This window comes from Amaricoccus tamworthensis (assembly GCF_049800875.1).
GTDB lineage: Bacteria > Pseudomonadota > Alphaproteobacteria > Rhodobacterales > Rhodobacteraceae > Amaricoccus > Amaricoccus tamworthensis.
Map to the genome: position 1 here is coordinate 57,196 of NZ_JBNAFV010000007.1, position 107,416 is coordinate 164,611.

Below are 107,416 nucleotides of genomic sequence, written 5' to 3' on the forward strand. Positions count from 1 at the left end.
ATCAATCCAGGCTGCTTACGTACATGGACGCGCGCAGCATTCCTTTTGAAGCCTACTCGCCGCTCGCCCAGGGGGCCGTGATGGAGGACGGGACGTTGAAGGAAATCGCTGACGCGCACGGCACCACACCGGCCGCCATCTCGGTGGCCTGGCTGCTCGCCAAACCGCTCGGCGTTGCAATTCCCAAAACCGCAAAGACGTCACGCCTTGCCGGCAACCTTGCCGCCGCCGGGATCAGCCTCACGGCTGACGAGATCGAGCGTATCGACGCCCTCGCGCGCCCGGACGGACGCATCGTCTCGCCCGACGGACTCGCGCCTGACTGGGACTGAAATTCAGCACAGAACATAAGGAGACACAGACATGTCGAAGATCCTCATTCTCTCCACCGCCCATGCCGAACTCGGCGAGACGGGTAACAGAACCGGCGTCTGGCTCGAGGAACTGGCCGCCCCCTATTACGCCCTGAAGGATGCAGGTCACGAAATCACTGTCGCAACGCTGGGCGGAAAGCCCATTCCCGTGGATCCGAACTCGGAACCGCAGGGCGACGGCGCAGATGCCCGTTTCAAAAAAGATGGGGCCGCCATGGCGCTGCTCGACGCGCCCGCATCGCTCTCCGACCAGCAGCCTGCGGATTTCGATGCAGTCTTTATCCCCGGTGGCCACGGCGCAGTCTGGGACCTCGCCGCCTCCGACGAGGTGGCACGGTTCCTGTCCGCCGCCTGGGAGCAGGGCAAGGTGCTTGCCTCGGTCTGCCACGGCCCGGCGGCGTTCGTCGGGGTCGAGGTGGGTGGCGAACCGCTCGTGAAGGGGCGCAAGGTCTCGGCCTTCACTGACAGCGAAGAGAAGGGCACCGGTCTCGAAACCGTCGTCCCCTTCCTCCTCGAGACCCGTCTGCGCGAGCTTGGCGCGAACTTCCAACCGGGTCCCGACATGGAACCGAAGGCGGTTCAGGATGGCCGCCTCATTACCGGTCAGAACCCGATGTCCTCCGACAGGGTGGCCGAGTTGTTGATCGCCCAGCTCGATTGATACGACATTGCTGCCAGCCCGGCTGAGTGCGCCGCCGGGCTGGCACGTTGGCGCTAAATGCCATCAAAGAGCTTTTAAGGATTGCTTTCGCAAAGCTGACCCTCGCTATAGCGCATCTGGACTGTCGCAACCCGAAATTGTTTCTTTGCCCCTTTTCGTCGGCGCCCCCGCCTAATAATCCAATATTCGCGTGGCAGGCTGGTAATATTGGCAGTTTGCGGTGTTTTTGCCTTGGTTCCCGGTTGTGTGCGCAGGTTAGACTCTACATGCGTGGTTTTCCGAAGGTTTTCGGAGAGGGATCAAGTGTTCGCACCTCCTGCGACGGCGCTTTACCAGAGAAATCCTCTTGTTAGCGCCGTGGCATTTCCGCTCTTTTTATGTCCAATAATTAAAAAGTTCACAGCTGTGAACTTTCGGTCGGATCGTGCAGAAGTTCACAGCTGTGAACTCCTACGCCGCCCTCCTCCGCGCCAGCGCCTTCACCATCGGAACACAGGAAAACTCCCCATTTCCTGCCCTGATACACAGGCTTCGCAAATAAGCGCCCGGCGATTTTATCTCCTCAAACCGCTCGAGCATTGCCGCAATCACGACCGATGCCTCCCCTGCCCCCATCACGCTTTTCGCCTGCATCCAGGCATCACCGGATATTCCCATCATCGGAACACTTCTCTCAGCAGCCCTCACGAGGTCGTTCATTGACCGAATTCCGTTTTCAGCGAAGGCAGCAATTTCCCGACATGATGACAGAAGAAGTGCCATTGGAACGGATGATCTTTCATCCGTGGTTCGGTCACTTTTTCGGGTCACAGGTTTACCTCGGGCATCCTCGAAAACCACGACCTGGTCATCGATCCGTTCAGATTCTTTTTCAGAACGGTTTATATCTGAACTCTGTATGTGCTGCTCAGAATGAACATCGCTGGTGCTCATTTCCGTTGTTTCGACAGGTGACCGGGCGGCTCTGGTTTCGCTCAGAATGACTTCCAGTTCTGAGTGAATTGCTTCCAGTTTATCGACCGTCAACTTGCGGCGCAGTGTGCGGGATACCTGGTCGATCAGATTCTCAACAGCGGCCAAATCCATCTTTTGGGTTTTGGCCTTCCGGCAGTGGTCCACGAGGGCGGTGAGATCCCGGCGCATGAGGCTGATTTGTTCGCGGAGGTATTTAATGCGCTCGCCCTCGGCCTGGGCCTGTTTCGCAGCTTTGGTGATTTCGGCACCCCGGACAACCAAAGGCGTCAGGTCGAAGCCGTAGCTGGCCTGGATGGGGCCGTAGCGGCGGCGGTAGCGTTTTCCGTTGGGGCTGTCGCGGCGGGTGATGAGGCCGCTGTCGACCAGTTTGGCGAGGTGGCGCCGCATGGTTGAACAGGGCATTCCGTTGAGTCGTCCGCAGATGGATTTGTTCGACGGGAACACGATGAGGTCGCCGGCACCTGGGTCGAGATCCCGGGTCGGATGGAAACTCAAAAGGGCCTGGAGGACGGCAAGGTCGCGATGGGACAGCCCGAAGGCGGCGCGGCCGGTGGTCAGTTCGCGAAAGACATGCCACTTGTCGACAGCCTCCAGACCGAGGTCGCCTTCGGTGGGCTCCTGATGTTCCATCAGGGCAGCCGTCACCGTTCGCCGAAACGGCGTTATGGGAGTGTAGTGCATTTTATTTTCACGAAGACAAAAAATACCCGCCCGCAGAATCACTTCGGACTTGCGGTTTGCGACTCCGGGGACTAACTTGAGGGTGCAAGTATCAAGTTAGGGTCTCGTGGAGCGTTGTCTTTGCGGGACCTTTTCTTTTGCCTGTTATGTGCCTCCTGTGTTTGTTCCGCTCTGCCTCAGTCTTCCGTGCGCCTTAACCAGCGCCCGTGAAGTTCGTTAATCAATTGTTGTGCCTCCTGGTCGATCCAGTCGGCAAAAGCGCCGCTGTCCAGGCTGATCATCAGACCTTTGGGCGATCTTTTCACCTGGCCGCCTTTTTTGCCCGCGATGGTCAGGGTGCGGCTTTTGACCCGGGCAGGGGCCGGTACCGGTTTCTTGGGGGCCGGGGCCCCCAGAGAGTTCTCCACGGCCAGGAAGGCCCTGACGGAGATGTCCTCTTCCTCGGACGGCTCAGCGCCGCTCAGGACGGCGCTGGCGGCCTCCAGGTGGGTCTTCTCAGCCACCTCCACCATGCGGTCAGGGGAAACACCGGTGTCCGCCATCACCTTGCCCAGTGCCTCCCAGCGGGGACGGCCTATGCCGTGGGCGGCCCCGATGGCGCGGATGAGATCCTCGCCCACGGATTCAACGACGGCGAGCGCCATCGAAATCGATGACTTGGTGACCGTCAGGACTTCCGCCACCTGGGACTGGGTCCCGAATCCGCTATCGATGAGTTCCCGCGCAAACAGGGCCTTTTCGATGAAGGAGAGATCCCGGCGCGCCATGTTCTCGGAAATCTGTGCGCGAAGGGCGCTTTTGTCGTCCATGCTGGCGACGAGCGCCTTGACCTTGGTGACCTTGTCGGAAAGCCGGATGGCTTCCAGACGCCTGCGGCCATAGACCAGCAGGTAACGGTCGGGATCGGCGGGATGACGGCGGACCAGGATCGGAACGGTCTGGCCGTTGGCCTCAATCGCGTCGCGCAGATCAATTACATCATCGGGATCCAGCCGGTCCGTCAGCCGGTCATCGACAATCGCGCCTGGATCCAACTCCCAGACATGATGGCCGTCCACGGCATCACGGGCCGAGCGCAGGGCGCGGTTGCTTGACATCATCGACGATGTCGCGGCCGGGGAGGGGGGTGCCGAACTGGCGGGTTTGCCGGACGCGGCAAGGTTGTCGAGCATCGACATGCGTTTGCGTTTGCTGGTGGTCATGAGCGCCCCCAGGTTTTTTGAATCAGCTGTCCAATTTCGTCGTTCACCGCGTTCAGGCTCTCAATGGCCCGGTCATAGGTGGACCGGGTGAAGGCGCTGCGCTCGACCTCGTAGAGGGTCTGTTTGGTCAGTCCGGCATCTGAAATTGCGGTGGATTTCAGCATCTGGGCGTTCAGCACCTTTTCGCCGTACATGGTGCGCAAAAACGCCACGATCCGGTTTTGAGGGGCATCCGCCGGTTCATACCGGGTCAGCAAATAACGCATCCAGTCATGGGACATGTCCGCGCCGCTCTCGGCGATCACGTCCATCAGGTCTGCGGTCATACGGAGAAACTGGCTCATTGACATGACGTCAAGCATTTCCGGGTGGATGGTCACCAGCACCCCGGTAGCGGCCGACAGGGCCGACATGGTGAGAAACCCGAGTTGCGGGGGGCAGTCCACCACAACCACGTCATAGTCATCATCAACCTGGGAGAGAGCCTCCTTAACGCGGAAAAAGAACAGCCCCGCATTGCCCTGGGCGAGGGCGCGGGGGGTAACATGCTCAAATTCCATCAGTTCCAGGTTGCCGGGCACCAGATCAAGGTTCGGAATATAGGTTTTTCGGATCACCGATTTAATCGGAGCGGGATCATCGTAGCGAATCGCGTCATAAAGCGTTCCGCCGCCGTCGCGCAGGTCGAATTCCGGCTGAACCCCGTGAAGGGCGGTCAGCGATGCCTGGGGGTCGAGGTCGATCGCGAGGACCCGGTAGCCCTTCAGCGCCAGCCTCTGCGCGAGATGCGCGGAGGTGGTCGTCTTGCCCGAGCCGCCCTTGAAGTTCATCACGCCGATGACCTGCATATGGTCGCCGTCGCGCCGACCGGGGAGGTAATCCCCTGGATTGCGGGCCGTCTTTTCGAGCAGGACCCGTAATTCCTGAATGTTTTCAGCGGAGTAATGCCGTCGATTGCCCGGCGTCAGTTCAGGCGAGGGGCCTTTGCCATCCAGGTGAAGTTTTCGCAGGTAGGAGTCGTTGACGCCAAGTAGGGTCGCCGCCTCACCGGAGGTGAATTTCCGCATGTTCTTTTCCGCATCCGGCGGAAACATGCTTTCACGCTGCGAATGAAGCTGGGACGCCAGCCACTCGGAGTGTTGACGAATGACCGCATTGAGGTCTTCATGCGCAAAAGTCTTGTTCATCTGCTCTCTCGCCCCGTGACGTGTTCACGGAAAATGACGTTTATCGCCACTGTTTCGTGACTATTGCCGAATGATCGGGATTCGCGCAAGGCTTTTTCCAGATTTGGTGGACCAGGGTTTCTTGGCACTACGGTGGTTTGGGTGTGATTGTTCATCCAAACCACCGTCCAACGCCCGGATTCCGGCCCTGATGGCGATAGTCGCCATCACCCTCTGCGCGACTTTGGGGCAGGGAAGGGGACTACACATCACCACGCCGTTCCCTGCAAGGATGTACCCAACATAACGGGCGTAGGGCAGGGATTTCCGGTAGGGGAGGGTGGCAGAACCGGCCAGGGGTCTGGCAGGCCGGGCCAATACCGGGAGCCTGTCGCCCGAATAGTGTCAGGTCATCGACCAGGAGGGGTCAGGCCTCTCCACCAACCGGGAGGTGATGGCGGTGACCGGGATTTTAGAAACACTTCATGTCACGCGGGAGCGGGACGCCGTTTTGGGCGGCGCAGTGCCTTTCCGGTGTGGTCGATGGACGGACGCGGAGTGCGTTGCGACAAATTCAACTACCGGAATGGAGATCTGACATGGATCATGAGACTGAGCATAAACGCGGGGCCGCCTGCGGCTGTGGCTGCGGCGCAACCCCCGAGCGGGTGGATATGGCGCGGCGGCGTCTGATTGCGGGCACGACGGCCGCTGGGGCCGCGGCGGCTGTTGGCGGGTCGGTCGCTGCCGCGACGCCGGAGGCGCGGGCGCTTTACGCGGATCCCGAGGAGCCCGGCCTGCCGCAGATGGACATGGAAATCGTGCCGGGTCGCACAGCACTTGTTGTTGTTGATCCGCAGGTGGACTTTCTCGACGAGAACGGAGTGGCCTGGGGTGTGGTCGGCGAAAGCGTGAGTGAACAGGGCGTTGTCGACAACCTGGAGAATTTGTTCATCGCCGCGAAGGCCGCCGGGATGCCGGTCGTGGTTTCGCCGCATTACTACTACCCGCAGGACCACCGGTGGCAGTTTGAGGGGACGCTTGAACGCGTGATGCACGGCATTCACATGTTTGACCGCAACGATCCCCTGGATCTCGAAGGGTTTGAGGGGTCGGGTGCGGACTGGATGCCGCAGTACAAAAAATACATCGAGGATGGCGAGACCATCGTTTGCTCGCCGCACAAGGTTTACGGACCGGAGCAGAACGATCTCGTTCTGCAGCTGCGCAAGATCGGCATGGACAAGGTGATCCTTGCGGGCATGTCGGCCAATCTCTGCGTGGAGAGCCACATGCGGGAACTGTTGGAGACCGGTTTTGAGGTTGCGGTTGTTCGTGATGCCACCGCTGGTGCCAAGGTGCCCGAAGGTGACGGCTATCTCGCCGCGCTGATCAACTTCCGTATGATCGCCAACGCCGTCTGGTGGACCGACGACGCCGTGAAACGCATCGGCAGTGCCGTGTAACCGCGGACCGCACCGTTTTTCCAAATCTCCCCAAAAAAAGGTATCTGACATGAAACCCTCCGTTTTTGCATCGGCGCTTTGCGTCTCTCTCGCCCTGTCCACGGGTGTCTTCGCGGCTGATGAGTACAACGTGACAAACGGCCTGACACTGACCGGCAATCCGCTTGGCATGCATGGCGTCGATCCCGTGTCGATGTTCGATGGCGATGCGCCGAAAACCGGTGACGCGGTCTATGACACCACCCATGACGGCGTGGATTACTACTTCGCCAGTGAGGAAGCGCAGCAGACATTCGAGGCCGATCCGGCTGCGTATCTGCCACAGTTTGGCGGCTTCTGCGCCTTTGGCGTCTTTGTCGGCAAGAAGCTCGACGGGGATGTCCGCTATGCCGATATCGTGGATGGCAGGCTTTACCTCTTCGTCAATGCCGCGATCTTCGAGAAGTACCTCGAGAACAGCGAAGAAGTGATCCAGGTGGCGCATGAGACCTGGCCTGGCATTTCCGCGACCCCGATTGGTGATCTTTGAGCCCAGGACCCGCAGTGACTTTCCCTGCGCCCGGACGCAGTACCGGGCGCATTTTTTCCACTCCCTGAAACTGGAGAGAAGGACCACTGAGATGACACGTATTCTGAGAGTAGATGCCAGCGCGCGGGGTGAGCGATCGCTGTCCCGCCAGCTTGGAAACCGGTTTGTTGATGAATGGCTGGCGCGCGAGCCCGGCATTGAGGTTGTTGCGCGGGACGTCGGGCGAAACCCGCCGCCGTTTATTTCCGAGGCATGGATCGCGGCGGTTTTCAGTACAGGGATGACCGCGGAGCAGCGGGATCTGACAAGGGTTTCAGACGAACTGATCGCGGAGGTGGCGGCGGCCGATGTCATCGTGATCACGACACCAATGTACAATTACGGGATGCCCGCGGCGCTTAAGGCATGGTTCGATCAGGTTGTGCGGGTCAACAGGACGTTTACCTTTGATCTCGCCCGCGGTGACCGGCCGCTTGAGCCGGTTCTGTCCGGCAAGGTGGTGGTCGTGCTGACCTCATGCGGCGAGTTTGGTTTCGAAGAGGGTGGGCTCAACGAGGGCGGTGATAACCTGGTGCCGCATCTGAGGTTCGCGTCGCGCTACCTTGGGATGTCGGAGTTTTACCATGTAGGCATCGAGTATCAGGAGTTTGGCGACCATCGGCATGAGGCGTCGAAGCAGGCGGCTTCGCTGGCGGCTGGTGAACTGGCGGCCCGGCTGGCAGGGCCGATGGCAAGTCAGGTGGCGTGACGTGTCGGCAGGCCGGGAGAGCCGTCAGACCTGGGCCTGAAACCGAATTATATCCGAAATCCGAAAACTGAACTCGAAAATAGGCTGAATATTTGCGAAATCACATGTGTTAGGTCGATCCCAACGCAATGGATCGAAAGGATCGACCGATGAAAGCCATGGCTCTTGCCGAATATGGACCCGAAGCACCGTTCTCGCAGGTGGACATGCCCCGCCCGGCCCCGGATGCGGGGCAGGTGATCGTTCGCGTTCAGGCGACGAGCGTCAATACCATCGACACGATGATCCGAGGTATGGGAACGGATCTGGGCTTTTCGCCCGCGACGCCCGCGGTACTGGGAATGGATTTCGCCGGTACGGTTGAGGAGGTCGGCGAGGGTGTGACCGAATTCGCGGTTGGCGATGAGGTCTATGGCTGCGCCGGTGGTCTGGCGGATCTTCAGGGCGCGCTTGCGGAATACATGCCCGCGGATGTCAGGCTGATCGCGCGCAAGCCGAAGTCGCTGTCCATGCGGGAGGCGGCGGCCATCCCGCTGGTCGGCATTACGGCTTATGAAGGGCTCCAGCGTGCCGGTGTGAAAAAGGGCCAGAAGGTGCTTGTCCATGGCGGGTCCGGCGGTGTGGGCCATATCGGCGTGCAGCTGGCCCGTGCCTTTGGCGCGGAAGTTTACGCCACCGACACCGGAGAGAAGCGTCTGTCGGTGGTGCGCGACCTCGGTGCCGAGCCGATCGATTTTAAGGCCGATACCGTTGAGGAGTATGTGGCGAAACACACGGATGGCGCCGGTTTCGATGCGGTGCTGGACACTGTGGGTGCCGGCAACCTGACAAACTCTTTCAGTGCGGTTGCCCTTAACGGCCATGTGGCCACCACCCTGGCGCTGGCCGAGCTTGACCTGTCACCGGCCCACCTCAAAGGCGCGTCGCTGCATGTGGCGTTCATGCTGATACCGATGCTGCACGACACGGGCCGAGCGGAGCATGGCGTGATCCTGGCGGAACTGGCCGGGCTCGCTGACAGCGGTGCGTTGAAACCGGTGGTCGATGAGGCCCGTTTTGAGCTTGCCGAAGTCGGTGCGGCTTACGATCACCTTACCGGCGGTAAGGCCATCGGTAAGGTTGTGATCGACGTATAGGAGGGCAGGCGGGGTCCGTATTTTGGTGTGGGTCCCGCGCCCGTTAACCTGGTGACCGGCCGTCCCGGCCGGTCGACGGGGCCCGCGTCCTAATTCAGCTGGTCCGGCAGCTGCGCCGTTTGGCTCCATTGCCGCGGGGACTGGCCGTACATCCGTCTGAATTCCCGGCTGAACTGGGAGGAGCTTTGATACCCCACGTCCCAGGCCGCCTCGGAAACGGTTTTTCCTCCGGCGATCATCATCGCCGCGTTGTTCAGGCGCATCGATTTCACAAACTGGATTGGGGACATTGTCGTGGCTTCCCTGAACCTCCGGTGAAAGACGGCCCGGCTCATCCCCACATGCCCGGCCATGTCGTCGATTGTGACCTGATCCCTGAGATGGTTCGAGAGATATTCGATGGTCCGGGCGATCTCGTTGCCGACACCAAAGGCGCGTCTTGCCGAAGCTCCGGCACCGCCCGTGAGAACCGCGTAACAGATCTCGCGCATGCGACCAGGTCCGAGCACCGCCGCAGCCACGGGACTGTCCAGCAGCTCCAGAAGCCTGAGAAGCGCCTGAGTGAAACCGTCATCCCAGTCCGCGAGGGCCAGTGCCGATGCGGATGAGGCCTGGGACCGTGTGGTGCCACCGGCCACGGTTTCGATCTCAATGGCGAGTTCGCGCATGAGCCGTGGATCCAGGGTGATCACCACACCAATCAGGGGATCCTGAGTTGACGCCTGTGGCGTGCCCGCCTCGACCGGCAGGGTCATGGGACACAGCAGGTATTTATCGCTGCCGTAGACGTGGTGTTCACCGTCCAGCACCGCCTCCTTGGTGCCGTTGAGAATGGCCACGACCGTGGGCTGGTAGACCGCGGGCACGCAGGGCATGGCCTCGGTTACCCGAAACATCTGAACGCCCTTCAGAGCGGTTTCGACAAGGCCCGCTTCCGGCAGATGACGCTCAATGAGGTTTTTGATCCGTTCTTTGCTCATGCCGTCCATTAGGTCGAAGAGTTTCACCTTTGCAATGGGGTTGAGACGATTGGGCAAGTAAATGAGAGGATATCGCCTGTTTTCCTGTCGTGCGGGTTTCTAATTGTGTTCCAGACATCAACACCCCACAGCGCCGGCCTTGGCCGGCAGGAGACAGAAATTGGCGGACACAACATTTGGACCGAAAGGCTGGACCCCGGAGCGCCTCGGCGATCTGAGCGGCACAACCCATGTTATCACCGGAGCCAATGCGGGCGCAGGCTTTCAGGCCGCGCGGACGCTTTTGAGAAAGCATGCAAAGGTCGTGATGCTCAACCGTTCGGTTGGGAAATCCGAGGCGGCCATTGACGCGCTGAAGCAGGAATTCGGCGCGGGGGCTGATGTGAGCTTCATTCGCATGGACCTCGCTGTTCTGGACAGTGTCCGCACGGCAGCCAAAGAGGTCCTGAAGGCCGTCCCCCGTATCGATGCCCTTATCAACAACGGGGCCATCGCTCAGGTGCCTACGCGCAGGCTGACGGTTGATGGATTTGAAAGCCAGCTTGGCACGAACCATCTGGGACATTTTCTGCTCAATGGTCTGCTTTTTGACCGCATCGCCGAAAGCGGCGGCAGGATCGTCGTTGTGGCGAGCCTCGGCTACAACATGGGACTGAAGACGATCAGGTTCGAGGACATGAACTGGGATGAGGGGTATGGCGCGAATACGGCCTATTCGCAGTCCAAACTGGCCCAGATGATGTTCGCATATGAGCTGCAGGACAGGCTTGCCGCTGCCGGGCGCAACGATGTCGAGGTTTACGTGTGCCACCCCGGCTCTTCGGCGACGTCGCTCATTACCACGAGCGGCAGCCGCACGATGCGGTTCATCTGGTGGCTCATGACCAAAACCCCGATGGTGCAGACCGCAGAGCAGGGCTCCTACCCGGAGGTTATGTGCGCGACCGAGGAGGCACTTACGGAGCAGCGGGCGCTCTATGGCCCGACAGGACGGTTGGAAGCGGTTGGCCCGGTCGGCAGGGGTACGCTGAACGCACACGCCCATGACAAGGCCGTCATGACGCGTCTCTGGGACGTGTCGGAAAAAGCTGTCGGGTTCGAATGGAAACTCTGAACAGGAACGTCTGGCGGCAGCTTCCATAGAGGCGACTACTGGCGCAACAGCCCCGGGCAAACGGGAGCACGGGGCTGGATGTGGGTTGTCTCAGGTGAAACCCGTTCATCGGCATATTTTCTGACGAGCGTCTGTGCGTGTTGCGAGTTTTAAATTGACGAATTCGTTCATGGATGCAATAACGCATACATTACGGCATCAGATCGTTGGGGAGGACAACAAATATGCTCACATCCGTTTCGGGAACACGGAGGCTTTCCGGCCTCAGGACAGGTGCGGCAGTCGCCATGTCATTGGCCGTACTGGGCTTTTCCGGGCCGCAGGTGAACGCGCAGGAGATCGAATTCTGGTCGCAGGACTATGGCGATCTGATCGCCTGGCAGCGCACGATGGAGGAATTCACGAATGAATTTGAGGCCGAGACGGGCATCAAGGTCAATTACGAACAGGTCAACTGGTCGGTTGCCTTCAACCGCTGGCTGACCGCAGCACAGGGCGGCGCGGCGCCGGACTGCGCCGACATGTTCTGGCTGCATTCCTTCTCCGCCATTGGTGGCGATCAGTATGGTCCGATGCCAATCACGGAATATCGCGACACCTGGCCGACGCTGGAAGAGGATTTCTATGAGGGCTCGCTTCAGGACGTGAACTGGAGCGGCGATTTCTATGGCATCCCGTGGCGCGGTGACGTGCGTCCGCTGATCTATCGCACGGACCTGGCCGCCGAGGCGGGGCTTGAGGGCCCGCCGGAAACCTGGGATGAGCTGGTGGAATACGCGAAAGCCCTGACCGAGCGGGACTCGAACGGGAATGTTACCCGCTGGGGTCTGGCGCTTGGTCCGGACAATCCGAGCCAGAGCTATGTTCCGCTTTACTGGCAGGCCGGTGGCGACTTCATGACCGAGGACGGGCGCACGGCCACGATTGATAATGAGGCGACCCGGGTGGCGCTGAGCTTCATTCGTGACCTGGTCTGGGAGCATGAGGTTCTCAGCCCCGATTTCATGGAGCGCGGCTACAGCGCGGAGGGTGACTTCCTCGCAGGGCAGCTTGGCATGATCGCGTCCACTCCTGGTCCGATCCCGCCGCAGCTCGCTGAAGATTATCCGGAAATGGACGGCAAGTGGGCCCTGGGTGTACCGGCCGCCGGACCGGAGGGGCGTGACGCCTATGCCGGCAGCGGATATTTCGGGGTTCTGCGCGGTACGGACAATGTCGAGGCCTGCGTGGACTGGATCAGCTTCCTTTCGCGTCCGGAAAACATGCAGCGTCTGAGCGAAGCGAGCGGCAATGTCAGCCCGATGCGTGAGGTGATGGCTTCCGACTACTGGAGCGATACCGAGTGGAAAGAGGTGATCAACGAGACCCTCGAATACGCGCACACCTCGCAGCACCCGTCGCCGGTGTGGAACGCGCTGGTGTCTCCAGAGCCGGGCGCGGTCATCTATGACATGGTGTATCGCGCGGTCATCCAGCAGGAAGATCTGGATACCGTGATTGCGGAATCGCAGGAGCGCATGCAGGCCGAGATGGACCGCGCGTTCAGCGACTGACCTGAGACCGGCGGCTCTTCCGTTACGCACGGCAGGGCCGCACGTCACATATCCAGCCCCCGTCCACCAATTACCATACCGTTGAAGGGTCCACTCGATGGAACGAAAAAGGCGTTGGTTCTGCTTCTTCATGGTGCTGCCCGCGATCCTGTTTACGGTCGTGCTTGGTCTGATCCCGATGTTCACCTCGCTGGGGTGGAGTTTTCTGGAATACGACCTGATGCGCGTCCAGGAGCATGGCACGCCCTTTGTGGGGCTTGAGAACTACCGGACGGTTCTGAACGACGGGCGGTTTTTGCGGTCGATCAGCAATACATTCGTGATGACCGGACTGGTGGTGGTGGTTGCCATCGCGCTTGGCCTGGTCCTCGCACATGTGATGAAGGCCGAATACCGGGGCAGGGCCATCGTGCGGGTTCTGATCTGTGCGCCCTGGTTCGTGCCACCGGTGGTGGCCGCCGCGATCTGGGCCTGGCTGCTGAACGCGGACCGGAGCCCGATCAATTCGGCGCTGATGGATGCGGGCATCATCGAGTCCAACATCCGCTTTCTAACCGACAGTTCGACCTGGGGGCCGTTCTCCATCCCGCTTCTGTCCGTGACCGCGGTCCGGATCTGGAACGGTCTGCCGTTCATCGTGATCTTCATTCTTGCCGGGATGCAGTCGATCCCGCGTGATCTCTATGAGGCCGTTGATGTGGATGGCGGCAACCTTTGGAGCAAGTTCCGGCACGTGACGCTGCCTCTGCTAAGGCCGATCCTGGGTGTTCTGATCATGCTGCTGCTGATCACCGGTATCGGGCATTTCGAGATCAACTACATCATGACCGGCGGCGGTCCGCAGGACATGACCAACGTGATGGCGGTTTATTCCTACCTTCAGGCGTTCAACTTCTTCCGCTTTGACCTCGCGTCGGCGGCGGGCGGGCTGATCCTGCTGATCACCGCGGCGATCTGTTTCTTCTACATCCGCACGCAGCTGCGCAACGAGGACCGGTGATGACCACGACCACCACAGAGCACATGCCCCGCGCGACCGGTACACGGAGCGGTCGCAAGGGCGGCTTCGCGCGCAGCAGGAATGCGGACCGGCTGACGCGGGCAATCGTCATCGTTGTGACGGTGCTGGCGCTCGTCTACATCCTTCTGCCGGTCTACTGGATGGTGAAAAGCTCGTTTCAGACGAATGCGGATATCCGGGCATTGCCGCCGCACTGGTATCCGCATGAGTTCACCATTCAGGCCTATCTGGACATGACCTATGTCATTCCGATCTGGCGCTATATTCTGAACTCGATCTACGTGGCCGCGGCCGCCGCAATTCTGTCGACGTTGATCGGGTGCAGTGCGGCCTATGTTCTGGCGCGGTTCCGCTTCCCGGGCATGACGCTGTGCCTCGTGGCGATCCTTGCCACGCAGCTGATCCCGCCGATCACACGGGCCTTTCCGCTTTACTCCGCGATCCAGTCGGCGGGCCTGCTGAACAGCTATACCGGGATTATCATCGCCTATGCCGGTTTCTCGCTGCCGTTCTGTGTGATGCTGCTGCGCGGGTATTTCATGAACAACTGCCCGCCGGATCTGGAGGAGGCGGCGCTGGTCGACGGGTGTTCCTATTTCAGCGCGTTCTGGCGGATCATTCTGCCGATCTCACTGCCTGGGCTGGCGGCCGTGACGATCTTTACCTTCCTGAACGCCTGGAACGATTTCCTGTGGGCCTCGCTTCTGCTGAACCAGGGGGACATGAAAACGGTGCAGGTTGGTATCGGTGACTTCTCGGGCGAGGGGGGCAACGTGCGCTACATCAGCATGTTTATGGCGGCCTGCGTCACGGCGACGATCCCGGCGCTGATCATGTTCCTGTTTGTCCAGCGCTGGCTCGTGTCCGGGCTGACCGCGGGCTCCGTCAAATAGCCGTCTCATACTAAAGGAATACCGGAATGGCGCATATCAGCCTGAGACAGGTGACAAAGAAATACGGCAGGTTCGTGGCCGTGCCCGATCTGTCCCTTGAGGTCGCGGAAGGGGAGTTTCTGATCCTTGTGGGGCCGTCGGGCTGTGGCAAGTCGACCCTTTTGAGAATGCTTGCGGGTCTGGAATCCGTTTCGCAGGGGGAGATTGCCATCGATGGCGAGGTGGTCAACGACCAGATGCCCCGGCAGCGGGATATTGCGATGGTCTTCCAGTCCTACGCGCTTTACCCGCACATGACCGTGGCCCAGAACATGGGTTTCTCGCTGAAGCTCGACCGCTGCTCAAAGGCGGAGATTGAGGAACGGGTCGCTGCCGCTGCGGAGATTTTGGCGCTCACGCCGTTGCTGGACCGCAAGCCAGCGCAGCTGTCCGGGGGGCAGCGCCAGCGTGTTGCCATGGGCCGGGCCATTGTGCGTGATCCGAAGGTTTTTCTGTTCGACGAGCCGCTGTCCAACCTGGATGCCAAGCTGCGCGTGCAGATGCGGGCGGAGATCAAGTCGCTGCACTATCGGCTGAAAACCACCATTGTCTACGTGACCCACGATCAGGTCGAGGCCATGACCATGGCCGACCGGATCGTGGTGATGAATGCAGGAAATATCGAGCAGGTCGGTACGCCGCTGGAGCTGTACGACCGACCGATGAACCGTTTTGTGGCCGAGTTCCTGGGTTCTCCGTCCATGAACATGCTGCCCGGCGAGATTACCGGCGCCGCCGGTGCGCTGTCGCTGAGGTTGGCGGACGGGAGCCACATTGCCCTGCCTGGGCGTGACCTGGGGCTGGCGCCCGGAGACCGCGTGACGATGGGTGTGCGGCCCGAACACATGACGATTGGGGACACCGGCGGGATGGGGCTCGACATCGTGGTCGACGTAACGGAACCCACGGGCTCGGATACGCTTCTTATCGGCAGAGCGGCGGATTGTGCTATCACCTGTGAACTGGACGGTCGTCCGGATGTCAGGATGGGCGAAACCGCCCGGGTCACCATTGATCCCGCGCATCTGCATTTCTTCGATGAGGACAGCGGGCGCAGGATCGGGGCGGCCGGATAGGAAATGCGGAGCGATGGGGTCATGACCAAAGCCACGACGAAGGCCGAGAAGCGCCCGGCAGCGAAGCCAACCCAGGCCGAATATGCGCATGCGGAGCTCAAACGCATGATGCTCGACGGGACGCTGCCTTTCGGGACGCAGATGCTGGAGTCCGAGGCTGCCGAGCGCCTGAAGATCAGTCGCACGCCGATCCGGGAGGCGATGATCCTGTTGCAGCAGGAGGGCATGGTCGAGTTGCGGCCGCGCCACGGAATGAGGGTCCTGCCGGTTTCAGCCGATGACATGCGCGACATTTACGACGTTCTTACCGCGCTGGAGGGCAAAGCGGCCGAACTGCTCGCGGAGCGCAGGCTGAGCCAGGACGAACTGGACGGGCTGTGGGATGCGGTTGAGCAGATGGAGGCGGCGCTGGCGGCGGACGAACTGGCCGACTGGGCCGAGGCGGATGATCTGTTCCACCTGCGGCTGATTGACCTGACGCGGAACAAACGGCTGATCGGGATGGTCAACCAGTTGCGCGCCCAGGCGCACCGGGCCCGGATGGCGACGCTGTTTTTGCGGCCGCGGCCAACGGAGTCGAACCGTGAACACCGCGCCCTGGTCGATGCCATCGCCAGTGGCGATCCGGCGGAGGCGCGCCGGATGCATGAGGAGCACCGGACCCGGGCCAAGGAACTGCTGGTGAACATTCTGCGCAGCCTGGGCGGCGCGCAGATGTAGGCCGGACACCCAGAACGAACTGACAAGGTTCGCCAATACCGGCGTGCCATGCGTTGAAACAATGCATTCGCTACCGAGTGCGTTGAAAAGGAGGAAGCACAGATGTCAACCAAAGTGGAAATTCAGGGAGAGGGCTTCCTGATCAACGGAACCCCGACCTATGAGGGTCGTGAGTGGCACGGGAAAAAAATCGAGGGCCTGCTGCTGAACACGCGGATGGTGCAGGGGATTTTCGACGATGTGAACCCGGACACGGTTCAGCAGTTCGCCTATCCCGATACCGGAGTGTGGGATGCGGACCGCAACACATCCGAGTTTATCGACATGCTGCCGACCTATAAGGCGCATGGTGTTCTGGCCTTTGACATCAACCTGCAGGGCGGCAGCCCCTATGGTTATTCGACCGACCAGCCCTGGATCAACTCGGCCTTTGAGAGCGACGGATCGCTGCGTCCGGCCTTCATGAACCGGCTGGCCCGCGTGCTGAAGGCGGCGGATGAGCTGGGCATGGTTGTGATTGTTGGTCTGTTCTACTTCGGTCAGGAGAAGGTTTTCGAGGGCAACGAGGATGCCGTTCGCAAGGCCGTCGACAATGCGGTCGAATGGCTGCTGGCGACCGGTCATGAGAATCTGCTGCTTGAGATCAACAACGAATGCAACATCCGCTATGAGCTGCCGGTGATGCGGCCGGAAGGTGTGCATGAGCTGATCGAGCGGGCCAAAGCCATCACGCTGGATGGACGGCGTCTGCTGGTTGGAACGAGTTATGGCGGGGGTACGATCCCGGGATCGAACGTTGCCCGTGTCAGTGACTTCATGCTGATCCACGGCAACGCCCAGGAAGACCCCAACATCATCCGCGAGATGGTCAAAAAGACACGCCAGGTGGAAGGCTACACGCCCAAGCCGATCCTGTTCAATGAGGATGATCATTTCGATTTCGACCGGCCCGACAACAACTTCATCGCGGCGGTGGGCGAGTATGCCTCATGGGGGTATTTCGATTACCGGATGAAGGGCGAGACCTTCGAACAGGGCTATCAGAGCGTACCCGTGAACTGGGGCATCAGCTCGGCAAGGAAGCGGGGCTTCTTTGGGCTGGCAAAGGAAATTTCGGGCTACTGAGCCGAAGGAACCCTGAGAGGCGATCTGTCCTCGTGACGTCGGCTCCTTCAGTGGGGCTTCAGCATTCGATGGCACCTCTCATTATCTTCCGGATTCCCGCTTTTGAAATTGGCCGGTCGCGCTCCTGGGGTGCGGCCGGTCCGACTTTCTTGTGCGCGCCAAATCGTGACACGATCCTTATTGGCATTCGTGCTAAAAAATCCCACACAACCGGTTTGTGAAACAGGTGATGCCCCGCCGGGATCACCACTGACCGAACGCGATGACGTCCAGCAAGGCGCGCATAGGGAGAGAAAGCATGACACGGGAACTGAAAGTCAACGGGGAGACCCGCACCGTTGAGGCGGAGGACGGAACGCCGCTGCTCTGGGTTATTCGCGACGAACTGAAGATGACGGGAACAAAGTTCGGCTGCGGTGTCGCGGCCTGTGGAGCCTGTACCGTTCATCTGGACGGGGCACCCGTCCGGTCCTGTCAGACCTATATTGAGGATGTGGCCGACAGCGAGATCCGCACCATCGAGGCGATGGAAACGGACCGCATTGGCACAGCCGTGCAGCAGGCCTGGACCGAGCTTGACGTGGTGCAGTGCGGCTACTGCCAGTCGGGGCAGATCATGTCGGCTGTCGGTCTTCTGGCGGAAAATCCGAAGCCGAGTGTTGAGGACATTGACGGCTACATGTGGGGCAATGCCTGCCGCTGTGCCACCTACCAGCGCATTCGCGCCGGTGTTCTGCGTGCATCCGAGATCCTGGAGGGCTGAGCCATGAACATTTCCACATCCCGCCGCGGATTTTTGCAGGGTGCGGCTGCGACCGCTGCCGTTCTTTATGTGGGTGCCCGTTCCGATGGCGCCCTGGCCGCGTCGTCGGACAGCACTGATCTCAATCCGTTCGTGCGCATTGGCGCGGATGGTCGCGTGACCGCCATCGTGAAGCATTTCGAAATGGGGCAGGGGCCGTCCACGGGTCTGACCACGCTGATCGCCGAGGAGCTTGGCGTGACCATGGACCAGATTGACTACGAGTTCGCGCCGTCCAATCCGCAGGTCTACAACAACACGCTGTTTGGTGCGTTCCAGGGTACGGGCGGATCAACCGCCATGGCCAACAGCTATACGCAGTACCGCACCGCAGGGGCTGCGGCGCGTGAGATGCTGATTGAAGCCGCGGCAGCGGAGTGGGGTGTCGATGCGGCGGAGCTCGACATTGTCGCCGGTGAGATTACCGGGGCGGGTCAGGCCGCGCCGCTGGCGGGATTTGTTGCCGCGGCCGCGGCGCTGGAGGCGCCCGCTGAGCCCCGGCTGCGGACGCCGGAGGAATGGCGGCTGATTGGGCAGGACGGCGCGGTGCGGCGGAAGGACACGCCGGTCAAGATCAACGGCAGCGGTGTGTTTGCCATGGATCTGCAGTTCGACAACCAGTTGGTCGTGGTTATTGCCCGTGCCCCGCGGCGTGGTGCAACCGTCGCCGGGTTCGATGCGTCGGATGCCGAGGGCATGAACGGGTTCGTTATGGCGCAGACCCTGCCCGATGCCTCGGGTGTGGCGGTCTATGCGGAGACGACCTGGGCTGCGATCAGCGCGCGGGACATGCTGTCGGTGGAGTGGGACTTTTCCGCCGCTGAGGACCGCTCGTCGGATCAGATCAGGGAAGAACTGATTGCCGGGGTGAATGGCCCGAGCACCTATGAGACGCGGGGCGACCAGTCGGAGACGGCGGCGGCTGTGGATGGTGCGGCGACGGTCATAGATAAAACGTTCTATTTCCCGTTGCTCGCCCATGCGCCGATGGAGCCGCTGACCTGTACCATTGAACCGCTGGATGATGGCGGTGTGGTCCTGCATGACGGGGCGCAGTTCCCGACGTTTGGGCACATGACGCTGAGCCAGGTGCTCGAGTTGCCGATGGAAAAGGTTCAGGTCAAAACGGTGCTGGCCGGGGGGTCCTTCGGGCGCCGGGCCAATCCGACGGCGGATTACAATCTCGAATGCGCCATGGCTTTTGCGATGACCGACCGGACCCGCCCGGTCAAGCTGGTCTGGACCCGCGAGGACGACATCAGGGGCGGATACTACCGCCCGGCCTTTGCCCATCGCGTGCGGGTGGGGTTGGATGAAAACGGTGCCATTGTCGGCTGGGATCACCGCATTGCGGGTCAGTCGATCATGAAGGGCACCTCGATGGAGCAGATGGCCGTGCATGACGGAGTCGATCACTCCTCCGTCGAGGGGGTGGCTGACACGCCCTATGCGGTGCCAGGGATGGCGGTGGGCCTGACGGATCACGCCAAGGCTACCAGTGTGCTGTGGTGGCGGTCGGTGGGGCACAGTCACACGGCCTATGTGATGGAAAGCATGATCGACATGGTCGCGCAGGAGACGGACGCGGACCCGCTGGCGCTGCGGCTGTCCATGCTGCCGGGCGACACGCCGGCGCAGACGCGCATGGCCGGTGTGCTGAACCGCGTCGCGGATATGACCGGCTGGTCGGACGCGCCGGCGGAAGGTCGCGCGCGTGGTCTGGCGGTGCATCACTCCTTTGGCTCTTTTGTCGCGGAGGTGGTTGAGGTCTCCGGCGGGGGTGACGACCCGGTCAAAATTGAGAAGGTGTTCGCCGCGGTCGATTGCGGAGTGCCGGTCAACCCCGACGTGATCCGCGCCCAGATCGAGGGGGGCATCGGCTATGGCATCGGTCACGTGATGCGCAACCGGATCACCCTGACCGATGGAGAGGTGGATCAGTACAACTTCCCCGATTACGAGCCGTTGCGGATTACCGATATCGGGGCGATCGAGGTCGACATAATCGCGTCGATGGAAGCGCCGACCGGTGTTGGCGAACCCGGAACACCACCCTCGGGCCCGGCTTTGGCAAACGCGATCGCCCGTGCAGGTAGCGCGCGGGTGACCGTACTGCCGATGATAGACGAGGTCGACTTCGCCTGACCTCTACCCGCGACCCGGGCGCCGGTGGGTCACCCGGCGCGCGGGACGGGTGGCAGGACTTCGTCAAGAGCCGCCCGGTTCCCGACATTGCGCCGGCTCTCCGGCCGCCCCCGCCAGGCGTATTATCCATTGGCCGAAATTCCGCGCACCGCGCATATCACGCGATTGGGCGGTGTACTTCCTTTTCCGGTCACGTCCTGTCCAGAGGGTGCACAACCGGCGCGGATCCGCAGGACCCGCGGACCAGCAGGTCGTTGACGATTTGGATACGCATGGTGGCTTCGGGCCAGTGATCGTCGCTCAGCCTGTGATGAAGCAGGCGCATCAACGCGCGGCCGATTTCATGTCCCTTCGTCTTTACCGTCGTAAGAGCGGGGCGGATCTGACGTGCGACGCTGTAGTCGCCGAATCCGATCACGGAAATGTCCTGGGGCACCTTCCACCCGCGTGACAGCAGGTCAGTGACGGCGTTCAGGGCCAGGCCGTCGTGAGCACAGAAGAGCGCGGTAGGTCGTCCTCCCGACTCCAGGTGTTCTGAGAAGGCGTCCGAGAACCCACCGACATCTTTCCACCGCAAATCGTGAAGCGACACGCCATCGGCGCGTTCGATGATGTCCCTAAGTCCGTTCAGTCGCAGGATCCGGCCGCGAAGGTCCTCGCGGCCATGGACATAGACGATCTCCCGATGGCCAAGGCCGATCAGATATTCCGCGACCGCCGCGCCCGATTCCTGGTCGGCGCCGGACACAACGTCCGCCGGGAAGAACGGTTCGGGCCGGACCGTGTAGACCACGGGAATGTCGAGGTCCCGCATGAGCTTCAGTTCGTGTTTTTGCGACAGGTTCACCGCCGCTACCCCGAGAGAGTTTTTGAAGACCTGCTCAAGCGGCAATTCGTGATGAAGCCAATGGACGCGCACCAACATGGCCAGACGCGAGGCCTCCTGTTGCAGGCCGCCGAGGATCTGAGTGTGCAGTTCCGTGTTGACGTTCAGCGGGTCGTCAAACAGGGCAACGATTTCCCGTGTCTGTGACATCTGAGGGCTGGGGCGTTTGTAGCCGAGGGAGTCGGCGATCTCGAGAATACGTTGACGCGTTGCCTCGCTGACGCCGTCCTTGCCCGCAAGCGCACGCGACACGGCATATTTCGACATGCCACTTTTCTCGGCGATGGTTCTTAGTGTGACCTTACTCAAAACATTGCTTCCATAAAAATTAGGTGCGTGCGCCGAAGCAAATTATTATTCAGAACAATAAATTAGTCCAGAGATTCTGTTTTTAGCGGTATTCAGACTACCTAACGCTTTACCTAACGATAGCTGACAGGCACAGTGATCTTGTGTCCAAAGTTAGGGAGTTTGGGCAGTAAGGGAGGTAATCAATGAACTTCAAACTCAACAGAAGAGGCTTTCTTGCATCGAGTTCCGCTCTGATTGTCGGAGGGTTGCCTGGGATGTCATGGGCGCAGGAGCTTCCGCCGTTGGAAGAGCGGCTGCCGGAAAACCCGCTCGTGGTCACGCCTCACGAACGCCCCGGTCAACAGGGCGGCACCTGGAACATGGCGCTTGTGGGCGGCGGTTCGCTGTCGATGCTGTTTCGCTACCAGGCCTATGATCCGCTTCTGCGCTGGAACGCCGACTGGAGCGCTGCAGAGCCTAACGTGGCCGAGAGCTACGAGATCAACGAAGACAGCACGGTTTATACCTTCAAGCTGCGCAAGGGGCACAAATGGTCGGATGGCGAACCATTCACCACTGAGGATGTCCGCTTCTGGTTTGAGGATGTGTTCCAGGACCCCGACGCCGGCCTGACCGGTGAGGAACATTGGTATGCCAACGGGGAACTGGCCACGCTCGAGATTGTCGACGACGTGACTTTCCGCGTGGTCTTCCCGTCTCCGAACGGTTTCTTTGCGACCAAGATGGCGGAATCCAACATCGACCAACTCGTCCGCTGCCCTTCGCATTACCTCAAACAGTTTCACATCAAGTATAACGACAAGGCAAATGAGCTGGCCGTGGAACGCGGTTTCGAGAGCTGGATTGCGCTGTTCCAGCGCGAACACGGTCTAAACGAGGATAATGTTCACTTCCAGAACTCGAACCGGCCAACGCTAAACCCCTGGATGTTTACTTCGGCGCCGGGAGAGGACACGGAAAGAGCGATTGCGGTGCGTAATCCCTACTATTTCAAGGTTGATACCGAAGGCACTCAACTGCCGTATTTCGACAGCATCAACTATCAGATGGTGTCGGATCCCGAGGTTCTGCTGTTGAAAACCCTTCAGGGCGAAATCGATGTGGAAAACGTCTACGTCAACACCCCGGCCAACAAACCGGTTCTGTTCGATGAACAGGAAAGCGGCGATTACCATTTTTACACGCTCAAGGAGACGGCGGCGAACGTGATGGTGTTCCAGCTGAACCTGAACCACACGGACGCGGTCAAGAACGCGCTTTTCAACACGCGCGAGTTCCGCGAGGCGATGTCGATTGCGGTGGATCGTCAGGCGTTGATCGACGCGGTTTTCGTGGGTCAGGGGTCTCCCGCCCAGCCGTCGATCCGCGAGGGCGATCCCCTCTACAATGAGCGGCTGGCCAAGCAGCATACCGAGTACGATCCCGACCGCGCGAACGAGATCCTCGACGGCATCGTACCCGACAAAGACGGCGAAGGATATCGGCTGATGAGCGATGGCCGCCGCCTGTCGATCATTTTCGAGATCGACCAGGTCCGTACCACTTTCCTCGACATGTTCGAACTCGCATTGCCAATGTTTCGGGATATCGGGATCGATGCGCAGATCCGCACCATGGACCGGTCTCTGTGGGAGGAGCGTGTGCGCAACGGGCGAGAGTTTGACGCCACCGCGCACCAATTCGGCGCGAACGGCGGTATCGCCGCCATGATCGACCCGCGCTATTTCGTGCCGTTCAACAACAACTCGATCTATGCGCCAGGTTGGGCGCTGTACTTCTCCAATCCCGACAACGCGGCGGCCATCGAACCGCCCGAAGAGATCAAGGTCCAGCAGCAGCTTCTGCGCGACCTTCTCGCGACCGGCGACCCTACCCGGCAGAACGAGATCATGAGCCGGATACTGGAGAATGCGGCGGATCTCTTCCTGGTCTTTGGCGTCAGCCTGCCACCCGACGGTTATGGGGTGGTGAGGAACAATGTCGTCAACATGCTGGACGAGATGCCCAACAGTTTCGTCTGGCCGACGCCGATGCCGATAGGGACCGAGCAGCTCTTCAAAGAGTAGCGAAGGTCGATCGACATACCCGGGGCCCGTCCGTCTTTGAGGTGGGACCCCGAACCACCCTACATTGATAATCAGGATGACAACGATGCGCGATGATGTCCGCACCGAAACGAGTTCTACACTGCGCACGCCGGAGTGGTACCGTACCGCGACCCGCTGGACACAGCTTACCCTTGCCGAGGATGATCCGGTCAAGTTCGATGTCTCCCGGTGGATCAACATCTTTCGCGAGACCCGTTCGAACGCGACCTGTCTGAGCGCGGGAGGCTACGTAGCCTATTACCCCTCGAAGGTACCGTTGCATTATGTCAGCAGGTTCATGGACGGCAACGATCCTTTCGGAGAGCTGGTCGACGGTGCGCGCGATCTTGGTATGCATGTCATGGCCCGTGTCGATCCGCACGCCATCCACCAGGATGCTGCCGATGCCCACCCGGAATGGGTAGCGGTGGATGCCACGGGCAACCCGCGCCGCCACTGGGCCTTCCCGGATGTGTGGGTGACCTGCGCCTATGGCGACTACAACGCGAGCTTCATGCCCGAGGTCGTGAAAGAGCTGGTGCGCGACTACGACATAGACGCCGTCTTCGCCAATCGCTGGCAGGGACACGGCATCTGCTACTGCGACAGTTGCCGTTCGAAGTTTCAGGCTTCCACCGGAATGGACCTGCCCACCAGCACCGAGGCTGCCGACCCTGTTTGGCGCGCCTGGTCGGCCTGGCGTCGCGACGTCCTGACAAAAATGGTCATAGACTGGGACATCGCGGTGAAGGAAATCCGCCCGCATGCCAGCTTTATTCCCAACATGGGCGGGGCCAGCCTGATGGAGTTCGATCCGGAGCTGATCGAGAAACATTGCCCCTTCCTCGTGGTTGACCATCAGGGTCGGCACGGGACCGAGCCGGTCTGGATGGCAGGCCGCAACGGCAAGCGGATGCGGGCCACCTTCCGCAACAGGCCCGCGATCCTGATCACGTCGGTCGGCCCCGAGGAGCCGCTGCATCGCTGGAAGGACAGCGTGAACACCCCCGCCGAAACCGAAGCCTGGATCGTCAATGGCGCGATGCATGGCATGCTGCCGTGGTTTACCAAGTTCAACGGCGTCGTCCCTGACCCCCGCTGGATCGCCCCGGTGGCCGACGGTTTCAAACTGCACGAGAAAATCGAGCGTACTCTGGCCGAGACCGAGCCCACGACTGAGATCGCGATCCTCGATGCCTCCACGACCCTGCGTCACTGGGACTGGCAGTCACGGCGCACCGCCGAGGTTGACGAGCTTGGTTTCTACCACGCGCTGGTTGAAGCCGGTCTGCCCTTCGAGTTTGTCTCGGACCACGCGATGACGCCGGAGATGCTGGATCGTTTCAGGCTTCTAATCCTGCCCAACGCCATCTGCCTGACCGATGGGCAGTGTCAGATGATTGAGAACTGGGTTGGTCGGGGCGGCAGCCTCGTCGTGGCGGGTGAAAGCGCCACTCAGGACGGTGACGCGAACTTACGCGATGAATTGGGACTGGCACGGGCGTTGGGGGTCCGGATGACCGGCAAACCCCGGGGGCCGGTCAGGAACACCTACGTCTCGCTGAACGGCCACCATCCAATCAGTGCAGGCTTCGATGGCGCTGAACGGATAATCGGAGGAACCCGGCTGTTGGCGGTCGAACCGGTGGAAAAGGCGGATTCTCCCTTCCTCTATGTCCCGGACTTCCCCGATCTTCCGATGGAGGAGGTCTATCCCCGCGAGGAACCGAAAGGCGCGGCCGTCATCGCCCGTGAGACAGCGGCCGGCGGACGCACGGTCCACATTCCCTGGAATGTCGGCGGCATTTTCTGGGAGGTACTGGCCGGTGACCATCAGCGACTGATTGAAAACGCGGTGCGTTGGGCGCTCAACGCGGAGCCGCTGGTCCAGGTCGAAGGTGACGCCGTGCTGGACGTGGCGGTGCGCGACGGCGGCGATTTGACCGCCGTTCTTTTGACGAACCTCACCAACCCGATGATGATGAAAGGGCCCATCCGCAAAAGCTACCCGGTGGAAAACCAGACCATACGGGCAGCGGTTCCGAACGGCAGCACCGGAGCGACTGCACGCATGCTGGTCGCTGAAACGGAGGTGCCGGTAGGCTTCACCGACGGCTTTGCAGAGATTACCGTCCCGACCATCGACCTTGCAGAAGTTGTCCGCATCGACTGGACCTGAGCCACCGGACGCCAGGGAGGAGAAGCAATGCTTGGCTATATCATCAAACGGATTTTCCTGATGGTGCCGACCATGATCGGTATCTCGATCATCGCCTTTTTGATCATCCAACTGCCGCCGGGCGACTACCTGACGTCCGTGATCGCCCGGATGTCGGATTCCGGTCAGGCCGTCGATCCCGAGGAAGTGGCCCGTCTGCGCCGCATTTACGGTCTCGATGACCCTGTAATCGTACAATACTGGAACTGGATCACCGGGATCGTTCTGCGCGGTGACTTTGGCTACTCCTTTGAATGGGGACGCCCGGTCAGTGAGCTGATCTGGGAGCGGATGGGCGCCACGCTGGGCGTGTCGATCGCGGCCCTGATTTTCGTCTGGGCGGTGTCGCTGCCGATCGGAATTTACTCGGCGGTCCGTCGTCACTCAATTGGAGATCACGTTTTTACGTTCCTCGGCTTTCTCGGTCTGGCGATCCCCAACTTCATCCTTGCGCTGACGCTGATGTATATCAGCTACAAACATTTTGGCCAAAGCGTCGGCGGGCTCTATTCCAACGAATTCATCGGCGAGCCGATGAGCTTCGCAAAGTTTTGGGACCTGTTGAAACACCTTTGGATTCCCGTCGTGGTAATTGGCACGTCGGGTACAGCCGCGCTGATCCGCATCCTGCGCGCGAACCTGACAGATGAACTCAGCAAGCCTTACGTGATCACGGCCCGTGCCAAGGGTCTGCGCGAGTTTGACGTGGTGATGAAATACCCCGTCCGTATCGCCCTCAACCCATTCGTCTCAGCGATCGGCTGGGTTCTTCCGCAGCTCATCTCCGGTGTCACCATCACGGCGATCGTTCTGAACCTGCCGACCGCCGGGCCCATGCTGATCCGCGCCCTTGTCAGCCAGGACATGTATCTCGCCGGCAGCTTCATCCTTCTGATGGGTCTCCTGACGCTGGTCGGAATGCTGATATCGGACCTTCTTCTCGCCGCGCTCGATCCGCGCATCCGCTTCACGTGAGGACGCCATGAACGACATTAGTGATCCCACTTCCGATCTGCCGCCGCTGACGGTCGACGGCGACGAAACCGGCCCTGCCATCAGCCCCCTGCGGGAGGGCGACGACCCCTCGAAGATCTCGGTCGCCAGCCAATGGACGCTGATCTGGACAAAGTTCACCCGTAACAAGGTCGCCGTTGGCGCTGGATGCGTTGTCTTTTTCCTCTATTTTGTCGCACTCTTCGCAGAGGTCCTGGCCCCGACGGATCCAGCGCGGGCGCAGCCCCGGCTGACCTATGCGCCGCCGCAATCCCTGGCGTTTTTCACCGAGGGCGAAAACGGGCGCGAATGGCTGCCACATGTGAAGGGCTATGCCATGACGGTCGACCCGGCTTCCCTGAGGCGAAGCTTTACCGTGGACGACGAAAAGGTGATTCCGGTCGGGCTGTTCGTTGAAGGTACACCCTACAAACTCTGGGGCCTGTTTCCCATGTCGACGCACCTGATCGGTCCGCTTGATGACAAACAGCCGATGAACCTCCTCGGCACCGACTCTCTTGGCCGCGATTTGCTCAGTCGCCTGATCTACGGCGCGCGGATCTCGATGTCGATCGGGCTGATCGGCGTGATCTCGAGCCTCGTCATAGGCACTGTTCTGGGGGCACTGTCCGGCTATTACGGTGGTTGGGTCGATCTCGCGGTGCAGCGGCTTATCGAGGTTATCAGCGCCATGCCGACCATTCCGCTTTGGCTCGGCCTCGCGGCGGCGATCCCGATTACATGGTCGCCCCTGAAGGTTTATTTCATAATCACTCTGATCGTGTCGCTTCTGGCCTGGACTTCGCTGGCCCGCGAGGTGAGGGGGAGGCTTTTCGTTCTGAAAAACGAGGATTTCGTAACCGCCGCCATCCTCGACGGATCACGGCAGCGGCGCGTGATCTTCCGCCACATCCTTCCTTCGCTGACCTCGCATATTCTTGCCGTCGTGACCCTTGCTATCCCGACCATGATCGTGGCCGAAACGGCGCTCAGCTTCCTTGGCATCGGTCTGAAACCGCCGGTTGTCAGTTGGGGCGTACTGCTGCAGGACGCACAGAATATCCGCACGGTCGCCACGGCGCCCTGGCTGCTGATCTGGCCTTCGCTCGCAGTGGTTCTGGCCGTGCTGTCGTTCAACTTCCTTGGGGACGGGTTGCGCGATGCCGCAGACCCGTACGAGTCATGAAGATGCCCGGGGCAAGTGACATGAATTCCGCGCTGGAGCCGCAGGTTGTACTTTCCGTGCGCGACCTGTCCATTGACTATCACCTGCGCACGCACATCCTGCATGCGGTCCGCAAGGTAAGTTTTGACCTGAAAATGGGCCGCACAACCGCCCTTGTCGGTGAAAGTGGATCGGGCAAATCCGTGACAGCCCGCGCGCTTCTGAGGATCATCGACAAGCCGGCAACCGTGACGTCGGGTGAAATCACCTTGAATGGGCCGGACGGGGCGCAACGTTTGGACAGGCTCCGGGAAAACGGTCCCGAGATCAGGCGTGTCCGGGGCGGGCGTATTGCACTTATCTTTCAGGAACCGATGTCCTCTCTTTCGCCGGTCAGGACCATCGGTGCCCAGATCGTCGAAAGCCTGCTCCTCCATCGCGACATGACCAGGGCCGAAGCAAAGGCCGAGACGGTTCGCCTGCTGAGGCAGGTCGAAATCAAGAATCCCGAACAGATGGCCGACCGATATACGTTTGAGTTCTCCGGCGGCATGCGCCAGCGCGCCATGATTGCAATGGCTCTCGCCTGCGATCCGGACGTTCTAATCGCGGACGAGCCCACGACTGCGCTCGACGTGACGACACAGGCCGAGATCATGGATCTGATCAAACGCCTTCAGACAGAGCGCGGGATGGCGATGCTGATGATCACCCACGATCTGGGCCTCGTCGCGGAGATCGCCGACGAGGTTGCTGTCATGCGGTGGGGTCGGATCGTGGAACAGGGTAGCGTCGATCGGATTTTCCACCAGCCACAGACAGCCTATACCCAAAAGCTCCTTGGCGCGACAATGAAGCTGGAAAAGCCGCACGACCGCCCTGCGCCGCCAACAGACGGCGAACCGATCCTGTCGGCGCGGGGCCTGACCAAGGGTTTTGGTGCCCACACGTGGACCGGCAAGACCAAGTGGTCGATCACCGCAGTCGATGATGTCGACCTCGATCTTTGGCCGGGCGAGAACCTTGGCATCGTTGGGGAATCGGGTTCCGGGAAGACGACGCTCGGCAAGATGCTTCTCCGGATCACCGAACCGTCCACGGGAAAAATCCTCTGGCGACCATCGCAGTCGGACCCGCGGCAGGAGGTGACGGGGATGGCGCCGAACGCTCTTAAGGCCTATCGCGGCGCAGTGCGGCTGGTCTTCCAGGACCCCTTTGCCTCGCTCAATCCGCGCATGACCGTCAAGCAGGTCATTGGCGACCCGCTCCATGTCACCGGCAAGGCACGGGGCCGCGCACTTGACGAACGCGTGGGAGAGTTGCTGGAACTCGTTGGCCTCGACCGCTCCGTCATGGAGCGTTACCCTCACGCATTCTCCGGTGGTCAGCGGCAGCGGATCGGGATCGCCCGCGCCCTCGCGCTGGACCCGCAGGTCATCATCGCCGACGAGGCGACGAGCGCGCTCGATGTCTCGATTCGAGCCCAGATCCTCGACCTGCTTCTCAAGGTGCAGGACCAACTGGGGCTCAGCTACATCTTCATTGCCCACGACATTTCAACGGTGCGGTACTTCTGCGACAGGGTTGCCGTGATGCATCGCGGCAAGGTCGTCGAAACCGGGACCGCCGAACGCATCTGCACCGCGCCTGAGGCACCCTACACCAAGGCTTTGATCTCAGCCGTACCAAGCCCCGACCCCCGCAACAAACGCATGTCACTTCGTACGCGATTTGACATCTGACCCCGTTGCCGCCCGGACCGCGTAACATTCAGAGGTCAGGGTTGCGGCGGAGCAACTTCTTACGACGACATGGAGTCTGTCTTGCCCAAATTCTCAGCCAACCTATCGATGCTCTACCAGGAACACACTTTTCTTGATCGTCTGACTGCGGCCGCTGCTGACGGCTTCAAGGGGGTCGAGTATCTCGGGCCATATGACGAAAGGCCGGATGACATCGCAAAGGCGCTGTCGGATACCGGTTTGACGCAGGTGCTGTTCAACCTGCCGTCAGGTGACTGGGCTGGCGGGGAGCGGGGCATCGGTGGTTTGCCGGGGCGGGAAGCGGAGTTTGCGGATGGAGTGGACAGGGCCATCATCTATGCCACGGCCCTTGGATGCAAACAGGTCAACTGCCTTGCGGGCATTGCACCGGAAGGGCGCGAGCACGCGCATGAGGCTGTGCTGGTCGAGAATCTCAAGATGGCCGCCGACAGGCTGGGAGAGGCAGGAATCCGGCTGCTGCTGGAGCCGATCAATACGCGCGACATTCCGGGATTTCTGGTCACCGGTACCGATCAGTTCCTTCGGATCGCCGATAGGGTAGATTCCCCAAACCTCTGGCTGCAATACGATTTCTACCACATGCAGATCATGCAGGGTGACCTGATCCGAACATTCCAAACGCTTCAGGACCGCATCTCCCACGTGCAGATTGCCGACAACCCGGGGCGGCATGAGCCCGGTACCGGAGAGATCAACCACCCCTGGCTGTTCGGCGCGCTCGACCGCCTCGACTACACCGGATGGGTCGGCGCGGAATACCGACCCGCCGCCGGAACCTCCGAGGGCCTCGAATGGATGAAAGGGACCTGACAATGAAAATCGGTTTCATCGGACTCGGCGTCATGGGGCGACCGATGGCGGGGCACCTGATCGATGCAGGTCATGACGTCGCGCTTTATCGCGTGAAAGAGGTCAGCCGTTTCCTCGTCGCGAAGGGGGGTATTGAGGCGGGCAGTGCGCGTGAGGCTGTCGCGGGGGCTGACGCCGTCATCCTGATGCTTCCGGACACGCCCGATGTCGAAGCCGTACTTTTCGGCGAAGACGGCGTGGCAGGTGAACTTGCCAAGGGCGCTCTGGTGATCGACATGAGTTCGATCTCACCGGTGGCGACCAAGGATTTCGCCAAACGTATCGAAGCCGCCGGGGGCCTGTGGTTGGACGCCCCGGTGTCGGGCGGCCAGGCGGGTGCCGAGAATGCCGCCCTGACGATCATGTGTGGCGGTTCCGGGAAGGCGTTTTCCGCTGCAGAACCGCTTCTTGAGGTCATGGGCAAACGCATCACCCTCGTCGGCGGTGCCGGGGCAGGTCAGACCGCCAAGGTCTGCAACCAGATCATCGTCGGTCTTACCATTCAGGCCGTGGCGGAGGCGCTGTCCCTCGCTGAGGCCGCCGGTGCTGATCCGGCCATGGTGCGCGAGGCGCTCATGGGCGGATTTGCCGACAGCACCATCCTGAACGTCCACGGCAAGCGGATGATCGAAGGGGCCTTTGATCCCGGTTTCCGCATCAAGCTTCACCGCAAGGACATGTCGCTTGCCGTGGATGCGGCGAGGGCACTTGATCTCGCGCTGCCAAACACCGCGACCATGGAACAGCTCATGAACGCGGCGGTTGGGCGAGGCAATGGCGACCTCGACCATTCCGCTCTCATTCGAACACTCAAGGATATCCCGGGGCGGTAACGACCCGCAGGAACTGAAAAAGGAATACGAAATTGCCAGACAAGCAGCCTCAGATACCCTTCGGCGCCGTTTATTACCGGAAGTCGAACCCGCCAGCCGAAGACTGGGAACGTGATTACAGGATCGCCGCCGAGGATGGGCTGAACACGTTCAGGCACTGGTTCATGTGGTCCGCCATTGAACGGAGGCCGGGTGTCTATGATTGGGACGACTGTGATCGGCAGCTCGACCTCGCGGCTGAGAACGGCATGCAAACGGTGATTGCGGAATTCACGATGGCCGCGCCGGAATGGCTGCAGCGCAGGCTCTCCCATGCGGTTCAAAAAAAGGCGGACGGAACAACAATGGCATCGACCCTGTCACCATCGGTCGCGGTCGGTGGCTTTGGGCAAGGGTTGGGCGGAGCAGGTGCCCTGACCCTGAATGATCCCGGGGTTCATGGCGCGGTGATGGAGTTCCTCACGCTCCTGGCCACACGCTACAAGGGCCATCCGGGTCTTTTGGGGTACGACGTCAACAACGAGGTCAACTACCAGCCTGATTTCGACCATTCCGACCCAACCAAGGCGGCTTTCCGTATCTGGCTGCGTGAGAAATACGGCGACCTTGACGCTCTGGGCGAGGCATGGCGGCGGTATTCCTATGCCGAATGGGACGACGTCATGCCTCCCCGGCAGGTCCAGCCATATCCCGAGTGTCTCGACTGGATGGAGTTCCGAAAGCAAAACTTCTATGGCCACGTTGCCGACAAGATTGCAGCAATCAAGGCAGTCGATCCGGACGCGACCATCATCTCTCACGGCATTGCGGGGGCGATGACTGCGATGGCCGGGCATGGCTGTGACGACTGGATGGCTGCCAGTCAGGTCGACGTCTACGGGTACACCTGGATTGCCGCGCGGAAGGGCAACCAGCCCTGGCGCAACTTCTATGCCGGCGACCTGATCCGCGGCGCGGCGCGGGGCAAGCCTTATTGGCATGCGGAACGACAGGGCGGCCCGCTCTGGATGCAGCCGCAGGTACTTGGCCGTGATCGCGAGGATGCGCGGGTGGCCGAGGCCGAGGATGTCCGGCTCTGGTCGCTGGCCTCCTTCGCCGCCGGGGCGCGGGGCATGATGAACCTGCGCTACCGGCCGCTGGTCGACGGCCCTCTCTTCGGCGCTTTCGGCTCCTATGCGCTGGATGGTTCCCGCACCGATCGTTCGGAAGCTGCCGCCGCAGTAGCACGCTGGCTGAACGACCCGGGCCACAGGGACGCCATGGAGGCAAAGCCCGTCCGTGGGGAGGTCGGCCTTTTGGTCGTGCCGGAAACACAGGCCTTCGATACCGTGCTTTCTGCGGAAGGCGGGTTTCAGATCTACTCCCATGCGATGTGGGGCGCCTATCGCGGCTTCTTTGAACAGAATATTCAGGCGGACTGGGTTCACGTCGACGATATTGAAGCCTATCCGGTTCTCTACGCGCCCTATCCGATCATGTGGCCGGAGCTGATCGCGAAGCGTCTGCGCGACTGGATTGCTGCCGGTGGCATCCTGATCTCCGAGGCTTGTCCAGGCTACTTCGGGAACGGCGGACGCATCGGAATTCATCAGCCCAACTTCGGCTTTGACGAGGTCTTTGGCGCCAGGGAAACGCATGTTGAGTTTATGCCCGACATCGCCGACCGCGACCGCATCTTCTGGCAGGGCACGGAGTTGCCGTGCGGCGGATTCCGACAGGTTTATGAACCGACATCGGGCAAGGGGCTTGCGACGTTTGACACAGGTGGCACGGCAATGGTCGAGGCTACCTACGGTAAGGGGCGGACCCTGCTCGTAGGTTCCCACGTCTCGGTCGGCCACTTCCGCGAGCGGGAAAGCGGCCGCTTGGGCGCCCCACAATGGTGGCGCGGTTGCCTGGCATGGTCTGGCGTCTCCCCACGGGTCGAAACCGGCAACGCCCAACTCGTGGCACGGCTGCACGAAGGTGAGGGGGGTCGCTTCCTCTGGATTGTGAATCCGTCCAGGCTTCCGCAAGCGGGTCGTTTGACTGTCGACGGCGAGGAGGTATCTGGCCGGTGCCTGATGGGCAGAGATTCCGGGCCCGGGATCACGGTGCCTGGTCGAGACGCTACGGTTTTGGCGGTTTAGGCAGTCAATAAATTAGGGAATGTCCGCAAATCGTGTTGGTGGCTTCGCGCGGGACGTCGCCGGGCGTTCGAAAACCGAACCAAAGCCCTTTAATCAACTCTCTGAGCGCCGGCCGGCTATTCAGGGCGGCGTCGATTGCGTTCCGGCATTTTCGCCCCCTATTACTCGTATCCTCTATGGCCTCAGCAAGTTCGAAAGGACGGGACTCCGCCAGAGTTGTGATCAACCATTCGGCCTAAGCAAGATCTTTCCCGGACCTGGATCGGCAGGTCCCCCTGCGAGCGGGCGCCACGATCAACTTGTGAACGGCAAATCGTTCCGGCGCGGGAATTCTGACTGGTATATCCATTTGGCTTTTTTGGCTGATCCGGAAGGTGTTGTCGCGAATTACGTAAACTCCTGAACCAAAGACAAAAATCGACGTCTGGCATACGGTTTTGTTGCCGGTAGCGGATTTTTTTTCGATTGGGTGCATCCAAACCCGCATCTCCGCTCGTCTTGATAAGTGACCGTTCGATGCTCGGGAGAAACCCGTGTCGGGGGAACGGCAACAGGAGGATGGAATGTCAGGTAGACACAATTCCGAAAGAGACGACAAAATCGAGATCGGTAGCCGGGCAAAGGCCCAGGGAGATGACACGATCGCCATCGGTGAAAAAAGCCGGGCCCTTGGAGACAGTGCCACGGCTATCGGCGCCGACAGCAAAGCCAGGGGGCAGGATGCGCTTGCCATAGGCGACGAGGCCCGGGCAAGCGGCCCGTCAACCACATCGGTCGGCGGTGAAAGCTCGGCCAAGGGGCCAGGTGCGACCGCGATCGGCTGGCAGGCTGAGGCCGGTGCGGAACGTGCGCAGGCTTTCGGCCACCTCGCAAATGCGGAAGGTGTCCGGAGCCTGGCCGTCGGTGAGGCGGCACATGCCGGGTCCGACAATTCAACGGCCATTGGCAACATGGCCACGGCCAACGGAATCGACGCTCTGGCAATTGGTGACACGGCTTCGGCCTCCGGTCCGTCGACAACATCCGTGGGCGGGGAAAGCTCGACCCACGGTCCGGGTGCCACGGCCATTGGTTGGCAGGCCAGTGCAGGTGCGGAACGTGCGCAGGCTTTCGGCCACCTCGCAAATGCGGAAGGCGTCCGCAGCCTCGCCGTAGGTGAGGGCGCAAACGCGCAGACCGACAACGCGACGGCCATTGGCAACATGGCGGCGGCAAGTGGAATTGACGCGCTTGCAATCGGTGATACCGCGATGGCGTCCGGTCCATCCACGACCTCGGTCGGTGGTGAAAGCGAAACGCATGGACCGGGGGCAACGGCCATTGGTTGGCAGGCCAGTGCCGGTGCGGAACGTGCCCAGGCGTTTGGTCATCTGGCGAACGCCGATGGTGTGCGCAGCCTTGCGGTTGGTGAGGACGCGAATGCCACGTCGGACAACGCGACCGCAATTGGCAACCAGGCACATGCCGATGGAGTGGATGCGCTGGCCATGGGTGACAATGCCTCGGCAACCGGTACGTCCACGACGGCTGTTGGTGGCGAAAGTGTAGCGAGCAACACCGCTGCCACGGCGTTTGGATGGCAGTCCGAGGCGTCGGGTGAACGGGCTCATGCCTTTGGTCATCTGGCAGAGGCGGGCGGAGACTTCTCGCTCGCCGTGGGTGAGGCCGCCAGCGCCAATTACACGAACTCCACCGCCATTGGTAACGGTGCGACCGCGACTGAGGCGAACGAGTTTGTGCTTGGTAATGAGGACAATACCTACACGCTGAAAGGCTTTTCCGACGAAATCGCGGATGGCGATGCGGAGTTCCTCATGGTGAACGGCGACGGTTCGCTCTCCTCGGTCCATACGGCCGATTTCGCCGCCATGATGGGTGACGATGATTCCGATATGGAAATGGCGATGGAGGACAGCTCCGATGACATGCCGGACATGAAGGAAACCGAAATGTCCGACATGCCGGACATGCCGGTGATGGACGACATGGAAGACGACATGTCGGCCATGGCCTGATCCAAGGCCTGCGGCGCGGCGAAGATCGCGCCGCGGGCAATCCGGCCTGCGGAATGCGGGTTCAGTTTGACGGAAAGGCAGTGATGCAGAACAGCGACAGCAGATCAGACCCGCGCACGGTAAGCCAGGTTCGGAGCGCGATTTCGCCCCATCTTTTATGGGCACTCATATTCAGTGCCCTCGTAAACATGCTCTTTCTGGCATCGCCGCTTTACATGATGCAGCTCTATGGCCGTGTGCTGGATTCCCGCAGCATTGAGACGCTTGTGGCCCTCTCGGTGGCTCTTCTGCTCGCCCTTGTCGCCATGGCTGCTGCGGATGCGGCGCGGGGCCGTATCCTGGTGCGGGCCGCATCCCGCCTGGAAGGCAGGTTTGCGGGTGTAGGACCGGCAGGGACTACGGGTCATGCCGACCGTATGACAGACCTGGTCACGTTACGCACGTTTCTCGCTGGAAGCGCTGCAACGACCCTGTTCGACGCACCTTTTACGGTCCTCTTTCTTTGCGTTCTTTTTATGTTGCACCCGGTTTTGGGGCTGGTTGCCACTTTGGGTGCGGCAATCATTCTCGCGGCAGTCACGATCGCCCGGTTCCTGAGCCGTGAACGTGACCGGCGCATTCAGGCGGGACAATCCGGTCTTGATGACCTGTCCGCCGTGCTTGACCGCGACCGGGGGGATTTGCGTGCTTTGGGAGCTGAGCGCGGATTGACCGCGCGGTTGTTGGGCGGTCTTTCCGAGACCGGTGGCCTGCGTCAGCAAAATGGTGAGCAGTCGGCCTCGCTCGGGGCGTTTAATCGCATGGTTCGTATGGGTGCACATAGTGGTGCGCTGGCAACCGGTGCGGTTCTGACCCTCAATGGCGAACTGGCACCGGCGGCGATGCTTGCGGCGGCGATCCTGGCCGGGCGCGCACTTGGCCCGATGGAGTCCCTGCCCGGTGCCCTGCGACAGGCCGGTGCCGCCCGCCGTGCGCTTGGCCGGCTTGCCAGCTCCGGGAAAGATTCGACGCGTCTGGCCGCTCCGTCAGTTGCGGGCGAGGGTGCCGCGGTCAATCTGTCCCGTGCCTTGGTTCTGCCGAAAGGGGCGACACGCCCGGCCCTGCGGGGTGTCAGTCTCGACTTCGCGCCCGGTGAGGTGGTTTCCGTTACCGGGTCGACCGGGTCGGGCAAGTCCACGCTCGGTCGCGTGATTGTCGGAATTGAGCCGTTGAGAGGCGGTCAGATCCGTGTAGCGGGTGAGGATCCGGCCGGTATGGACATGCCTGCCGGTCTGATCGGCTGGATGCCACAGGACGCAACGCTCTATCCTGGCACGGTGGCCGAGAACATCGGCCGCTTTTGCGACGTGCCGCAAGCGGAAATACTGGCTGCGGCGGAGCGGGCGGGCGCGCGGGAGGCTATCGAACGCCTGCCGCAGGGTTTTGCCACTGTTGTCGGTGCGGGTGGACTGGATCCATCGCCTGGCATCCGACAGCCGATAGCCCTGGCCCGCGCTCTGCTCGGCAAACCCGCTCTTGTCGTGCTGGATCAGCCTACCGCACATATGGATGCCGCGGGCGAGGTGGCAACACTCAACGCAATCCGGGCTTTGAAGGAGGCGGGTACCACGGTCATCGTGATTTCGCATAAGCCCGTTCTCGCGGCGCTCGCAGACAAAATCTTGGTTTTGAGGGACGGTGCGGTGGAACTCTTCGAGGCCCGCGAGACTGTAATCGGGGCCATGCGCAACCAGTCGCTGTCCTCAGTTTCGTCTTCCGGCAAACCCGCCAAAACCGTCACACGTCCAATGGAGGCCGTCCAATGACAGAGTCCGCCAAAAGACCGCGGGATGGCGTAGGCCGTCCACTGATGACCGCACTCGCCCTGATCGGCCTGACCGTTGCGGGGTTCGGGGTATGGTTCTGGACGGCACCGGTCTCGGGTGCCGTGATTGCCGAGGGACGCTTTAAAGTCGATGGCAGCGTCAAAACCGTGCAGCATCTGGAAGGCGGCATCGTGACCGAACTTCTGGTGAGGGACGGCGACCATGTCGCCGCGGGTGACGTGCTCCTTCGTCTTGATGTGACGGATGCTCTCGCCATTCATGCAAGCCTTCTGGCCGACCGCGACGCGCTTCTGGCCAGAAGGGCCCGGCTCGAGGCGGAACTTCATGGCGCGAATGCCCCGGATTTCAGGGCGCTCACGGACGGGGACCGACCGGTGAGTGGTGCGGCCGTTGCCAGTCAGAAAACGCTGTTTGAGGCCCGTCGGGAAGAGCGGTTGGCGAGATCGGAAATGCTTGAGGGCACGCTGAGGCGGCTCGACATTCGGCATGATGCGCAGTTGGCCGAACTGGACTCGTTGAAAGCCCAGCTGCGGCTTGCCACGGAGGACACGGACGCGGCACGTCAACTGGCCGACTCGGGCCTGGTCACCCGTTTAAACCTGAACGGGCGTGAGAGGGAACTTGCCTCGCTGACCGGAGCGGTGGCCTCCGTGACCGCCGGCATTGCCGAAACAGAAGCGGCCCGGAATGAGGCGCGGCTCGATCACGCGAGGCAGCAGACCCAGTACATCTCCGCAATCTCAAAGGAACTGGCGGAAGTGTCCGCCGGACTGGCGGAACTGGAGCCCCGCATCGGTGCCGAGGCGGAGCGCATTCGGCGGGCCGAGGTTACGGCCCCGATGGCGGGTACCGTGGTGGACCTAAAACTCGCAACGATTGGCGGTGTATTGGCCCCGGGCGAACCGGTTCTGGACATTGTGCCGTCCGATGGCACGCTTGTCGCGGAGGCGCGGCTGGCGCCCGCCGCAAGGGAGCGGATGCGTGTGGGCATGCCGGTTGAACTGCGCCTTCCCGGTGTACGTTCCCGCAAGGAACGGGGGCTCGACGGTGAAATAACCCTGATCTCGGCGGAAGTTACCGAGGACCCCGACGGAACGGGCGAGGGGGATGAGCCGTCCTATGAGGTCAGGATCGCCCTGGACGATATTCCAGAAGATATTCATATCGAACCGGGAATGCCGGTCACCTCAGTTATTGCAACCGATGCCCGAACGGCCCTCGACTACCTGATCTCCCCGTTGACCGACGCGATCGCCCGGTCCATGCGGGAACAATAGACGATGGGCGGTTCCTCACAACGAAAACGGTCTTCGGCGCCCGGGCAGCCCGATCGCCGTGAAATTGCCCAGGATCTCTTTCGCGAGCATCTCGATCTTGACCGCATCACGAGGGTCACAAAAGCCCTTCATGCAGACGGAAAGCCGGAACGGCGCCAGCAACCGTCATTTCTGTTGGACCGGGATGACACAGATATTCATCCACCCTGTGGCTCCAGCATGGCAACGTCCGTCGCGGACACGTTGCCTCCTGCAGAACGGGGTGCGGCGGATAACCGACCCGGGTCACACGCGGTTTCGTGGTCGGGACGCGGGGTGTATCTCAGGGTCGCCGCGGTTCTCGCTTTGGTCATGCCGGCGGTCGTTATTCCGGCTGTGGTGCATGATGGACAGAGATCGGTTTTTCCCGTCGCGGCAGACATCGCGAGGGTTGATACGGCTGCGCCGCCGCGACCCTCGATGCCGACCGCGTGGCCCATCCGCGGTCTGGAACCCGGCGGACTTCAGACCTGGACGATGTGGGACCGGCCGACACGGTCCTATGGCCCGGTCACTCCCGTCCAGTATTTGGAGACGCAGCCGGATTTAATGGCATCCGTGGCAGTCCGGACTTCCCTACCAAATGGGCCTCCGCTTCAGTTGGCCTCGTTCACTCCGACCTATGAGCCTGTGCCGAATGGGGGCAGGGCGGACCTGGTTCCTGCGGTTCACCTCCGGTCACCGGCAACGGGTGTTTTGAAATCCAAACCGGTTCTCCCAGGCGTGCCAAACCGCCTGCAACATCAGGCGGCAGTGATCGACACACCCGATAACTTCCACGATGGGATCAGGTTCAGACAGATGTTGCCAGTCCGGGCTGCGAGTGTTCCTGCTCTGCCACTCATCGACGACACGAATTCATCCCCATCGCCGGTCCGGACGGCATCTCTGTTCGAGGTGGCGCGACCTTCGCTGACGGGTTTCATTAAGCCTGCAACTGATGTCGATACCGGGTTTCCCGAAATAGGTGAACCGGTGGGTCTGACACGTCCACGCGCACGGCCCGATCCGGTGACCCTGTCACCAGCCCCCGCGACTGCTGTCGGTTCGGGGCCGGCCCGGATCGTCATACATTATAACAGTGTGAACTCCGGCAGGTTGCGGGCGGACGGGCTTGCGCAACAGCTCTCGGCAACCGGGATCGGTAGCGTCGAGCTGCGGAGTGTCGGCTTTGAGATATCGCGCGACAACATTCGCTTTTTCTTCCCAGCGGACAGTTCCGTGGCCCGTCGCGTTGGCGGTGTCATGACCAACTCCGGCGCGACAATCAGGGATTTCTCGACCTTTCGTCCGAGTCCCAGACGCGGGACAATTGAAATCTGGCTGGCGTCCTGAAGTCGCCGGGTGCCGGTTGGAGCGGATCAGTCGTTCACCGGCTGTTCAACGTTCAGTTTATGGTTGGGCGCTCATGAGAAGATGGCCATCGGTGCCTCTCATGCTCCACATCCTGATGCGATTTTCGACACAGATATCTGGGGTGATCGGTTTTCGACGTTGGTGATTGATATTCGTCGCTCTCTCTGTATATTGGTTTTCGACGTAAATCGGATCCGTAAACCTGATTTCAACATTAGTGAGGAGTTTTCGACCGGTGCAACTGGACGACCTCCGTCCGCCATTCTTCCTGGATGAGCCTCTGCCAGAGGGTACGAGCCTTGCGGGCTGGTCCGCACTTGTTTCCAGTCTCGGTATTCGCGGGCCCGTGCGCAGTCCTGCCTGTATCTCGGAGAAGCACGTGCGCGGCAACAGGCGCGTGGAAGGCATCTGGGCCGTATTCGACAGGCGCTACCTGCCAGAGAAGACGCTGGTAGGCCACCTGAACTTCGCGCTCCGGCACGAAGACATTGATCTTCTTATCCTGAAGCGGGTCTTCGATGCCGTGCCGCAGGATGATATTGAAGCACTGGTAGAGGCGACGCCGACCGGAGCTTTCTCCCGCCGCATCTGGTTCTTCTACGAGACCCTGACCGGCAGGACGTTGGATATCGCAGATGCGCAAAAGGTCACGGCCATCCCGGCACTTGATCCCAAACGCTACTTCACCGGCACGGAACGCTTCTCCCAGCGCCATCGCGTACGTGATAATCTGCTCGGCACTGGCGATTTCTGCCCGACCATCCGGCGCACTGGAAAGCTTGAGGCTCTGGTCGCGCTTGATCTTGCCCACAAGGCCCAGGAAACGATTGGACGGACCGGCGGCCATGTCCTCGCACGCGCGGCAAGCTTCATGCTGCTGGCCGACAGCCGTGCAAGCTTCGAGATCGAGGGAGAGCGTCCTCCCGTAAATCGCCTCGAGCGGTGGGGGCGTGCCGTCCTGGAAGCGGGCAAGCGTCCACTCAACCAAACGGAAATCTACCGCCTGCACCGAATTTTGATCGGCGATGAACGTCTGACCCCTATTGGCTACCGCGAGGACGGCGTCTTTCTCGGGGAACGCGACCACAACAATGAGCCAATCCCGGAATTCATAGGCGCGCGCGCAGAGGATGTGCTTGAGTTGATGGCCGGGCTGAACGAGTGCAACAATCGGCTTCGGATCACCGATACGGACGAGGTTGATCCCGTCCTTCAGGCGGCTGCGGTTGCGTTTGGGTTTGTGTACATCCACCCGCTGGCTGACGGGAACGGTCGTTTGCACCGCTGCCTGATCCATCATGTTCTGGCGGAACGAAAGTTCACGCCGACCGGTATGGTATTTCCGGTATCGTCAGTGATGCTTGATCGCATCGACGACTATCGCGCGGTTCTTCAACAGCATTCCGCCCCTTTGATGGACTCCATCGATTGGCGCCCTCTACCGAATGGAAATGTCGAGGTTCAGAACGATACGGCGGACCTCTACCGCTTCTTTGACTGCACGGCGGAAGCCGAGTTTCTGTATGAATGCGTTCAGAGAACCATTGAGGAAGACCTGCCCAGAGAAATCGAATATCTCAAGCGCCATGATGAGGCATTGCGGGGCATTATGAATGCCCTCGAAATGCCGGACAGTATGGCCCAGCAAATCATAGTCTTTATCCGTCAAAATGATGGCAGGTTTCCCAGACGCAGACGTGTTCGCGAACCGTTCTCCAGGCTTTCGGATGATGAGATCGCCATGCTCGAACGCATCGTGGGTGAGGCCTTCTCATAGGCTTTCCCGATATACGGGATGCACCGTTCCCACACATCACGATGCCCGTAGTGTTGCTGAGCGGAATCTCAGGATGTCTATGACCCCAAGACAAACACGCTCAACAAAACGAGAATGATAGCAGTCCCTGCAAGACCAACCCACGGACCAACATGGTGTTTGGTCTTCTTGCCTTCGTTTTTTTTCGGGGCTGTCATTGAAATTTTTCCTTTGCCTGTTCCGGGAGACAACTGGCCTGGGTGCGATCCGTTCCACGGTATTTGGACTGTTTTCACCGGACATTGTCGCGCCGTGTCCGGTTTTCTGTCCAAGACACTTTATTCCTGACCTTTGGGATCACATGCCATTAAGCTGGCGACGACCGCGTTCGGCTCGTAATTCCTGCACGATCCTATCGACTAATCCGGCGGGTGATGTACCTTGCGCAGTGCCAGATGACCCGCATCAGCCCCGGACGCCGAACGTGAACATCGAACACTCAGACCTTGCGATCCAAGCCCGCGGCCTCGTGCGCCGTTACGGGGATCTGACGGCCGTCGCGGGGATCGATCTTGAGGTGCTGCGCGGCATGATCTTTGCAGTGCTGGGGCCAAACGGCGCAGGAAAAACCACGCTATTGCGGATGTTGGCTACGTTATCGCCCCCGGATGGCGGGAGCGCGACGGTGATGGGCCATGACATCGCCACCGCGCCGGAGAAGGTGCGTTTTAGCATCGCGATGACGGGCCAGTTTGCCTCTCTCGACGAGGATCTGACGGGACGCGAAAATCTGGTGATGCTGGCCCGCCTCTGGGGATTTCGGGGCGGCCAGGCGCGGGCGCGGGCCGACGAACTGCTTGACGCTTTCGAGCTGGCGGCGGCGGCGCGCAGGCAGGTCGGGGATTACTCCGGCGGAATGCGGCGCAGGCTCGACATCGCGGCCTCCCTGATCGTGACGCCCGGGGTGCTGTTTCTGGACGAGCCGACCACCGGACTGGACCCCTCGGCGCGAAAGGGAGTGTGGCGGCTGATCCGGCAGCTTGCCGCGTCGGGCGTAACAATCCTGCTTACGACCCAGTACCTCGAAGAAGCCGATCAACTCGCGGACCGGATCGCGGTCATCGACCATGGGCGCAAGATTGCCGAAGGGACCAGCCGCGAGTTGAAGGCGGCTACCGGCTCGGGCGTCCTGCATGTCTCGCTTGCCGATCCCGGCCAGATTGAGGCTGCCGCTGAGCTGTTGTCTGAGCACCTGGGAAGCGCGGTGCAGCGCAGCCCCGAGGGGGCCGAGCTTTCGGTGCTGGCCGGCGACGCGGCCGCGGCCAATGCGGCCGTCGCAGCGCTGATCTCCGGAGGCTTTGCGCTGGCTGACTTCCGTATGGGCACGCCGAGCCTCGACGAAGTCTTCTTTGCCCTCACCGGACGGCCGGACGCATCGGTCCCCGAAGACCCAAAGGTTTCGCCATGACCGACCAGACGGCGGCCGCCCCCAGGACAGGCGCCCGGACGCCCGGAACACCCGGCATCGCGGCTCTGAGAAGGGTCCCTCCGCCGCCGACGCCCGGGCCACTGTCGAACGCGCTGGTCTTTGGCTGGCGGGCGATCCTGAAGTTCCGCCATGTGCCCGAGCAGTTGTTCGACCTGGTCATGACGCCGATCATGTTCACGCTCCTGTTCACTTTTGTTTTTGGCGGAGCACTGGCCGGTTCGACGGGCGACTATCTGCAGTTCTTCCTGCCAGGCATTCTGGTGCAGACCGTCGTGTTCAACTCGGTCTATTCCGGCATGGGTCTTTCCACTGATTTCCAAAAAGGCCTGTTTGACCGCTTCCGCACGCTGCCCATCTGGTCTCTTGCACCTTTTGCGGGTCTGATGGTCGGTGACCTCCTGCGCCACCTGATCGCGGGCGGGATCATTCTTGGCATCGGACTGACCCTTGGCTACCGTCCCGAAGCGGGTCTGGTTGGCACGCTCGCCGCCTTTGCCATGCTGTTGACGATCGGCTTTGGTATGGGTTGGGTGTTCATCGTGCTGGGTCTTCTGGTGCGGACCCCGATGACGGTCATGACCCTGGGATTTACCATCCTGTTTCCGGTCACCTTCGCCTCCAACATCATGGTCGATCCAGCGACGATGCCCGGCTGGCTTCGCAGCTTCGTGGAGGTGAACCCGGTATCGCTGATAACAACCGCGCTGCGTGGGTTGATGTCCGGCACAGCCAGCCTGTCACAGATTGGTCTGGCCTTAATCGCGCCCGTCGTCCTGACCCTGACGCTGGCGCCTGTGGTGCTGTGGCTATACCGACGCAGATAAGGCTGACGGTTGCGGGAGGACAGCGCCGGAAGGCGCCGTGCGAGGACGCTGCCGTTTCCGGGTTTGGCCCGGTGCGAAAGCCGGATTGCGGTGCAGACCCTGCACACCTGTAGCAAAAGCTTGCTCTGTCCGTACAATCCCGGTCCAACCCAGCCCCGGGCTGCAGTAGCATCGAAAGTTCGGTCCGATGGGCTGCGGAGCAACACTCAATGGTGCGGTTTAACGGCGGCAACGGGCCATGAATTGAAACCGGTCTACAGCCAGCCGGACCCTGGAGCCACCGATGCCAAGATCAGCCATTGAGGCGGGTCAGGGCCGCCTCAACCTGCGGAAGAGCGGCGTGGTGGGGCATGTGGCCGATGCCGTCGAGGGTTGTCAGCCGGGCGACCGGAGTTTCGCGGGCGAGTGCTTCGGAGTGAACGCTGAGCCATACGGTGTCGTCGGCGTTGCCGTGGAGGATCTCGACGGGCATGGCGAGTTCGCCGTAACGCGTCTGCATCATGGTGATCTGCTGTTTAAGCGCGGTGAGCTGGAGCGCATTGGCGCGCAGGGCCGATGGCTGCAGGATCAGGTCGAGGCGGAGATGTTCAAGATAGCCAACGGGTACCTGCTGCGGTTCGAAGACTCCGTTTACGGTCCTTCTGGCGAAACCGTCTGTGACCAGTGCTGACGCGCTTCGGGCGGCAAACGGGCCCAGTGCGGGATTGGCCAGAAGCTCGCTGGTGAAGCCGACGCCACCGGGCCATTCGTGGCTGGGGGCGGCGAGCAGCATGAGACCGTTGACGCTGTCCGGAGCGTCGAGGGCCCAGGCAAGTGCGACCGAGCCGCCGTAGCTGTGGCCGGTGACAATGGCCCTGTCGACACCCATGTCCGCGAGCGCCGCGCGCATAAGGGCCGCCTGCAGGGAGAGACTGGAAACACCGGTTTCTGGAGCACCGCTCAGCCCGTGGCCGGGGCGGTCGAATACGATGACGTCGTTGGTCGCGGCGAAGCGCCCCGCGGCTTGATACGTCCAGTCGCGCAGGTTCCCGCTGGCCCCATGGATCAACACAAGAGGCGGGCCGGAGCCCAGGCGTTCGTAGTGGAGTGCAACTCCGTCGATAACAATGGTTTGGCCGCGCGAAGAGGGGGCCGGCGTCACGTCGGGGTCCCCCGCGCAGCCGGAGGCTCCGAGTATGGCGGTCCCGCCAGCAAGAAAGGCTCTGCGGTCCATTTGGTCAACTCCCGGTATCCGTCGTTTCGTGAGGCGTCGTTTGTCAGTTGTGGTTCATGGAGTTTCTTTCAAGCAACCGGCCGTGACAAGTTTTCTGGCCGTTGGGAGGAAAGCAGCTTGGCGGTTCACGACGGGCCTGCTTTTCGACGTCGATGCTGACAGGGTAAACGATTTGCCATAACGAACAGCCTGCTAATGGCTGCCTCACCGGCCATCCTTTTATCCAACGTCAGAAGTAATGGAACCTCAAAGCTCTTCCAGGAAACTCCTCACCCTGTCCCCGAGCAGCACATGCTGCTCTTTCATTCCGGGATAATCGTAGTGCCCGGCATCGAGAACGAAGGTCTCATGGTGGTCTGGGGGGTTGAGCGCGTTCGCTACCGTAAACTGACATGGTGGCGCGACGGCAGGATCAAAACGCGCCACCGCCACCAACATCGGCACACTGATACGCGTCGCGGCTATGGCGGCATCGAAAAACGCGAGCGATGCGCGGGCTTGCCCATGGGTTTTCAGAAATCTCTGCACGGAATTGCCGCTTCCAACGGTGGGCAGGGTCAACCACAGCGGCATGTTGCCGAACGTCGGTACAATCAGGTGTCCGCGCGTAATGCGCGGATCGTGGGGGATCGCGAGTGCACCGATACCGCCCCCAAAGCTTGTCCCGATGTAGCCGATATGGCCCTCGATCCCGGGATGAAGCTTTGTCAGGGCCGAGACCGCGAGCCACAGATCATCGACGCAGCCGCCGAGGATGTAGCGCGTCGGGTCGCCAATCTTGTGAAGAACATGCCCGGCAGCTTCAGCGGGGATTGGCGGGCAGGCGCTGCGCGAGAGGCCCCGGGAACACGGGAAGAGTATGGCCGTGTCGTCCACCGGTATGTCGAACTCCGGCCCGCCACGGCCGCCATATCCATGACCGACCACCAGTCCCCGGGTGATCCGTCCGTGTTTGGGCCGGAGGAGCCAGCCGCAAATCCGGACACCACCGGTCGAGGTGTAGGTGATGGATTCTACGTGCCAGTTTGGATTGCTTTGCGAACTGGCGCTCAGGCGTGGGTTCGGATCGACTTCGCGGGCGGCGAGATAACGTTCACGCCAAAATGCATCGAACCCCGTTGGGGCCATCGGAGGCCTCAGCGCCAGGAGTTCGGAAAGTCCGTAGCCGTAGGTCGGATCGAAATCGAATTCATGTTCCGTCGGGATGCTCATGGATCTCTCTCTACGGGGAATGTGGGGGACATGAAACTGAATGTCGGTGTTACGTCCCTGCTGTCGGTTTCGTGTACAGGAAGACAGGATCGTGACCACGACACTGGAGACAGGCGATGAAGAGAAGGACTTTCAGCAAAGTGTTTTAGATCGGGACAATGGGGCTGCTGCGGGAACGCAGCGTCGCCGTTGTTGAGGCCAACAGGGATCCCGAGGCTGCGGAAAGCGTTCTGTGCCGCTGGATCGGGCAAGCCATCGCAACTTCTGCATGCGTCCTTCAAGGCAACGGACAGCAACGCGCAGATTTGACGCAGATTGCGGCCCTGAAGAAACAGGTTGCCAGGCTCTGGACGGAGCGTGAGTTCCTGACAAGCCATTTCGGGCCGCAGCCCGCCCGTGTGCGGTGGCGAAGGGCTTTGGTACGATGCTGGCAAAGGGTATGCAGCATGGCACTCTGTGCATTGCAACGCTGCAATCTTCTGAACCCTCTGACTTGCCGCGTATTGTGGCACCTTGATACCGAGTTCTTCATCGAAACTGATTGCCGGTTTGCCTCGGTTAAGATGTTGCTCGAACCTTAGCGTGTGAAAGTGGCGGCGACTTACGCCGTACTATTTAAAATCAAGGAGCAGCTGCTCCAAGTGTCGGCGATGACCTCATGGAACGGCAGATGACGTTCGCGAATAATTCGGAAATTAAAGCGGACAAGGATATTGGCGAAGCGCAGATACTGCTTGATAGCGGAGTGCGCGCGGTCTCGCGTAGTCAGGCGCCAAGGGGGCGTGCTGATCTGTCATCACCAGCAAAATGGTGAGCTTGTCGCAGATTTTCGCAACTGGTCTGGACAATTCGGATCGTATCTCTTATTGGTTGGTCCAATATCGCAAGTTTTAAAGCGAATAAAGTAAGGGAGGGTTAAAATGTCGAAGATCTCGAGGGGAATCGCGCTGATTGCCAGCCTCTGCTTTGCTGCTTTGGTCGTGCCGGTTGGACCAATTGGCGTTGGCAAGGTGGCGGCGCAAGAGTTTCCGGCCAAGCCGATTGAGGTGATCGTGCCGTTCAAGCCCGGCGGGAGGACCGACGTGGTGGCTCGGCTTATCGGAGAGAAAATCCAGGAAGAAGGGCTGCTGAGCCAGCCGATGGCGGTGGTCAACGCGGATGGCGGGGCCGGGGCCAACGCGGTTAACCGGATGCGCCGTGGCGACGGGGATGGCCATACCATCGTACACTGGCACCACCAGGCACTGATCGCGATGGCGATGGATCTGGGCGATTTCGGCCTCGAGGACTTCAAGTCGATCGGCTACACCGGCGGCGGTAGCCCGGTCTGGGTGGTACGCGAGGACGGCGAATTTGACACGCTGGAGGACCTGATCGCGCATCTTAAGGAAAACCCGCGTGGGCTGATCGAGGCCGTGGGCATCGGTACCATCCCGCATTTCGTGGGCGCCATGCTGGCTAATGAGGCGGGCTTCGAGACACGCTATGTCACCGCCAACTCGGCCGCCGACCGGCTGCGGCTGGTGCTGGGCGGAAATGCCGATATCGCGCTTTTTGCGGCCTCTGAATACATCGCGCAAGGCGAGGGGCTGAAGGCGTTGGTCTACTTCGGCCGCGAGCGTTTGCCGGACCTGCCCGACGTGCCCACCGCGATGGAGTTGGGCTACGACGTGAGCTGGGCCAATCCCAACTGGTGGCTCGCGCCCGCCTCGACGCCCGACGAGCACGTCGCGGCGCTCTCGGCGGCGCTGGAGGTGGCGATCAACGACCCGGAAATCGTCGAGTACTTCCAGAACAACACCCTCCAGCCTTACTGGACGCCGGGCGACGAAGCGATGGACGACGCCCGGAAGCAGCTCGAAGCACTTCAGGCCGTGGCTGCCACTATCAACTGATCCTCCCGCTGGCGGGCTTTTCCGCCCGCCAGCAGACAATTCTTCGCCAGAAGGCAGCCCACCATGCGCGAGGCGACACGCCAAAACATCGCTGACATCATCCTCGCCGCGTTTGTAGCGGCGGGATCGGTAATGCTCTTCATCGGTGCGGCCGAATTGCCGCCGCCGCGCTTTGAGCCTCTTGGGTCAGCCGCGCTGCCGCGCATCCTGGGCGCGCTGCTGATTTGCTTCGCCGTGGTCCTGAGCCTGCGTGCCGTGCTGCGGATCCGCGCCGGCACCCTGCGCGACGAGGTCACCTCGCACGCCGATCCGCGCCGTGGTGCGCTTGTCTTCGCGGCGTTGGTTGTCTACGTCGCCGCGCTGGACATCGGCCACGTGCCCTTTGTGCCCGCAACCATGGTCTTCGTAACAACTACCGGGCTGGTCATCGGAGCGCGAAGCTGGGTGAACCTGTTCGTCTTCGCGGCTCTCGGCCTGGTTCTCTCACTGGCGATCTCGACCGTGCTCGAACGGTTTCTCTACATCTCTATCGGCTGACAGATGCTGGACGCCTTCCTCCTCCTCTTCGAATGGCAGAACCTTCTGTTCCTCTTCGTGGGCACGGCGCTTGGCATTGTTGTGGGAGCGATTCCGGGGCTGACCGCCTCGATGCTGATCGCGCTCACGTTGCCGCTGACCTTCCATATGGACCCGGTGAGCGCCGTCACCCTGTTGATTGGGGAGTATGTCGGCGGTATCTCAGGCGGTCTTATCACCGCAATCCTGCTGCGTATGCCGGGCACACCGGCGTCCATCGTCACCACCTTCGACGGCTACCCGATGGCACAGAACGGTTTTGCCGAGCGGGCCCTGGCGTTGGGCATCATGGCCTCGGTCGTGGGCGGCATCATCTCCTGGGGCTTCCTTGCCGGCATGTCGCCGGCGCTTGCGCGCTTCGCCCTGCAGTTCGGGCCGTGGGAGTATTTCACGCTGGTGCTGATGGCGTTGGTTATGCTGGCCGTGCTGAGCCAGGGCTCGATGATAAAAGGACTGATGGCGGCTGCTCTGGGCATGGCCTTTGCCTTGCCGGGGATCGACAGTTCGATCGGCCAGGCGCGGCTTACCTTCGGCTCGAGTTCGCTGCTGGCTGGCTTCGGCCTGCTTCCGGTGCTGATCGGTGCGTTCGCGATCAGCCAGATCCTGCGTGATGCGGCCACGCCGCAGCAGAGCGGCCAATTGGACATGCCCAAGCGCACGCTGCCGATCTACCGCCGCGATTTTGGTTATGCACTCAAGCTCGTGCGCGGCTCGGTCATCGGCACCTGGATTGGTCTCCTGCCGGGCATCGGCGCCAATATCGCTGCCCTTGTCAGCTATTCCACCGAAAAACAGCTCTCGAAGGAGCCCGAGAAGTTCGGCACCGGCCACGAGCCCGGGGTGGTGGCCGCCGAGAGCGCCAACAACGCTTCGATCGGCGGGGCGCTCATTCCGCTTATCACCATGGGCATTCCCGGCTCCGTGACCGAGGCGATCCTGATTGGCGCGCTGACCATCCACAACCTGCAGCCGGGGCCGCTGTTGTTCCAGAACGCGCCTGAGATCGCCTACGGCATCATCGCGGCCTATCTGGTGGCAAACGTCTTGATGCTGATGCTCATGTGGGGCGCGGTGCGACACATTGCCCGCATCGTACAGCTTCCGCGCTCGGGGCTGATGGCGGTGATTCTGGTTTTCTGCGTCACCGGCTCCTATGCCGTGAACTCCAGCTTCGTCGATGTCTGGGTGATGATTGGCTTCGGAGTGATCGGTCTGGGGCTCGAATATTGCCGCGTGCCGCTCGGCCCATTTGTCATCGGATTTGTGCTGTCGCCCATAGCCGAAGAGCAGCTTAGGGCTTCGCTGATGATGTCTGACGGCAACTTGCTGGAGATTTTCGCTCGTCCCTACGCGCTGCTCTTCCTTGCTCTCGCAGTGGTGACCGTGGTTTGGCCTTATGTCGCCGCCCGTCTTGGGGCCCGGGCACGGGCGCGGGCCGAACAAGCGGAGGACGCGTCATGAATTTTCTAAATCTGCCCACGGGCAACCGCCGGTACCTCGAGATCGCCCGCCATCTGGCCGGTGAAATAGAGGAGGGCAAGTACGCATCCGGCGAACGTCTTCCGCCCGAGCGGGAACTGGCCCAGGTGCTCGACGTCAGTCGCACGACAGTGCGTGAGGCGTTGCTGGCGCTGGAGATCATGCAGATGATCGAGATTCGTGTGGGCTCCGGCGTCTTCGTGCGCGATGACGCCGCGCGCGGGCCGACGCCGCTGTATGAGCCAGATGCCGCGCCTCCCTCTGCGGTTCTGGCGGCCCGACGGCTGGTCGAGGGCGAGACCGCGGCGTTGGCCGCTGCCCATGCGACGCCGGAACAGATCGCGTTAATGGCCCAGACCAACGAGGAACTCGCCGCAAATGTGGAAAACGTCGCGGCTTTCGATGCCGCGGACGCCCGCTTTCACGACCTGATAGCCCAAGCCGCCGGTAACGACGTGCTGGCAGGGTTCGTCGCCCACCTCTGGCGGATGCGGGAAAGCGAGATGTGGGCTTTCTGGTATGATCAGACCCGTCACCCCGACAACCGTCGCCGTTCGGCCCAGGACCACCGCGTGATCCTGCGCGCCATCGAGCGCGGCGCCTCCGATACAGCCCGCACCGCGATGCAGAGCCATCTCGACGTGCTGGCCGACCGTTTCTACGAACTCAAACTCTGAAGGCCCTCAATGACCGCACAGAAGCCCGATATCGTTTTCATCATCACCGATCAGCAGCGTTATGACACCATCGCCGCGCTCGGGGCATCGCATATGGACACCCCCAACATCGACCGGCTGGTGAATAACGGCGTCAGCTTCGAACAGTGCCACGTTACCGCGCCGTCCTGCGTGCCATGCCGTGCCTCGCTCTTCACCGGCTACTATCCCCACACCAACGGCGTCCTCGCCAACGGGCAGCCCTGGAGCAGGACATGGATAAGCGATTTGGCGAAGGCTGGCTACCACTGCGTGAACATCGGCAAGATGCACACCATTCCCTATGACGCGAAGGCCGGTTTTCACGAGCGCTACGTGGTCGAGAACAAGGACCGCTACATGGAGGGCCGCTGGTTCTTCGACGAGTGGGACAAGGCTCTCGCTTCCCACGGGCTGAAGAAGCAGCAGCGCGAGACCTACCGCCAGCGCCCCGACTACAAGGACCGGCTGGGCGCCTTCACCTGGGACCTGCCGCCCGCGTTGCAATCGGACAACTTTATCGGCGAGACCACCAAATGGTGGCTCGAGACCAAGCCAGTGGAGAAGCCGCTTTTCCTGACGGTGGGCTTTCCCGGACCGCATCCGCCCTACGATCCGACGCCGGAGATGGCGGAGAAATACATGGCCCGCGACGTGCCTCTGCCGGAGGTCTCGGACGAGGAACTGGCAGCGCTGGCCGGCCCCTGGATTGAGAAGCGCCAGCACGACGTGGAGGTCGATCACGACAGCGTTGCGTGGAAACTGAAACCCGCGACCGAGGAACTGAAGCGAATGCGGGCCTACTATTACGCCAACATGGAAATGATAGACACGCAGGTGGGCAATATCCTCGATGCACTTGAGGCGCGCGGAAATATGAAGAATACCATCGTCATATTTACCTCCGATCACGGCGATAATTTGGGCGATCACGGGCTGAGCCAAAAGTGGGCACCCTACGATCAGGTGACCCGCGTACCAATGATTGTATCTGCACCGGGCCGTTTTGGAGGTGGCCGGAAAGTAGAGGAAATGGTGCAACTCTTCGATCTCGCCCCAACTATCCTGGAGTGGGCCGGTGTCGATCCCGATCCGAGCTTCGAGGCGATCTCCCTCAATCCGGCGCTGGAGGGCTCGGACTTCGAGGGCCGGAGCCACGTGTTCTGTGAACAGGCAGGTGACGTGAACATGACCGGAGCGAGCTACCTCACCATGGTTCGTTCGAAGACCCACAAGCTGGTGCACTTCCGAGGCTCTGACGAGGGTCAGCTTTTCGATCTCGTGGCCGACCCCGGCGAGCGGGTGAATCTCTGGAGCGATGCCGATCATACCGGCGTCAAACAGGAGCTGTTGAGCGAGCTGCTCGAATTCCATATCGAGAGCACGGTTCACACCCGCAATGCGCGCCATCTCATTGTTTCACCCCCGGGCGAGGACGCGTTGCAATAATAGGCTGCTTCGTCCCGGCCCGGCCTGCGAGCGAGGCTTCGCCACCCGGCGGGCGGCGGGTTCTGGGCACCGCCGGCCCGAGCGTTGGTCTGGATGGCGAGGAAAAGCGCATTTGATGGTCCCTCGCGTTTTTGCCCGAGGCGCTGAGCGCCACGCGCGGGATGATAGGCGCAGAGTGATGATGGCGGGTCAAGTCGGCCGACCGGCGGCGGATCAATCGTGTGTGCGATCGTAACGGATACTGTAATTAGCCCAGTGTCCACAAATTGCACCAATAATGATACTTATGTTAAAAAAGGTATGTATTCATTCAGATTGCTTGACCACACGGGCTAACCGCCGAAAGCGGAGAACCGGGGCCGGGACTCATAACCGTTGGTTGACTGGTGCCGCGGGCGCCATGACCTAACGACGACCTTCGGAGACAGTCTTATCGGGTTTCCACGAGCCTCCAGGCTTTTGGTTGGCGGCCTAACCCTGTTAACTTTTTTCTGGCCAGAAACAGCGATTATTTGGTTTCAAGCGGCAGCACACAATCCGAGGCTGGAAGTTCGATTGACGGGAAATCCACTTCGGTAGCCGGGCTGTCCTGTCCCGCAATACAAAGACGATAAAGCTCTTCGTAGCGGTCGATCATTTTATCCAGACCGAAGCGGCTGACTGCCAAGCGCCGAACTTCACGACGATCCATGCACGCGGCTCGTAGCGCTGCGGCGGCAAGCCCGGCAACATCACCCTCGTCAACGATGACACCGCCCTTGCCGACCACTTCCGACACGGCCCCGCATCGAATGCGGCCAAAGGTACGCCACAGGACATCGCTTCGACTGCTGCGAGGCCAAAAGGTTCGTTCCAAAGAAGTATAAAAAGACAGACAGATGCAACTGACAACTATCGTTACGTTGTTAGCAGCAGCCGTTTTGACCTGTTTGCAGTACGATCAAAGCACACTTGTTCGCGGGCATACGGTCTCATTCGGTGACCGCTGGAATTCGCCCCGTTGCCAAGCTCAGGAGCTGACTATTCGTCGCAGTTCGGACGCCAGTGGTGTACGCACGGCTCCGGCGAGTTCCTCGGTTTGGCCGCCGTTGCTGACCGAGACCTGAACCTTGTCGAGTGAGCGGAGAATTGGAGCGACCTCGAGTGTTTGGACGAAACGGCTGAAGACCTCCGGGTTTTGCACGAACGGTCCTGTCAGTATGACCCGGTCAGGAAAGAGCAGCCGGCACAGGTTCGCGGTGACGCGCAGGACTTCTTCCAGTGCTTCCTGGAGGGTCGGTGAGGTCGACAGGTCGAGTTGACGCAGATGTCCTCCTATGCCGTGCTCGCTGTTGGGTAGCCCGGGAATTTCCCGGCAAAGTTGCGTACGGATTGACCAAAGTGCCGCCACGGTTTCAAGACAGTCGGTATTGCCGCAACTGCACCGCAAACCGCGACCGTTTCCGAGACCCCAGTGGCCGATCTCACAGAAGCGGCCCCTCGTCCGGTTAACGACATCGCCGCCTGCCGAATAGGCGGCACCAATGCCGTAGCCCCAGTGCAACATAAGAGCAGTCTCTTCCACGCCGTGGTTTTCCTTGTGCCGCACCCCGGCCAGCTCAGCATCCAAATTGCGGATCAACCAGATAGAACATCTGAAACTGTCGAGTGCGGCACCAAGATCCACGTTACGAACCTTTGGCCACCTGGCTGTCACACACCAGGTTTTGCGACCAACGTCCAGGAGCCCGGACATCGAGCACACAACTGCACTCAACTCCACCTGGGGCGGAAAAAATGCTTGCGCTTCCTGAACAAGCAGCTGAATGGCCCTGGCCATTGCGCCATTGTCGGTCTCAGGCGGAGGCGCGGTTGAAACCTGACCCAGGACCCGAAGATCCAGATCGACGGCACTTGCCACCAGGGACTGGTCAAGCACAGTGATAAACACTGCGCCCAGTCGCAGCGGGTTGAAGGAAAGAACCGCCGCCGGCCGTCCCTTGCCCCTGCCCCGCGTCGTGTTTTCGAGCAGGACCTCGCGACTGGCCAGTTGACCGACCAGTTCGGAGACGGTGGTCGAGCGCAGCCCGAGCTGGCGGCCGATTTCACCGCGGCTCGTGGCTTTGCCCGCGCGGACCAGCGACGCTATTGCGATCAGGTCATCGGTTCGTCCGGTATCCATAGGCGATGCCTTATTCCATCAGGGCTGGAAGGGTCATTGTGAGGGCCGGGATATATGTAACCAGAAGAAGGACCACAATCATGGCCAAGTAGAACAGCCACATGTAGCGTGTGGCCTGGCTCAGGCGTATTCGAGCAATACCGCACCCGACCAGGAGCGAAGTGCCTACCGGAGGTGTGCATAGGCCGATGCCGAGGTTCAGGATCATCATGACGCCGAAATGGATCGGGTCGACGCCGACTTTGGTCACGATGGGCAGGAGGATCGGTGTCAGCAGCAGAATCAGTACACCCATATCCATCAGCATCCCAAGCACCAGAAGCAGCACATTGATTGCAAGAAGTACGAAAAGTTTGTTTTCGGAGATGTGGAAAATACCCTCGGCGAGCAACGCAGGGATCCTGAGATAGGACAGGAGGAACCCGAAGACCGACGAGGTCATGATGATCGCGGTGACCATCGCCAGCGTGGTCAGGGTCGTGGAGAAAATCCGGGAGATCGCGGGCAGACTTAGGCTGCGATACCAGAACAGCGTGACGCAGAGTGCATAGATCACTGCGATGGCTGCGGACTCGGTGGCGGTGAACACGCCCGACAGGATGCCGCCGATGATGATGACGATGGTGAACAGTCCGATGGCAGCGTCAGCGAGAGCGACCAATCCGCCCCGGAGCGAATATCGCTCGCCTTTGGGATGGTGGTGCCGCTTTGCCATGACCGCGCAGATCAGCATGAGTGACAGACCCAGCATCAGGCCGGGTATGTAACCTGCCAAAAAGAGTGTGGAGATCGGAAGTCCGCCTGCAGCCAAGGCATAAAAGATCATGTTCTGACTCGGTGGAATGAGGACGCCCTGCACCGACGAAGTGATGGTGACGGCAACCGAATATCCTGCGGGATATCCGCTTTTGTTCATGGCAGGGATCAGAAACGATCCGATTGAGGCGACATCGGCCACGGATGAGCCGGATATCCCGCCAAACATCGTGCTGGCGACCACATTGCCCTGAGCAAGTCCGCCGCGCATCCGGCCGACCAGGACATCTGCGAGTTTGACGAGTTTGTCGGAGATGCCGCCTTCGGTCATGATGTTGCCGACCAGGATGAAGAACGGCACCGCGAGAAAAGTAAACGAGTTCAGGCCGTTGATCATGCGCTGTGCCACCAGTAGCAGAGGCAGGCCCAGATGCAAGGCCGTGGCAAGAGAGGCAAGGCCGAGCGCGAAAGCAATAGGCACCCTCAACAGCATCAAACCAAGGAAGCCGCCGAGCAGCAGCAGAATGCCTATCCAGTCAACCGACATGCTGCGTCTCCGGATGGTCGTGGTGGTCTGTCAGGGTGACGTCGCGCAGGATTACGTTGGCGATTGCGTTGGTGATGCCAAGGAGGCCACCGACGATGGCGGGGAAATACAGGAGGGACTTTGGCAGGCCGGTCGCGGGAAGTACCTGTACGCCGGTCAACGCAATGAGATCGCGGCCGAAATACATGACGGTGAACATGAAACCCGCCATCGCCAGCTGCGCCGCATAGTCAAGCGCAAGCGCCACGGGTAGAGGCATTTGATCGCGGAGCCAGGTAATCGCCACGTGCTCGTGACGGCGTATCCCCACGGCGACGGCCAGAAGGCCGAACCAGATCAGGAACAGCAGGGCGATTTCCTCGGACCAGCTGGTCGGGCTGTTGAGTACGAAGCGCAGGAAAACCTGCGCCACGGTAACGGTTGTGATCGCCACGAGCAGCCCGTGGCAGGCGAACGCGGCCAGTCGGTTAAGCCCATCAATCAATTGGGCCAGACGGCCGCGCCACATCATGGTCTTGAGCCCCGTCTATTTCGCGGCCTGGATGCGCTCGAGAAGCGGCATAAGGTCGGGGAACTCCTCATAAATCGGCTGCACGGCTTCCTGGAATGGGCCGTTGTCGATCTCTGTGACGGTGGAGCCGCCCTCAATCACGGTATCCCGGGCCTGCTCGTTGGCTTCACGCATGATTTCACGCTCATAAAGAGAGGCCTCCACGGCGGCTTTGGTCACGGCCTCCTGCAGTTCCGGCGACAGGCTGTCGAAACGGGCCTTGTTCATCAGGATCAGCGCTGGCGGGCTAAGATGGGCATCGACCACGTAGTTCGGCGCAACCTCGTAGTGGGCGGAGGTATGGTAGCTGACGAAATCGTTCTCAGCCCCGTCGATTACGCCGGTCTGAAGTGAGGAATAGACCTCGCCATAGTTCATCGGCGTAGGGACAGCGCCCAGAAGCTCCATCATACGGATCGAAATGGGTGCGGGCTGAACCCGGATTTTCAGGCCCTTGAGGTCGTCGATGCTCTCAATGGTTGTGCCTTCAACAGTGTAGAAGGACCGCGCACCGGCATCCATGTAGGCGAAGCCCTTAAGGCCCACATCCTCAAGATCCGCCAGAACCTCGGCGCCAATGTCGCCATCAAGAACTTTGTATTTGTGATCCCATCCCGCAAAGACATACGGCAGCGTGAACGCGCCCATCGAGGGGCTGACATTGGCCAGACCTACCGAGTTCACACGGGTAAAGTCGATGATCCCCGCCTGGGCCTGTTCGATGGTTTCCGGTTCCTGTCCGAGCTGTGCGCCGGAAAACACCTGAACCTCAATCTCTCCGTTTGTATATTCCTTCACAAGGTCGGCGAAGCGATACATGGCGACGGTGACAGGGTTTGAGTCGGGTTGGTTTTCGGCCAGTCGCATGACCGTTTGGGCCGTAGCCGCAACCGGCAGGACGGCCGCACAGGCCATAAGGCCGAACAGTGCGTGGCGTAGTTTCATGATGGTAGCTCCTGTTGGTCGTGGTTGATTTTTTCTCAGCAAAGCCCGCATTCGGCACTACGTCAACATATTTAAACATCTTTGTTCAAAAAAGTTTCCTCGACTGGCTTATGCCTTGACAGTTTGCTTCCTATCAGACCTTTTATTCAAAACAGTACCGTTCAAAAGGCATCAAAATGAAAACGACCGTGCATAAGGACAAACAGGCCATGGGGCGTGCCGCAGCCCGGGAGGGTGCCGCGATCATCCGTGAAGCCATTGCCCGGGATGGGCGAGCAGCGGTGATTGTCGCGACCGGGGCCAGCCAGTTTGAGATGCTTGAACACCTGGTTCAGGAGGATGTCGACTGGAACAGGGTCACCGCCTATCACTTGGATGAATATGTCGGTCTCCCGGAAAGTCATCCCGCCAGTTTTCGCGGTTATCTGAAATCCCGTTTTGTGGAGAAAGTCGCGGACCTGGGAGAGTTCGTTGCCGTCGATGGGGACGCGGACGATCTGGACGCCGAGATTGCACGCCTGAACGGGCGAATTGCGGCTGAGGATATTGCCGTTTGTTTTGCCGGCGTTGGCGAGAACTGTCATCTTGCGTTCAACGATCCCCCCGCTGATTTTGAGACTGAGGTGCCGTACCTGGTTGTGACCCTCGACGAGGTGTGTCGTCAGCAGCAGTTTGGCGAGGGCTGGTTCCCCACGTTTGAGGATGTCCCGGCGCAGGCGGTGTCCATGTCCGTGCATCAGATCCTAAAATCCCGGAACATCATTTTGACGATCCCCGATGAACGGAAAGCGAAGGCGGTGAAAGCCGCGCTGGAGGGGCCGGTGACCAACATTGCGCCTGCGTCGATCCTACAGACACATGAAGCGGTAACCGTACATATGGATCCGGCAGCCGCAGGGCTTCTCAAGCCACATACTGATTGAGGGCGGCGCGTGCAAAGCGAGGGGCTCTTCGATCTTCAGGTAAACGGTTACGCCGGGGTTGATTTCAACGACGCAGGGCTTACGGCCGACCGTCTGGACACTGCTTTGGAAGCAATGCTTCGGGACGGGGTCACCGGATGCCTGCCCACGCTCATTACGGCCAACCTCAATGAATTGAGTGTTCGGTTTGCCGCTCTGGATGCGGCGGTGCGGGATAGTCGGCTGGGTCCGGTGATGGTGCCAGGCTATCACCTGGAGGGGCCATTTTTGAACGCGGGAGAAGGCTATCATGGCTGTCATCCCGCCGCCAAAATGACCGATCCCGACATGGTATTTCTGAGCAGGATTGAAGCAACCCTGTCCAGGCCCATTCTACTATTGACGGTGGCACCGGAGCGTAACGGTGCGGTTGCGACGATCCGACAATGGGTTGATGCAGGCAAGACACTGGCGGTCGGGCATTCGGCAGCCGGCTTTGAAACCATGCGTGCGGCAGCGGATGCGGGGCTGAGCCTGTCCACCCATCTGGGTAACGGATTGCCCCAGGTTTTGCCAAAGCTGGATAATACCCTGCTGGCACAACTGGCTGAACCACGGGTGGCGGCGTGTCTGATCGCTGATGGTGTCCATATCCCACGTGAAGCATTGCGGGCTTTGATCGCGCTGAAACGGCCTGAGAATTGCATTCTGGTGAGTGACGCGGTGGTGGCCGCGGGCATGCCGCCGGGAACCTACGGTTTTGGCGGCATGCAGGTGCGGCTGCTTGACGACGGACGTGTTGTGCAGCCCACAGGCGCCGATCTTGCCGGGTCGGCGCTGCGCTTGGATCAGGCCGTAAGAAATCTTGTGGACTGGTCCATAGCTAAACCAGATGCAGCGGCATCAATGGCCGGTTCAGCAGCCCGTCAGGCTGTGGCCCGGTCGCTGGCACATTATGGGATTGTGCTGGAGCCAGGCCAGATCACCTGGACCGACGCCCTGGAGCCGCGAGTATCACGGATGCCTACTTTGCACATGTCCTGAAACCAAAAATGCCAAGTGTGCCTGACGGTACGTAGGGCCCGATTGGAAACGGAGCCGTCCGCGCCAATAGTAAACTGACATGGACAGGAAAGACCGCCGTAGGCCGATCCGCTTAGCGCAGCCTATTTTCAGAGCCGGCATCAAAGATGCATCGCGTCCGCCGGATCAAAATCAACCAGCACTCCGGTCTCTTCCGCGATTGCCTCATCGCCCCTGGTCTCGACAACGATGCGTTCACCTGTGGGAGTGTTCAGATAATCGTAAGCGACTCCGCCCATCCGCTCCCGAATGTCGACCTTGACCGGAGAATCTCCTGCACGCACCGACAGATGCTGGGGGCGCAGGCCAACTATTACTTCGGAGCCCTCACTTGGGAGATCTGCTCGACGGACAGATCGCTACCGCACTTGGCGGGAAATCGACAGAGGAACCAAATCTTCTCGCACGTTTGGCCAAGGAGCGCAGAATCTTCGAAACTTTCTTTTTCGAAAGCTTTGCCGGCGTCATTGCCGATATCGATCGGAAAATCGAAGAACATACGGTGCACGGATGGGAAACCCATCCAGCTTGGGATGAGAATGGAAATGAAAGCTTCATGGACGTCCCGGCGAGCGAGATGCTGCCGGAAGCTGAAGCCCTGGCCATAGCGTCCCAACCACTTCGTGAAATGCGCGATTTTATCGCGCGGATTCACGATTTGCGCGCCGCGTCCACTGCAGTCGCCGCACTTGGCTGAAACATCCGTCACTGCCCGGTGAAGTTTTACCGGACAGGATCATCCTCGCAGGCTCCCGCCTACGCTCCCCGCCCGGCAGGTCCGGGCGGCTTGACGGTCCGCCATTCTGGCGCACCACAACCCGAGGGGGTCCTCACATGAAAATGGAACCATTCTCTGTTTCGCAGTCGGCTTTGCCGCAACTGCATGTCCGGCTGACCCGGTCTCAGCGAACGCTGATCGCCGAAGCGCAGCGTATCTTGCTGCATTACAGCGAAGACATCATCGCGCATTGCGCGGCCGTCGCCGGCACCGCGGGCGCGAAAGTCGCCGATGAGGTCTGCAACATGCTGCTCTGGCGTCGCATGCCACCTGAGACCTGGCCGCTCCCACGTCTTCTCCACCTGCTGTCCCAGACATCACCGGCACCCGGCACCGCCGAAAGGGCCGCACTACCGCGCGAGGCATTCGACAATATTGTTCAAGATATCGAGCGGTTGAAGGCGCTATAGTTTCTCTACGAAACTGTGGCCGTTTACGAATTCGATCATCTGATAGATGCGCGGGGTCAGGCTGCTTTGTCGCTTGCCGACCTCAGCGTTCCCAGCCTGTCACAAGGCGGCATTTTCGATCCAGAGTCCCTGCGCGTCACTTACGATTGTTGTTCGGAATCAAAAATCACCTGCGCCGCGATTCCGGTGCTTTCAAAGCACAACCCGTTCGTTCAGGGGCTCGAGAATGTCGAGGCGCTCGGACGGCGGGCGGCAGACACTACGCTAACGGCAATAGCGGCGCCGAAGTCCGCTCAAACGAAACCGGGCGACAAACGATAGCCCTGTGCCCACCGGCGTTGACCATCAACGGTGGCCTCGGGTTGCCGTGAAACTTCCAGAAGAGAGGCTCAAGCTGCGCCATCCGCGCCATCTGCGCATCTTGAGCCCAGAATAGACCCGGACATGATCACCGTTCGTTTTCGATCCGTGAGTCGTGATCCAGTCGAAAATCAATGAGTCCTGACCTCGAGGAGGATGTCGCGCACATTCCCGTTCACGTCCAACGCCTTCCGGTGCCGGTGTATCCGGCCCCAAGTCCGAACGACCTCCTCATCGAGATTTGGTCTACTGTTGAAACATGCCTGGCGTTCCGCCCGCCATGTTGTTGAGCCAGCGAAAAAACCGTACGGAGCGGGCCTTGGCCTGTTGTTCAGTCGAAATTTCCAGCCAGTAGCCGTTAGGGCCTTCCACCATTGTGGGCGAGATCTGAACCAGGCTGCCAGCGTCGAGCTCATATTCGATCATGTTACGATCCACCACGGCGACGCCGACCGAGTTTTTGGCAGCCTGTATGGCGAGCTCAAGTGACGCAAATTCCATGGATGCCCCGGTGGGCAGGTCCGGGTGATTTGGCTCGAGGGCCTGCCAGTCCTCCCACAGCGGGAAGCGGACACCCTTGTCGAAAACGTGTAAAAGGCAGCCGTTGCGCATGGCTTCCCGGTCCTCGAAAAGCTCACGGGAGCAGACGGCGACATGCTGTTCGACGAACAACTGAACATGGTCCGTTCCTGGCGCCGGATGCGAACCGAACCGGATAACGCAGTCCATATGGATGTTGGGCCGTGGCCCGGTGTGGACGGCCAGTTCGACACCTGGGAACCGCAAAGGGTATTTCGACAGACGCCGGGACAACCACCGTGAAGCCAACGTAGGGGGCGCCAACAGGTTTATCTTTTGACGCCGGAAAGACCCGGTCGCATCGTTCACCGCATCTTCCAGAAGGCCGAAGGTCGCGAAGATCCGTTGGTGAAAGGCCCGGCCTTCCGGAGTAAGCGCGATGCTGTTTCCGACGCGGTGGAAGAGCCTGAAATCCAGCGAGTCTTCCAGCGCCCTGATCTGTCTGCTGACAGCGCTTTGGGTGACTCCAAGCTGCCCCGCCGCGGCCGTGACGCTCAGGCAGTCGCCGACAACCGAAAACGCCCGAAGCGAGGTGAGGCTGGGAGAGTTTTTTAAGGTCATGGAGCACTGTTCTCCCGGATGCGATCATCATGCATTTTAGTCCACTGCCCTGCAATAGCCATTACAAAAATGAATGAGCGTTCCTAATGGTCATTTGTCTCAATCGAAAAACTGGTCACAGATCTGATCTGGCAGTTCCCAATAGGAAAGGCGTCGGTTCCATGAATCATTTCAGGGGCGAGTGTAACAGCTCTCACGCGGCGGTATTGGATGACGCGGGCGGAGCCGGGTCAACTTATGCGGGTCGAGGCAACTCCTCCGTAGTGAAAGGGTCTTCGTATGGCCAATGACCAGATGGTGCAGGTGGCGCATGGACGGCGTGGGCGTCGCCGTCAGAATGGAGTATCCGCTCCGGCACTCGTGCAGCGTCCGTTCAGACGGCTTGCACTGCCCTATCCGCCGGTCACTCTGATTTCTGAGGACCAGGTCGAATACATACACCAGGCATCCCTGAAACTGCTTTCGGAAACTGGTCTGGATGTGCTGCATCAGGGAGCCCGCGCCATTATGAAAAAGGCGGGGGCCGACGTCAGGGAGGGTGAACCGCGTGTGCGTTTTGACCCCGCTCTAATCGTCGAAGTGATTGCAACCGTGCCGTCGGAGTTCACGCTGCATGCCAGAAATCCTCGGCATACCGTCACCATGGGCGGGAACAGCGTTGTCTTCAACATGATGGCGAGCGCGCCGAACTGTTCGGATACCGACCAGGGCAGGCGCGCGGGAAACCGGGAGGATTACCGCAATTTCCTGCGCCTGGCCCAGATGCACAATGTCCTCCACGTCACGGGCGGTTATCCGGTGGAGCCCGTGGATATTCACGCCTCGATCCGGCATCTGGACTGCATTCAGGATTACATCACTCTGACCGACAAGGCCTACTGCATCTACTCGCTTGGGGAGGAGCGCGTTTCGGATGCAATGGAGATGACACGGATTGCCCATGGACTGACCCGCGAAGAGTTGCGTGACCGGGCCTGCGTGTTTTCGATCATTAATACGAACTCTCCGCTCCAACTCGACATTCCGATGATGCAGGGCGTGATGGCCATGGCTGAAATGGGTCAGCCTGTTGTCATCACGCCGTTTACGCTGGCAGGGGCGATGGCGCCGATTACGATTGCAGGTGCAGTGACGCTACAAAATGCCGAAGCCCTGGCGGCCGTGTCCCTGAGCCAAATGGTCCAGCCGGGCGCACCGGTCGTCTATGGAGGCTTTACTTCCAATGTGGACATGAAAACCGGATCGCCGGCCTTCGGCACGCCGGAATACATGAAAGCCCAGCATATCGGCGGGCAGTTGGCGCGGCGCTATGGCATTCCCTATCGCTCCTCAAATGTGTGTGCCGCCAATACGGTGGATGCGCAGGCGGCCTATGAGGCGGTCTTCTCCCTTTGGGGCGCCATCAATGGGGGCGCCAACATGCTCATGCACGGAGCGGGATGGCTCGAAGGAGGACTGTGCTGCTCTTATGAGAAGATCATGCTTGATATAGACCTTCTGCAGATGGTTTCCGAGTTCCTTCAGCCGGTTTCGACCGGTCGGGACGATCTGGCGCTGGACGCAATCAATGAGGTCGGACCGGCGGGTCATTTCTTTGGCACTGATCACACCCAGGCGCGATACCGCGACGCATTTTATTCCCCGATTCTGAGCGACTGGCGGAATTTCGAAACCTGGTCCGAGGCCGGATCGCCGATCGCGATCGAACGGGCAAACGCGGAATGGAAAAACCGTCTTGCCGCCTACGAGGCGCCGCCGCTCGACCCTGCGATTCGAGAGGAGCTTGATGCCTTTGTCACCAGGCGAAAGGCCGAGGGTGGCGCGGCCACTGATTTTTGAGATGCGCCGTGACATGGTGACTTGAGGAATACCGGGACATGCCGACCATTCAGACCGATGAGTTTACAGGCGGAAGAAAATTGCCGTCACACGCCAAAGTCGTAGTCATTGGTGGCGGTGTTGTCGGCTGCTCCATCCTGTTCCATCTGGCCAAATTCGGCTGGAAAGATGCGGTGCTGCTGGAAAGGAACGAGCTGACATCCGGCTCCTCATGGCATGCGGCGGGGGGCATTCACACCATCAGTTCGGATCCGAACATCTCACGGCTGCAATCCTATACGATCAATCTCTACAGGGAGATCGAGGAACTTTCCGGTCAGTCGGTTGGCCTGCATCAGACAGGTGGGTTTTATGCTGCATCCACGCGGGAATGGTATGACTTCCTGAAAGGTGAGCGGTCCAAAGCGCGTTACATGGGGTTGGATCAGGAATTCATTTCCCCCAGGGAATTGGCCGAGCGTCACCCGCTGATAGATCCGGATCACTATCATGCGGTTCTGTGGGACGCACAAGACGGCCATCTGGACCCGTCCGGGACGACCTACGCGTTTGCCAAAGCCGCGAGGGTCCACGGAGCCCGGTATTTCACCCATTGTGGTGTCACCGGTATGAAGCAGCGCCCCAACGGCAGCTGGGACATCGTCACGCCCAAAGGCATGATCAATGCTGAGTATGTGGTGAACTGCGGCGGTCTGTGGGCGCGTGAGGTGGGCCACATGGCGGGTGTCCATCTACCCGTACAACCGATGGAGCATCATTACCTTATTACCGAGCGGATGGATGAGGTGATAAACTTCGGCCGGCAACTGCCACATGGCATCGACTTCGAGGCCAATGTATACTGTCGTCAGGAAGGTCAGGGCATGTTGCTGGGCACCTATGAAGCCCAGGCAACCCCCTGGAAGATCGGCGGCACTCCATGGGATTTCGGTCACGAATTGCTGCCGCCGGATCTTGATCGCGTGGCGGATCGCCTGGAAACCGCTTTCGAGCGTCTTCCTGCCATGGCCAATGCCGGGATCAAGGATGTGATCAACGGTCCCTTTACCTTTGGCCCGGATGGCAATCCGCTAATCGGTCCCGTTCCAGGTATGAGGAACTATTGGGTAGCCGTTGGCGTCATGGCGGGCTTTTGCCAGGGCGGCGGCGTGGGCCTGACACTTGCGGAATGGTTGATCGACGAGGAGCCATCGATTGATGTGTGGGCGATGGATGTCGCGCGTTTTGGTGAGTTCGCGACACCTGACTGGGGCACGATCAAATCGTCGGAAAACTACGAACGCCGCTTCGTCATGACCTTCCCGAATGAAACCCTGCCCAAAGGCCGCAAGCAAAAAACGACCGCGCTCTATGATCGCATGATCGCCAAAGGTGCGGTGATGGATCAGAGCTTCGGCCTCGAACACGTGCTCTGGTTTGCGGATGGCCCCAACGACGCGCATGAAGTTCCAACCTTTGAACGCAACCGGTCGCATGACTATGTGGCGCGGGAAATCAAGGCCGTGCGCGAAGCAGTCGGTGGTATCGAGATCGCCAACTTCGCCAAGCACGAATTCAAGGGCGCGGGTGCGCGCGATTTCCTGAACCACATCCTTGCGGGATACATACCCAAGCCTGGACGCCTGACGCTGACACCGATGCTTACGCCCAAAGGCAAGCTTTACGGCGATCTGTCGGTGGCTTGCCTCGCCGAGGATCATTTCATGCTGTTCGGGTCGGGGGCCATGCAGGAGGCGCACCGCCGCTGGTTCGAAAAAGACCTGCCCGCCGGCGTTGCCTACGCCAATGTTTCGGACGACTGGCACGGCATCGCCCTGTCCGGCCCGAAATCGCGGGAGCTGCTGGCTCGGATCACACGCGACGATGTGTCCAACGAAGCCTTCAGGTTCCGCGACGTGCGGCAGACGTTTGTTGGCGGGGTGCCGGTGACCCTCAACCGGATCAGCTTCTCCGGCGAGTTGGGCTATGAGATTTACTGCAAGCCGCAATACTTGATACGCCTTGCAGACGCCATCGAAGGGGCCGGTGCTGATCTGGGCTTTTGCTGGTATGGCGCGCGTGCGCTGCTGTCGATGCGGCTCGAAAAGGGTTGGGGTGTCTGGACTATGGAATACCGCCCGGATTTCAACGCGGTCGAATCCGGGATGGATGTCTTCATCAACTGGAAAAAGGACTTTGTCGGCAAAGAGGCAACGCTGAAGGCGCGCGATGAAGGTGTGTCGCAGAAGCTGGTGACAATGACCATCGACGTCGATGGGATCGACGTCGCCCATGATGAGGCGATCCTGAAAGATGGTGAACCGGTCGGCTACGTAAGCTCGGGCGGCTATGCGCACCATGTCGGCAAGTCGATGGCAATGGGTTACGTCGTAGCCGAGTTCGCAACGCCGGGAACGACGCTCCAGGTGGAAATTTTGGGCAACTTCTACGACGCTCAGGTTCTCTCAGGGCCAATCTACGACGCCAACGGCGCGAACATGCGTTCGTGACAGGGGATGGGAATTATGGCGCGACCGGAAAGAGGCATGAAAGCGGTGTCCTGCGCGCCGGTTGAAGCGAACCGTTTCGTATTCCTACTGATGCCCGGATTTTCCGCGCTCGAACTGGGTTCGGGAACCGATTCACTGGCCGCGGCCAACGAAACTCTGGGCCGGGAGCTGTTTCAATGGGAAACAGCGAGTGAAACGGGCGACAGCGTCGCATCCTCATCCGGTCTTACAGTGGCGGTAGATGGTGCGTTACCTGAGGTTCAGCGCGGTGAATTCGTAGTTGTCTTCTGCGCCTTTAATTCGCAGATCCATCACAGGTCCGGAAAGGCCGTGGCCTGGTTACGCCGAGCGGCGCGACAGGGCGCACGGCTGTGCGGTGTGGGAGGCGGTGCCCTGTTTCTCGCCCGCATTGGTATAGCCAGCGAAGGCCGCATCAGTGCGCATTGGAAAATGAAACCGGTCTTCGAGGAACGTTATCTGAACCTCGACCCGGCCTGCACGGTTTTTGAAATGACCTCCGATATCGTGTCCTGTGGCGGAGGCGCCGCCACGCTTGATCTTTTTTTGGAATTGATCCGCCAAAAGGCAGGCCCTGAAACCTCCGACAGGGTCGCGGATCAACTCCTGTGCGGGTCCGTGCGCGACGGGCACTGCCGTCAGAGCAATTCCAGCCTGTCCGGCATGAAAAACAGAAACGAAAAGTTATCCAAAGCGATTGCGAATATACAGGAATACCTGGACGAGCCGGTTTCACCGTCCATCATTGCCAGCCAGGTTGGAATATCCACGCGACAACTTGAAAGACTGTTCAGACGCTACCTGGGGGTCAGCCCGAAGACCTACATGATGACCCTGAGACTCGAAAGAGCACGGACCCTTCTTCAGCAAACACCAATGCGGGCTATCGATGTTGCCACGGCCTGCGGTTTCTCAACGCAGAGCCTGTTTTCCAAACGATACAAACAGCACTTCGGAAAATCGCCCTGTGACGAAAGGGTCGTTTTATCGCGATGAGGTCGGACGCTTGCGTGGGGATGAAATGAAGCAGGAACCGAACACCCATTACAGGGATCAACGCAGGATCGACCCTTGCCAGGGCGCCCGCCTTGGCGACGGGACGGTAAATGACGGTGACCGGGTCGAGATCGGGCCGACGGCGCTGGCTCTTGCTGAATGGCGCGAGGCAGGGCTTGTCCTGCCGGACCTGGCCGAGATGCGCAGGACCAGGCACCAGCGCCTGACCGACGCCGTTGTGGCCCGCGGCTATGGCGGTCTTCTGATGTTCGATCCCCTGAACATCCGCTACGCGACCGACACCACCAATATGCAGCTGTGGAACACCCATAATCCGTTCCGTGCCTGCCTGCTCTGCGCCGACGGCTACATGGTGCTCTGGGACTACAGGAACGCGCCCTTCCTCGCCGAATACAACCCGCTCGTCCGTGAGAGCCGGTCCGGTGCGGACATGTTCTACTTCGCCCGTGGCGACCGGATCGGCCCGGCCGCCGACGCCTTTGCCGCCGAGGTGGCGGACCTTCTGGCCAGCCACGCGCCCGGTCATACACGGATCGGGATCGACAAAATCCAGCCCGCGGGGCTCGATGCGATCCGCCGCGCGGGTCTGGAATGTCGCGACGGCGAAGAGGTGACCGAGCGCACGCGGGGCATCAAGACGGAGCACGAGCTGCGCGCCATGCGCTGTGCCATCTACTCCTGCGAGCGCGCCATGGCCGCGATGGAAGACTTCGCTCGCACGGAAATCCCCAAGGGTGGTGTGACCGAGGACGACGTCTGGGCCGTGCTTCATGCCGAGAATATCAGGCGCGGCGGCGAGTGGATCGAAACACGGCTGCTCACCTCGGGGCCACGCACCAATCCGTGGTTTCAGGAATGCGGCCCGCGGATCATTTCAGAGAATGAGATTCTCGCCTTCGACACCGATCTGATCGCACCCTATGGCCTCTGTGCGGACCTCAGCCGCACGTGGTGGATCGGAGACGATCTGGCACCTGCCCACATGCGTGAGAGCTTTACGGAAGCGGTGGAGCACATCCGCTACAATACGGGGTTGCTTCGGCCGGGCCTTCACATGGAGGAGCTGACCCGTTCGCTGCATGTGCTTCAGGACAAATATGACGCACTCAAATATTCCTCTCCGATGCATGGGGTTGGGATGTGCGACGAGTGGCCGCTGATCGCCTACCCCGACCGTCTGGTCGAGGGCGCCTTCGACGCGGTGCTCGAACCCGGCCTGACGCTCTGCGTCGAGGCGCTGGTGGGAGAGGTTGGCGGCGATCACATGGTTAAGCTGGAGGAGCAGGGCGTGGTGACCGAAGACGGCTTTGACACCATGTCGGTTTACCCTCTCGACGAACGGCTGCTTCCTGGCGGTTGACCCCGGCTCCGAAGAGCCGGAAGTCAGAGGGCTCGAAAAGGCGTACAGTCCGGGGGCTTGACCGCGTTTGAGTCACGAGAGAGCGAATGTCCAGCGAGCCGGCCTCCTTAACAATGAAACCAGACCGCCCCCGGTGAAGACGGCCATCGGCTTATGGTCGGCGTCCGCTCAGTCCGTCAAGACAGTACGCGGGACCAGCCCACGTGGAGAAAATCGCCACCAGCCCCGGCATGTCCGCCCTCAATACGTCATGCGGAATTCAGGCCGCGCGGCGTGCTCCGGCGCTGTCGTGTTCAGCCACGTCCCCGATCTCGGCCATGCGGGCGTCGAGCTGCGCCAGCATGTCGTTGAACACATCCGCATATGCCGGATCCCCCGCCACGTTGACCAGTTCCAGTGGATCTTTTTCGCAGTCAAACAGCTCCCATTCGGGCGGCTCGTCAGGGCCGTGCGCACCCGGTTGGCCAAGATCCGAATTGTACCAGTAGATCAATTTGTAGCGATGACTGCGCAGCCCGTAATGCGCCCAGGCGTTGTGATGTTCGTCCTTGTGCATCCAGTAGCGGTGATAGGCGTTTGTCGGCCAGTCCTCAGGCACTTTCCGCTCAAGTAGCGGACGCATTGAACGCCCCTGCATGTAGCTTGGAATCGCCACCCCGGCGTAATCGAGGAAGGTCGGTGCGAAATCGACGTTGGTCGCGAAGTCATACGCGACCGACCCGGGCGCAATCGCCGCCGGATAGCGGATAAGAAATGGCATCTGCAACGACTCTTCATACATGAACCGCTTGTCGAACCAGCCGTGTTCACCGAGAAAAAAGCCCTGATCGGAGGTGTAGATGACGATGGTGTTCTCGGCCAAACCTTCCTCGTCCAGCCAGTCCAGCATCCTGCTAACGTTTTCATCGACCGCGTGGATCGTCGCAAGGTATCGCTTCATGTAGCGCTGGTATTTGAAGAGCGCGAGCTCCTCCTCGGTCTCGAAGGTGAAAGTCTCGCCGGTGTGCCGGTCGATCAGAACCAGATCGCGCGGATCGGAAGGATGCGGCACCCGCCGGTCCACGTCACCGGGAGTGCAGCGCTCGCCCACTTCCGAACCGCCCTCGGGCTGGATCAGACCCAGATCTGCGTATTTCAGGTCCATCCGTACCCGCATGCGCGCTTCCTCGGCGGCACGGGCGCGGTTGGCGTAGTCGTCGTTGTACGTAGCGGGCACCTTAATGACCTGGCCCTCGAACATGTCACGGTCACGCGGGTGCGGCTCGAAATTGCGGTGCGGCGCCTTGTGGTGACACATCAGGAAGAAGGGCCGGTCGGTATCGCGCTGCTTCAGCCAGTCCAGGCTTTTGTCAGTGATGATGTCGGTGACGTAACCAGGCTCCTCGCGTTCTTCTCCCATCTCAATCATGACCGGATCGAAATAGTCGCCCTGCCCCGGCAACACCGACCAGTAGTCAAACCCGGTCGGTTCATGCGGTTTACCTTCGCCCAGGTGCCACTTGCCCACCATCGCGGTCTGATAGCCTGACTGCCGCAGGTGTTTAGCCACGTTTGGCCAACGGTTGTCGATATGGGTGTCCAGTGTAGTGACGCCGTTCACGTGATTATATGTGCCGGTCAAAATCGAGGCGCGGGACGGCGTGCAGATTGAATTGGTCACGTAGCAGTGGTCGAGCCGCATGCCTTCCTCGGCGATTCGGTCGATTCCCGGGGTGTGGTTGATACCGTGGCCATAGGCTGAGACCGCCTTGGAGGCATGATCGTCTGACATGATAAAAAGGATGTTTGGTCTCAATGTGCGGCTCCATTCCTGATGTTTTTTTGGCGAACTGTTGACCGTTTTCTCAAATATGGTAATAACAAAACCAAATATGGGATTCAAGAATGTCTGGAACATCAAGCAGAGTGATTGCGGTCCTGGAGGCCCTGGCCGGCCCCGAAGCGGACGGTTTAAGCGCCCAGGACGTTGTGGAGCGCTCGGGTCTGCCCGCTTCCACGGGTTATCGAATCATCTCGGAGTTGCAGGAAATGGGTCTGGTCCACCGCACCGCAACGCGCAGGATCATGGCCAATTTCAGCTTCCAGCGGCGGCTGCACTGCCCCGGGCTTGATCCTGAACTGCTGGCCGATGCCTGCGCCGCGCTCAGCGACAGACTGACCTCAGCGGCCGAAATCGTCATGCTGAGTGGTCACAACATGCTCTGGCACATCGTGCAGCAGCATCCCGACCAGGCCATCCGTCTGCGCGCCTTTCCAGGCTTCATGCGCGGCGCCTATGAACTCGACAGCATCTCGCGGCTTGCGCTGGCGCATCGTCCGCTGGAGGCGATTGAGAAATCCTGGGATACCGGAGCTTTTTACACCACCGGGGTCGACCGAAGGTCACTGGACTGGGGCGAGGCGCGCGGAATGATTACTGCCGTCGATCCTGGAGAGATGCAGTATGACATGATGGGCAACGCAAAGGGCATTCGCCGCTATTGCGTGGCAATCCACGGACCCGACGGCCGGATGGTCTGCCTGCTGACGGTTGCCGAAGCGGCAATTCCGGTACGTGACGAAATGCAGCATGTCGCCAACGTGCGCAGCCATCTGATGACCCGGAAATCAATGATCGAAAGCGCGTTTGCCGGTTCCGCAAAGACCGGCTGAACGCGCCATAATCCAAAGGGAGGACACCATGAAATTCAGAATATCGGCTTTGGCCACTGCTGCTGCGCTGACGGCGCTGCCCGGCTTTGCCCAGGACCTCGTGCTATCCATCGGATCGCGCGGCTACGGCCCGGCGGTCGAACGCAATATCGAACGCTATACCGCGAAAAACCCGGATGTCAGCATCGAGTGGAATAAGGTCTCCGACGTGCCCGGGGAAACCCGCAAGCTCTACGTCACGGGCCTGACCGCCAAAAGCCCCACACCCGACATCTATGCGGTCGATGTGATCTGGGCCGGGGAGTTTGCGCAGCGCGGCTGGCTGGAGCCGCTCAACGGTCTGCTGGACGAGGACACCATTGATGCATTCAACCCCTCTCTACTCGCGGCCTCGAGCGTGGACGGAGAGGTACACGCCCTGCCGCTTTACGCCGACGGCATCCACTTCTTCTATCGCAGCGACCTGCTTGAGAAATACGGGCTCGACGTACCGCAGACCTGGGAAGAGGTTGTGTCCGCGTCGCAAACCATAATCGAGGGCGAAGGCAACCCGCAGCTCTACGGTTTCGTGTCGATGTGGGCGAAAATCGAAGGTCTGTTCATGAACTGGCTTGCCTTTACCAATGGCAACGGTGGTGGCTTCTATGATGCTGACGGCAATGTCGCGGTGAACTCGCCCGCCAACATACAGGCGACGCAGTTCATGGTCGACCTGCTGCATGAACACCGGTTGACCCCGGATTCGATCCTGAATGCCCGCCCGGACGATGCCCGTACGCTGTTCCAGCAGGGACGCGCGGCTTTCCTTATGGTGCAGGACTTCGTGCACGCACCACTGAGCGCGGACAACAGCCCCGTTGCCGGCAAGTTCGATTTCACCCGCGTGCCGTATTTCGAAGGTAATGAGGATGCAAACTCCACCACCATGGGCGGCTGGTTCCTCGGCATCAATCCAAATTCGGAAAACAGGGAAGCAGCGGCGGATTTCCTCAATTTCTTTACGGCCGAGGAACAGCAGCTCACCGCAGCCGTTGAAGACAACCGCGCACCGACTATTCCCTCAGTTTACGAAAACGAGGCGATGGGGAGCAATGAGGTGCTCGCCAAGTTCGGTGCCAACTACGAATTCGGCGTGGTGCGCCCCTCGGCCGGAACCGGCGCGAGTTATCCCCGCGTGTCCGAAATCATGCAGCTCGAAATCACCAATGCCCTGCACAAGCAGAAAACGGTGGAAGAAGCACTGAGCGACGCACAGGAACAGCTCGACGCGCTTCTGGCTGAATAAGCTCTCCGACACTACGAACCCGTGCCCGGCGGCGATGGTCGCCGGGCAGCCCTGACACCCCAACGGTGGACCCATGACAACCACGATCTCACCGCTCGACAGGCGCAGGCACCTGACGGGCATGGCCTTCATCACCCCGACGATGCTCGTGATCATTGCGATCCTCGTCTATCCGATCCTGCAATCCATCGTGCTGAGCTTTGGCCGGTCCAGCATCGACGGCTCCGAACCCTGGCAGTTTGTCGGTCTGAAGCATTACGCGACCCTCGCTGGCACTGAAAGGTTCTGGAATTCGCTTTGGGTGACGTTGGTGTTCACCGCGATTTCGATTCCGCTGGAACTGGCGATGGGCATCGGCCTCGCGGTTCTGCTGAACGAACATTTCCGGTTCAAGGGCATTGCGCGACTCGCCGTGCTGTTTCCATGGGCGCTGCCCACCGCGCTGAACACCCTGATGTGGCGCTGGATGTACAACACGGACTATGGCCTCTTTAATGCGGCTGCCCTCCAGGCGGGGCTTGTCGACCGGCCGATCAATTGGCTGGGTGACGAGACCCTGGCGATGCTGTCAATGGTGGTTGTCGCGGTCTGGAAGACCTCCAGCTTCATGGCCCTGATCATCCTGGCCGGGCTTCAGTCAATTCCCCGGGATCTCTACGAGGCCGGACGCATGGACGGCATGACCCGCTGGCAGGAATTTCGCGAAATTACCCTGCCGCTGCTGAAAGGTCCGATACTGGTGGCTCTGATTGTGCGGTCGATGGATGCTTTGCGGACCTTTGAACTGCCCTTCAACCTGACTGATGGTGGGCCGGTAACGGCGACGGAAAGCCTGTCGCTTTATGCCTACAAAGTGATCTTTGACTTCATCGAGTTCAATTACGGTGCCGCCATTGTCGTGGTCCAGTTCCTCGTGATCTTCGCCATGAGCCTACTCTATATCCTTACCCTGCGGAACAGGGACTGACACCATGAAAAAACGTCCACGTTTCGGTCTCTACGCTCTAATAATCCTGTCGGTGATCATCTCCTTTTTGCCGATCATCTGGCTGGTTCTAACCTCGCTCAAGACCACCGAAGGCATTTATGCCTGGCCGCCGCAATACATCCCCAAGCCATTCACCCTAAAAAACTACACAAACATCATCACCAACTCGCCCGAGCTTCTGCTATATGTGCTCAACAGCTTCATTGTGGCGCTGGGGTGCACCATCGTGGCGCTCAGCTTTGGTGGAATGGCCGGGTATGCCCTGTCGCGGCTGGGAATGCGCCGCGCCGGTGTTCTGATGGTTTTCATTCTTGCCGTTTCGATGTTCCCGCCGGTGTCGCTGCTGCCCTCGCTGTTCCAGACGTTCCTCAGCCTTGGACTGCTCAACACATATACTGGATTGATCATCGCCCATACAGGCCTGTTTCTGCCCTTCACGGTCTGGATGCTGGCCAGCTATTTCGCGACACTGCCACCGGAGATCGAGGAGGCCGCACGGATGGACGGTATGGGTTTCTTCCGAATCTTCTGGTCCATTGTAATTCCGCTGTCCTGGCCAGGCTTCGTCGCGACCGGGCTGATCGTATTCATTTTTTCCTGGAACGAGTTTCCCCTGGCGCTGGTTCTGATGACCCAAAACGCCATGCGCACGGCGCCGGTGGGCATTTCGCTCTACCCTGGCGAATACGCCTTCCCCTGGGAAACAATATCAACCGCAACCGTGATCGCCATTGTTCCGATTCTGATCATCACCGCGATCTTCCAAAAGCAGATCGTCGGCGGACTGACCGCGGGCGCAGGCAAGTGAGACCCTGACAATGACCGAAGTGAAACTGGACCGTATTGGAAAATCCTATGGCGCGGTCGAGGCCGTGCAGCATTTCGACCTGACCATCCGGGAAGGAGAGTTTCTGGTGCTGCTTGGCCCCTCGGGCTGCGGTAAATCCACAACCCTGCGCATGATTGCCGGACTTGAAAGCATCACCCGCGGCAACCTGCTGATTGGCGGTGATCGAATGAACGATGTCGACCCCAAGGACCGCGGGGTAGCGATGGTGTTCCAGAACTATGCGCTCTACCCGCACAAATCCGTCTTCGACAACATGGCAATGGCGCTGAAGCTGCAGAAGGTTCCGGCGGCAGAAATCCAGGACCGAGTGGGGCGCACGGCTGAATTGCTGGGCCTGACAGAATATCTCGAACGAAAACCCGCCGCCCTGTCCGGTGGACAGCGTCAGCGGGTCGCCATTGGCCGGGCCATAGTCCGAACGCCGAAAGTTTTCCTGTTTGATGAGCCACTGTCCAACCTTGACGCCAAGCTGCGTGTCAAGATGCGTCTTGAACTGCAGGAACTGCACGCAAGACTTAAAGCCACCTCAGTCTACGTCACTCATGATCAGGTCGAGGCGATGACCCTGGCCGACCGGATCGTCATTATGAACGGTGGTGTCGTGGCACAGGTCGGCACGCCGCGTGAGGTCTATGACAATCCGGCAGACGAATTTGTAGCGGGCTTCATCGGCAGCCCGGCCATGAATTTCCTCGATCTGACCCGTGACGACACGGGCGGTTGGCGAAGCACCTGCGGCAGCATGGCCCTGCCTCAACTGCCGGTAAATACCGGCCAACGACACCAGGTGCGGCTCGGGGTCCGCCCGGAACATATCGAAGTGGTGCCGGGCGGTGCCGGCGCGGGCGAAATGACCTATCCGGCCCGGGTTCTTCTCGATGAGCTTTTGGGCGCGGACGCACTCCTGAACCTGGGAATAGGTGAGGCCAGGTTGCTGGCGCGGGTCGGTGGGGCCGACCATCCGGTGCTGGGCGATACCCTCGATATATGTTTGAATTCGTCGCAGTTGCATGTCTTCGACATCGAAAGCGGCAAGGCGTTGCGATAGGGCCGGGACGCAATCTGTTGCCACTCCTTATGTTATAACATACCAATACCCTCGATTTGTTTTCTATCGGGGCAGGTTAGTGTCATGGCATTGACGGACGAGGACAGAAGGGTTCCGGTGACCCTGCTCACGGGGTTCCTGGGCGCAGGTAAAACGACCGTACTCAATCACCTGATCCGCGACCCGGATGCAGGCCGTATTGCGGTGATCATGAACGAGTTCGGCGATGTCGGCCTGGATCACGACCTGATTGAGGAGGCAACGGAAGAAACCGTTCTCCTGCAGTCCGGCTGCCTGTGCTGTACGATCTTGGGTGATCTTGCAAAAACTCTTGGCGCCTTGATTGCCAAAAAAGCCGCCGGCAAAATTGAGTTCGATCGTGTGGTGATCGAGGCAAGCGGGATCTCTGATCCTGGACCAATCCTTCATACCCTCGTAGCCGACCGGCTGATCGCCGCGACCTACCGCCTGGACGGAGTGGTCACTTTGGCTGATGCGGTCAACGGTGTCCGCACGCTCGACACCCAATCCGAAGCGCTTCAGCAGATTGCCATGGCTGACCTGATTATTTTGACCAAAACCGATCTTGTCGGCTCACGTGAGATCGCGACCTTTGAGGTGCGTCTGAACGCGATCAACAGCACCGCCCGGCACCTGCGCGCCACTCATGGACGCGTACCCCCGGGTAGTTTGTTCGGGCTCTCGGCCATGCGAAACAGCGTCAGCCAGGAGGACATACTGACGTGGCTCGGCACCTCGGCACCCAAGGCCAACCCGCTCGCCGGGTTGAGCGGTTTCGCACCGAAGCAGAAACCGCCCAGTACCCTTTCAGTGATAAATGCACCTGAACAGAGCCGGCATGATCACCGGATAACCACGGCGTCCATTGAAGTCAAAACGCCCATTTCAGAAAGGGTGTTCGATTTCTGGCTCGACACGCTCATCGCCATGAGAGGCCCGGATATTCTGAGGATGAAGGGTATCGTCCACGTGGAGGAAATGGATTTCCCGTTCGTTTTTCACGGCGTGCAGCATATCTTCGACGCACCTGTTCCGCTGAAATCCTGGGCCGGGACCGACACCACCAGCCGCGTTGTCGTAATCGCACGCGACATTCCGAAAGCTGATCTTGAGGAAAGCCTTCAGGTCCTGCTGATGCGCCGCGAAAATGCGAAAGGGCATATGCCCAAAGAAACTGCGCCTGCACCGACGTGAGCGACACTCAACGCGTTCGGCGGAAACCCGCCATGGTCTCGTGAAAATGTGTGTGTCAGTCCGGTCAGTTACGGGGTATCAGCTTGGCGCGGAACCCGTTAGGGTTTTCCCGGACAGACACCACAATCGGTATGGAACGCTTTCCAGCACCGAACCTGCGAAGGAGAATACGCCTTTGATATCCTCAGACGACATTGCTGCAGCCCTCAAAATCTGGGGCGACCAGAAAATCGCCATCTCAAAGGCCTTCGAAGAAGGTGGAATTGAAGCCGCGCGTGAAGCCGCCAGGGCTCATCTCGAAACGAACTACGCCTATAATCTTGGACCCGTTCTGTTCAAACCGACTCTGGCGAGCGGAGATCAGACCTTTCGTCCAACAATGGACGGAGCCCTTGCCTACTTTTGTGGCCATTCCGACGAGTACCCGCTTGACGCGGGTTTCGCGATCAGGGGATGGCGGGCCATGGAAAGCGTGACATCGGCGGAGTTCATTGAGGGTGATATCGCCATGTGGATGGGATGGGTCAGCCTGACCGACCGGGACGGGAACGTGACCAAGGTCGACAAAAGCTTTGGCTACCGAAAGGACGACAACGGACACCTGCGCATCGTCCTGCACCATTCATCGCTCCCCTATCAGCCCTGAACACTGAACCGACGGACTGCCACGCCGAACCCGTGGCAGTCCGCAGGCCCGTTGCATTAGACAAACCAGTCACCGCTGATTTCATCGCCGGAAACGCCTCTAAACAAAGCCAGTTCGACACCGCCGCCAGCGGCACTTTCGTCAAACATCAGAACTCCGCCCTTCCTGTCTTCCGTGAAATGGAAATAGCCCTCCACTACCGGGTCGCCGTTCAGGCCAAACGCTTCCATAATGCCGGTGACATCAATGCGGTCATTTTGGTTTTCCCTGAAATCCCTGACCGTATCGAAGCCGTTTCCTACGTCCTGCCCGACAAAGACAAACGTATCCGCTCCGGACCCGCCTGACAGCTGATCGTCGCCCCCGCCGCCGATCAGAACGTCATCTGCCCTGCCTCCACGAAGCGCGTCATCCCCGGCACCGCCATCGAGAAAACTGTTTTGATCCGAGGCCGTTAGCCGATCGTCGCCGGAGCCGGATCGAATTGTTTCGATTGAACTCCCTTTCTCGAGTTTGATCGAGGTCCTGCCGATCTTGCCACCCCGGTCGAGGTCAAAAGTCACATTGTCCTGGCAGTCCGAGAAATCAATCTCATCATTGCCGGATTGGTCGCTCAGACTGAACCTCCCGCGTCCCATAGTGCTGATCACGCCGTTTGTGTAATCATGGTAGGTGTCGCCGTGGTTGTCAGCGTCGCCAAGGGCACCGGGATCCCCCGGATTGATACCCTTGATGAAGCCCAGTTCGACGACACCGCCCTCATCAGCACCGTTCGTGTCGAGCAGCACCTGCGCACCCCCAATGGCCGCCGTGCAGTAAAAGAGCCCGGCCGATATCGGGTCCAGTCCCGCGGCCGCACCGGTTAGAAGGCCGGACACATCGAGAACATCCCCTTCTGAAGCGTCGTAATCAAGGATGCCCATGCCGGAATTGGCGTCCACAAAGACAAACCGGTCCGCGCCCTTGCCGCCCTCCACTTCATCCGCGCCGTCACCAACGTAAATGATGTCGTCGCCCTTTCCACCTTCGAGCGTGTCGGCACCGGCACCGCCAGTTATGGTGTCGTCCCCGTCCTCTCCGGCAACCAGGTCATCGCCATCATTGCCGTAGAGAACGTCATCACCCTTGCCACCGTAAACGGAATCGTCTCCCATCCCGCCGGAGACGGTGTCATTGCCATTATCGCCATCGACCTTGTCGTCTCCGGCGCCGCCCTCAATCAGATCCTCACCGTCATCGGAACTGATGGCGTCATCGCCCACGCCGCCCAGCAAGGTGTCGTTTCCGTCACCACCGTCCATGCGGTCGTCGCCATCACCGCCGCTAAGCCAGTCCTCTCCATCATCTCCAGCCAGCCGGTCATTGCCGCTGCCGCCAAAAAGCGTGTCATTGCCTTCGTCGCCGCCAATTCTGTCCTTGCCCGCACCGCCTTCGACATAGTCATCGCCCTCCAGTCCATCGACTCGGTCGTTTCCGTCACCGGCCAGAATGATGTTTGAGGCTTCGTCCGCCTTGAAGCTGTCATTGCCTGAGCCGAGAGCGACCTTGTCAAAGACCGAGCCCTGGGAAATATCGAGTTGGGCCTTGATGATCCTGATAATCTTGCCGGATCCGAGGGTGATCCGCACACCCTTCGTCATATCGGACAGGTCCAGAGCCGCGTTGCCGCTGTCGTCATCGATGCCATGCCGGAGCCGTGTCGCAAAATCCGGGTCCCCATATTTGTAAACCGTATTCCCCGTGAAATCCCACGGATCGAAAGGCAGGTCCGGGTCCGGCGTCGGATCGACGGGGTCGGGATCGGCGGGATCAGGATCGGGATCGACGGGGTCAACCGGAACAAGCGGATCGCCCAGTCCAAGCACCGCCTCGATACCGACGGCATGGGAAATGCCGGAGAGAAACGCAAGCTCCACGGCCGGTCCGGTGTCCGGTGTGTAAACCACTGCCGATCCCCCAGGCCTGTCCTCAAGTGTGATATGGCCACCGAGCGGCTCGATACCAAGAGCCTCGCACAGAACATCAACGCTTATACTGTCCCCGTCGCTGAAGGAGAAATCGGAAACCGTATCTCCGGCCTCGCGCAGGTCACGCACTGCGAAAACGTCAGCACCATCACCACCCGAGAGGGTATCGGAACCGCGTCCGCCAATTATCATGTCGTCACCGGCACCACCGTCAATCGTGTCCTGACCGCGACCGCCGTCGATCATGTTGTCGACTTGGTTGCCCTGAACCTCATCGTCGCCCGAGCCGAGATAAACCCGCTCCACCTGGGTCCCGGATGCAACCTTAAGTGTTTTGGCGCCAATCGCGCCTGAAGCTCCCGAATTCATGTCGAAGTCGATGTCTTCCGTGACCGCCGACATGTTGACGGTATCGGTTCCACCGTCCGTGTCCTCCAGTTCCTGACGGGCGGCTTTCCAGCCGGAAACGAATTCGTCGGTATAGACATGCAGGGTGTCGGCAGTGTCGGCATCGCCAAGGATTGTCAGGGACCAGTCATGCAGGGTTCCCGAAGTCGTCCCCGCATGGTCCCGGATTTCCAGGGACCACTCACCGGCGTCGGACTCACCCCAAAAAGTGTTGGCAGTAGTCTCGAAAACCAGGCCACCGGCCCCGTTCGTGCCATTATCCGGCCGCGCGATAAGAACCGCCTCCGTGCCGGACGGCGACGTCAGTTTCACAGTCAATTCGTTTGTTTTTCCATGAGAAATATTGAGATAGACCTCAACTTTCTCGACGTGATCGACCGTTTTCGCTGTGGTGACGGTCGTGGTGTATCTGCCGGTTGATGACAGGACATGAGAGGTGTTATTTTCGATATTCGTCGTGATCAGGTTGTCGGCCGTCTGGGTCTTTTCCCAGGTTTCCGCAAGGCGCACGGCAGCGGTTGCGTTCACGACGCCAAATCCGACCTCATCGGAGAAATGCATGCCCCCACCGTTATAGGTACCGGCCGCGTTATCCTCGAAATTATTCCTGGTTCCCGTTTTGCGCGCGGCGAGAGCGAGGATCTCCTGAACGTCGCGATAGCCGAGCTCGGGATTGGCCTCCAGCATCAGGGCCACAACGCCCGCAATCTGCGGTGCCGCATAGGATGTGCCAGATCCCATCTTGTAGTCGCCACCAAAGGCACCCGCAGCGCCGGACAAATCGGCGACAGTCGCCAAGGTTGCACCGGCAGAGACCAGAACGGACGCCCCCGGAGAAGAGTAGTCGGATGCGTCGCCAAGGGAATCGACGGAGCCAACCACAACGACCTCAACGGCATTCTTCTGGCCGTGATAGTTGGTGTTGTCGTCATCCTCCTTATAGTTGCCTGCCGAGTTGACGATCACCGTGCCAAGTCCGTCGCGACCATTTGCCACCGCGGCCTCGAACACCGCACTTCGCGCGCTAATAAAACTCGCATGCAGCGGATTGTCCGAAAAGTGCGTAGAGGCTCCCCAGGAATTGTTTATTACGTCCGCGTTTTGCCATCCATATGTGAGAGCCGCGCTGGTCGCCGCGCTGCTGAACTCACTTCCAAATCCGATGCGGAGACCGATGAGGTTTGCGTTTTCGGCAACACCATCCATTCCGTTGTTATCCCGTGCACCAAAGATCAGGGACGCAACCGCCGTTCCATGTGTGTTACTGGCACTCGCGGACGCGTCATTGTCGTCATCCAGAAAATCCCTGTCCGCGCCGGAATCATAGGCGTGAGCCAGTTCCGCATGACCTGCCTCGAACCCGTCATCAATTACCGCTACCGTGACACCGGATCCTGAATAATCCTGCCATGCACCGGCCACTGTTAATCCGGCTTCCGCACCATTCAAATTGTACTGGTCAAAATTCGCTTCCAGATAGACGAAGGTCTCTTCGACCCTGCCTGCAACAGTTCCGTTTCGCAATTTCAGCCCCCCGCGTGAAACAACGTCAATTAATCTGAATTCGGGAGCTATATTTGCCGATATCTATAAATAAATAATGTGCGGTAGTTTCTTTAAAACCTGACAATTATTTCATTTACGATGATTGTTTGAGTTTTTGTTGATCAGAATTTTCAATACCGATCGCAGAATTCGCATGACGGATGTCCTCGGTTCTCTCCACCGGGCAGGCGGCCGGATTTCCCTGAAACCCTACTCGGCTAAAGGCGCAGCTTCAGGACGGCCAATACGAAGCGGCCCCTCGCCGCAGACCTGAAACGCGCCCTCCTCCAGCTTCCCCAAACGCTGCAACCGCGACCTGTCAACGACAACCGGCCCCTGAACTTCCACGCATTCACCTTTCCCGAGGAAAACAAACCCCTCCGCGTCGGCCCGGGTGACTGTCAACCTGCCGTCGACACCAATGACGTCATAGGTAAGGGGGTGGGAGAAATCGGCACTGCGGATTTCCCCTGACCCCGCCGGGGACGGGTTCACAAAAAGCGCCGCCAGAAATAAAACCGCATCAACGAATACGCCAGACAACGCGACAAACCCCGACCGGGGCAACCACACCGGGTTTGGGACTTTCGGGTCAACCATGCGCGACCTCACCGAAACCCCAAGTGGGCTTCCAGCGCTCTGCCCGCCCCATCGATATGTTCGGTTATCACCTCCATCGCCCGGACATGATCATTGGCCCGGAATGCCTCGATCAGCATTTCGTGCTCGCGCAAAATGTCCTGGTGTCTGCCCTTTGTCAGGCTTTGACGCATCGTCAGAGTGTTGAGCAACTGCCGCTGGTTCAACCAGGTCCGCCTCGCCCGGTCGTTATAGTGCTTCAGCGCAATCGTCTCGTGAAACGCCATGTCCAGCGGACCAAAACTTGGCTTATCGATTGCGGGGGTTTCTCGGATCCGCTTCTGTATCCGTTCAAGTTCGTCCACATCCGCACTGGTGCAGCTTCGTGCAAAACCGGTGACGAGGTAGGGTTCGACGAGGCGGATCAGCTCAAACACATTGATCACCGCCTGGCGGTCCAGCGTTGTGATCGTGGCGCCCTTGTTCTTCTCAAAACGGACGAGACCCTCCCCTTCCATGCGTCTCAGGACCTCCCGCACGGGGTTCACACTGGTCCCGTATTCGGTCGCAATGGCCTTAACCCTGAGCCGCGTACCATTGCGGAAACGTCCTGCCGTCATGTCGGACAGCAACCGCTGATAGAGCGACTCACCGCTCAGGACCTCTTCGGGATTACCTTCCATTTTTTTCATCGTCCTGTCTGCGTTCAGGTTGCGATACGTGGTCTCCTCCGATCCCGCAAAGCGGGAAACTCAAGGAAAACCACGGTGTTTCAGCACCTCTTTACATCCTTTTCCGACCCGGCCGCCAGCGTACTGGATCCAGTCCTATTAGGGTTCGGGTCAAACAATTTTCTTGACACGGGCCTCGCTCAAATCAAATGATGTGCTAAAAACGAACAAAAATTACAAGTGGAGGATGCAATGTTTTCTTTAATTGCTGCATCGCGGCATAAAACTGTTGGCGGGATCGGCACACTGCTGACCACGTCGGCAATGGTGCTCTCGGGCACCGCCATGGCACAGGAGACGAAAACCGGTATTGATCCGGAAACCTGGACGCCTGAACACGTCATGAGCATTGCGGGCACCGAGGATGTGAACACCGCGGAGGAATGCTCAAAAATCACACCGCTCGATTACGAGGGAAAGGTATCCTACTGGTTCTATGGCACGACCGAGGCGCATCCGCAGATTGAACGTGACATGGAGCAGGCGTTTTTCGACGACTTCGCTGCAACCTATCCGAACATCGAACTGGACGCGCAGAACATTGGCTACAATGATCTGCTGAACAAACTGCGCACCGCGGCCCTGGGAAATGCGGCACCCATGGTCGCCCGGCTTCCCATCCTCTGGGGCTCGGAATTTGCTTCCAAGGGACAACTGAGCGAACTTGGACCCGAGGATGTGGGCTACTCCGTCGATGAATTCTGGCCGGGTGCAATGAAGTCCGTGACACTCAACGGCAAGACCTGGGGCATCCCGACCAACAACGAGACCATGGCATTTATCTGGAACGCCGGCATCTTTGAGGAAGCGGGCCTCGATCCGGACACGGCTCCCGAGACCTGGGACGATGTTGTCGAGTACTCAAGGATCATCAAGGAAGAGACCGGCAAGAACGGCTACGGCCTGGTTGCCAGGGTAAACGCGGGTAACACGCCGTTCCGCTTCATGCCCATGATGTGGGGCGAAGGCGGGGGCGCGCTTGACGAGGCCCAGGCGGAACCAACCCTGCAGGAGATTGAGATCAACACCCCCGGCGCCCGAAAAGCCGTGCAGAACTACTACGACATGTATGTTCGGGACAAATCCGTGCCGGTTTCGGCCCTGACCAACACACAGACGGAAAACCAGGACCCGTTCATCGCCAACGAGCTTGCAATGGTGATCGCACATCCCAGCGAATACGGCACCATGCTCGACCGCGCCAATAATGCCACCGGCAGCGACAAGGAGGCCGCCATGAAGGTGGTGGAGAACATGCGCTACGGGAAAATCCCGCGCGGTGCGGAGCGCCGGGCCGTGGTATTTGGCGGCGGCAACGTCCATCTGATGAATCCGGATGTTGTTGAGGGTGAAATGGACAGGGATGCCGCTCTGGCGCTGATCTGCTTCATGACCGGTCCGGAATGGTCCACAAAACTACACTGGACCGGCTCGAACCCGGGCAATATCCGCGGCTTTAAGACCACCGCCATGAAGGAGCGCCTGGACTCGATCAAGTTCCTTGATGTCTCGACCTCGATGCTGCCGAGCGGAATTCCGTTCCCTGTGGTCGCCGAGAGCACGGAAATCATGAACATCATCATTCCGGAAATGCTTCAGAACGTCATGACGGAGAAGATGTCGGTTGAGGAGGCGACGGCCGACGCCGAGCAGCGCATCCAAAGCCTGCTTGACGGGTTCTGATACCGCCGGGCGCACGCCCTTACCATTCAGCCCGGCCGGACACTCGTCCCGCCGGGCCATCCATCCCCCCACCGGAGAGAATACCTTGACCAATACCGTTCCGGACGGTCCGGATAACCTGTCCCCGCCGCATGACCATGTCGCTGATCGCGGACTGTTTGGCCGGATCTGGGACGGTCGCTGGGATTATATGTACATCGCGCCGGCACTGATCGTCATGCTGCTCGTGATCGCTTACCCGATCTACTACACCTTCGTCCTTTCCTTCTACAAAACAGCGCCCAGCCTTGCGATGTCGGAGAAGATCTTCAATGGCATCGACAATTACATCCGGCTACTGAATGCCAGCAGTTTCTGGGACGTCACCGTAAACACCATGGTCTGGACAATCTGGTCGACCTTTTTCGCGGTGGTGCTCGGATTTGGCGCGGCACTTGTTCTGAACCGTGAATTTATCGGGCGCGGACTGCTGCGCGGACTGCTCCTGATCCCATACGTCATCAGCGCGGTGGCGGCGTCCTATGTCTGGCGCTGGATTTACCACAGCGATCTTGGCGTTTTGGGGTCCGCCCTGATCCGGATGGGGATCATGGATGAAAAACTCAACCTCCTGGATAATGTCGACCGCGTCCTTCCATCCCTGATCGTGGTCAATGTCTGGAAAGAATTCCCCTTCGCCATGATCATGATACTTGCAGGCCTGCAGACCGTACCGCAGCAGCTTCTGCGGGCCGCACGTGTGGATGGGGCCAGCCCCCTGAACCAGTTTATCCATGTTACACTTCCGCATCTCAAAGGCGTTCTGATCATCACGGTGCTGTTGCTGTTCGTGGCAAACCTGAACCATTTTACCATTCCGTGGATCATGACTGGAGGCGGCCCGGCCGGAGCCAGTGACATCTGGATCACCCAGATCTACCAGATTGCCTTTGGCCGCATCCGCTTCGGCATAGCATCGGCATATTCCGTAATCCTTTTCTCCGTGATGGTGGTGCTTGGATACTTCTACGTCCGGGCGCTTACGTCAGGCGACGACAGGAGGTACTCCTGATGAGCGACAGACGTATCGGTGGATGGAGTCTCACCGGATGGATTTTTCTCTTTCTGCTCCTGCTTTTCTCAGTGCTTCCAATGCTTTGGATGCTCATCACATCGGTGAAAAGCCAGTTTGCGGCAATCCAGTATCCTCCGGAATTCATACCCTCAAACCCGACGCTTGAGCAGTACTACCGGCTGCTTTCGCCATCGAGCGACATCGGGATCCAGTTCCTGCGCTACATGTGGAACTCAATTTACGTCTCCACCCTGACAACGATCTTTGGCGTGGCGGTCGCTGTCCCTGCGGCCTATGCCTTCGCACGCTTCCGGTTTCCTGGACGAAACGCGCTCTTCTTCTCGGTGCTGTTTCGCAACATGTTCCCTGCCGTCGTTTTCCTGATGCCGCTCTTCATCATGATGCGGTGGATGGGTCTCGTGAACACACATGCCTCCCTGGTGATCACATACCTGACCTTCGGCCTTCCACTGTCCATCTGGCTGCTCAAGGGGTTCTACGACAATATACCCGTTGAGTTGGAACAGGCGGCGCGTATCGACGGCTGCACACGCTTCCAAGCGTTTTGGATGATTGTCATGCCCCTGTCCGCGCCAGGCATCATCGCAACGGCAATCTACTCCTTCATCACGGCATGGAACGAATATGTCTACGCGCTGACCTTTCTCAACAGCGATGAAAAGCTGACGCTCCCGGTCGGGCTGCAACGCTTTTTCACCGAATACGCCACCAACTGGCCCGGCCTCATGGCCGCGTCGTTTATCATGAGTGTTCCGGTCGTCGTGATGTTCCTGGTGCTGCAGAAATACTTCGTCCGGGCACTGACCGAGGGAGCGGTCAAGGCATGAAGACACCATCAATACAAGATTTGAACGGGGGCCTGAATGGCGCAGGTTGATTTTCGCAACGTAGTCAAAAACTACGGCGCATTTAAGGCGGTGAAGGATGTGTCCTTTGAAGTGGGCGACGGCGAGTTTGTCGCACTTGTAGGCCCATCAGGCTGTGGCAAGACGACAACCCTTAACCTGATTGCGGGCCTGCTGGATATCACCAGCGGTGAAATCAACGTTGGTGGCCGGCGCATCAATGATCTCGACCCCAAGGACCGCGACATCGCGATGGTCTTTCAGAACTACGCGCTCTACCCCAACAAGACCGTGAAGCAAAATCTTGGCTTTCCGCTCAAAATGCGGAAGGTCCCCAAACCGGAGATCGAAAAGAAGGTCTCCGAGGCCGCGAAACTGCTGGATATCACCCATCTTCTCGACAGGCGGCCACGCGAACTTTCCGGCGGCCAGCAACAACGGGTTGCACTCGGCCGCGCGCTCGTCCGCGATCCGCAGGTCTTCCTGATGGACGAACCACTCTCGAACTTGGATGCAAAGCTGCGCGTGCAGATGCGCGCGGAATTGAAACGTTTCCACCAGGACCTCAACGCCACCATCATATACGTCACCCACGACCAGCTTGAGGCAATGACGATGGCCGACAAAATGGCCGTAATGAGTGGCGGCAGCCTGCAACAGTACGATTCACCCGAACGGGTCTTCGAGGAACCCGCCAACCTCTTTGTCGCAGGCTTTGTCGGCAGCCCAGCCATGAACCTTCTTCCCGCCCTGGCAACCGAGCGAGACGGCAGGGTTGTCGCCACCGGCGACGGATGGGAGCTGGAACTCGCCCCGCGCAACGCCGCCTGCGCCCGCGCTTCCTCAACCGATAAAATCATACTCGGCGCACGACACAGCAGCCTTAGCCTCCATGACGGCGAAAAGCCGGGATCCATCCCGGCGCGGATCTACACCGTGGAACCTACGGGGGACCTGACCTATGCGCACGCCAATATCGGCGGCAAAACCTTCGTGATCAGCACCGATCCACAGCATCGGCTAAATGCGGATCAACAGGTCTGGATCGGATTCGACCAGGAGCGGCTGCACGTCTTCGACGCCGAAACCGAACAGCGAATTCCACCCGGCTGACACCGATCGGCCCCTCACCGGCGCACGGGCCCTGCCGGAGCCCTGCCCCCAATTACAGTGAAAACTCTCGGCACCCACCGCTACTTCGCGGGGACCCCAAATAAGCGGGATTGGAAAAAATGAAAATTACTGACGTCAAATGCGCCGTGATCGGGGACAACCCGGTAGTTCGCATCATTACCGACGAGGGAATATCAGGATACGGCGAGGGAGAGTATTTCAAACCATTCCTCAAACCGTTCGTGCTGCATTTCCGCGACGCCATCATTGGCGAGGATCCCACGGATGTCGAACGGGTCATGATGCGAATCCGCCGCCGAGGCGCATTCAAGCCCTGGGGCGCAGCCATCAGCATGATCGAGCACGCGCTGTGGGACATTGCCGGGAAAGCCGCCGGTGTCCCCGTCTACAAACTCCTTGGCGGCAAGGTCCGCGATCACGTCCGCGTCTACAATGGCGCGATCCGTACTGAAATGGCCGGGACCCGGCCCGAGGACTACGCCGATGCGGTCCGGAAAATGATGGAGCTTCCCCACGGGTTTTCCTTTATCAAGATGGGCGTGGCATTTCACAGCCCCATGAAGAACCAGGTCGAGAATTTCCACTACGGCGAGGTCCAGAAACCCAACCCCTTCCACGGTTTCAACGAAAGCGGCCTGATGACCGAGCGGGGCATGGCACACCTGCTGGAATGTGTCGCCGCAATGAAGGAGGTGCTGGGCGATGAAACCGGTCTCGCGCTGGATTGCGGTCCAGGCTTCACGCCCATTGACGCCCTGAAATTCGCGAAAGCCGTGGAACCCTTCAACCTGATGTGGCTGGAGGACATGATCACCGGTGACTACACGCCATGGGTCAACGCGGACGTCTACCGCGACGTGACCCAGGCAACCACCACACCGATACACACCGGCGAACAGATCTATCTGCGGCAGAATTTCAAGTCACTGATCGAGGGCCACGCCGTCAACGTCATCGGGCCCGACCCCTGCGATGTCGGCGGCCTCGCTGAAATCAAATGGATCGCGGAATACGCAGACCTGCACGGGATCATGATGGCACCGCACGGCACCGGCAATGGGCTTCTCGGCCTGGCCGCCCTCGTCCAGGTCTGTGCCACCATGCCGTTGAACTATATCGGCTTTGAACTCCCGACCGGCCGCCCCGAATGGTGGTTCGACATTGTGGACGGTCTTCCGGATCCTCTTGTCAGCGATGGACTGATTGAGGTGTGGGACCGCCCGGGTATGGGCGTGGAACTCAACGTGGATAAAACGCAGGAATACCTGCGCGAAGAGGATAAGGACTTCTTTGAATGACCCATACACCGGACATCTCAAGGCCGGACCCGTCCGTTATCGCCTCTCTCCGGGGCATCGGCGCCGCAACGGCCAGCGCGGAACTGCACCGGCTCGGCATCCGAAACACCCATCTCGAGGGAATAAAAAGCTGGACCCCCGGCCGCTCCATCGTTGGGCCCGCACTGACGCTGCAGTTCATGCCCCTGCGGGAGGACGTCTACCAGGACGACGAGTACGGTGACCCGGAGGCGCAACTTCACCGCCACGCCCTGTATCATGCGCAGTCAGGCGACGTGGTGGTCGTCGACGCACGCGGCAGAATGGACAGTGGTGTTTTTGGCGAGATGATGATGACCTACCTGAAAGGCCGCGGCGGCGAGGGTGTCATTATTGACGGTTGCCTGCGCGACTGGCCCAATATCCAGGAGGTCGACATCGGGTGCTGGATCAGGGGCGTGACACCGAACTACCACACCCAGCGCAGCATCTTTCCCTACGCCGTCAACGTGCCCATTGCCTGCGGTAACTGTTACGTGGCGCCGGGTGACATCATCATCGCCGATGACGACGGTGCGGTCGTGGTTCCCGTTGGCATGGTCGACAAACTTCTTGGCCGGGCCAGGGGACACGTCGAGTGGGAGGAATTCTCCCGCCTGCGCCTGAGCGAGGGCGGCGACCTGCGCCGGTACTATCCGATGAAGGAGGGGACTGAGGCCTGGGACGAATATCTCGAGTGGAAGGCGGAACAGGGGAAGTAACCCCCTACCCTGCAACGGATGGCCGAAACCAGCCGCCACAACATGCCAACAAAAAAGGAGAAGACACGGTGAAAATCACCGATCTCAAATGCGCGGTCATCGCGGACAGCCCGGTCATCCGGATCACCACGGATGAGGGCATAACGGGCTGGAGCCAGATCGAGACACCCAAGCCCTACGTTAAACCACAGGTGCTGGACCTGCGCGACTGGATCGTCGGACAGGATCCCCGCGATGTGGAACGCGTCATGCGGCGCATCCGGGTCCGCGGCGGATTCAAACCTTTTGGCTCGGCGGTTAGTGCCATCGAGCACGCACTGTGGGACATTGCAGGCAAGGCCGCCGGCGTTCCGGCCTATCGGCTCCTGGGCGGAAAGGTACGCGACAAGGTCCGTACCTACCGCACGCTCTATCAGCGCGAACTCGGCGTCGGTCATTCGCCGGAGGACTATGTGAAATGGGCGGAATACGGCCGGGCCCTGCCTGAAGGTTTCACAATGTTCAAACTGCCGACCTCTTTCCATTCCTCAATGGTGCGGGACGTTCCGAATTTCTTCTATGGCGACGTTCAGGAAAACGCGCCGTTTCCCTATCCACACAAGGGGGTCATCACCGAAGACGGCATGAAGTTCCTCGTGGACTGCGTTACGGCCGCCAAGGAAACACTGGGCAGCAGCATCGGCCTCGCCGTCGACGCGGGACCAGGCTACATGCCTCTCGACGCACTGAAATTTGCCCGGGCGGTGGAACATCTCAATCTTCTCTGGATCGAGGACACGGTCACCGGCGACTACTCGCCTTACGTGAATCACGACGTCTACCGCGATGTGACCCACGCGACGACAACACCGATCCACTGCGGCGAACAGATCTATCTCCGTCAGAACTACAAACACCTGATCGAAAGCCACGCCGTCAACGTGATTGGCCCCGATCCTTGCGACGTTGGTGGTCTGGCTGAAATCAAGTGGGTCGCCGAACATGCGGACCTGCACGGCATAGCCGTTGCACCTCACGGCACGGCCAACGGTATCCTTGGCCTGGCGGCGCTCGTGCAGGTCTGCGCGACCCTGCCCGACAACCTGATTGCCTTTGAGTACCCCGCCCGCTTCGATCCGTTCTGGTATGACATAACCGAAGGCTTCGACGGCGTGCCCGTCAACGGAGGCCTGATCGAGGTTTCCGACCGCCCAGGTCTCGGCGTCAACCTCATTCCGAAGGAAGCCCGCAAATATCTTACGGACGGAGACAGCGACTTCTTCGACTGACTTGTGCTGTGCCGCCGTTCGTTGCTCGAGTGGTTAACACTGTCGAAATCGCGGCAGTCGCCTCCGTCCCGAATACTTTGCCGTTCCAGATCAACCAGCCTTCACCGGAGCTTCATTCGTGATCCCCGCTGGCCTCGTGTGGACCAGGGGCTTAAAAATATCAACAGGGATCGCATACGCGGAACCCATACCAGCCATTGCAGAGCCGCCAGCCGCAGCTATTCTCCAATACATTGGGACCGGCTGTACGGAGCGGAATAAATTGGGACAAACGCTGGTAGACCTTGGCGCACCACGTGACGGAGTATTACTTGCCGCAGCACTACTCGTTCCGTTCATCACGTGGAGCATTATGAAACGGCTCCGCAGGGCACGTGGTGTTCTTTCGAGATACCCGTGGGGTGGAGCGGTTGTCGATCTGATACTGTTTCCGACCGCGGCATACGGGTTCGGCGTCCTTGTAATCCATCTGTTCAGTTCGTTCGATCTTTTCGGAGCGGTAGGCCCGGCGCGCCAGATCACTCAATTGCTCATTTTTCTTTCCGTTGCCTCAGGATGTGCGCGGATCGCCGAAATTTGGCTGGTGGCACAGGATCAGTCGAAACTTCGCGGCAAGCTGTCACAGATGGCAAGGAGTGTCCTCCATGGATTATTCCTCTTCGTTGGTCTCATAGTTTTTCTGATAGTAAACGATTACTCACCGACGAAAATCTATGTTTCCACCGGGGCCGCGGCCGCACTTGTTGCAATTGTAACGCAACAAACACTGGGAGACTTCTTCTCCGGTGTGGCACTGAGTGTTGAACGACCTTTCAATATCGGAGACTGGCTTCGCTTTACGGATGGGGAGGAAGGGCAGGTCACGGACATAAACTGGCGGGCCACACACCTGAAAAAATGGGACAACACAACCTTCGTGGTTCCAAACAGTCAGCTTGCGCGCCTGAGTTTCACCAATCTGCACGGACCAAGCCACGTGTACGCTCCCTGGTATCACATTCAGATAAGCGAGAAAGTGGATCCAAACGAGGTCAATGAATGCCTGCTGCGGGCCGCAAAACGCTGCATCAGTGTATTGTCAGAACCTGGACCGGTAGCACGTCTGGTCGATGGGACCCGCCCTCCTTACACCTATATGGTCTGGGTTCACTTTGAGAATTATCCGGCAATGTTTGCCGGAAGGGAGGAATTATATCGGGAGATCCATCAGGCACTGCAATCGAATGGCATCTCCGCGGCCGCGGAAATTTATGAAGTCAGGTACAACTCACCTGGTGGGCTTCCCGGACCGGTTCAAAGCAGTTGCAAACTGAGTTAGGAGTGGCGCAATTGGGCCCGGAACACGCCAAACGTGCCCATGCACACGCACGGATTAAGCCGGAAATCTGTTGCGAAATTCCAGAGGAGAGAGGCCAACGTTTTTCCGGAACGCACGCGCGAAATGCGCGGACGATGAATACCCCGGCGTTGAGGATATGGCGGTTACCGTGTTTTGATTGTCCCGCAACAACTCGATTGCACGTTCCACACGCGCCTCACTGACCATGTCACGAAAATTTCGTCCCGAGGCATTCATCTCGCGCTGAAGGCTCCGGACACTGGTGCCAAGGGACTGCGCCGTGTACTCGATGGACGTTCTGCCGGACAGTACCTGGCAGCGGATATGGTTCATCACCGCACCGATCATGTTTTCTCGCGATTTTGGCGCCAGGCGCGCCCTGGCAACGTCCTCAATCGTTGTCAAAGCAACTCTTGGCTTTTCTCTGGCTTGCCTCACCAGATCTGAGGCATCGAACACGACACAGAGGTGATTTCCAACTCCGCCTGATGGAGGTCTTTGCCGGTTATACCGAACACGCTGATACCCAGGCGGGACGCCTGTTGAACGCTCTCGACGATATGGGCGTACGGGAAAATACCCTGATCTTCTACATTTGGGGGGACAACGGCTCCAGCGCAGAGGGGCAGAACGGAACCATCAGCGAACTCCTTGCTCAGAACGGTATCAGAACCGAAATCAAGGACCACATTAAGGTTATGAACGAACTTGGCGGACTGGACGTGCTTGGCTCTCCAAAGGCCGATAACATGTACCACGCCGCATGGGCATGGGCGGGATCCACACCGTATCGCTCAACAAAACTCGTTGCGGCCCATTTCGGCGGTACACGGACGCCACTGGTCGTTTCATGGCCAAAACAGATCGACCCCGACGACACCCCTCGTCCCCAATTTCATCATGTCAACGACATCGTTCCCACGATTTACGACGTTTTGGACATCACCCCGCCGGAAACCGTTGACGGGATCACGCAAGACCCGTTGGATGGTGTCAGCCTCGCATATTCATTTGGCGACGCGGATGCAAAGGGCCAGAAACCGCACCAGTATTTTGAGGTTATGGGTAGCCGTGCATATTACGAGTACGAATGGATCGCATCGGTTTTCGGCCCCCGCACACCCTGGACGCCCGGCATCAGCCCGTCCATCTTCAAATGGACACCCGACGGTGACACATGGGAACTCCATGACCTGAGCACCGACCATTCGCAGGTGCACAATCTGGCGGAGGGGAACACGGATATGGTTACGGCACTAAAAGAAGCATTCCGCGAAACCGCGAAAGACAACAAGGTGTTCCCGATTGGCGGAGGTCTGTAGTCGCTTGTGTTCCATCCCGAAGATGCGCCATCGAATCCGGCGACCGAGTTCACCTACACACAGGAGGTAATCGGGGTCCCTGAATTCACCGCACCCAAAGTCGGAGCAAGAAGCAACCTCGTGAAGATTGAGGCTGAACTTTCCGACGACTCGGAGGGTGTACTCTATGCACTGGGCGCATTCTCCGGCGGCCTCGCGTTGTGGGTCGATGAGGGCAAACTGACCTACGAATACAACCTCTTTGAAATAGAACGTACCCGCATAGAAACCACAGATCCGCTGCCCACCGGAAAGGTCACAATTGAGGTCGATACAACGGTGGCCAATGATGCAAGACCACCAGCCCTCGACGTGGCAATACGCGTCAATGGTACGCAGATGGCCGAAGGAACAGTGCCACGGTCTGCTCAGCTTACATTTACTGCGAACGACGCTTTTGATGTCGGCAGGGACAGCTACTCCCCGGTTTCCGAAGCCTACTACGACCGTAAACCTTTTGCTTTCAACGGTGAAATCAGCCAGTTGAAGGTCACGTACAAGCAATAGGACGGCACCAGTCTCGGGCGACATCACGGTTTGTCGCCCGGACGATCCTGGCCTAATTTGAAAAATGACTTTTTTGTCGTTCTGCCCCTCGATCTGAGAAGCTTGGATCCGGGATCATTTTCGTCTTTTTTGCTGTTGATGCGGCGACAAAGTCGCTCTTTGACCTAATGGGATGAGCTGCCGATCGGGCAGAGGCCTATAGGCGGAGCTTACCTTCAGGCAGCTTCCGGGGCGCCAGATCAATAGCGCACCGGAACGGAATTCTCAGCGAATCAAATGACCGTTACAGTCAGCGATCCGACGCCCTCAATGGTCGCTTCCATCACATCGCCCTTGACGATCGCGTTCACCCCCGATGGGGTGCCAGCCATGATCACGTCACCTGCAGCCAGTTCGAAATAGTTCGAGAGATACGAGATCATTTCCGGCACCTTCCAGATCATCTGGTTGAGATCGCCATCCTGACGCAGATCTCCGTTGACAAGCAGCGAGATACGCCCCTGATCCGGATGCCCAACTTCGGCTACCGGTAGCAAGGGACCGACCGGGCCGGACCGTTCGAAGGCTTTTCCGATCTCCCACGGACGGCCCATTTTCTTCATCTCGCCCTGTAGATCGCGCCGCGTCATGTCCAGCGACACGCCGTAGCCCCATACGTGGTCCAGCGCGGTCTCCAACGGGATGTTGGTACCGCCTGATTTCAGGCCGACCAGCAGTTCCACCTCGTGATGCACATCGGATGAATGTGGCGGATAGGGAAACTCGCCCGACGCGTCCAAATTGTTGGGGTTCTTCTGGAAAAAGAACGGCGGTTCCCGGTCTGGATCGTGCCCCATTTCAACGGCATGCGCCGCGAAATTGCGGCCAATGCAGTACACCCGTCTGACGGGGAAGGTTCCACCGTCCTGGGTTGGTATTGCATGCACCTGTGGCGCGGGAATGACATGATCGGACATCGCTTTCCTCCTGAGCGTTTCATTCTAAAGGGTCTGTTCCGGGAGAGCTTCGTGCCCCTCAGGGTTTCCCTCACGGCCCGACCAATCCGGCGCAGCCGTCACCAATGTAATCACGAAAGTCGCCAGGCTTTTGCAAGGTTTCAGGATGACGGGAGCCTCAACCATTTTCTAAATTGGTCGAACCCTGTGACCCGAACGCAGGGATTTCGCACTCTGGCATAATGGGTGAATAAACCGACGCAAGGTGCACATGCATCGCGTTCGCGGCCAACTCCGCGTCACCGGCCCCGATGGCGGCAACAATCACATCGTGCTCGTAAAAACTGCTGTAGTTTTCCGACGGTTTGCGCGTGACCCGTGGCTGTCCCCAAAGTATCATACGCCGCACCGCGTTTAGTGTTTCAAAGAAGTAGAGAAAAAGCTGGTTGCGCGTCGCACGGGCGATTGCGTGGTGAAGGTTATTATCCCAGGCCTCATAGGAACGCCAATCGTCCGCTTCACGGCATCTCTGTGCACAAAGCCGCATTTGTTCGCGATCTGAGCGTGTTGCATGCGCCGCTGCAAGACGGCACAGCTGCGGTTCAATGGTGAACCTCACGGCCACCACCTGTTCGGGTTTGATCTGATCCCCCAAATAGGTCACGTCCTGCAGGTTCAGCACGGGGCGCGGGCCGACGAAGGTGCCCCGCCCAACATGCCGCCAGATGCGCCCCTGAGCCTCAAGCTCGGCCAGTGCCTTGCGCAACTGGTTTCGAGTCGTGCCAAGGGACCTGCACAACTCGCGCTCCGGCGGCACCCGGTCACTGTGACGGTATCCCGCCGTGTCAATCAAATCCCGCAGCCTTTGTGTCAGGTCGTCAATTGAGGTCATGTTCCGCCCAATTCGATGATTGGTTGATTGATTGAAACCATAGGACCGCGAAATATGAATGGAAAGGGAGAGGTGCCAGTGAGTCGCGCAATAAACAGAGCGACATGACGTGGCACCAGTACGAAGGAGGATTGCCGAGTGCGATTGGCAACCATTTCAGTGGATGGAGACCCCATCTGCGTTGCGTATCTGTCAAACGGAAACATGCTGAACCTGTCCGAAGTCGCCAGGTCCATGCAGGCATTGATCGAGGGTGGAAAGCCCACTCTCGACGCGGCACGCAAACTCGTGGCCGAGGCCGGTGAAGGAAAACACCAGGACAAGGTGATCCAGCGGGAAGCGCCGCTTATGGCGCCAATCCCGCGGCCGTCAAAAAACATCTTTTGTATCGGGCGCAACTATGCCGAGCACATCGCTGAAGGTGACCGGGCCCAAAACCAGAATGTCGGGGTGACCGAGCATCCCGTGGTCTTTACCAAACCGCGGACCGCGGTCGTCCCGCCGGAAGGCGACGTTCTGATCTTTCCCGAAGTCTCGACATGCATCGACTATGAGGTCGAGTTGACCGTGGTTATCGGCAAACCGGGCCGCAACATTTCCAAAGCGGACGCGATGGATCACATCTTCGGATACACCATCGTCAACGATATTTCCGCAAGGGACATCCAGCGCCGCCACGGGGGGCAGTACTTTAAGGGAAAGGGACTCGACGGTTCCTGCCCGATCGGCCCGGTGATCGTCACTGCTGACGAAATTGACGATCCGCATACCCTGTCCATCGGTCTCACGGTCAATGGCGAACAGCGTCAGGACGGGAACACGAAGGACATGATCTTCGACATACCAACACTGATCGCATCCGTGTCCGAGGGTCTTACGCTCGAACCCGGAGACATGATCGCCACCGGCACACCATCGGGCGTCGGCTACGCCATGGATCCACCGCAGTATCTAAGGGACGGAGATACCCTGGAATGCTCCGTGGAGGGAATCGGAACGCTCAGAAACTCCGTGCGCTCCGTATAAAAGACCCTGCGCCGCCGAAACGCTGCGAAACGGGTCGTCAAAATTGGGAGGACAACCATCATGATCAATAGAAGAACACTCACGGCCACACTGTTTGCCGCTCTTCCGGCCGCAGGCCTGATGGCGACATCTGCACTGGCACAGGACCTGCGCGAAATCACCTTCGTGCAGCCAAGCCCGTCGGCCATCAATTCGTTCCCGGTTTTTGTCGCAATCGGTGAAGGCTTCTTTGAGGAAGAGGGCCTGAATGTAACGGTCGAAGCCATCAATGGCTCGGGAGCGGTTCTGCAGGCGCTCTCCGCAGGTCAGGCCCACTTCGGCCGTCCAGGCCCCGGTCCCCTGATCGCAGCCCGCACGCGCGGTGTGGACGCGGTTCACATCTACAACGTCGCCGCGCGCAGCAACTTTGGTATCGCGGTGCAGGAGGACAGCGAAATCCAAAACATCGAGGAACTTTCCGGCAAGGTGATCGGAACCGGAACGGCTGACGGAGCGGAAGTGGGCTTTGCCCGCAATGTCATGTCAGGCGCGGGCATGTCTGCGGGAGAAGATTACGAATTCCTCACGGTCGGTGACGGTGGCCCGGCAACTGCAGCCTTCCTGAATGGTGAGATCGACGCCTATTCCTCATCGACCGCGGACACCGCGATCCTCAACCAGCGCGGCATGGCCGTTCGCGATATCACGCCGGCTGAATTTGCCCGCTTCTTCGGTAATGGTATCGCGACGATGGCCGATACTATCGCAAATGACCGCGAGTTGGTGGAAGCGTGGAGCCGTGCATTTGCCAAAGGCCACGCCTTTGCCCTGGACGATGCAAACCGGGAGGCGGTCCTGTCCCACCTCGCGGAGGGCAACCCCCAGGAAGGCGAGGACAAGGAGTTCCAGTCCGCTCTCTTTGACGCGGTCCGCTCCAAGACAATCCCGACCGACGAGGCCCCTCATCTGGGCTGGTACCCGGCCGAAGTCTGGGAAGAATGGCAGGAAGCCCTCATTGCGGGAGGCGAGATCTCCGGGCCTCTCGACGATTTGAGCGCGGCTTGGACGAACGAATTCGCTGAAATCGGTAGCGCGGCGGCGGGCAGATGAACACGGCCGTTGCACACGACTACTCCGGCGCGCCTCTTGGCGCGCCGGTCTACGAGTTGACGGAGGTCAGCAAGACCTACGCGCGCAATCATGTGATCGCGCTTGAAAACGTGAGCCTCACCCTGCGTAAAGGTAGCTTTACCTCGGTTATCGGGTCCAGCGGCTGCGGCAAATCCACTCTGCTCAAAATCATGGCTGGGCTGATCCCGCCGACCACCGGCCGGGTGATGTTGCAAAACAGAGCCGTGACGGGGCCCCGCCGGGACATTGGCATGATGTTCCAGCAGGCGACGCTTTTCCCCTGGAAAACCGCCGTTGAGAACATCGTACTCCCCATCGAAATCCGCGATGGCAAGGCTGCGGCCAACAAGGCGTTGGACAAGGCGACCGAACTTCTCGACATCGTTGGGCTGAAGGGCTTTGAAAACGTCTATCCAAATGAACTTTCGGGTGGAATGGCGCAGCGCGCTTCGATCTGCCGGATGCTGATCACCGAACCCGCGGTTCTGCTGCTGGACGAGCCGTTCAGCGCGCTCGATGAGCTGTCACGCGACATGATGAACATGGAACTTCAGAGGATCTGTCGCGAACAGGAAGCAACCGCCTTCCTTGTTACCCACTCCATTCAGGAAGCCGTGATCCTCTCCGACGAGATAGTCGTGATGAAACCACGCCCCGGACGGATCGCGGAAGTCGTGACGGTCGACCTGCCGCGGCCACGGACACTCGACATGATGACCACGCCGAAATTCGGTGAAATCGTCGACCGGATCCGGGGCATGCTGGACAAGGGAGAAGACATGTGACTGACTATGTGACAAACGCGCCCGCCGACGACGAAACCGTCCAGGATACTGTCTGGACGCAGGAGGTCGCCTTTATCGACTCGGTCCCGCGCTGGATTGCAATGACTTTTGTCTTTGTGGTGTTCATCGGGACCTGGCAACTGGTGACAAGTCTGGGCCTCGTCTCGCCGATCATCCTGCCCACACCGATGGAAACCCTGAAAGACATGATCTTTGTCGGGGCAAACCTTCTGACAGGCGATTACATGCTCGTGTCGCTTTGGATCACGATTCAGGAAGTGATCATTGGGTTTGCGCTGGCCATCGCCATTGGCTTCTCGTTGGGTGTACTCGTGGGAGAGACCGCGTTCGGAGAGAAAGCGGTGATGCCATACCTTGTGGCCATTGATACCATGCCCAAAGTAGCCTTCGCACCACTCTTCGTGGCGTGGTTGGGCTTCGGCATTGAATCCAAGGTTGCACTGGCCGCATTTATCGCGACCTTCCCCATCGTGGTGGGCACGGCGGCAGGACTGCACGCGGCGGATGAAAATGCACGGATGCTATTCAAGACCATGGGTGCCAGCCGGATGCAGACGCTCATCAAGATGAAGCTGCCCACCGGCCTTCCACAGATATTCACCGGTCTTAAGATTGGCGCAGTGGGTGTGATGGCAGGTGCGATCACAGGCGAATTCCTCGGTGGGGGTAAAGGGTTTGGTGAATTGATCCGCGTTGCCGCATCGCAATTGAATACGCCACGCGTGTTTTCGCTGATCCTGTATCTCAGCCTGGTTGGGCTTGCTCTGTACGTAATCGTGCAGTGGACACAACGGCGGGTTGTTTTCTGGCAGAAAGAAACCGTGGGGTCCTACGATGGCTGACGGTTCTCCCATCGAGACCGAAGACCTGATCGACTTCGTCGCCCGCGCGCTCATGGCGCGCGGGGTGCCAAAAGCTGACGCGACCAGTGTCGCAGGCTTGATGGTCGAGGCTGACATCTTCGGTTACAGCACCCACGGTGTCTTCCGTCTTCGTCAATACCTTGCGCGACTGGCCGGTGGCGGGTGCAATCCGACACCAAAAATCTCCGTGGTGCAGGAAACCGTGGCAACCGCAGTCGTCGACGGTGACCACGGGCTGGGCCATCTCGCAATGGCAGCCGCCCGCGATCTGGCAATCGAAAAGGCGCGGAATACCGGTATTGGCTGGGTCGGCGTGCGGGGCGGCAACCACGCCGGGCCCCTGGCGCTTTACGTACGACCACAGGCTGAGGCGGGACTGCTTGGCATGGCGGCTGCGGTGGGCAGCGCAAACCACGTGCCACCCTATGGCGGCTCGGACCTTCTGATCGGCACGAATCCGATCGCTTTTTCGGCTCCCGCCACAGGGCCGGATCCCTTCGTGTTCGACATGGCCACCACGGTGGCCGCCATGGGCAAGATCAAGACGCTTCTTCAGCGGGGTGAACCGATGCCCGAGGGCTGGATGGTCGGGCGCGATGGCAAGCCCCTGACCGATCCGGCGCGCAAATCCGAAGGCTTCCTTCTGCCAATTGGCGGGCCAAAAGGGTTTGGCCTGTCGGTCGCCATTGGCCTGATGGCAGGCGTTCTGAACGGTGCAGCGTTTGGCTCGGACGTGGTCGATTTCACGAAGGACACAACATCACCCACAAACACGGGGCAGTTCGTCGTAGCGATTGACCCCGCCGCCTTTGGCATCGGGGATGGTTTCGCCGAGGAGGCCGCGCGCGTGTTCTCGGAAATGCGCGCCTCCACACCCCTGCCCGGCCACGATCCGGTGCGTCTGCCTGGTGACGGCAAGACCGCGCTCGCAGCAAGCCGCCGCGAAAACGGTCTGACGCTCAACGCCGCTTTGCGCAGGGACCTAAACGCCCTCGCTGGCGACTGCGACATATCGCCACCCTTTCCAAACGACCCGGCGGCCTGAGCCGCCGGAGACCCGGACTCAGCCGTCTTCGCCTGGGCAGGCATCAAGCGCCTTGAGATAAGCCGCGCACTTGTTCATCATGTGCCGCTTCATCAACTGGCCAAGTCCCTTACCGTCGCGCCTGCGCAGGCAGTCCATAATCGCTCCGTGCTCCTCGACCGCCTGCGTCCAGCGATCTTCGGACAGGTTGACGAGAAACCGGGCGCGGCGCACCCTTGCGTCAAGAAGCCTGTGATGGGTTGCGAGCTGGGTATTTCCTGAAGCGCGAATTACTTCCAGATGAATGTCCTGATTGGCCTGAAAATACTTCTCCCGGTCGCGTTGAGCATAGGCTGACATCATGGCGGCATGAAGCTCCTCAATCCGGGCAACGGTCTGGTCGTCGATATTCCGACCGGCTTGCTCACCGGCCAGTTGTTCGAGCACTGCGATCAGGGCAAAACTGTCTTCGAGCTCCTTGCGGGTCACCCGCGCGACACGGGCACCCCGGTTCGCCTCCAAAACGACGAAACCTTCGAAGGCCAACACCTTGAGCGCCTCACGCAAAGGCGTGCGCGACACGCCGAATGTTTCGCAGAGGTGTTTTTCCGGGACCTTTTCTCCCGGCTTCAATCCGTCCTGAACGATCAGGTCTCGCAACCGCTCAACCAGTTCCTCGTGCAGGGTTGAGCGCTGAATCGGGCCAGCAAGGGTCATGTCAAACTCCCGGTTGCAACAGTTGATCCAGTAAACGGGCCACGTGAATGGCCTGACGGGTGGTCCCATCCGCTATCTGATGGCGACAGGACGTGCCGTCAGCGACAAAAATGGCGTCATCGGGTGTCGCCGCGAGTGCCGGAAACAGATCAAGGCCCGCCATCTTCAACGATATGTCGTAGGTTTCCTTACCATAGCCGAAAGCGCCGGCCATTCCGCAACAGCCGCTGTCGATCAGCGATACCTGCGCGTCCGGAATACGCCGCAGCAGCGCTATCACCGGGGAAACGGCGTCCTGGGCCTTTTGGTGACAATGGCCATGAACATGGATCGGAGCCACCGCGGGCTTCAGCGGCAGATCAACGTCCCGGACAAGGAATTCCTCAATTGTCAGGGTCGCCGCCGCCAGCGCCTCAGCCTCCGGTCCCGGGCACATGGCGGGGAATTCATCCCGGAAGGTCAGGATCGAAGACGGCTCAAGCCCAACCACGGGCACGCCCTGTCGCACGGCAATACGCGTCGCGGCAATCACCCGCCGAGCCTCGGCCCGTGCCTCATCCACGCATCCGACCGACAGCAGGGTGCGCCCGCAGTCCAGCGATCTTCCCGAGCCATCCCGAGCGATCGCGACACGCAGGCCGGCAGTGCGTAGAACGCGAACAGCGGCCCTCAGATTTTCGGGCTCGAAGTAGCGGTTGAATACATCCGCAAACAGCAAAGCATCGGGATCGGCATCCTGCGCCTCATCGTCGCGAAAGGGGTTTGACGACCAGATCGGAATGTCCCGCTTACTTGAGATGCCGGTCAGCCCTTCCGTCCACTTTCGCAGCGGGCGGATTCTGTTGCGCAGATTAATCAGCCACGCGACACGCGCTGCATACGGGGCGTAGCGTGGCAGGTAAGCAACCAGCTTTTCGCCAAAGGCAAGTCCGCGCTCCCTGCGCCGCGCGGCCAGCACCTCGATTTTCATCCGCGCCATGTCCACGCCGGTCGGACACTCCCGCCGACACGCCTTGCAGGACACACAGTATTTCAGGGTTTCGGCCATCTCATCCGAGGCAAGTCCACCCGGCAACCGCCCACTGATCGCAAAGCGCAGCGTGTTTGCCCGGCCTCGGGTCACATCCCGTTCGTTGCGGGTAGCCCGGAACGAAGGGCACATCACCCCAGCCTTCAGTTTCCGGCAGGCCCCGTTGTTGTTGCACATCTCCACTGCGCCCTGAAAACCGCCCCCCGAGCCTGGCCAGGCCGACCAGTCCAGTGCCGTTTCGAACTCAGGCACCGCATAATCCGGACTGTACCGAAACAGGCGCCGGTCATCCATCGCCGGCGCATTGACGATCTTGCCAGGGTTCATCAACCCGTCCGGGTCAAAGAGCGCTTTCACTTCCTCGAATGCCTTGACGATGCGCGGCCCGAACATTTTTTCGTGGAACTCGGAGCGCACGATCCCATCGCCATGTTCACCCGAATGGGAACCTTTGTAGCGTTTGACAAGATCGAACGCTTCCTCGGCAATCGCACGCATCTTCCGAACATCACTGTCCTGCCGCAGGTTCAAAACCGGGCGCACGTGAAGGCAACCAACGGAAGCGTGGGCATACCAGGTGCCCCTCGTTCCATGCCGCGCAAAGATATCGGTGAGGCCCTCGGTATAATCCGCCAAATCGGGAAGCGCGACGGCGCAATCCTCAACAAACGAGATCGGTTTGCCAGCCTCTTTCATCGACATCATGATGTTGAGCCCGGCCTTGCGATACTCTCCGATAGCCACCTGCAGCCCCATATCCACTACGGGCACGACACCGCCCCAGCGTGCGTCGGTTCCATTGAACGAAAATCCCAAATCCCCCATCAGTTCCGTGAGAGCCGCCAGTTTGCCCGTGTTAGCCGCCGCGTCGCCCTCGGCAAATTCCACCAGCAGCAAAGCAGCGGGATCGCCCTCGACAAACGCATTGATCGTTTTGCGGAATAGCGGGATTTCCCTCCCCAGCCCGATCATTGTGTCATCGATCAACTCCACGGCCAGCGGGCCAAGTTTGACGAGATACTGCGCGGCGTCCATCGCACTCCGGAACGTCGGGAAGTGACATACACCCGTGACCTTTTCTCCAGGTAATGGCGCGAGGCTCAACTCCAGTTCCGTAAAATAGGCCAGTGTGCCTTCCGACCCCACCAGCAGATGTGCCATGTTCACGTCATTGCCGGTCAAGGCATCGATATTGTAGCCTCCTACGCGCCGAAGCAGATCGGGGAAGCGGGCCTTGATCTCGGATGCCTCCCGCTGACCCAAAGCGCGCAGGTGGGTCACCAGATCGGCATACGGTCCAGGCGCCGGGCCGGTTCCGTTGAAACGCGCCGTGGTTCCATCAGGCAGGATCGCCGAAATCGCTCTTACATTGTCCCGCATGACCCCGTAGCGCAGGGACTTTCCCCCTGAAGAGTTGTTCGCGGCCATACCTCCCAGCGTGCAGCGCGACGCCGTCGACGGATCGACGGGAAACCACAAACCATGTGGCTTCAGCGCCCGGTTAAGCTCGTCAAGCACCAAGCCTGGTTCCACCCAGGCTCGCATCGTTTCCGTATCAATTTCAAGGATCCGGTTCAGGTGGCGGGAATTGTCGAGCACGACGGCATGATTCACGGTCTGACCGCATTGCGAAGTACCGCCACCACGCGGCAGCACCGGCACGCCCTCTTCCCGGGCCACTACCATCGTAGCCTCGATGTCCTGCACCGTACGGGGAACGACCACAGCCTTCGGCACCATCTGATAGATCGATGCATCAGTTGCATATCGGGCCCGGGAGGCTTCGTCGGCCATAACATCACCAGAGATGGCAGCGGATACACGTCTGACAAGACGGTGTTCTGCCTGCATCTGTCTCACCTCTTTCGTTCCTTTCTCACCGGGCCTGTCTGCCCGGTTCTTTGCTATTGACTGAATTATGAATTCATAATTACGTTTACGCAATACCATAGCGTGAACCGCAATCGAAACAGGAAAGAGACACTTCAATGCGCCAACCCGGACGACATTTTCTGCAAATCCCGGGCCCCAGCGCGGTGCCCGATCGCATACTCAGGGCCATCGGCCAACAGACCATCGACCACCGCGGTCCAGATTTCGCAGCAGTTGGCCAGCGCGCGCTCGATGGCATGAAGTCGATTTTCAGGACACGGCAGAACGTGTTCATCTTTCCCTCCTCCGGCACGGGCGCCTGGGAAGCCGCTCTTGTGAATACCCATTCCCCGGGCGACAGGATCCTGATGTTCGAAACCGGTCACTTCGCTTTCATGTGGGGCAAACTGGCCCGCAGGATCGGGCTGAACCCGGAGATCATCGAAGGTGATTGGCGCGGCGGCGCCGATCCCGATCAGATCGAAGACCGGTTGCGGGCGGACAGGGCACACGGGATCAGGGCTGTCTGCGTCGTACACAACGAGACGTCGACCGGGTCGGTGTCTCCCATCTCTGAAATCCGCAAAGCGATGGACGCCGCCGGGCACCCTGCCCTGCTTATGGTCGATACAATTTCGGGTCTTGCATCCATTGACTTTCAATTTGACGACTGGGGCGTCGACGTTGCGGTCTCCGGATCGCAGAAAGGGCTGATGCTGCCGCCAGGGCTCAGCTTCAATGCGGTCAGCGACAGGGCCATGGAAACGGCGAAGCAAGCGTCCCTGCCGCGCAGTTATTGGGATTGGCATGACATGGCCGGGCCAAACAAGACCGGATACTTTCCCTACACTCCCGCGACCAACCTTCTCTATGGCCTGAACGAAGCCATCGACATGCTGCACGAGGAAGGATTGGACGCGGTATTTGACCGTCACGCGCGCAATGGCGCAGCGGCACGCGCCGCTGTCCGGGCATGGGGGCTCGAGGTGCTCTGCAATCGGCAAGGTCAGGAATCCGGCGTCTTGACAGCAGTCCTGATGCCCGAGGGCCACTCGGCAGACGCGTTCCGCGCCAAGACGCTGGAGCTCTATGACATGTCCTTGGGCAACGGGCTGTCGAAAGTCGCGGACAGGGTCTTCCGCATTGGCCATCTGGGAGATTTTAACGACCTCATGCTAATGGCAACGCTGTCCGGCGTCGAAATGGGCCTCGCAAACTCCGGGGTCCCTCACACACCGGGAGGTGCGCAGGCAGCCATGGATATCCTGAAAGCGAACGCTGCATAGCTGGATTTGTGCTTAAACTGTGTGGCCGAGCCGCAAAAAATCGGCTTTAGGCGGCCCGATGCCGGCTCGGCCACACGTCCCACGTTCACGAATCCGCATTCATTGCCGTGGGCGCGCCCGTGGCCATGTCGGTTCCAGTATACGCCAGACCGGCCTGCTTCCATGCGCCAAAGCCGCCCTCCATATGCGCGAGTGGCGAGAGCCCGGCCTCGATGGCTATTTCTCCCATCTTGGCGGACCGGACGCCCGAACCGCAGTGTAACACGACACGCTTTCCGTCCTGCGTAGGCAGCGCCTCCGGCCGAAAGAACGCCATTGGCATCAGCAGAGCCCCTTTAATATGCTCCATCATGTATTCTGGCGGCGTGCGCACATCGATCAAAACGATCTCCTGCGCGTCGAGCGCCGTCTTTACGCGTTCTGGCGTCCAGTTTTCGAGTTTTGTCATTATAGGTACCTGTTTTTTGATGTCATAAAGTAACCCTTTCCATCAGCCCCCGGTTCCTGCAGCCGGATACCGCCGCCAACGGACCCGATGGCGAACGCACAACGATTTTCCTTGAAATCCTGTCCGGGCCCTACCTTGTACAGCCAATCGACGCCCGCTTCGACGGTGGCGAGCTTCCAATCAATATCGATGCAGAAACATCGTGTGGCTGGATGCCGGGGCCGCGCAGTGGATCCAGGGCGATGGCGACGCCGAGATGGCGTTTCTCTGGGGCAGCCTGAAGGGCACCGACAAAAACGGCACCTTTCTGAGACTACCCGCAGGCTACACCGGGTCGCTCAGCACCCAAGCCCCGCTGATGCGCGCCGTGACGATCCAGGGTACGACTGGTGTCACCATGTCCGGTGAATCCGAAGGGCAGACCCTCAACCCCGGCAGCTATTTCGGCTCCCACGGCGAGGCATTCCACACCGTCTCCTGTACATCCGATGACGCCTGCATCCTCTACATGCACACCGAAGGCCAATACACCCTATCGACCGGCTGACCGGCCCCGGAGCGGCAAACGCCCTCGCGGAACCCCGCGAGGGCAGCACACCCGCCACCACCGCCATAACGATGCACGGCAGACGGGACTGGGAGCTGGGTCACGATTATCAAACCGGGCACCACACCTCCGCCGTCAGCCCGTGCGCTGCGCGTCGACGGTAAGTGCGGCGAGGCGGTAGAACCCATGTGTGAAACGGCATGCAATTTTGACCCTCATATTGGGGTAATCGGCGTCCAAAAGTGACCCCCCTTATAAATCTGTTCAGAAGCTTCCTCAAAAGCATGGGGGAGCAGTCAGGGGATGTTGGTTGTGGAGACGATCGCGAAGATCAGGCGTGCGCATTTTATCGAAGGCAAGTCGATCAAGCAGATTTGCCGTGAACTGCGGTTATCCCGCAATACGGTGCGTAGAGTCATCCGATCCGGTGCGACCGAGTTCAGTTATGACCGCACGACGCAGCCCCGCCCAAAGATTGATCCCTGGCGTTCTGAGTTGGACGGGATGCTGGCCGAGAACGTCCGGCGGCCGAAGCGGGAACGCCTGACGCTCATCCGGATCTATGAGGAACTGCGTAA

At 59.8% G+C, this 107,416-nt stretch carries 93 protein-coding genes and 1 pseudogene (1 of these 94 cut by a window edge); 68 read left to right on the plus strand and 26 right to left on the minus strand.

Annotated elements, in window-relative coordinates; translation table 11 throughout:
* Window positions 1–332, plus strand: the 3' portion of a protein-coding gene (locus tag ACP15P_RS12950) for an aldo/keto reductase (RefSeq protein ID WP_424928887.1). Its footprint begins 493 nt before the window's first position; the window shows 332 of its 825 coding nt (coding positions 494–825); its start codon lies beyond the left edge, outside the window; its stop codon occupies window positions 330–332.
* A gap of 31 nt (window positions 333–363) precedes the next feature.
* On the plus strand, window positions 364–1,035 hold the full coding sequence (locus ACP15P_RS12955) for a type 1 glutamine amidotransferase domain-containing protein (protein WP_424928888.1): 672 nt from the start codon (window positions 364–366) through the stop codon (window positions 1,033–1,035).
* Window positions 1,036–1,485: 450 nt separating this feature from the next.
* On the opposite strand, the gene repC is transcribed toward ACP15P_RS12955, so the two are convergent.
* The 3 genes from repC to repA all read right to left on the minus strand — a co-directional run bounded on the left by repC (window position 1,486) and on the right by repA (window position 5,080).
* A complete protein-coding gene (repC, locus tag ACP15P_RS12960; protein WP_424928889.1) occupies window positions 1,486–2,691 on the minus strand; it encodes a plasmid replication protein RepC in 1,206 nt (401 codons plus the stop codon).
* A 176-nt stretch (window positions 2,692–2,867) separates the two neighbouring features.
* Window positions 2,868–3,893, minus strand: coding sequence for a plasmid partitioning protein RepB (gene repB, locus ACP15P_RS12965; RefSeq protein ID WP_424928890.1), 1,026 nt, complete (start codon window positions 3,891–3,893; stop codon window positions 2,868–2,870).
* Entirely contained in the window at window positions 3,890–5,080 is a 1,191-nt protein-coding gene (repA, locus tag ACP15P_RS12970) for a plasmid partitioning protein RepA (protein ID WP_424928891.1), read from the minus strand. The genes repB and repA overlap by 4 nt, the downstream gene beginning before the upstream one ends.
* 578 nt (window positions 5,081–5,658) lie before the next feature.
* Here repA and ACP15P_RS12975 point away from each other — a divergent pair.
* The 4 genes from ACP15P_RS12975 (at window position 5,659) to ACP15P_RS12990 (ending at window position 8,938) form a co-directional block, all read left to right on the plus strand.
* Window positions 5,659–6,525 carry a cysteine hydrolase family protein gene (locus ACP15P_RS12975; protein ID WP_424928892.1) on the plus strand — a complete coding sequence of 289 codons (867 nt, stop codon included), beginning with the start codon at window positions 5,659–5,661 and terminating at the stop codon, window positions 6,523–6,525.
* A 49-nt stretch (window positions 6,526–6,574) separates the two neighbouring features.
* On the plus strand, window positions 6,575–7,054 hold the full coding sequence (locus tag ACP15P_RS12980; RefSeq protein WP_424928893.1) for a YHS domain-containing (seleno)protein: 480 nt from the start codon (window positions 6,575–6,577) through the stop codon (window positions 7,052–7,054).
* A gap of 91 nt (window positions 7,055–7,145) precedes the next feature.
* Window positions 7,146–7,802, plus strand: a complete 657-nt coding sequence (locus ACP15P_RS12985) for an FMN-dependent NADH-azoreductase (RefSeq protein ID WP_424928894.1) — start codon at window positions 7,146–7,148, stop codon at window positions 7,800–7,802.
* A gap of 149 nt (window positions 7,803–7,951) precedes the next feature.
* Window positions 7,952–8,938, plus strand: coding sequence for a zinc-dependent alcohol dehydrogenase family protein (locus ACP15P_RS12990; protein ID WP_424928895.1), 987 nt, complete (start codon window positions 7,952–7,954; stop codon window positions 8,936–8,938).
* An 89-nt stretch (window positions 8,939–9,027) separates the two neighbouring features.
* Here the strand turns inward: ACP15P_RS12990 and ACP15P_RS12995 are convergent, their stop codons facing one another.
* Window positions 9,028–9,918 carry an AraC family transcriptional regulator gene (locus ACP15P_RS12995; RefSeq protein WP_424928896.1) on the minus strand — a complete coding sequence of 297 codons (891 nt, stop codon included), beginning with the start codon at window positions 9,916–9,918 and terminating at the stop codon, window positions 9,028–9,030.
* Window positions 9,919–10,078: 160 nt separating this feature from the next.
* Here ACP15P_RS12995 and ACP15P_RS13000 point away from each other — a divergent pair, with 160 nt between their 5' ends.
* The 9 genes from ACP15P_RS13000 to ACP15P_RS13040 all read left to right on the plus strand — a co-directional run bounded on the left by ACP15P_RS13000 (window position 10,079) and on the right by ACP15P_RS13040 (window position 20,406).
* Window positions 10,079–11,032 carry an SDR family oxidoreductase gene (locus ACP15P_RS13000; RefSeq protein WP_424928897.1) on the plus strand — a complete coding sequence of 318 codons (954 nt, stop codon included), beginning with the start codon at window positions 10,079–10,081 and terminating at the stop codon, window positions 11,030–11,032.
* A 287-nt stretch (window positions 11,033–11,319) separates the two neighbouring features.
* Complete coding sequence (locus tag ACP15P_RS13005; RefSeq protein ID WP_424928898.1) at window positions 11,320–12,585, plus strand: extracellular solute-binding protein; 1,266 nt, start codon at window positions 11,320–11,322, stop codon at window positions 12,583–12,585.
* Between the two features lie 97 nt (window positions 12,586–12,682).
* Window positions 12,683–13,585 carry a carbohydrate ABC transporter permease gene (locus ACP15P_RS13010; protein WP_424928899.1) on the plus strand — a complete coding sequence of 301 codons (903 nt, stop codon included), beginning with the start codon at window positions 12,683–12,685 and terminating at the stop codon, window positions 13,583–13,585.
* Entirely contained in the window at window positions 13,585–14,499 is a 915-nt protein-coding gene (locus ACP15P_RS13015) for a carbohydrate ABC transporter permease (RefSeq protein ID WP_424928900.1), read from the plus strand. The genes ACP15P_RS13010 and ACP15P_RS13015 overlap by 1 nt, the downstream gene beginning before the upstream one ends.
* Window positions 14,500–14,525: 26 nt before the next feature.
* Window positions 14,526–15,614, plus strand: a complete 1,089-nt coding sequence (locus tag ACP15P_RS13020) for an ABC transporter ATP-binding protein (protein ID WP_424928901.1) — start codon at window positions 14,526–14,528, stop codon at window positions 15,612–15,614.
* Window positions 15,615–15,635: 21 nt separating this feature from the next.
* Window positions 15,636–16,334: a GntR family transcriptional regulator gene (locus tag ACP15P_RS13025; RefSeq protein WP_424928902.1), complete on the plus strand. Its 699-nt coding sequence runs from the start codon at window positions 15,636–15,638 to the stop codon at window positions 16,332–16,334.
* Window positions 16,335–16,436: 102 nt separating this feature from the next.
* Complete coding sequence (locus tag ACP15P_RS13030) at window positions 16,437–17,459, plus strand: hypothetical protein (protein ID WP_424928903.1); 1,023 nt, start codon at window positions 16,437–16,439, stop codon at window positions 17,457–17,459.
* Window positions 17,460–17,757: 298 nt separating this feature from the next.
* Window positions 17,758–18,222, plus strand: a complete 465-nt coding sequence (locus ACP15P_RS13035) for a (2Fe-2S)-binding protein (RefSeq protein ID WP_424928904.1) — start codon at window positions 17,758–17,760, stop codon at window positions 18,220–18,222.
* 3 nt (window positions 18,223–18,225) lie between these two features.
* The gene (locus tag ACP15P_RS13040) at window positions 18,226–20,406 is read left to right on the plus strand and encodes a xanthine dehydrogenase family protein molybdopterin-binding subunit (protein WP_424928905.1); all 2,181 of its coding nucleotides are present in this window, start codon (window positions 18,226–18,228) and stop codon (window positions 20,404–20,406) included.
* Window positions 20,407–20,596: 190 nt separating this feature from the next.
* Here the strand turns inward: ACP15P_RS13040 and ACP15P_RS13045 are convergent, their stop codons facing one another.
* Window positions 20,597–21,601, minus strand: a complete 1,005-nt coding sequence (locus ACP15P_RS13045) for a LacI family DNA-binding transcriptional regulator (RefSeq protein ID WP_424928906.1) — start codon at window positions 21,599–21,601, stop codon at window positions 20,597–20,599.
* A 185-nt stretch (window positions 21,602–21,786) separates the two neighbouring features.
* On the opposite strand from ACP15P_RS13045, the gene ACP15P_RS13050 reads away from it, so the two are divergent.
* The 8 genes from ACP15P_RS13050 to ACP15P_RS13085 all read left to right on the plus strand — a co-directional run bounded on the left by ACP15P_RS13050 (window position 21,787) and on the right by ACP15P_RS13085 (window position 33,662).
* The gene (locus ACP15P_RS13050) at window positions 21,787–23,670 is read left to right on the plus strand and encodes an ABC transporter substrate-binding protein (protein WP_424928907.1); all 1,884 of its coding nucleotides are present in this window, start codon (window positions 21,787–21,789) and stop codon (window positions 23,668–23,670) included.
* Window positions 23,671–23,755: 85 nt separating this feature from the next.
* Entirely contained in the window at window positions 23,756–25,870 is a 2,115-nt protein-coding gene (locus tag ACP15P_RS13055) for a family 10 glycosylhydrolase (RefSeq protein ID WP_424928908.1), read from the plus strand.
* A gap of 27 nt (window positions 25,871–25,897) precedes the next feature.
* The gene (locus tag ACP15P_RS13060; protein WP_424928909.1) at window positions 25,898–26,884 is read left to right on the plus strand and encodes an ABC transporter permease; all 987 of its coding nucleotides are present in this window, start codon (window positions 25,898–25,900) and stop codon (window positions 26,882–26,884) included.
* Between the two features lie 7 nt (window positions 26,885–26,891).
* The gene (locus tag ACP15P_RS13065; protein ID WP_424928910.1) at window positions 26,892–28,088 is read left to right on the plus strand and encodes an ABC transporter permease; all 1,197 of its coding nucleotides are present in this window, start codon (window positions 26,892–26,894) and stop codon (window positions 28,086–28,088) included.
* A gap of 20 nt (window positions 28,089–28,108) precedes the next feature.
* Window positions 28,109–29,809 carry an ABC transporter ATP-binding protein gene (locus tag ACP15P_RS13070; RefSeq protein WP_424928911.1) on the plus strand — a complete coding sequence of 567 codons (1,701 nt, stop codon included), beginning with the start codon at window positions 28,109–28,111 and terminating at the stop codon, window positions 29,807–29,809.
* Between the two features lie 81 nt (window positions 29,810–29,890).
* Complete coding sequence (gene otnI / locus ACP15P_RS13075; protein WP_424928912.1) at window positions 29,891–30,661, plus strand: 2-oxo-tetronate isomerase; 771 nt, start codon at window positions 29,891–29,893, stop codon at window positions 30,659–30,661.
* Window positions 30,662–30,663: 2 nt separating this feature from the next.
* A complete protein-coding gene (locus ACP15P_RS13080) occupies window positions 30,664–31,533 on the plus strand; it encodes a 2-hydroxy-3-oxopropionate reductase (RefSeq protein ID WP_424928913.1) in 870 nt (289 codons plus the stop codon).
* Between the two features lie 32 nt (window positions 31,534–31,565).
* Window positions 31,566–33,662, plus strand: coding sequence for a beta-galactosidase (locus tag ACP15P_RS13085; RefSeq protein ID WP_424928914.1), 2,097 nt, complete (start codon window positions 31,566–31,568; stop codon window positions 33,660–33,662).
* A 235-nt stretch (window positions 33,663–33,897) separates the two neighbouring features.
* Here ACP15P_RS13085 and ACP15P_RS13090 read toward each other — a convergent pair whose 3' ends face one another.
* Window positions 33,898–34,311 carry a GSU2403 family nucleotidyltransferase fold protein gene (locus ACP15P_RS13090; RefSeq protein WP_424928915.1) on the minus strand — a complete coding sequence of 138 codons (414 nt, stop codon included), beginning with the start codon at window positions 34,309–34,311 and terminating at the stop codon, window positions 33,898–33,900.
* Here ACP15P_RS13090 and ACP15P_RS13095 point away from each other — a divergent pair.
* The 7 genes from ACP15P_RS13095 (at window position 34,226) to ACP15P_RS13125 (ending at window position 44,244) form a co-directional block, all read left to right on the plus strand.
* Window positions 34,226–35,677: a hypothetical protein gene (locus ACP15P_RS13095; RefSeq protein ID WP_424928916.1), complete on the plus strand. Its 1,452-nt coding sequence runs from the start codon at window positions 34,226–34,228 to the stop codon at window positions 35,675–35,677. The two genes, ACP15P_RS13090 and ACP15P_RS13095, sit on opposite strands and share 86 nt — an antisense overlap.
* An 83-nt stretch (window positions 35,678–35,760) precedes the next feature.
* Window positions 35,761–37,482, plus strand: a complete 1,722-nt coding sequence (locus tag ACP15P_RS13100) for an ATP-binding cassette domain-containing protein (protein ID WP_424928917.1) — start codon at window positions 35,761–35,763, stop codon at window positions 37,480–37,482.
* Entirely contained in the window at window positions 37,479–38,780 is a 1,302-nt protein-coding gene (locus ACP15P_RS13105; RefSeq protein WP_424928918.1) for an HlyD family type I secretion periplasmic adaptor subunit, read from the plus strand. Before ACP15P_RS13100 ends, ACP15P_RS13105 begins: the two co-directional genes overlap by 4 nt.
* A gap of 840 nt (window positions 38,781–39,620) precedes the next feature.
* On the plus strand, window positions 39,621–40,154 hold the full coding sequence (locus ACP15P_RS13110) for a hypothetical protein (protein ID WP_424928919.1): 534 nt from the start codon (window positions 39,621–39,623) through the stop codon (window positions 40,152–40,154).
* Window positions 40,155–40,410: 256 nt separating this feature from the next.
* The gene (locus ACP15P_RS13115; RefSeq protein ID WP_424928920.1) at window positions 40,411–41,952 is read left to right on the plus strand and encodes a Fic family protein; all 1,542 of its coding nucleotides are present in this window, start codon (window positions 40,411–40,413) and stop codon (window positions 41,950–41,952) included.
* 463 nt (window positions 41,953–42,415) lie between these two features.
* On the plus strand, window positions 42,416–43,399 hold the full coding sequence (locus ACP15P_RS13120) for an ATP-binding cassette domain-containing protein (protein WP_424928921.1): 984 nt from the start codon (window positions 42,416–42,418) through the stop codon (window positions 43,397–43,399).
* Window positions 43,396–44,244: an ABC transporter permease gene (locus ACP15P_RS13125; RefSeq protein ID WP_424928922.1), complete on the plus strand. Its 849-nt coding sequence runs from the start codon at window positions 43,396–43,398 to the stop codon at window positions 44,242–44,244. Before ACP15P_RS13120 ends, ACP15P_RS13125 begins: the two co-directional genes overlap by 4 nt.
* A 292-nt stretch (window positions 44,245–44,536) precedes the next feature.
* Here ACP15P_RS13125 and ACP15P_RS13130 read toward each other — a convergent pair whose 3' ends face one another.
* Window positions 44,537–45,457 (minus strand): alpha/beta fold hydrolase, encoded by a 921-nt coding sequence (locus ACP15P_RS13130; RefSeq protein WP_424928923.1) that lies wholly within the window; start codon window positions 45,455–45,457, stop codon window positions 44,537–44,539.
* A 246-nt stretch (window positions 45,458–45,703) separates the two neighbouring features.
* Window positions 45,704–46,669, minus strand: a complete 966-nt coding sequence (locus ACP15P_RS13135) for an acetylxylan esterase (protein WP_424928924.1) — start codon at window positions 46,667–46,669, stop codon at window positions 45,704–45,706.
* Window positions 46,670–47,589: 920 nt separating this feature from the next.
* Here ACP15P_RS13135 and ACP15P_RS13140 point away from each other — a divergent pair.
* The 5 genes from ACP15P_RS13140 to ACP15P_RS13160 all read left to right on the plus strand — a co-directional run bounded on the left by ACP15P_RS13140 (window position 47,590) and on the right by ACP15P_RS13160 (window position 52,763).
* The gene (locus ACP15P_RS13140) at window positions 47,590–48,564 is read left to right on the plus strand and encodes a Bug family tripartite tricarboxylate transporter substrate binding protein (RefSeq protein ID WP_424928925.1); all 975 of its coding nucleotides are present in this window, start codon (window positions 47,590–47,592) and stop codon (window positions 48,562–48,564) included.
* A 63-nt stretch (window positions 48,565–48,627) separates the two neighbouring features.
* Window positions 48,628–49,101 carry a tripartite tricarboxylate transporter TctB family protein gene (locus ACP15P_RS13145; RefSeq protein WP_424928926.1) on the plus strand — a complete coding sequence of 158 codons (474 nt, stop codon included), beginning with the start codon at window positions 48,628–48,630 and terminating at the stop codon, window positions 49,099–49,101.
* A 3-nt stretch (window positions 49,102–49,104) separates the two neighbouring features.
* Window positions 49,105–50,601: a tripartite tricarboxylate transporter permease gene (locus ACP15P_RS13150; RefSeq protein WP_424928927.1), complete on the plus strand. Its 1,497-nt coding sequence runs from the start codon at window positions 49,105–49,107 to the stop codon at window positions 50,599–50,601.
* Window positions 50,598–51,296 carry a FadR/GntR family transcriptional regulator gene (locus ACP15P_RS13155; protein ID WP_424928928.1) on the plus strand — a complete coding sequence of 233 codons (699 nt, stop codon included), beginning with the start codon at window positions 50,598–50,600 and terminating at the stop codon, window positions 51,294–51,296. Before ACP15P_RS13150 ends, ACP15P_RS13155 begins: the two co-directional genes overlap by 4 nt.
* 9 nt (window positions 51,297–51,305) lie before the next feature.
* Window positions 51,306–52,763: a sulfatase family protein gene (locus ACP15P_RS13160; RefSeq protein ID WP_424928929.1), complete on the plus strand. Its 1,458-nt coding sequence runs from the start codon at window positions 51,306–51,308 to the stop codon at window positions 52,761–52,763.
* 508 nt (window positions 52,764–53,271) lie between these two features.
* Here ACP15P_RS13160 and ACP15P_RS13165 read toward each other — a convergent pair.
* The 6 genes and pseudogenes from ACP15P_RS13165 to ACP15P_RS13190 all read right to left on the minus strand — a co-directional run bounded on the left by ACP15P_RS13165 (window position 53,272) and on the right by ACP15P_RS13190 (window position 57,722).
* Window positions 53,272–53,541, minus strand: coding sequence for a hypothetical protein (locus ACP15P_RS13165; protein ID WP_424928983.1), 270 nt, complete (start codon window positions 53,539–53,541; stop codon window positions 53,272–53,274).
* 35 nt (window positions 53,542–53,576) lie between these two features.
* A pseudogene (locus ACP15P_RS13170) lies at window positions 53,577–53,654 on the minus strand (hypothetical protein); the annotation flags it as partial.
* Between the two features lie 118 nt (window positions 53,655–53,772).
* Entirely contained in the window at window positions 53,773–54,924 is a 1,152-nt protein-coding gene (locus tag ACP15P_RS13175; RefSeq protein ID WP_424928930.1) for an ROK family protein, read from the minus strand.
* 10 nt (window positions 54,925–54,934) lie between these two features.
* Window positions 54,935–56,227: a TRAP transporter large permease gene (locus ACP15P_RS13180; protein ID WP_424928931.1), complete on the minus strand. Its 1,293-nt coding sequence runs from the start codon at window positions 56,225–56,227 to the stop codon at window positions 54,935–54,937.
* The gene (locus ACP15P_RS13185; protein WP_424928932.1) at window positions 56,217–56,738 is read right to left on the minus strand and encodes a TRAP transporter small permease; all 522 of its coding nucleotides are present in this window, start codon (window positions 56,736–56,738) and stop codon (window positions 56,217–56,219) included. Before ACP15P_RS13185 ends, ACP15P_RS13180 begins: the two co-directional genes overlap by 11 nt.
* A gap of 15 nt (window positions 56,739–56,753) precedes the next feature.
* A complete protein-coding gene (locus ACP15P_RS13190; protein WP_424928933.1) occupies window positions 56,754–57,722 on the minus strand; it encodes a TRAP transporter substrate-binding protein in 969 nt (322 codons plus the stop codon).
* A 176-nt stretch (window positions 57,723–57,898) separates the two neighbouring features.
* Between ACP15P_RS13190 and ACP15P_RS13195 the strand changes: the two genes are divergently transcribed.
* Window positions 57,899–58,645, plus strand: a complete 747-nt coding sequence (locus tag ACP15P_RS13195; protein ID WP_424928934.1) for a glucosamine-6-phosphate deaminase — start codon at window positions 57,899–57,901, stop codon at window positions 58,643–58,645.
* A gap of 9 nt (window positions 58,646–58,654) precedes the next feature.
* Window positions 58,655–59,668, plus strand: coding sequence for an N-acetylglucosamine-6-phosphate deacetylase (locus ACP15P_RS13200; protein ID WP_424928935.1), 1,014 nt, complete (start codon window positions 58,655–58,657; stop codon window positions 59,666–59,668).
* Between the two features lie 140 nt (window positions 59,669–59,808).
* On the opposite strand, the gene ACP15P_RS13205 is transcribed toward ACP15P_RS13200, so the two are convergent.
* Window positions 59,809–59,991 (minus strand): hypothetical protein, encoded by a 183-nt coding sequence (locus ACP15P_RS13205; RefSeq protein WP_424928936.1) that lies wholly within the window; start codon window positions 59,989–59,991, stop codon window positions 59,809–59,811.
* A 47-nt stretch (window positions 59,992–60,038) separates the two neighbouring features.
* Here ACP15P_RS13205 and ACP15P_RS13210 point away from each other — a divergent pair, with 47 nt between their 5' ends.
* Window positions 60,039–60,404 (plus strand): hypothetical protein, encoded by a 366-nt coding sequence (locus ACP15P_RS13210; protein WP_424928937.1) that lies wholly within the window; start codon window positions 60,039–60,041, stop codon window positions 60,402–60,404.
* A 137-nt stretch (window positions 60,405–60,541) separates the two neighbouring features.
* On the plus strand, window positions 60,542–60,895 hold the full coding sequence (locus ACP15P_RS13215; protein ID WP_424928938.1) for a hypothetical protein: 354 nt from the start codon (window positions 60,542–60,544) through the stop codon (window positions 60,893–60,895).
* Window positions 60,896–61,501: 606 nt separating this feature from the next.
* Here the strand turns inward: ACP15P_RS13215 and ACP15P_RS13220 are convergent.
* The gene (locus ACP15P_RS13220; protein WP_424928939.1) at window positions 61,502–62,395 is read right to left on the minus strand and encodes a LysR family transcriptional regulator; all 894 of its coding nucleotides are present in this window, start codon (window positions 62,393–62,395) and stop codon (window positions 61,502–61,504) included.
* Window positions 62,396–62,674: 279 nt separating this feature from the next.
* On the opposite strand from ACP15P_RS13220, the gene ACP15P_RS13225 reads away from it, so the two are divergent.
* The 4 genes from ACP15P_RS13225 to dddP are packed head-to-tail and all read left to right on the plus strand — an operon-like array spanning window position 62,675 to window position 69,118.
* Window positions 62,675–64,234 carry a trimethylamine methyltransferase family protein gene (locus tag ACP15P_RS13225; RefSeq protein WP_424928940.1) on the plus strand — a complete coding sequence of 520 codons (1,560 nt, stop codon included), beginning with the start codon at window positions 62,675–62,677 and terminating at the stop codon, window positions 64,232–64,234.
* A gap of 38 nt (window positions 64,235–64,272) precedes the next feature.
* Complete coding sequence (locus ACP15P_RS13230; protein ID WP_424928941.1) at window positions 64,273–66,723, plus strand: GcvT family protein; 2,451 nt, start codon at window positions 64,273–64,275, stop codon at window positions 66,721–66,723.
* A 15-nt stretch (window positions 66,724–66,738) separates the two neighbouring features.
* A complete protein-coding gene (locus ACP15P_RS13235) occupies window positions 66,739–67,737 on the plus strand; it encodes a GlxA family transcriptional regulator (RefSeq protein WP_424928942.1) in 999 nt (332 codons plus the stop codon).
* Window positions 67,738–67,762: 25 nt separating this feature from the next.
* Window positions 67,763–69,118, plus strand: a complete 1,356-nt coding sequence (dddP, locus tag ACP15P_RS13240) for a dimethylsulfonioproprionate lyase DddP (protein WP_424928943.1) — start codon at window positions 67,763–67,765, stop codon at window positions 69,116–69,118.
* A 259-nt stretch (window positions 69,119–69,377) separates the two neighbouring features.
* Here dddP and ACP15P_RS13245 read toward each other — a convergent pair whose 3' ends face one another.
* Entirely contained in the window at window positions 69,378–70,913 is a 1,536-nt protein-coding gene (locus ACP15P_RS13245) for a sulfatase family protein (RefSeq protein WP_424928944.1), read from the minus strand.
* Window positions 70,914–71,002: 89 nt separating this feature from the next.
* Between ACP15P_RS13245 and ACP15P_RS13250 the strand changes: the two genes are divergently transcribed.
* The 7 genes from ACP15P_RS13250 to ACP15P_RS13280 all read left to right on the plus strand — a co-directional run bounded on the left by ACP15P_RS13250 (window position 71,003) and on the right by ACP15P_RS13280 (window position 77,802).
* Window positions 71,003–71,770, plus strand: coding sequence for a helix-turn-helix domain-containing protein (locus ACP15P_RS13250; protein WP_424928945.1), 768 nt, complete (start codon window positions 71,003–71,005; stop codon window positions 71,768–71,770).
* A 28-nt stretch (window positions 71,771–71,798) separates the two neighbouring features.
* Window positions 71,799–73,055, plus strand: a complete 1,257-nt coding sequence (locus ACP15P_RS13255) for an ABC transporter substrate-binding protein (protein ID WP_424928946.1) — start codon at window positions 71,799–71,801, stop codon at window positions 73,053–73,055.
* Between the two features lie 73 nt (window positions 73,056–73,128).
* A complete protein-coding gene (locus ACP15P_RS13260; protein WP_424928947.1) occupies window positions 73,129–74,022 on the plus strand; it encodes a carbohydrate ABC transporter permease in 894 nt (297 codons plus the stop codon).
* Window positions 74,023–74,026: 4 nt separating this feature from the next.
* Window positions 74,027–74,851: a carbohydrate ABC transporter permease gene (locus tag ACP15P_RS13265; protein ID WP_424928948.1), complete on the plus strand. Its 825-nt coding sequence runs from the start codon at window positions 74,027–74,029 to the stop codon at window positions 74,849–74,851.
* A gap of 10 nt (window positions 74,852–74,861) precedes the next feature.
* Window positions 74,862–75,941 (plus strand): ABC transporter ATP-binding protein, encoded by a 1,080-nt coding sequence (locus ACP15P_RS13270; protein ID WP_424928949.1) that lies wholly within the window; start codon window positions 74,862–74,864, stop codon window positions 75,939–75,941.
* Between the two features lie 84 nt (window positions 75,942–76,025).
* The gene (locus ACP15P_RS13275) at window positions 76,026–77,156 is read left to right on the plus strand and encodes a CobW family GTP-binding protein (RefSeq protein WP_424928950.1); all 1,131 of its coding nucleotides are present in this window, start codon (window positions 76,026–76,028) and stop codon (window positions 77,154–77,156) included.
* Between the two features lie 175 nt (window positions 77,157–77,331).
* Window positions 77,332–77,802 (plus strand): phosphoribosyl-AMP cyclohydrolase, encoded by a 471-nt coding sequence (locus ACP15P_RS13280; RefSeq protein WP_424928951.1) that lies wholly within the window; start codon window positions 77,332–77,334, stop codon window positions 77,800–77,802.
* A gap of 56 nt (window positions 77,803–77,858) precedes the next feature.
* Here the strand turns inward: ACP15P_RS13280 and ACP15P_RS13285 are convergent, their stop codons facing one another.
* The 3 genes from ACP15P_RS13285 to ACP15P_RS13295 form a co-directional block, all read right to left on the minus strand.
* Window positions 77,859–81,701, minus strand: a complete 3,843-nt coding sequence (locus tag ACP15P_RS13285; protein ID WP_424928952.1) for a S8 family serine peptidase — start codon at window positions 81,699–81,701, stop codon at window positions 77,859–77,861.
* Window positions 81,702–81,932: 231 nt separating this feature from the next.
* Entirely contained in the window at window positions 81,933–82,322 is a 390-nt protein-coding gene (locus ACP15P_RS13290) for a hypothetical protein (protein ID WP_424928953.1), read from the minus strand.
* Between the two features lie 8 nt (window positions 82,323–82,330).
* The gene (locus ACP15P_RS13295; RefSeq protein ID WP_424928954.1) at window positions 82,331–82,984 is read right to left on the minus strand and encodes a GntR family transcriptional regulator; all 654 of its coding nucleotides are present in this window, start codon (window positions 82,982–82,984) and stop codon (window positions 82,331–82,333) included.
* A gap of 240 nt (window positions 82,985–83,224) precedes the next feature.
* Between ACP15P_RS13295 and ACP15P_RS13300 the strand changes: the two genes are divergently transcribed.
* From ACP15P_RS13300 to ACP15P_RS13335, 8 genes are all read left to right on the plus strand, one after another.
* Window positions 83,225–84,715: an extracellular solute-binding protein gene (locus tag ACP15P_RS13300; RefSeq protein WP_424928955.1), complete on the plus strand. Its 1,491-nt coding sequence runs from the start codon at window positions 83,225–83,227 to the stop codon at window positions 84,713–84,715.
* 85 nt (window positions 84,716–84,800) lie between these two features.
* A complete protein-coding gene (locus ACP15P_RS13305) occupies window positions 84,801–85,766 on the plus strand; it encodes a carbohydrate ABC transporter permease (RefSeq protein ID WP_424928956.1) in 966 nt (321 codons plus the stop codon).
* Entirely contained in the window at window positions 85,766–86,617 is an 852-nt protein-coding gene (locus ACP15P_RS13310; protein WP_424928957.1) for a carbohydrate ABC transporter permease, read from the plus strand. The genes ACP15P_RS13305 and ACP15P_RS13310 overlap by 1 nt, the downstream gene beginning before the upstream one ends.
* A 36-nt stretch (window positions 86,618–86,653) precedes the next feature.
* Window positions 86,654–87,748, plus strand: coding sequence for an ABC transporter ATP-binding protein (locus ACP15P_RS13315; RefSeq protein ID WP_424928958.1), 1,095 nt, complete (start codon window positions 86,654–86,656; stop codon window positions 87,746–87,748).
* 119 nt (window positions 87,749–87,867) lie between these two features.
* Entirely contained in the window at window positions 87,868–89,067 is a 1,200-nt protein-coding gene (locus tag ACP15P_RS13320; RefSeq protein ID WP_424928959.1) for a mandelate racemase/muconate lactonizing enzyme family protein, read from the plus strand.
* The gene (locus ACP15P_RS13325; protein WP_424928960.1) at window positions 89,064–89,807 is read left to right on the plus strand and encodes a ribonuclease activity regulator RraA; all 744 of its coding nucleotides are present in this window, start codon (window positions 89,064–89,066) and stop codon (window positions 89,805–89,807) included. The genes ACP15P_RS13320 and ACP15P_RS13325 overlap by 4 nt, the downstream gene beginning before the upstream one ends.
* 68 nt (window positions 89,808–89,875) lie before the next feature.
* Window positions 89,876–91,075: a mandelate racemase/muconate lactonizing enzyme family protein gene (locus ACP15P_RS13330; RefSeq protein WP_424928961.1), complete on the plus strand. Its 1,200-nt coding sequence runs from the start codon at window positions 89,876–89,878 to the stop codon at window positions 91,073–91,075.
* Between the two features lie 262 nt (window positions 91,076–91,337).
* Window positions 91,338–92,393, plus strand: a complete 1,056-nt coding sequence (locus ACP15P_RS13335; protein WP_424928962.1) for a mechanosensitive ion channel family protein — start codon at window positions 91,338–91,340, stop codon at window positions 92,391–92,393.
* Window positions 92,394–92,447: 54 nt separating this feature from the next.
* Here the strand turns inward: ACP15P_RS13335 and ACP15P_RS13340 are convergent, their stop codons facing one another.
* On the minus strand, window positions 92,448–92,819 hold the full coding sequence (locus ACP15P_RS13340; protein WP_424928963.1) for a helix-turn-helix domain-containing protein: 372 nt from the start codon (window positions 92,817–92,819) through the stop codon (window positions 92,448–92,450).
* Between the two features lie 83 nt (window positions 92,820–92,902).
* Here ACP15P_RS13340 and ACP15P_RS13345 point away from each other — a divergent pair, with 83 nt between their 5' ends.
* The gene (locus tag ACP15P_RS13345; protein ID WP_424928964.1) at window positions 92,903–93,736 is read left to right on the plus strand and encodes a sulfatase-like hydrolase/transferase; all 834 of its coding nucleotides are present in this window, start codon (window positions 92,903–92,905) and stop codon (window positions 93,734–93,736) included.
* 6 nt (window positions 93,737–93,742) lie between these two features.
* On the plus strand, window positions 93,743–94,282 hold the full coding sequence (locus tag ACP15P_RS13350) for a hypothetical protein (protein WP_424928965.1): 540 nt from the start codon (window positions 93,743–93,745) through the stop codon (window positions 94,280–94,282).
* Between the two features lie 272 nt (window positions 94,283–94,554).
* On the opposite strand, the gene ACP15P_RS13355 is transcribed toward ACP15P_RS13350, so the two are convergent.
* Together ACP15P_RS13355 and ACP15P_RS13360 are read right to left on the minus strand one after the other, a co-directional pair.
* On the minus strand, window positions 94,555–95,238 hold the full coding sequence (locus ACP15P_RS13355) for a fumarylacetoacetate hydrolase family protein (RefSeq protein WP_424928966.1): 684 nt from the start codon (window positions 95,236–95,238) through the stop codon (window positions 94,555–94,557).
* 157 nt (window positions 95,239–95,395) lie between these two features.
* A complete protein-coding gene (locus tag ACP15P_RS13360) occupies window positions 95,396–96,109 on the minus strand; it encodes a FadR/GntR family transcriptional regulator (RefSeq protein WP_424928967.1) in 714 nt (237 codons plus the stop codon).
* A gap of 138 nt (window positions 96,110–96,247) precedes the next feature.
* Between ACP15P_RS13360 and ACP15P_RS13365 the strand changes: the two genes are divergently transcribed.
* From ACP15P_RS13365 to ACP15P_RS13385, 5 genes are read left to right on the plus strand one after another with little or no spacing between them, the layout of a single operon-like run.
* On the plus strand, window positions 96,248–97,135 hold the full coding sequence (locus tag ACP15P_RS13365; RefSeq protein WP_424928968.1) for a fumarylacetoacetate hydrolase family protein: 888 nt from the start codon (window positions 96,248–96,250) through the stop codon (window positions 97,133–97,135).
* 60 nt (window positions 97,136–97,195) lie between these two features.
* The gene (locus ACP15P_RS13370) at window positions 97,196–98,224 is read left to right on the plus strand and encodes an ABC transporter substrate-binding protein (RefSeq protein ID WP_424928969.1); all 1,029 of its coding nucleotides are present in this window, start codon (window positions 97,196–97,198) and stop codon (window positions 98,222–98,224) included.
* Window positions 98,221–99,030 (plus strand): ABC transporter ATP-binding protein, encoded by an 810-nt coding sequence (locus ACP15P_RS13375; RefSeq protein WP_424928970.1) that lies wholly within the window; start codon window positions 98,221–98,223, stop codon window positions 99,028–99,030. The genes ACP15P_RS13370 and ACP15P_RS13375 overlap by 4 nt, the downstream gene beginning before the upstream one ends.
* Window positions 99,027–99,893: an ABC transporter permease gene (locus ACP15P_RS13380; protein WP_424928971.1), complete on the plus strand. Its 867-nt coding sequence runs from the start codon at window positions 99,027–99,029 to the stop codon at window positions 99,891–99,893. The genes ACP15P_RS13375 and ACP15P_RS13380 overlap by 4 nt, the downstream gene beginning before the upstream one ends.
* Window positions 99,886–100,959, plus strand: coding sequence for an Ldh family oxidoreductase (locus ACP15P_RS13385; protein WP_424928972.1), 1,074 nt, complete (start codon window positions 99,886–99,888; stop codon window positions 100,957–100,959). The genes ACP15P_RS13380 and ACP15P_RS13385 overlap by 8 nt, the downstream gene beginning before the upstream one ends.
* Window positions 100,960–100,977: 18 nt before the next feature.
* Here ACP15P_RS13385 and ACP15P_RS13390 read toward each other — a convergent pair whose 3' ends face one another.
* Together ACP15P_RS13390 and ACP15P_RS13395 are read right to left on the minus strand one after the other, a co-directional pair.
* Window positions 100,978–101,655, minus strand: a complete 678-nt coding sequence (locus tag ACP15P_RS13390; protein WP_424928973.1) for a GntR family transcriptional regulator — start codon at window positions 101,653–101,655, stop codon at window positions 100,978–100,980.
* Between the two features lies 1 nt (window position 101,656).
* Window positions 101,657–104,536 carry an FAD-binding and (Fe-S)-binding domain-containing protein gene (locus tag ACP15P_RS13395; RefSeq protein WP_424928974.1) on the minus strand — a complete coding sequence of 960 codons (2,880 nt, stop codon included), beginning with the start codon at window positions 104,534–104,536 and terminating at the stop codon, window positions 101,657–101,659.
* Window positions 104,537–104,721: 185 nt separating this feature from the next.
* Between ACP15P_RS13395 and ACP15P_RS13400 the strand changes: the two genes are divergently transcribed.
* Window positions 104,722–105,843, plus strand: a complete 1,122-nt coding sequence (locus tag ACP15P_RS13400; protein ID WP_424928975.1) for a pyridoxal-phosphate-dependent aminotransferase family protein — start codon at window positions 104,722–104,724, stop codon at window positions 105,841–105,843.
* 85 nt (window positions 105,844–105,928) lie between these two features.
* Here ACP15P_RS13400 and ACP15P_RS13405 read toward each other — a convergent pair whose 3' ends face one another.
* Window positions 105,929–106,291: a rhodanese-like domain-containing protein gene (locus ACP15P_RS13405; RefSeq protein WP_424928976.1), complete on the minus strand. Its 363-nt coding sequence runs from the start codon at window positions 106,289–106,291 to the stop codon at window positions 105,929–105,931.
* A gap of 202 nt (window positions 106,292–106,493) precedes the next feature.
* Between ACP15P_RS13405 and ACP15P_RS13410 the strand changes: the two genes are divergently transcribed.
* Both ACP15P_RS13410 and ACP15P_RS13415 read left to right on the plus strand, forming a co-directional pair.
* Entirely contained in the window at window positions 106,494–106,838 is a 345-nt protein-coding gene (locus ACP15P_RS13410) for a DUF4437 domain-containing protein (RefSeq protein WP_424928977.1), read from the plus strand.
* Between the two features lie 303 nt (window positions 106,839–107,141).
* Window positions 107,142–107,416, plus strand: a 275-nt coding sequence (locus ACP15P_RS13415) for a helix-turn-helix domain-containing protein (RefSeq protein WP_424928978.1), incomplete at its 3' end; no start/stop codon positions are given.

Bases quoted from the DNA above. Each gene is read 5' to 3' on its own strand.
- ACP15P_RS13185 (WP_424928932.1), bottom strand. From the start codon at position 56,738: ATGATGTGGCGCGGCCGTCTGGCCCAATTGATTGATGGGCTTAACCGA.
- ACP15P_RS12955 (WP_424928888.1), top strand. From the start codon at position 364: ATGTCGAAGATCCTCATTCTCTCCACCGCCCATGCCGAACTCGGCGAG.
- ACP15P_RS13355 (WP_424928966.1), bottom strand. From the start codon at position 95,238: ATGTCCGATCATGTCATTCCCGCGCCACAGGTGCATGCAATACCAACC.
- ACP15P_RS13100 (WP_424928917.1), top strand. From the start codon at position 35,761: ATGCAGAACAGCGACAGCAGATCAGACCCGCGCACGGTAAGCCAGGTT.
- ACP15P_RS13105 (WP_424928918.1), top strand. From the start codon at position 37,479: ATGACAGAGTCCGCCAAAAGACCGCGGGATGGCGTAGGCCGTCCACTG.
- ACP15P_RS12990 (WP_424928895.1), top strand. From the start codon at position 7,952: ATGAAAGCCATGGCTCTTGCCGAATATGGACCCGAAGCACCGTTCTCG.
- ACP15P_RS13070 (WP_424928911.1), top strand. From the start codon at position 28,109: ATGAATTCCGCGCTGGAGCCGCAGGTTGTACTTTCCGTGCGCGACCTG.
- ACP15P_RS13180 (WP_424928931.1), bottom strand. From the start codon at position 56,227: ATGTCGGTTGACTGGATAGGCATTCTGCTGCTGCTCGGCGGCTTCCTT.
- repC (WP_424928889.1), bottom strand. From the start codon at position 2,691: ATGCACTACACTCCCATAACGCCGTTTCGGCGAACGGTGACGGCTGCC.
- ACP15P_RS13360 (WP_424928967.1), bottom strand. From the start codon at position 96,109: ATGACCTCAATTGACGACCTGACACAAAGGCTGCGGGATTTGATTGAC.
- ACP15P_RS13230 (WP_424928941.1), top strand. From the start codon at position 64,273: ATGCCGACCATTCAGACCGATGAGTTTACAGGCGGAAGAAAATTGCCG.
- ACP15P_RS13055 (WP_424928908.1), top strand. From the start codon at position 23,756: ATGCGCGATGATGTCCGCACCGAAACGAGTTCTACACTGCGCACGCCG.
- ACP15P_RS13080 (WP_424928913.1), top strand. From the start codon at position 30,664: ATGAAAATCGGTTTCATCGGACTCGGCGTCATGGGGCGACCGATGGCG.
- repB (WP_424928890.1), bottom strand. From the start codon at position 3,893: ATGACCACCAGCAAACGCAAACGCATGTCGATGCTCGACAACCTTGCC.
- ACP15P_RS13290 (WP_424928953.1), bottom strand. From the start codon at position 82,322: ATGGTTGACCCGAAAGTCCCAAACCCGGTGTGGTTGCCCCGGTCGGGG.
- ACP15P_RS13050 (WP_424928907.1), top strand. From the start codon at position 21,787: ATGAACTTCAAACTCAACAGAAGAGGCTTTCTTGCATCGAGTTCCGCT.
- ACP15P_RS13300 (WP_424928955.1), top strand. From the start codon at position 83,225: ATGTTTTCTTTAATTGCTGCATCGCGGCATAAAACTGTTGGCGGGATC.
- ACP15P_RS13060 (WP_424928909.1), top strand. From the start codon at position 25,898: ATGCTTGGCTATATCATCAAACGGATTTTCCTGATGGTGCCGACCATG.
- ACP15P_RS13005 (WP_424928898.1), top strand. From the start codon at position 11,320: ATGTCATTGGCCGTACTGGGCTTTTCCGGGCCGCAGGTGAACGCGCAG.
- ACP15P_RS13315 (WP_424928958.1), top strand. From the start codon at position 86,654: ATGGCGCAGGTTGATTTTCGCAACGTAGTCAAAAACTACGGCGCATTT.
- ACP15P_RS13040 (WP_424928905.1), top strand. From the start codon at position 18,226: ATGAACATTTCCACATCCCGCCGCGGATTTTTGCAGGGTGCGGCTGCG.
- ACP15P_RS13345 (WP_424928964.1), top strand. From the start codon at position 92,903: ATGGAGGTCTTTGCCGGTTATACCGAACACGCTGATACCCAGGCGGGA.
- ACP15P_RS13325 (WP_424928960.1), top strand. From the start codon at position 89,064: ATGACCCATACACCGGACATCTCAAGGCCGGACCCGTCCGTTATCGCC.
- ACP15P_RS13255 (WP_424928946.1), top strand. From the start codon at position 71,799: ATGAAATTCAGAATATCGGCTTTGGCCACTGCTGCTGCGCTGACGGCG.
- ACP15P_RS13375 (WP_424928970.1), top strand. From the start codon at position 98,221: ATGAACACGGCCGTTGCACACGACTACTCCGGCGCGCCTCTTGGCGCG.
- ACP15P_RS13215 (WP_424928938.1), top strand. From the start codon at position 60,542: ATGAAAATGGAACCATTCTCTGTTTCGCAGTCGGCTTTGCCGCAACTG.
- ACP15P_RS13295 (WP_424928954.1), bottom strand. From the start codon at position 82,984: ATGGAAGGTAATCCCGAAGAGGTCCTGAGCGGTGAGTCGCTCTATCAG.
- ACP15P_RS13030 (WP_424928903.1), top strand. From the start codon at position 16,437: ATGTCAACCAAAGTGGAAATTCAGGGAGAGGGCTTCCTGATCAACGGA.
- ACP15P_RS13010 (WP_424928899.1), top strand. From the start codon at position 12,683: ATGGAACGAAAAAGGCGTTGGTTCTGCTTCTTCATGGTGCTGCCCGCG.
- ACP15P_RS12985 (WP_424928894.1), top strand. From the start codon at position 7,146: ATGACACGTATTCTGAGAGTAGATGCCAGCGCGCGGGGTGAGCGATCG.
- ACP15P_RS12975 (WP_424928892.1), top strand. From the start codon at position 5,659: ATGGATCATGAGACTGAGCATAAACGCGGGGCCGCCTGCGGCTGTGGC.
- ACP15P_RS13135 (WP_424928924.1), bottom strand. From the start codon at position 46,669: ATGAGCATCCCGACGGAACATGAATTCGATTTCGATCCGACCTACGGC.
- ACP15P_RS13390 (WP_424928973.1), bottom strand. From the start codon at position 101,655: ATGACCCTTGCTGGCCCGATTCAGCGCTCAACCCTGCACGAGGAACTG.
- repA (WP_424928891.1), bottom strand. From the start codon at position 5,080: ATGAACAAGACTTTTGCGCATGAAGACCTCAATGCGGTCATTCGTCAA.
- ACP15P_RS13025 (WP_424928902.1), top strand. From the start codon at position 15,636: ATGACCAAAGCCACGACGAAGGCCGAGAAGCGCCCGGCAGCGAAGCCA.
- ACP15P_RS13405 (WP_424928976.1), bottom strand. From the start codon at position 106,291: ATGACAAAACTCGAAAACTGGACGCCAGAACGCGTAAAGACGGCGCTC.
- ACP15P_RS13140 (WP_424928925.1), top strand. From the start codon at position 47,590: ATGTCGAAGATCTCGAGGGGAATCGCGCTGATTGCCAGCCTCTGCTTT.
- ACP15P_RS13250 (WP_424928945.1), top strand. From the start codon at position 71,003: ATGTCTGGAACATCAAGCAGAGTGATTGCGGTCCTGGAGGCCCTGGCC.
- ACP15P_RS13225 (WP_424928940.1), top strand. From the start codon at position 62,675: ATGGCCAATGACCAGATGGTGCAGGTGGCGCATGGACGGCGTGGGCGT.
- ACP15P_RS13265 (WP_424928948.1), top strand. From the start codon at position 74,027: ATGAAAAAACGTCCACGTTTCGGTCTCTACGCTCTAATAATCCTGTCG.
- ACP15P_RS13155 (WP_424928928.1), top strand. From the start codon at position 50,598: ATGAATTTTCTAAATCTGCCCACGGGCAACCGCCGGTACCTCGAGATC.
- ACP15P_RS13035 (WP_424928904.1), top strand. From the start codon at position 17,758: ATGACACGGGAACTGAAAGTCAACGGGGAGACCCGCACCGTTGAGGCG.
- ACP15P_RS13130 (WP_424928923.1), bottom strand. From the start codon at position 45,457: ATGGACCGCAGAGCCTTTCTTGCTGGCGGGACCGCCATACTCGGAGCC.
- ACP15P_RS13145 (WP_424928926.1), top strand. From the start codon at position 48,628: ATGCGCGAGGCGACACGCCAAAACATCGCTGACATCATCCTCGCCGCG.
- ACP15P_RS13320 (WP_424928959.1), top strand. From the start codon at position 87,868: ATGAAAATTACTGACGTCAAATGCGCCGTGATCGGGGACAACCCGGTA.
- ACP15P_RS13270 (WP_424928949.1), top strand. From the start codon at position 74,862: ATGACCGAAGTGAAACTGGACCGTATTGGAAAATCCTATGGCGCGGTC.
- ACP15P_RS13015 (WP_424928900.1), top strand. From the start codon at position 13,585: ATGACCACGACCACCACAGAGCACATGCCCCGCGCGACCGGTACACGG.
- ACP15P_RS12995 (WP_424928896.1), bottom strand. From the start codon at position 9,918: ATGAGCAAAGAACGGATCAAAAACCTCATTGAGCGTCATCTGCCGGAA.
- ACP15P_RS13020 (WP_424928901.1), top strand. From the start codon at position 14,526: ATGGCGCATATCAGCCTGAGACAGGTGACAAAGAAATACGGCAGGTTC.
- ACP15P_RS13370 (WP_424928969.1), top strand. From the start codon at position 97,196: ATGATCAATAGAAGAACACTCACGGCCACACTGTTTGCCGCTCTTCCG.
- ACP15P_RS13065 (WP_424928910.1), top strand. From the start codon at position 26,892: ATGAACGACATTAGTGATCCCACTTCCGATCTGCCGCCGCTGACGGTC.
- dddP (WP_424928943.1), top strand. From the start codon at position 67,763: ATGAAGCAGGAACCGAACACCCATTACAGGGATCAACGCAGGATCGAC.
- ACP15P_RS13190 (WP_424928933.1), bottom strand. From the start codon at position 57,722: ATGAAACTACGCCACGCACTGTTCGGCCTTATGGCCTGTGCGGCCGTC.
- ACP15P_RS13220 (WP_424928939.1), bottom strand. From the start codon at position 62,395: ATGACCTTAAAAAACTCTCCCAGCCTCACCTCGCTTCGGGCGTTTTCG.
- ACP15P_RS13175 (WP_424928930.1), bottom strand. From the start codon at position 54,924: ATGGATACCGGACGAACCGATGACCTGATCGCAATAGCGTCGCTGGTC.
- ACP15P_RS13110 (WP_424928919.1), top strand. From the start codon at position 39,621: ATGTTGCCAGTCCGGGCTGCGAGTGTTCCTGCTCTGCCACTCATCGAC.
- ACP15P_RS13260 (WP_424928947.1), top strand. From the start codon at position 73,129: ATGACAACCACGATCTCACCGCTCGACAGGCGCAGGCACCTGACGGGC.
- ACP15P_RS13125 (WP_424928922.1), top strand. From the start codon at position 43,396: ATGACCGACCAGACGGCGGCCGCCCCCAGGACAGGCGCCCGGACGCCC.
- ACP15P_RS13275 (WP_424928950.1), top strand. From the start codon at position 76,026: ATGGCATTGACGGACGAGGACAGAAGGGTTCCGGTGACCCTGCTCACG.
- ACP15P_RS13095 (WP_424928916.1), top strand. From the start codon at position 34,226: ATGTCAGGTAGACACAATTCCGAAAGAGACGACAAAATCGAGATCGGT.
- ACP15P_RS13160 (WP_424928929.1), top strand. From the start codon at position 51,306: ATGACCGCACAGAAGCCCGATATCGTTTTCATCATCACCGATCAGCAG.
- ACP15P_RS13310 (WP_424928957.1), top strand. From the start codon at position 85,766: ATGAGCGACAGACGTATCGGTGGATGGAGTCTCACCGGATGGATTTTT.
- ACP15P_RS13150 (WP_424928927.1), top strand. From the start codon at position 49,105: ATGCTGGACGCCTTCCTCCTCCTCTTCGAATGGCAGAACCTTCTGTTC.
- ACP15P_RS13395 (WP_424928974.1), bottom strand. From the start codon at position 104,536: ATGCAGGCAGAACACCGTCTTGTCAGACGTGTATCCGCTGCCATCTCT.
- ACP15P_RS13090 (WP_424928915.1), bottom strand. From the start codon at position 34,311: ATGGCGATCGTGTCATCTCCCTGGGCCTTTGCCCGGCTACCGATCTCG.
- ACP15P_RS12980 (WP_424928893.1), top strand. From the start codon at position 6,575: ATGAAACCCTCCGTTTTTGCATCGGCGCTTTGCGTCTCTCTCGCCCTG.
- ACP15P_RS13385 (WP_424928972.1), top strand. From the start codon at position 99,886: ATGGCTGACGGTTCTCCCATCGAGACCGAAGACCTGATCGACTTCGTC.
- ACP15P_RS13235 (WP_424928942.1), top strand. From the start codon at position 66,739: ATGGCGCGACCGGAAAGAGGCATGAAAGCGGTGTCCTGCGCGCCGGTT.
- ACP15P_RS13195 (WP_424928934.1), top strand. From the start codon at position 57,899: ATGAAAACGACCGTGCATAAGGACAAACAGGCCATGGGGCGTGCCGCA.